Origin of the sequence: Pseudoxanthomonas sacheonensis (assembly GCF_031455975.1) — a bacterium.
GTDB lineage: Bacteria > Pseudomonadota > Gammaproteobacteria > Xanthomonadales > Xanthomonadaceae > Pseudoxanthomonas_A > Pseudoxanthomonas_A sacheonensis_A.
Map to the genome: position 1 here is coordinate 227,735 of NZ_JAVDTT010000003.1, position 110,428 is coordinate 338,162.

118 protein-coding genes and 1 riboswitch (2 of these 119 cut by a window edge) are annotated in these 110,428 nt (G+C 62.7%); of the genes, 52 read left to right on the forward strand and 66 right to left on the reverse strand.

The window, feature by feature from the left end; genetic code table 11:
• Nucleotides 1–447, reverse strand: the 5' portion of a protein-coding gene (locus tag J2W94_RS13190; protein WP_310094193.1) for an aldehyde dehydrogenase. 1,056 nt of this gene lie to the left of the window's left edge; 447 of the gene's 1,503 nt are visible here — the first part of the coding sequence; it begins with the start codon at nucleotides 445–447; its stop codon lies beyond the left edge, outside the window.
• A 166-nt stretch (nucleotides 448–613) separates the two neighbouring features.
• A complete protein-coding gene (locus J2W94_RS13195) occupies nucleotides 614–1,162 on the reverse strand; it encodes a cupin domain-containing protein (RefSeq protein ID WP_310094195.1) in 549 nt (182 codons plus the stop codon).
• Nucleotides 1,163–1,357: 195 nt separating this feature from the next.
• Between J2W94_RS13195 and J2W94_RS13200 the strand changes: the two genes are divergently transcribed.
• From J2W94_RS13200 to ald, 3 genes are all read left to right on the forward strand, one after another.
• The gene (locus tag J2W94_RS13200; RefSeq protein WP_430540620.1) at nucleotides 1,358–2,701 is read left to right on the forward strand and encodes an aspartate aminotransferase family protein; all 1,344 of its coding nucleotides are present in this window, start codon (nucleotides 1,358–1,360) and stop codon (nucleotides 2,699–2,701) included.
• A gap of 80 nt (nucleotides 2,702–2,781) precedes the next feature.
• Nucleotides 2,782–3,012 carry a hypothetical protein gene (locus J2W94_RS13205; RefSeq protein ID WP_310094197.1) on the forward strand — a complete coding sequence of 77 codons (231 nt, stop codon included), beginning with the start codon at nucleotides 2,782–2,784 and terminating at the stop codon, nucleotides 3,010–3,012.
• Between the two features lie 61 nt (nucleotides 3,013–3,073).
• On the forward strand, nucleotides 3,074–4,189 hold the full coding sequence (gene ald, locus J2W94_RS13210) for an alanine dehydrogenase (protein WP_310094200.1): 1,116 nt from the start codon (nucleotides 3,074–3,076) through the stop codon (nucleotides 4,187–4,189).
• A 128-nt stretch (nucleotides 4,190–4,317) separates the two neighbouring features.
• Here ald and rlmKL read toward each other — a convergent pair whose 3' ends face one another.
• From rlmKL to J2W94_RS13225, 3 genes are all read right to left on the reverse strand, one after another.
• Nucleotides 4,318–6,453, reverse strand: a complete 2,136-nt coding sequence (gene rlmKL / locus J2W94_RS13215) for a bifunctional 23S rRNA (guanine(2069)-N(7))-methyltransferase RlmK/23S rRNA (guanine(2445)-N(2))-methyltransferase RlmL (protein WP_310094877.1) — start codon at nucleotides 6,451–6,453, stop codon at nucleotides 4,318–4,320.
• A 131-nt stretch (nucleotides 6,454–6,584) separates the two neighbouring features.
• Complete coding sequence (locus tag J2W94_RS13220) at nucleotides 6,585–7,130, reverse strand: alpha/beta fold hydrolase (protein ID WP_310094203.1); 546 nt, start codon at nucleotides 7,128–7,130, stop codon at nucleotides 6,585–6,587.
• Nucleotides 7,127–7,615, reverse strand: coding sequence for an MOSC domain-containing protein (locus J2W94_RS13225; protein ID WP_310094206.1), 489 nt, complete (start codon nucleotides 7,613–7,615; stop codon nucleotides 7,127–7,129). Before J2W94_RS13225 ends, J2W94_RS13220 begins: the two co-directional genes overlap by 4 nt.
• A gap of 111 nt (nucleotides 7,616–7,726) precedes the next feature.
• Here J2W94_RS13225 and J2W94_RS13230 point away from each other — a divergent pair, with 111 nt between their 5' ends.
• From J2W94_RS13230 to J2W94_RS13245, 4 genes are all read left to right on the forward strand, one after another.
• On the forward strand, nucleotides 7,727–8,299 hold the full coding sequence (locus J2W94_RS13230; protein ID WP_310094208.1) for an N-acetylmuramoyl-L-alanine amidase: 573 nt from the start codon (nucleotides 7,727–7,729) through the stop codon (nucleotides 8,297–8,299).
• Nucleotides 8,300–8,411: 112 nt separating this feature from the next.
• The gene (gene tesB / locus J2W94_RS13235) at nucleotides 8,412–9,326 is read left to right on the forward strand and encodes an acyl-CoA thioesterase II (RefSeq protein WP_310094211.1); all 915 of its coding nucleotides are present in this window, start codon (nucleotides 8,412–8,414) and stop codon (nucleotides 9,324–9,326) included.
• A gap of 2 nt (nucleotides 9,327–9,328) precedes the next feature.
• Nucleotides 9,329–9,838, forward strand: a complete 510-nt coding sequence (locus J2W94_RS13240) for a putative signal transducing protein (RefSeq protein WP_310094214.1) — start codon at nucleotides 9,329–9,331, stop codon at nucleotides 9,836–9,838.
• An 85-nt stretch (nucleotides 9,839–9,923) separates the two neighbouring features.
• The gene (locus tag J2W94_RS13245; protein WP_310094217.1) at nucleotides 9,924–11,111 is read left to right on the forward strand and encodes an RNA polymerase sigma factor; all 1,188 of its coding nucleotides are present in this window, start codon (nucleotides 9,924–9,926) and stop codon (nucleotides 11,109–11,111) included.
• 118 nt (nucleotides 11,112–11,229) lie between these two features.
• Here the strand turns inward: J2W94_RS13245 and J2W94_RS13250 are convergent, their stop codons facing one another.
• Complete coding sequence (locus J2W94_RS13250) at nucleotides 11,230–11,823, reverse strand: EF-hand domain-containing protein (RefSeq protein WP_310094220.1); 594 nt, start codon at nucleotides 11,821–11,823, stop codon at nucleotides 11,230–11,232.
• Between the two features lie 144 nt (nucleotides 11,824–11,967).
• On the opposite strand from J2W94_RS13250, the gene J2W94_RS13255 reads away from it, so the two are divergent.
• From J2W94_RS13255 to J2W94_RS13270, 4 genes are all read left to right on the forward strand, one after another.
• A complete protein-coding gene (locus J2W94_RS13255) occupies nucleotides 11,968–12,555 on the forward strand; it encodes a phosphatase PAP2 family protein (RefSeq protein ID WP_310094222.1) in 588 nt (195 codons plus the stop codon).
• Between the two features lie 3 nt (nucleotides 12,556–12,558).
• Nucleotides 12,559–13,290, forward strand: coding sequence for an arginyltransferase (locus tag J2W94_RS13260; RefSeq protein ID WP_310094225.1), 732 nt, complete (start codon nucleotides 12,559–12,561; stop codon nucleotides 13,288–13,290).
• A 121-nt stretch (nucleotides 13,291–13,411) separates the two neighbouring features.
• Nucleotides 13,412–13,816, forward strand: a complete 405-nt coding sequence (locus tag J2W94_RS13265; RefSeq protein ID WP_310094228.1) for a hypothetical protein — start codon at nucleotides 13,412–13,414, stop codon at nucleotides 13,814–13,816.
• Nucleotides 13,817–13,925: 109 nt separating this feature from the next.
• Nucleotides 13,926–15,137 carry an endonuclease/exonuclease/phosphatase family protein gene (locus tag J2W94_RS13270; protein WP_310094231.1) on the forward strand — a complete coding sequence of 404 codons (1,212 nt, stop codon included), beginning with the start codon at nucleotides 13,926–13,928 and terminating at the stop codon, nucleotides 15,135–15,137.
• Nucleotides 15,138–15,364: 227 nt separating this feature from the next.
• On the opposite strand, the gene J2W94_RS13275 is transcribed toward J2W94_RS13270, so the two are convergent.
• Both J2W94_RS13275 and purT read right to left on the reverse strand, forming a co-directional pair.
• A complete protein-coding gene (locus J2W94_RS13275) occupies nucleotides 15,365–15,661 on the reverse strand; it encodes a hypothetical protein (RefSeq protein ID WP_310094233.1) in 297 nt (98 codons plus the stop codon).
• Nucleotides 15,662–15,675: 14 nt separating this feature from the next.
• Nucleotides 15,676–16,875 (reverse strand): formate-dependent phosphoribosylglycinamide formyltransferase, encoded by a 1,200-nt coding sequence (purT, locus tag J2W94_RS13280; protein WP_310094236.1) that lies wholly within the window; start codon nucleotides 16,873–16,875, stop codon nucleotides 15,676–15,678.
• 117 nt (nucleotides 16,876–16,992) lie between these two features.
• Between purT and J2W94_RS13285 the strand changes: the two genes are divergently transcribed.
• The 7 genes from J2W94_RS13285 to J2W94_RS13315 all read left to right on the forward strand — a co-directional run bounded on the left by J2W94_RS13285 (nucleotide 16,993) and on the right by J2W94_RS13315 (nucleotide 20,928).
• Nucleotides 16,993–17,868 carry an SPFH domain-containing protein gene (locus J2W94_RS13285; RefSeq protein WP_310094239.1) on the forward strand — a complete coding sequence of 292 codons (876 nt, stop codon included), beginning with the start codon at nucleotides 16,993–16,995 and terminating at the stop codon, nucleotides 17,866–17,868.
• Between the two features lie 21 nt (nucleotides 17,869–17,889).
• Nucleotides 17,890–18,072, forward strand: a complete 183-nt coding sequence (locus J2W94_RS13290; RefSeq protein WP_310094241.1) for an Arc family DNA binding domain-containing protein — start codon at nucleotides 17,890–17,892, stop codon at nucleotides 18,070–18,072.
• Nucleotides 18,069–18,251, forward strand: a complete 183-nt coding sequence (locus tag J2W94_RS13295) for a DUF4177 domain-containing protein (RefSeq protein WP_310094244.1) — start codon at nucleotides 18,069–18,071, stop codon at nucleotides 18,249–18,251. The genes J2W94_RS13290 and J2W94_RS13295 overlap by 4 nt, the downstream gene beginning before the upstream one ends.
• Before the next feature lie 26 nt (nucleotides 18,252–18,277).
• Nucleotides 18,278–18,400, forward strand: a complete 123-nt coding sequence (locus J2W94_RS13300; RefSeq protein ID WP_310094248.1) for a hypothetical protein — start codon at nucleotides 18,278–18,280, stop codon at nucleotides 18,398–18,400.
• An 8-nt stretch (nucleotides 18,401–18,408) separates the two neighbouring features.
• Nucleotides 18,409–19,005 carry a PH domain-containing protein gene (locus J2W94_RS13305; RefSeq protein ID WP_310094251.1) on the forward strand — a complete coding sequence of 199 codons (597 nt, stop codon included), beginning with the start codon at nucleotides 18,409–18,411 and terminating at the stop codon, nucleotides 19,003–19,005.
• A gap of 9 nt (nucleotides 19,006–19,014) precedes the next feature.
• The gene (locus J2W94_RS13310) at nucleotides 19,015–19,812 is read left to right on the forward strand and encodes a M15 family metallopeptidase (RefSeq protein WP_310094254.1); all 798 of its coding nucleotides are present in this window, start codon (nucleotides 19,015–19,017) and stop codon (nucleotides 19,810–19,812) included.
• Nucleotides 19,813–19,890: 78 nt separating this feature from the next.
• The gene (locus tag J2W94_RS13315; RefSeq protein WP_310094257.1) at nucleotides 19,891–20,928 is read left to right on the forward strand and encodes an NADP-dependent oxidoreductase; all 1,038 of its coding nucleotides are present in this window, start codon (nucleotides 19,891–19,893) and stop codon (nucleotides 20,926–20,928) included.
• A gap of 7 nt (nucleotides 20,929–20,935) precedes the next feature.
• Here the strand turns inward: J2W94_RS13315 and J2W94_RS13320 are convergent, their stop codons facing one another.
• From J2W94_RS13320 to J2W94_RS13340, 5 genes are all read right to left on the reverse strand, one after another.
• Nucleotides 20,936–21,610, reverse strand: a complete 675-nt coding sequence (locus J2W94_RS13320) for a DNA-3-methyladenine glycosylase family protein (RefSeq protein ID WP_310094260.1) — start codon at nucleotides 21,608–21,610, stop codon at nucleotides 20,936–20,938.
• Between the two features lie 10 nt (nucleotides 21,611–21,620).
• Nucleotides 21,621–22,040: a DUF423 domain-containing protein gene (locus J2W94_RS13325; RefSeq protein ID WP_310094262.1), complete on the reverse strand. Its 420-nt coding sequence runs from the start codon at nucleotides 22,038–22,040 to the stop codon at nucleotides 21,621–21,623.
• Nucleotides 22,041–22,132: 92 nt separating this feature from the next.
• Nucleotides 22,133–23,296 carry a polyketide cyclase gene (locus tag J2W94_RS13330; protein ID WP_310094265.1) on the reverse strand — a complete coding sequence of 388 codons (1,164 nt, stop codon included), beginning with the start codon at nucleotides 23,294–23,296 and terminating at the stop codon, nucleotides 22,133–22,135.
• A 200-nt stretch (nucleotides 23,297–23,496) separates the two neighbouring features.
• Nucleotides 23,497–24,138, reverse strand: a complete 642-nt coding sequence (locus J2W94_RS13335) for a response regulator transcription factor (protein WP_310094267.1) — start codon at nucleotides 24,136–24,138, stop codon at nucleotides 23,497–23,499.
• A complete protein-coding gene (locus J2W94_RS13340; RefSeq protein ID WP_310094270.1) occupies nucleotides 24,135–25,364 on the reverse strand; it encodes a sensor histidine kinase in 1,230 nt (409 codons plus the stop codon). The genes J2W94_RS13335 and J2W94_RS13340 overlap by 4 nt, the downstream gene beginning before the upstream one ends.
• 146 nt (nucleotides 25,365–25,510) lie before the next feature.
• On the opposite strand from J2W94_RS13340, the gene J2W94_RS13345 reads away from it, so the two are divergent.
• The 8 genes from J2W94_RS13345 (at nucleotide 25,511) to J2W94_RS13380 (ending at nucleotide 33,281) form a co-directional block, all read left to right on the forward strand.
• On the forward strand, nucleotides 25,511–26,104 hold the full coding sequence (locus tag J2W94_RS13345; RefSeq protein ID WP_310094273.1) for a GNAT family N-acetyltransferase: 594 nt from the start codon (nucleotides 25,511–25,513) through the stop codon (nucleotides 26,102–26,104).
• Nucleotides 26,105–26,120: 16 nt separating this feature from the next.
• Entirely contained in the window at nucleotides 26,121–26,888 is a 768-nt protein-coding gene (gene minC / locus J2W94_RS13350) for a septum site-determining protein MinC (protein WP_310094879.1), read from the forward strand.
• A gap of 75 nt (nucleotides 26,889–26,963) precedes the next feature.
• Nucleotides 26,964–27,773 (forward strand): septum site-determining protein MinD, encoded by an 810-nt coding sequence (gene minD / locus J2W94_RS13355; protein ID WP_310094276.1) that lies wholly within the window; start codon nucleotides 26,964–26,966, stop codon nucleotides 27,771–27,773.
• A 2-nt stretch (nucleotides 27,774–27,775) separates the two neighbouring features.
• The gene (gene minE / locus J2W94_RS13360) at nucleotides 27,776–28,030 is read left to right on the forward strand and encodes a cell division topological specificity factor MinE (RefSeq protein ID WP_310094278.1); all 255 of its coding nucleotides are present in this window, start codon (nucleotides 27,776–27,778) and stop codon (nucleotides 28,028–28,030) included.
• 43 nt (nucleotides 28,031–28,073) lie between these two features.
• Nucleotides 28,074–28,604 (forward strand): hypothetical protein, encoded by a 531-nt coding sequence (locus J2W94_RS13365; protein WP_310094281.1) that lies wholly within the window; start codon nucleotides 28,074–28,076, stop codon nucleotides 28,602–28,604.
• 223 nt (nucleotides 28,605–28,827) lie between these two features.
• Entirely contained in the window at nucleotides 28,828–29,505 is a 678-nt protein-coding gene (locus tag J2W94_RS13370; protein ID WP_310094284.1) for a YrbL family protein, read from the forward strand.
• A 59-nt stretch (nucleotides 29,506–29,564) separates the two neighbouring features.
• A complete protein-coding gene (locus J2W94_RS13375) occupies nucleotides 29,565–31,553 on the forward strand; it encodes a M2 family metallopeptidase (protein WP_310094287.1) in 1,989 nt (662 codons plus the stop codon).
• Between the two features lie 132 nt (nucleotides 31,554–31,685).
• Nucleotides 31,686–33,281 carry a trypsin-like serine peptidase gene (locus tag J2W94_RS13380; RefSeq protein WP_310094290.1) on the forward strand — a complete coding sequence of 532 codons (1,596 nt, stop codon included), beginning with the start codon at nucleotides 31,686–31,688 and terminating at the stop codon, nucleotides 33,279–33,281.
• An 81-nt stretch (nucleotides 33,282–33,362) separates the two neighbouring features.
• Here the strand turns inward: J2W94_RS13380 and J2W94_RS13385 are convergent, their stop codons facing one another.
• From J2W94_RS13385 to J2W94_RS13395, 3 genes are read right to left on the reverse strand one after another with little or no spacing between them, the layout of a single operon-like run.
• The gene (locus J2W94_RS13385; RefSeq protein ID WP_310094293.1) at nucleotides 33,363–33,758 is read right to left on the reverse strand and encodes a hypothetical protein; all 396 of its coding nucleotides are present in this window, start codon (nucleotides 33,756–33,758) and stop codon (nucleotides 33,363–33,365) included.
• Nucleotides 33,759–33,817: 59 nt separating this feature from the next.
• Nucleotides 33,818–35,062: a multidrug effflux MFS transporter gene (locus J2W94_RS13390; RefSeq protein ID WP_310094296.1), complete on the reverse strand. Its 1,245-nt coding sequence runs from the start codon at nucleotides 35,060–35,062 to the stop codon at nucleotides 33,818–33,820.
• Nucleotides 35,059–35,835: a hypothetical protein gene (locus tag J2W94_RS13395; RefSeq protein ID WP_310094299.1), complete on the reverse strand. Its 777-nt coding sequence runs from the start codon at nucleotides 35,833–35,835 to the stop codon at nucleotides 35,059–35,061. Before J2W94_RS13395 ends, J2W94_RS13390 begins: the two co-directional genes overlap by 4 nt.
• A 205-nt stretch (nucleotides 35,836–36,040) precedes the next feature.
• Nucleotides 36,041–36,159: riboswitch (glycine riboswitch) on the forward strand.
• Nucleotides 36,160–36,183: 24 nt separating this feature from the next.
• Here J2W94_RS13395 and gcvP point away from each other — a divergent pair.
• Both gcvP and J2W94_RS13405 read left to right on the forward strand, forming a co-directional pair.
• A complete protein-coding gene (gcvP, locus tag J2W94_RS13400; RefSeq protein ID WP_430540607.1) occupies nucleotides 36,184–39,138 on the forward strand; it encodes an aminomethyl-transferring glycine dehydrogenase in 2,955 nt (984 codons plus the stop codon).
• Nucleotides 39,139–39,496: 358 nt separating this feature from the next.
• On the forward strand, nucleotides 39,497–39,847 hold the full coding sequence (locus tag J2W94_RS13405) for a nucleotide pyrophosphohydrolase (protein WP_310094305.1): 351 nt from the start codon (nucleotides 39,497–39,499) through the stop codon (nucleotides 39,845–39,847).
• A gap of 34 nt (nucleotides 39,848–39,881) precedes the next feature.
• Here the strand turns inward: J2W94_RS13405 and J2W94_RS13410 are convergent, their stop codons facing one another.
• Nucleotides 39,882–40,130 carry a hypothetical protein gene (locus tag J2W94_RS13410; protein WP_310094308.1) on the reverse strand — a complete coding sequence of 83 codons (249 nt, stop codon included), beginning with the start codon at nucleotides 40,128–40,130 and terminating at the stop codon, nucleotides 39,882–39,884.
• Between the two features lie 434 nt (nucleotides 40,131–40,564).
• Between J2W94_RS13410 and J2W94_RS13415 the strand changes: the two genes are divergently transcribed.
• Nucleotides 40,565–41,725, forward strand: a complete 1,161-nt coding sequence (locus J2W94_RS13415) for a sensor histidine kinase (RefSeq protein WP_310094311.1) — start codon at nucleotides 40,565–40,567, stop codon at nucleotides 41,723–41,725.
• Nucleotides 41,726–41,773: 48 nt separating this feature from the next.
• On the opposite strand, the gene J2W94_RS13420 is transcribed toward J2W94_RS13415, so the two are convergent.
• From J2W94_RS13420 to J2W94_RS13430, 3 genes are all read right to left on the reverse strand, one after another.
• A complete protein-coding gene (locus J2W94_RS13420; RefSeq protein WP_430540608.1) occupies nucleotides 41,774–43,156 on the reverse strand; it encodes a glycoside hydrolase family 30 protein in 1,383 nt (460 codons plus the stop codon).
• A 118-nt stretch (nucleotides 43,157–43,274) separates the two neighbouring features.
• Nucleotides 43,275–44,093, reverse strand: coding sequence for a GGDEF domain-containing protein (locus tag J2W94_RS13425; RefSeq protein WP_430540621.1), 819 nt, complete (start codon nucleotides 44,091–44,093; stop codon nucleotides 43,275–43,277).
• Between the two features lie 517 nt (nucleotides 44,094–44,610).
• The gene (locus tag J2W94_RS13430; protein ID WP_310094317.1) at nucleotides 44,611–44,886 is read right to left on the reverse strand and encodes a hypothetical protein; all 276 of its coding nucleotides are present in this window, start codon (nucleotides 44,884–44,886) and stop codon (nucleotides 44,611–44,613) included.
• Nucleotides 44,887–45,027: 141 nt separating this feature from the next.
• On the opposite strand from J2W94_RS13430, the gene J2W94_RS13435 reads away from it, so the two are divergent.
• The 6 genes from J2W94_RS13435 (at nucleotide 45,028) to J2W94_RS13460 (ending at nucleotide 49,260) form a co-directional block, all read left to right on the forward strand.
• A complete protein-coding gene (locus J2W94_RS13435) occupies nucleotides 45,028–45,975 on the forward strand; it encodes an aminotransferase class IV (protein WP_310094320.1) in 948 nt (315 codons plus the stop codon).
• Nucleotides 45,972–46,715, forward strand: coding sequence for a hypothetical protein (locus J2W94_RS13440; protein ID WP_310094323.1), 744 nt, complete (start codon nucleotides 45,972–45,974; stop codon nucleotides 46,713–46,715). The genes J2W94_RS13435 and J2W94_RS13440 overlap by 4 nt, the downstream gene beginning before the upstream one ends.
• Nucleotides 46,716–46,780: 65 nt before the next feature.
• Nucleotides 46,781–47,515: a class I SAM-dependent methyltransferase gene (locus J2W94_RS13445; protein ID WP_310094327.1), complete on the forward strand. Its 735-nt coding sequence runs from the start codon at nucleotides 46,781–46,783 to the stop codon at nucleotides 47,513–47,515.
• A 196-nt stretch (nucleotides 47,516–47,711) separates the two neighbouring features.
• On the forward strand, nucleotides 47,712–48,320 hold the full coding sequence (locus tag J2W94_RS13450; protein WP_310094331.1) for a DUF2242 domain-containing protein: 609 nt from the start codon (nucleotides 47,712–47,714) through the stop codon (nucleotides 48,318–48,320).
• 179 nt (nucleotides 48,321–48,499) lie between these two features.
• The gene (locus J2W94_RS13455; RefSeq protein WP_310094334.1) at nucleotides 48,500–48,832 is read left to right on the forward strand and encodes an autorepressor SdpR family transcription factor; all 333 of its coding nucleotides are present in this window, start codon (nucleotides 48,500–48,502) and stop codon (nucleotides 48,830–48,832) included.
• Nucleotides 48,829–49,260, forward strand: coding sequence for a hypothetical protein (locus tag J2W94_RS13460; RefSeq protein WP_310094337.1), 432 nt, complete (start codon nucleotides 48,829–48,831; stop codon nucleotides 49,258–49,260). The genes J2W94_RS13455 and J2W94_RS13460 overlap by 4 nt, the downstream gene beginning before the upstream one ends.
• A 239-nt stretch (nucleotides 49,261–49,499) precedes the next feature.
• On the opposite strand, the gene J2W94_RS13465 is transcribed toward J2W94_RS13460, so the two are convergent.
• The 8 genes from J2W94_RS13465 to J2W94_RS18200 all read right to left on the reverse strand — a co-directional run bounded on the left by J2W94_RS13465 (nucleotide 49,500) and on the right by J2W94_RS18200 (nucleotide 55,541).
• Nucleotides 49,500–51,035, reverse strand: coding sequence for a serine hydrolase domain-containing protein (locus J2W94_RS13465; RefSeq protein ID WP_310094340.1), 1,536 nt, complete (start codon nucleotides 51,033–51,035; stop codon nucleotides 49,500–49,502).
• Nucleotides 51,036–51,253: 218 nt separating this feature from the next.
• The gene (locus J2W94_RS13470; protein WP_310094343.1) at nucleotides 51,254–51,664 is read right to left on the reverse strand and encodes a VOC family protein; all 411 of its coding nucleotides are present in this window, start codon (nucleotides 51,662–51,664) and stop codon (nucleotides 51,254–51,256) included.
• 144 nt (nucleotides 51,665–51,808) lie between these two features.
• Nucleotides 51,809–52,360 carry a YdeI/OmpD-associated family protein gene (locus J2W94_RS13475; RefSeq protein ID WP_310094345.1) on the reverse strand — a complete coding sequence of 184 codons (552 nt, stop codon included), beginning with the start codon at nucleotides 52,358–52,360 and terminating at the stop codon, nucleotides 51,809–51,811.
• A 149-nt stretch (nucleotides 52,361–52,509) separates the two neighbouring features.
• Nucleotides 52,510–53,241 (reverse strand): hypothetical protein, encoded by a 732-nt coding sequence (locus tag J2W94_RS13480; protein WP_310094348.1) that lies wholly within the window; start codon nucleotides 53,239–53,241, stop codon nucleotides 52,510–52,512.
• A 134-nt stretch (nucleotides 53,242–53,375) separates the two neighbouring features.
• On the reverse strand, nucleotides 53,376–53,885 hold the full coding sequence (locus J2W94_RS13485; RefSeq protein ID WP_310094351.1) for an HIT family protein: 510 nt from the start codon (nucleotides 53,883–53,885) through the stop codon (nucleotides 53,376–53,378).
• 87 nt (nucleotides 53,886–53,972) lie between these two features.
• Complete coding sequence (locus tag J2W94_RS13490) at nucleotides 53,973–54,497, reverse strand: hypothetical protein (RefSeq protein ID WP_310094354.1); 525 nt, start codon at nucleotides 54,495–54,497, stop codon at nucleotides 53,973–53,975.
• A 66-nt stretch (nucleotides 54,498–54,563) separates the two neighbouring features.
• Complete coding sequence (locus J2W94_RS13495) at nucleotides 54,564–54,848, reverse strand: hypothetical protein (RefSeq protein WP_310094357.1); 285 nt, start codon at nucleotides 54,846–54,848, stop codon at nucleotides 54,564–54,566.
• Between the two features lie 390 nt (nucleotides 54,849–55,238).
• Nucleotides 55,239–55,541: a hypothetical protein gene (locus J2W94_RS18200; protein ID WP_430540609.1), complete on the reverse strand. Its 303-nt coding sequence runs from the start codon at nucleotides 55,539–55,541 to the stop codon at nucleotides 55,239–55,241.
• A 424-nt stretch (nucleotides 55,542–55,965) separates the two neighbouring features.
• On the opposite strand from J2W94_RS18200, the gene J2W94_RS13500 reads away from it, so the two are divergent.
• The gene (locus J2W94_RS13500) at nucleotides 55,966–56,442 is read left to right on the forward strand and encodes an MgtC/SapB family protein (RefSeq protein ID WP_310094360.1); all 477 of its coding nucleotides are present in this window, start codon (nucleotides 55,966–55,968) and stop codon (nucleotides 56,440–56,442) included.
• A gap of 316 nt (nucleotides 56,443–56,758) precedes the next feature.
• Here the strand turns inward: J2W94_RS13500 and J2W94_RS13505 are convergent, their stop codons facing one another.
• The 5 genes from J2W94_RS13505 to J2W94_RS13525 all read right to left on the reverse strand — a co-directional run bounded on the left by J2W94_RS13505 (nucleotide 56,759) and on the right by J2W94_RS13525 (nucleotide 60,696).
• Complete coding sequence (locus tag J2W94_RS13505) at nucleotides 56,759–57,208, reverse strand: hypothetical protein (protein ID WP_310094363.1); 450 nt, start codon at nucleotides 57,206–57,208, stop codon at nucleotides 56,759–56,761.
• 1,366 nt (nucleotides 57,209–58,574) lie between these two features.
• Nucleotides 58,575–59,027 carry a hypothetical protein gene (locus J2W94_RS13510; protein WP_310094366.1) on the reverse strand — a complete coding sequence of 151 codons (453 nt, stop codon included), beginning with the start codon at nucleotides 59,025–59,027 and terminating at the stop codon, nucleotides 58,575–58,577.
• A 102-nt stretch (nucleotides 59,028–59,129) separates the two neighbouring features.
• Nucleotides 59,130–59,384, reverse strand: a complete 255-nt coding sequence (locus J2W94_RS13515) for a hypothetical protein (RefSeq protein ID WP_310094369.1) — start codon at nucleotides 59,382–59,384, stop codon at nucleotides 59,130–59,132.
• A 635-nt stretch (nucleotides 59,385–60,019) separates the two neighbouring features.
• Nucleotides 60,020–60,181 carry a hypothetical protein gene (locus J2W94_RS13520; RefSeq protein WP_310094372.1) on the reverse strand — a complete coding sequence of 54 codons (162 nt, stop codon included), beginning with the start codon at nucleotides 60,179–60,181 and terminating at the stop codon, nucleotides 60,020–60,022.
• Between the two features lie 233 nt (nucleotides 60,182–60,414).
• The gene (locus tag J2W94_RS13525) at nucleotides 60,415–60,696 is read right to left on the reverse strand and encodes a hypothetical protein (protein ID WP_310094375.1); all 282 of its coding nucleotides are present in this window, start codon (nucleotides 60,694–60,696) and stop codon (nucleotides 60,415–60,417) included.
• A gap of 546 nt (nucleotides 60,697–61,242) precedes the next feature.
• On the opposite strand from J2W94_RS13525, the gene J2W94_RS13530 reads away from it, so the two are divergent.
• Entirely contained in the window at nucleotides 61,243–61,719 is a 477-nt protein-coding gene (locus J2W94_RS13530) for a hypothetical protein (RefSeq protein ID WP_310094377.1), read from the forward strand.
• Between the two features lie 169 nt (nucleotides 61,720–61,888).
• Here J2W94_RS13530 and J2W94_RS13535 read toward each other — a convergent pair whose 3' ends face one another.
• From J2W94_RS13535 to J2W94_RS13555, 5 genes are all read right to left on the reverse strand, one after another.
• Nucleotides 61,889–62,809: an HNH endonuclease gene (locus tag J2W94_RS13535; protein ID WP_310094380.1), complete on the reverse strand. Its 921-nt coding sequence runs from the start codon at nucleotides 62,807–62,809 to the stop codon at nucleotides 61,889–61,891.
• 2 nt (nucleotides 62,810–62,811) lie between these two features.
• The gene (locus J2W94_RS13540) at nucleotides 62,812–65,064 is read right to left on the reverse strand and encodes an AAA family ATPase (protein ID WP_310094382.1); all 2,253 of its coding nucleotides are present in this window, start codon (nucleotides 65,062–65,064) and stop codon (nucleotides 62,812–62,814) included.
• A 170-nt stretch (nucleotides 65,065–65,234) separates the two neighbouring features.
• Nucleotides 65,235–66,449, reverse strand: a complete 1,215-nt coding sequence (locus J2W94_RS13545; protein WP_310094385.1) for a hypothetical protein — start codon at nucleotides 66,447–66,449, stop codon at nucleotides 65,235–65,237.
• Nucleotides 66,450–66,663: 214 nt separating this feature from the next.
• Nucleotides 66,664–67,545, reverse strand: a complete 882-nt coding sequence (locus J2W94_RS13550) for a hypothetical protein (RefSeq protein ID WP_310094387.1) — start codon at nucleotides 67,543–67,545, stop codon at nucleotides 66,664–66,666.
• Between the two features lie 42 nt (nucleotides 67,546–67,587).
• Nucleotides 67,588–67,923 (reverse strand): GrlR family regulatory protein, encoded by a 336-nt coding sequence (locus J2W94_RS13555; RefSeq protein WP_310094389.1) that lies wholly within the window; start codon nucleotides 67,921–67,923, stop codon nucleotides 67,588–67,590.
• A gap of 521 nt (nucleotides 67,924–68,444) precedes the next feature.
• On the opposite strand from J2W94_RS13555, the gene J2W94_RS13560 reads away from it, so the two are divergent.
• The 3 genes from J2W94_RS13560 (at nucleotide 68,445) to J2W94_RS13570 (ending at nucleotide 69,598) form a co-directional block, all read left to right on the forward strand.
• A complete protein-coding gene (locus tag J2W94_RS13560) occupies nucleotides 68,445–68,678 on the forward strand; it encodes an XAC0095 family protein (protein WP_310094392.1) in 234 nt (77 codons plus the stop codon).
• A 148-nt stretch (nucleotides 68,679–68,826) separates the two neighbouring features.
• A complete protein-coding gene (locus J2W94_RS13565) occupies nucleotides 68,827–69,339 on the forward strand; it encodes a DUF2975 domain-containing protein (protein ID WP_310094394.1) in 513 nt (170 codons plus the stop codon).
• 1 nt (nucleotide 69,340) lies between these two features.
• A complete protein-coding gene (locus J2W94_RS13570; protein WP_310094396.1) occupies nucleotides 69,341–69,598 on the forward strand; it encodes a helix-turn-helix domain-containing protein in 258 nt (85 codons plus the stop codon).
• 258 nt (nucleotides 69,599–69,856) lie between these two features.
• Here the strand turns inward: J2W94_RS13570 and J2W94_RS13575 are convergent, their stop codons facing one another.
• From J2W94_RS13575 to rlmE, 9 genes are all read right to left on the reverse strand, one after another.
• Nucleotides 69,857–71,149 (reverse strand): adenylosuccinate synthase, encoded by a 1,293-nt coding sequence (locus J2W94_RS13575; protein WP_310094398.1) that lies wholly within the window; start codon nucleotides 71,147–71,149, stop codon nucleotides 69,857–69,859.
• A gap of 378 nt (nucleotides 71,150–71,527) precedes the next feature.
• Nucleotides 71,528–72,391, reverse strand: a complete 864-nt coding sequence (hflC, locus tag J2W94_RS13580) for a protease modulator HflC (protein ID WP_310094399.1) — start codon at nucleotides 72,389–72,391, stop codon at nucleotides 71,528–71,530.
• Nucleotides 72,388–73,518 carry an FtsH protease activity modulator HflK gene (gene hflK, locus J2W94_RS13585; RefSeq protein ID WP_310094403.1) on the reverse strand — a complete coding sequence of 377 codons (1,131 nt, stop codon included), beginning with the start codon at nucleotides 73,516–73,518 and terminating at the stop codon, nucleotides 72,388–72,390. The genes hflC and hflK overlap by 4 nt, the downstream gene beginning before the upstream one ends.
• 151 nt (nucleotides 73,519–73,669) lie before the next feature.
• Entirely contained in the window at nucleotides 73,670–74,992 is a 1,323-nt protein-coding gene (gene hflX, locus J2W94_RS13590) for a ribosome rescue GTPase HflX (RefSeq protein WP_310094406.1), read from the reverse strand.
• Nucleotides 74,993–75,607: 615 nt separating this feature from the next.
• A complete protein-coding gene (gene hfq / locus J2W94_RS13595) occupies nucleotides 75,608–75,886 on the reverse strand; it encodes an RNA chaperone Hfq (protein WP_310094408.1) in 279 nt (92 codons plus the stop codon).
• A 113-nt stretch (nucleotides 75,887–75,999) separates the two neighbouring features.
• Complete coding sequence (gene miaA / locus J2W94_RS13600; RefSeq protein WP_310094410.1) at nucleotides 76,000–76,968, reverse strand: tRNA (adenosine(37)-N6)-dimethylallyltransferase MiaA; 969 nt, start codon at nucleotides 76,966–76,968, stop codon at nucleotides 76,000–76,002.
• Entirely contained in the window at nucleotides 76,968–77,867 is a 900-nt protein-coding gene (folP, locus tag J2W94_RS13605; RefSeq protein WP_310094414.1) for a dihydropteroate synthase, read from the reverse strand. Before folP ends, miaA begins: the two co-directional genes overlap by 1 nt.
• Before the next feature lie 201 nt (nucleotides 77,868–78,068).
• A complete protein-coding gene (gene ftsH, locus J2W94_RS13610; RefSeq protein WP_310094417.1) occupies nucleotides 78,069–79,985 on the reverse strand; it encodes an ATP-dependent zinc metalloprotease FtsH in 1,917 nt (638 codons plus the stop codon).
• 55 nt (nucleotides 79,986–80,040) lie between these two features.
• On the reverse strand, nucleotides 80,041–80,673 hold the full coding sequence (gene rlmE / locus J2W94_RS13615) for a 23S rRNA (uridine(2552)-2'-O)-methyltransferase RlmE (RefSeq protein WP_310094420.1): 633 nt from the start codon (nucleotides 80,671–80,673) through the stop codon (nucleotides 80,041–80,043).
• A 102-nt stretch (nucleotides 80,674–80,775) separates the two neighbouring features.
• On the opposite strand from rlmE, the gene yhbY reads away from it, so the two are divergent.
• The 3 genes from yhbY (at nucleotide 80,776) to J2W94_RS13630 (ending at nucleotide 82,190) form a co-directional block, all read left to right on the forward strand.
• The gene (gene yhbY / locus J2W94_RS13620; RefSeq protein WP_310094423.1) at nucleotides 80,776–81,081 is read left to right on the forward strand and encodes a ribosome assembly RNA-binding protein YhbY; all 306 of its coding nucleotides are present in this window, start codon (nucleotides 80,776–80,778) and stop codon (nucleotides 81,079–81,081) included.
• 87 nt (nucleotides 81,082–81,168) lie between these two features.
• Nucleotides 81,169–81,543 (forward strand): Mth938-like domain-containing protein, encoded by a 375-nt coding sequence (locus J2W94_RS13625; RefSeq protein ID WP_310094425.1) that lies wholly within the window; start codon nucleotides 81,169–81,171, stop codon nucleotides 81,541–81,543.
• Nucleotides 81,540–82,190, forward strand: coding sequence for a D-Ala-D-Ala carboxypeptidase family metallohydrolase (locus J2W94_RS13630; protein ID WP_310094427.1), 651 nt, complete (start codon nucleotides 81,540–81,542; stop codon nucleotides 82,188–82,190). Before J2W94_RS13625 ends, J2W94_RS13630 begins: the two co-directional genes overlap by 4 nt.
• Nucleotides 82,191–82,229: 39 nt before the next feature.
• On the opposite strand, the gene J2W94_RS13635 is transcribed toward J2W94_RS13630, so the two are convergent.
• From J2W94_RS13635 to surE, 4 genes are all read right to left on the reverse strand, one after another.
• Nucleotides 82,230–83,009, reverse strand: coding sequence for a peptidoglycan DD-metalloendopeptidase family protein (locus J2W94_RS13635; protein WP_310094430.1), 780 nt, complete (start codon nucleotides 83,007–83,009; stop codon nucleotides 82,230–82,232).
• Nucleotides 83,010–83,040: 31 nt separating this feature from the next.
• The gene (locus J2W94_RS13640; protein ID WP_310094432.1) at nucleotides 83,041–83,655 is read right to left on the reverse strand and encodes a YqaA family protein; all 615 of its coding nucleotides are present in this window, start codon (nucleotides 83,653–83,655) and stop codon (nucleotides 83,041–83,043) included.
• 269 nt (nucleotides 83,656–83,924) lie between these two features.
• Entirely contained in the window at nucleotides 83,925–84,596 is a 672-nt protein-coding gene (locus J2W94_RS13645) for a protein-L-isoaspartate(D-aspartate) O-methyltransferase (RefSeq protein WP_310094435.1), read from the reverse strand.
• Nucleotides 84,593–85,372: a 5'/3'-nucleotidase SurE gene (gene surE / locus J2W94_RS13650; protein ID WP_310094439.1), complete on the reverse strand. Its 780-nt coding sequence runs from the start codon at nucleotides 85,370–85,372 to the stop codon at nucleotides 84,593–84,595. Before surE ends, J2W94_RS13645 begins: the two co-directional genes overlap by 4 nt.
• Before the next feature lie 72 nt (nucleotides 85,373–85,444).
• Between surE and J2W94_RS13655 the strand changes: the two genes are divergently transcribed.
• Nucleotides 85,445–85,981: a Smr/MutS family protein gene (locus J2W94_RS13655; RefSeq protein ID WP_310094442.1), complete on the forward strand. Its 537-nt coding sequence runs from the start codon at nucleotides 85,445–85,447 to the stop codon at nucleotides 85,979–85,981.
• Between the two features lie 21 nt (nucleotides 85,982–86,002).
• Here the strand turns inward: J2W94_RS13655 and J2W94_RS13660 are convergent, their stop codons facing one another.
• The 10 genes from J2W94_RS13660 to J2W94_RS13705 all read right to left on the reverse strand — a co-directional run bounded on the left by J2W94_RS13660 (nucleotide 86,003) and on the right by J2W94_RS13705 (nucleotide 94,125).
• The gene (locus J2W94_RS13660; protein WP_310094444.1) at nucleotides 86,003–86,242 is read right to left on the reverse strand and encodes a hypothetical protein; all 240 of its coding nucleotides are present in this window, start codon (nucleotides 86,240–86,242) and stop codon (nucleotides 86,003–86,005) included.
• A gap of 137 nt (nucleotides 86,243–86,379) precedes the next feature.
• The gene (truD, locus tag J2W94_RS13665) at nucleotides 86,380–87,414 is read right to left on the reverse strand and encodes a tRNA pseudouridine(13) synthase TruD (RefSeq protein WP_310094447.1); all 1,035 of its coding nucleotides are present in this window, start codon (nucleotides 87,412–87,414) and stop codon (nucleotides 86,380–86,382) included.
• Nucleotides 87,411–87,908, reverse strand: a complete 498-nt coding sequence (gene ispF, locus J2W94_RS13670) for a 2-C-methyl-D-erythritol 2,4-cyclodiphosphate synthase (protein ID WP_310094450.1) — start codon at nucleotides 87,906–87,908, stop codon at nucleotides 87,411–87,413. Before ispF ends, truD begins: the two co-directional genes overlap by 4 nt.
• Nucleotides 87,909–87,979: 71 nt before the next feature.
• A complete protein-coding gene (gene ispD / locus J2W94_RS13675) occupies nucleotides 87,980–88,678 on the reverse strand; it encodes a 2-C-methyl-D-erythritol 4-phosphate cytidylyltransferase (protein WP_310094884.1) in 699 nt (232 codons plus the stop codon).
• The gene (gene ftsB / locus J2W94_RS13680; protein ID WP_310094452.1) at nucleotides 88,675–89,016 is read right to left on the reverse strand and encodes a cell division protein FtsB; all 342 of its coding nucleotides are present in this window, start codon (nucleotides 89,014–89,016) and stop codon (nucleotides 88,675–88,677) included. Before ftsB ends, ispD begins: the two co-directional genes overlap by 4 nt.
• 3 nt (nucleotides 89,017–89,019) lie before the next feature.
• Entirely contained in the window at nucleotides 89,020–90,306 is a 1,287-nt protein-coding gene (eno, locus tag J2W94_RS13685; protein WP_310094454.1) for a phosphopyruvate hydratase, read from the reverse strand.
• A 17-nt stretch (nucleotides 90,307–90,323) separates the two neighbouring features.
• Entirely contained in the window at nucleotides 90,324–91,157 is an 834-nt protein-coding gene (kdsA, locus tag J2W94_RS13690; protein WP_310094456.1) for a 3-deoxy-8-phosphooctulonate synthase, read from the reverse strand.
• A complete protein-coding gene (locus J2W94_RS13695; protein WP_310094458.1) occupies nucleotides 91,154–92,815 on the reverse strand; it encodes a CTP synthase in 1,662 nt (553 codons plus the stop codon). The genes kdsA and J2W94_RS13695 overlap by 4 nt, the downstream gene beginning before the upstream one ends.
• Nucleotides 92,816–92,968: 153 nt before the next feature.
• On the reverse strand, nucleotides 92,969–93,583 hold the full coding sequence (locus J2W94_RS13700; RefSeq protein WP_310094462.1) for a hypothetical protein: 615 nt from the start codon (nucleotides 93,581–93,583) through the stop codon (nucleotides 92,969–92,971).
• A gap of 287 nt (nucleotides 93,584–93,870) precedes the next feature.
• Nucleotides 93,871–94,125 carry a hypothetical protein gene (locus J2W94_RS13705; protein WP_310094464.1) on the reverse strand — a complete coding sequence of 85 codons (255 nt, stop codon included), beginning with the start codon at nucleotides 94,123–94,125 and terminating at the stop codon, nucleotides 93,871–93,873.
• Between the two features lie 168 nt (nucleotides 94,126–94,293).
• On the opposite strand from J2W94_RS13705, the gene parE reads away from it, so the two are divergent.
• The gene (gene parE, locus J2W94_RS13710; protein ID WP_310094467.1) at nucleotides 94,294–96,183 is read left to right on the forward strand and encodes a DNA topoisomerase IV subunit B; all 1,890 of its coding nucleotides are present in this window, start codon (nucleotides 94,294–94,296) and stop codon (nucleotides 96,181–96,183) included.
• Nucleotides 96,184–96,582: 399 nt separating this feature from the next.
• On the opposite strand, the gene J2W94_RS13715 is transcribed toward parE, so the two are convergent.
• The 3 genes from J2W94_RS13715 to J2W94_RS13725 are packed head-to-tail and all read right to left on the reverse strand — an operon-like array spanning nucleotide 96,583 to nucleotide 99,242.
• Complete coding sequence (locus J2W94_RS13715; RefSeq protein WP_310094469.1) at nucleotides 96,583–97,545, reverse strand: DMT family transporter; 963 nt, start codon at nucleotides 97,543–97,545, stop codon at nucleotides 96,583–96,585.
• Nucleotides 97,542–98,318 (reverse strand): N-formylglutamate deformylase, encoded by a 777-nt coding sequence (hutG, locus tag J2W94_RS13720; protein WP_310094471.1) that lies wholly within the window; start codon nucleotides 98,316–98,318, stop codon nucleotides 97,542–97,544. Before hutG ends, J2W94_RS13715 begins: the two co-directional genes overlap by 4 nt.
• A gap of 9 nt (nucleotides 98,319–98,327) precedes the next feature.
• Nucleotides 98,328–99,242 (reverse strand): MurR/RpiR family transcriptional regulator, encoded by a 915-nt coding sequence (locus tag J2W94_RS13725; protein WP_310094473.1) that lies wholly within the window; start codon nucleotides 99,240–99,242, stop codon nucleotides 98,328–98,330.
• Nucleotides 99,243–99,345: 103 nt separating this feature from the next.
• Between J2W94_RS13725 and J2W94_RS13730 the strand changes: the two genes are divergently transcribed.
• The 6 genes from J2W94_RS13730 (at nucleotide 99,346) to J2W94_RS13755 (ending at nucleotide 106,285) form a co-directional block, all read left to right on the forward strand.
• Nucleotides 99,346–100,146, forward strand: a complete 801-nt coding sequence (locus J2W94_RS13730) for an N-formylglutamate amidohydrolase (protein ID WP_310094475.1) — start codon at nucleotides 99,346–99,348, stop codon at nucleotides 100,144–100,146.
• Between the two features lie 39 nt (nucleotides 100,147–100,185).
• A complete protein-coding gene (locus tag J2W94_RS13735) occupies nucleotides 100,186–101,676 on the forward strand; it encodes an amino acid permease (protein ID WP_310094477.1) in 1,491 nt (496 codons plus the stop codon).
• A gap of 62 nt (nucleotides 101,677–101,738) precedes the next feature.
• A complete protein-coding gene (locus J2W94_RS13740; protein ID WP_310094479.1) occupies nucleotides 101,739–103,106 on the forward strand; it encodes a glutamine synthetase family protein in 1,368 nt (455 codons plus the stop codon).
• Between the two features lie 97 nt (nucleotides 103,107–103,203).
• On the forward strand, nucleotides 103,204–103,632 hold the full coding sequence (locus J2W94_RS13745; RefSeq protein ID WP_310094481.1) for a hypothetical protein: 429 nt from the start codon (nucleotides 103,204–103,206) through the stop codon (nucleotides 103,630–103,632).
• Nucleotides 103,633–103,716: 84 nt separating this feature from the next.
• Complete coding sequence (locus tag J2W94_RS13750; RefSeq protein WP_310094483.1) at nucleotides 103,717–105,114, forward strand: aldehyde dehydrogenase family protein; 1,398 nt, start codon at nucleotides 103,717–103,719, stop codon at nucleotides 105,112–105,114.
• A gap of 10 nt (nucleotides 105,115–105,124) precedes the next feature.
• Nucleotides 105,125–106,285: an iron-containing alcohol dehydrogenase gene (locus tag J2W94_RS13755; RefSeq protein ID WP_310094485.1), complete on the forward strand. Its 1,161-nt coding sequence runs from the start codon at nucleotides 105,125–105,127 to the stop codon at nucleotides 106,283–106,285.
• Nucleotides 106,286–106,313: 28 nt separating this feature from the next.
• Here the strand turns inward: J2W94_RS13755 and gorA are convergent, their stop codons facing one another.
• A complete protein-coding gene (gorA, locus tag J2W94_RS13760; RefSeq protein WP_310094487.1) occupies nucleotides 106,314–107,681 on the reverse strand; it encodes a glutathione-disulfide reductase in 1,368 nt (455 codons plus the stop codon).
• Nucleotides 107,678–108,928, reverse strand: a complete 1,251-nt coding sequence (locus J2W94_RS13765; protein WP_310094489.1) for an NAD(P)/FAD-dependent oxidoreductase — start codon at nucleotides 108,926–108,928, stop codon at nucleotides 107,678–107,680. Before J2W94_RS13765 ends, gorA begins: the two co-directional genes overlap by 4 nt.
• Nucleotides 108,929–109,277: 349 nt before the next feature.
• On the opposite strand from J2W94_RS13765, the gene J2W94_RS13770 reads away from it, so the two are divergent.
• Nucleotides 109,278–110,428: the 5' portion of a M4 family metallopeptidase gene (locus J2W94_RS13770; protein ID WP_310094887.1), read on the forward strand. The gene runs 448 nt beyond the window's last position; only the first 1,151 of its 1,599 coding nucleotides appear in the window; it begins with the start codon at nucleotides 109,278–109,280; its stop codon lies beyond the right edge, outside the window.

Below are 110,428 nucleotides of genomic sequence, written 5' to 3' on the forward strand. Positions count from 1 at the left end.
GTCGGGACCGGTCGCCGCGACTTCGCCATAGACTTTGTCCAGCGCCTCGCCGGTCCATGCCATGCAGCGGATCGTCGCCGCCACGTCGACCGCACGTGCGTCGCTGACCGGTTTTCCCATGTCCAGAGATTCCAACAGGGCGAGTTCGTCGCCGTATTGCTCGATCAGCTGCGCGAACTTGAGCAGCACTTTCTTTCGATAGGTGGGCTTGGCTTCGGACCATGCGCCGGAATCGAAGCTGCGGCGCGAGGCGAGGACGGCGCGTTCGATGTCCTCGGCCCCACATTCGGCCACGCGGCCCAGCGAACCTCCGTCGATCGGGCTGATGCAGTCAAAGGTCTTGCCGCTGGCGGCGTCGACGTACTTTCCGTCGATGAAGGCCTGGGTGCGGATTTGCAAGCCGTCGGCAAGGGTTTGCCAGCTGTCACGGGTGCGTGGGGCGTTCATGGGTTGCTCCTGGAATTTGTTCCCTTCTCCCACCGGGAGAAGGTGCCCGAAGGGCGGATGAGGGAGTGGACTTTCAGTTTGACGGATGGTTTTCGTGGGTTGGAATTCCCCCGCCCTCATCCGTCGCTGCGCGCCACCTTCTCCCGGTGGGAGAAGGAAATCAAAATCAAAAAGTTGCTGGGGTATTGGCACTGAAAATCACCGCATCCACCTCACCGATGTTGCGGAAACGATGCGGAATCTTGCTCTCGAAATAATAAGCCTCGCCCGCGCGCAGGATGCGCACCTGATCGCCGACGGTCACTTCGACTTCACCTGCCACCACCACGCCGCCCTCCTCGCCCTCGTGCAACAGCATGCTGTCGCCGGTATCGGTGCCCGGCGGCATCACCTCGCGCAAAATGCACATCTGGCGTTGCGGACGGTGCTGGCCGATCAGGAAGTACTGGATGCCGTTGCTGCCGACGTCCGGCAGTTCGTCGGCCGTGTAGAACGGGCTGTCGGGCAGCCCGACTTCCAGATCCAGGGTGAAGAAATCGGCCAGCGAGATGGGAATGCCATCCAGCACCTTCTTCAAGGAACTGACCGAAGGGCTGACTTTGTTCTGTTCGATCAGCGAAATGGTGCTGTTGGTCACGCCCACCCGCTTGGCCAGCTCGCGCTGGCTAAGATCCTTGGATTTGCGAACCAGCTGCAGGCGCGCGCCGATGTCCATCCCTGCCCTTGTCTGTGAACCCGTGTTGTGACGGTGTTGCCGGATACTTTACACGGCACGGGGATACGGTCAATTTTTCGTCACATAACCCCGCTGTTGTAAAGTTTTTTCAACGCGCTAAGCTGGCGGCCTCCCCCTTCCGCGACCCACGGAGCCAGCCGAATGAGCGCAGATTCCACTCCCGATCACGCCGCCCTGGCCGACCATTACGCGACCCAGGCGACCGCCGCACCCGCATCCATGGACGCCTTCTGGATGCCGTTCACCGCCAACAAGCAGTTCAAGGCCTCGCCGCGCCTGCTCGCCAGCGCCTCAGGCATGTACTACAAGACCGTGGACGGACGCGAAATCCTCGACGCCACCGCCGGCCTGTGGTGCTGCAACGCGGGACATTCGCGGCCGCGCATCGTGGAGGCGGTGAAGACCCAGATCGAGACCCTGGATTTCGCCCCCAATTTCTCCATGAGCTCGCCGCTGCCGTTCGTCCTGGCCGAGCGCCTGGCCGAACTGGCGCCCGGCAACCTCAACCATGTGTTCTATACCAACTCCGGGTCCGAGTCGGTGGACAGCGCGTTGAAGATGGCCATCGCCTATCACCGCGCGCGCGGCGAAGGCCAGCGCACGCGATTGATCGGACGCGAAAAGGGTTATCACGGCGTCGGCTTCGGCGGCATTTCCGTCGGTGGCCTGCCCAACAACCGCAAGTGGTTCGGGCTCGGGCTGCCGGGGGTGGATCATATGCGCCACACCCTGGATATCGGCCGCAACGCCTTCTCCAAAGGATTGCCCGAATACGGCATCGAACTGGCCGAAGACCTGGAGCGCATGGTCGCGCTGCACGATGCGTCCACCATCGCCGCGGTGATCATCGAACCGATCTCCGGTTCCGCGGGCGTGGTGATTCCGCCGGATGGCTACCTGAAACGCATCCGCGAGCTCTGCACCAAGCACGGCATCCTGCTGATCTTCGACGAAGTGATCACCGGCTTCGGCCGCGTCGGCAACGCCTTCGCCGCGCAGCGCTTCGACGTGCAGCCCGACATGATCACCGCCGCCAAGGGCATCACCAACGGCTGCGTGCCGATGGGCGTGGTGATGGTGTCCGACGACGTGCACGACGCGTTCACTCAAGGGCCGGACAACGCCATCGATCTTTTCCATGGCTACACCTATTCCGGACACCCCCTCGCTTGCGCGGCGGCCATCGCAACGTTGGATACCTATGCAGAGGAAAACCTGTTCGACAAGGCCATCGAACTGGGCGACTACTGGCAGGAAGGCATCCATTCGCTGAAAGGCCTGCCCAATGTCGTCGACATCCGCAACTACGGCTTGGTCGGCGCGATCGAGCTGGCCCCACGAGCGGGCGCGCCGGGCGCACGTGCCTACGACGCGTTTACCCATGCCTTCCACAAGGGCAGCTTGCTGACGCGGGTTACTGGGGACGTAATCGCTCTTTCGCCGCCGTTGATCCTGGAGAAGTCGCATATCGACGATATCGTCAGCCGGATGGCCGACTCAATTAGGGAAACAGCCTGATACAAGCCCGTTACAATGGGCAACCAGCCATTGCCCTATCCGGCTCGCTCCTTCATCACCGTCAACCCTCAGGTAAACACATGCCTACGCTCTATCTGAAAGACAGCAATCAGCTCCTTACCGAGATCAGCGATGCGGATCTTTCGCACATGGTCAATGTGATGGAAGAGGAAAGCTCCACCGACAAGGATTATTTCATCGATCTCAATACAGTCGATCTGCTTAAGAACGCTGGCGCTTCCGAACAAGTGACCTCGGCGCTTGAGTCGGCTATTGCGGGTTCGGAAGGCATCGACGTCGTTTGGCGATAAGCGCCCCAACTCGAACAGATAACCCAGAGCATTCAAGCACCAGCCCCGGGAGGGCAAAATCATGCTGATCGGCGTCCCCAAGGAAATCAAGAACCACGAATACCGCATCGGCCTGACCCCCGCCGGTGCGCGCGAACTCATCGCCAACGGCCACAGCGTCCTGATCCAGCACGATGGCGGCAAGTCCATCGGCCTGACCGATGAGATGTACGTGCGCGCGGGCGCGGAAATCGTGGAAAGCGCGGAGGAGATCTTCAAGCGCGCCGACATGATCATCAAGGTCAAGGAACCGCAGCCGGTGGAATGCGCGATGCTGCGCCCCGGCCAGGTGCTCTACACCTACCTGCACCTTGCGCCCGATCCGGAACAGACCAAGGCGCTGGTGAAATCGGGCGCCACCTGCATCGCCTACGAAACCGTCACCGACCGCAAGGGCGGCCTGCCGCTGCTGGCGCCGATGAGCGAAGTGGCCGGACGCATGTCGATCCAGGCCGGCGCGCACGCGCTGGAGAAGGCGCAGGGCGGTTCCGGTGTCTTGCTCGGCGGCGTGCCGGGCGTGAAGCCGGCCGAAGTGCTGGTGATCGGCGGCGGCGTGGTCGGCATCAATGCCGCGCGCATGGCCATGGGCCTGAATGCCCATGTGACCATCCTGGACCGCTCGTTGGATCGCCTGAAGTATCTCGACGAGGTTTACGGCGACAGGCTGACCACGATCTATTCCACCCATGACGCGATCGAGGAACGCCTGCCGGATACCGATCTGGTGATCGGCGCGGTGCTGATCCCGGGCGCGGCCGCACCCAAGCTGGTCTCGCGCGCGCAGTTGAAGCTGATGCGTCCCGGCTCGGTGCTGGTGGACGTGGCCATCGACCAGGGCGGCTGCTTCGAAACCAGCAAGGCCACCACCCATCAGAACCCGACCTACGAAGTGGACGGCATCGTTCATTACTGCGTCGCCAACATGCCCGGCGGCGTCGCCCGCACGTCGACCTTCGCCCTGACCAACGCCACCCTGCCCTTCGCCGTGCAACTGGCCAACAAGGGCGCGCGCCAGGCGATGCTGGACGATGAGCACCTGCTCAACGGCCTGAACGTGCACGCCGGCAAGATCACCTACAAGGCCGTCGCCGACGATCTTGGCTACGAGTACGTGCCTTCGACCAAGGCATTGGGTTGATCAATCGCTGAACAGATGATCTGCGTAGGAGCGGCGTAGGGGCGGCGTAGGAGCGACGTAAGTCGCGATGAGGCTTTACCGGCAACACTCATCGCGACTCACGCCGCTCCTACGTCTTTCCAAAGACATCAAAGGCGCATCAGGCGCCAGCAGCGGTGGATGCGCGCATTGCGCTCGAAATCCGGCGGGAGGGTCTGCGCGGTGATGTCCTCGCATTGCGCGAACTCCGCCACGGCTTCCGCATCCAGCTTGAAGCGGCGGAAGTTGTTGGAGAAGTACAACACGCCCTCGGTGGTCAGGCGATCCACGCAGGCGCGCAGCAGGCGCACGTGTTCGCGCTGGATGTCGAAGTCGTCGGCGCGCGCGGAGTTGGAGAAGGTCGGCGGGTCGCAGAAGATCACGTCGTAGCGGTTCTTCTCCGCTTCCAGCCAGCGCAAGGCGTCGGCTTGCACCAGCCGATGCTGGGCGCCGGCGAAACCATTCATGGCCAGGTTGGCCGCGCACCACTCCAGGTAGGTTCCCGACAGGTCCACGCTGGTGGTCGAATCGGCCCCCGCCACCGCCGCCTGCACCGAGGCCACACCGGTGTAGCAAAACAAGTTGAGGAAACGCTTGCCGCGCGATTCGGCCGCCATATGTCGCCGCAGCGGACGGTGGTCCAGGAACAGGCCGGTGTCCAGATAGTCGAACAGGTTGACCTGCAACTTCGCTCCGCTTTCCCGCACCTTGAGCAGTTCACCGCGCTGCTCGAAGCGACCGTACTTGCTGCCGCCCTTGCCGCGCTCGCGGGACTTCATCGCGATCCGCTCTTCGGGAAGCGAGAACACCTCGCGCGCCGCGGCCAACAGTTCATTGCGGCGGCGGCGCACGTCGGTCTCGGGTATCTCGTCGGGCGCCGCGTATTCCTGCACGTGCAGGAAAGTACGGCCCTCTCCGCCGTCTTCGACGTACACGTCGATCGCTGCCGCATATTCCGGCAGATCGGCGTCGTAGACCCGGTAGCAAGTCACGCCTTCGCGCTCGCGCCAGGCCTTTAGTTTGCGCAGGTTCTTGCGCAGGCGGTTGGCGACCATGGTCGCGCCTTCGGAGAGTTCGCGTGGTGTAGCGCTCTCCGTCTTCGGCGTACCGACCGGATCGCAGACGATCAGGGCGCACTCGATGGCGCCGTTGAAGATCTGGTACTTCTTGCTGGCGCGCAAGCCGGTGGCGTAAGCCAGTTCGGCATTGCCGCACAACAGGCTGGCGCGCCACTGCGGCACGGTGCGCTTGAGCGCATCGCCCAGCTTTCGGTAGAGCGCGTTGTCGGCCGCCAGACGCTCGTCGTAGGGAGGATTGCAGACCACGGTGCCGCGCTCGAACGGCGGCGCCTGCAGATCGCCTACCTCGCGCGTGCCGAACCAGATATCGTCGGCGACGCCGGCCACTTCCGCGTTCTCGCGCGCAGCGCGGATGGCGTGCGGATCGACGTCGCTGCCGAACATCGCCTGCTTCAGGTTCGACCGCCCGGTTTCCTCGCGCTGCTTCGCTTCTTCGATCAACTGTTTCCAGCCGTCGTTGTCGAATCCGAGCCAACGACTGGGCAGGCTGCGTCCATGCCGCTGTAACCCGGGAGCGACGTCCGCCGCCATCAACGCGCCTTCGATCAGCAGGGTCCCGCTGCCGCACATCGGATCCAGCAATGCGCCGCCCTCGTGATAGATCTTGGGCCAGCCGCCGCGCATCAATACGGCCGCGGCGAGGTTTTCCTTCAACGGCGCATCGTTCTGCACGTTGCGCCAACCGCGGCGATGCATCGGCCCGCCGCCCAGGTCGATGGAAATCGTGGCCCTGCCCTTGCGTAGCGACAAGTTGATACGCACGTCGGGATGGTCCACATCCACCGACGGACGCTCCTGCCCCTGCGCGCGCAAGGTGTCGACCACCGCGTCCTTGACCCGCTGCGCGGCGTAGCGCGCATGGGTGATGGCGTCGCCGGAGACGTGCGCATCGACCGACAGGGTGTGATCGGAGCGCAGGTGCTCCTGCCAGGGAATAGCCGCAACGCCGTCGTAGAGCGCCAGCTCGTTCGGGCATTCGAATTCGGCGATCGGCCACAACACGCGGCTGGCCAGGCGCGACCACAACACCGCACGCTGCGCGTCGGCGAGCTCGCCTTCGGTATTGACGCCGGAAACAGTGGCGGTGGCCTTGGCGACGCCCAGGGCGATGAGTTCGTCGACGAGCAGGTATTCCAGGCCTTTGCCGCAGGAAACGAAGAATTTCAAAGTCATTCCTAAAATTTAGAGTCGTCATCCCAGCGAAAGCTGGGATCCATTTTGATCTTCGCGAGTTGTTGGAATTACAAGATCAAAATCAAAATCAAGATGGATCCCAGCGTTCGCTGGGATGACGTCGTCTATTTGATTGATTGAAGAAGATGCGCGAACGCCTCCGCAGAAGCCTGCACATGCTCCGACAATCGATGCGTATCGTTGACCAGCAACAGGCGTGCGCGGCGCGCATGCGCCCAATCGACCACCTGCTGCGAAGGAATCAGTTCGTCGTCCCAGCCATGAATGATCGAAATCGGCACCGGCGCCGCATCGAGATTCGGCAGGCGGCCCATCGTGGTCGGCGGCGCCATCAAGAACAAACCCAGCACAGGAACCTGCAGCGATACGCGGGCGGAGATGTAGGCGCCCAGGCTGGAACCGGCCAGCACCAGCGGCCCACGGCTCGCGGCGGTCTTAGCCAGCGCGAGCAGGTGCGCCTGGCGCGCCTCCACGTCGCCCAATTCGCTGAGGTCGCGCCGTCCATCGAAACTGGTGTAATCCGGACGCTCGTGGGTCCAGCCCAGACCTTCGGCGGCGATGGCCAATGCCGCGACCTTGGTGGCATCCGGACCGCTTTCGAAGCCGTGCGAAAGAATGCAGTGGCCCTTTCCGGCAGAGGATCGGCTCACAGCGCGACCACTTGATCGCCCACGCGGAAATTTCCTCCGGACACGATGCGCGCGCAAAGCCCGCCCATGCCGCGCATGGCGTTGTAGCCGCCGGCGCCCAATGCGGTTTCCATGCGCGAACATGGATCGCAGGATTCGGTGCCTTGCAGCACCACCTCGCCGATGCGGAACTGGCGGTCCTTCAGCGCGATCAAGGGGATGCCCGACACGACCACATTTCGCCGCAACAAGGCGGGTTCGATTCCGCGTCCAGCCAGCGCCGCGATCGCGGGCAGGTGTTCGGCCTGGATCAGGGTGATGCCGCGCTTGCCGCTGCCGCCTTTGTAACGGTCGCCGCGCAGCCCGCCGTCGGTCACGGCTTCGACCGACTCGACCGCGCTCATCCACTCATCGCGCGCTGGACGCAAGCCTATCCACTGCACCGTGCCGACTTGCGGCAACGTGGCCATCAGCTTGGCGAGTTCGGAGTCGGGATTGAGGGGCATCGGCGTCTTCCTGCGGCGGACAGGCGTCCGCGCGAACCGCCAGTTTACTTGACCGCGCCTGCCCGGGCCGCCGTGGCTGGGTCCCGCAGGCCGGGTGCTAGCATTCCGGGCATGCTCCCAGACCCGCCGCCCGTGATCCAGTCGCCCCTGCCCTACGAACTGCTGCTGGACGAACGCCCACGCGGCTGGATCGACCTGGTGGTGATCCACTGCACCGAACTGCCCGACCTAGCCACAGCGCGCGGCTTCGGCGAACGGGCGCTGTACGACTCGGGCACGGGAAACAGCGGGCATTACTACATCGACCGCGACGGCAGCGTGCATCAGTACGTGCGCGTGGAACGCATCGCCCACCATGTGCGCGGCTACAACCCGCGCGCCATCGGCATAGAACTGGTCAACATCGGTCGCTATCCAGACTGGCTGGCGGCCGGTAGCCAGTCGATGCATGAGGCTTACACGGATGAGCAGATCGTCGCGCTGGTGGACTTGCTGCGATACCTGCAGCGGGAACTGCCCATGCTGAAGTTCATCGCCGGTCATGAGGAGCTGGACACCACCGAGGTTTCCGCCAGCGATGACGAGAGTGTGCTAGTCCATCGGAAACTGGATCCCGGTCCGCTGTTCCCGTGGGATCGCGTGATGCAGGCCATTACCCTGGAGCGCCTCGGTCCCGCGTCGTAGGAGCGCCCCATGGGCGCGAATTCTTGCGTGAATAGCCTTGAAAAGCTCGCGCCCACGGAGCATTCCCACGGGGCCGGTATAATTTACCGATCGCACTGCACCGGAATTCCTCTTGTCCCCCAGCCCCGAACCCGTCGTCAGCGAACTGATCGAGCTGCTCTCGCTGGAGCGGCTGGAAGACAACCTGTTCCGTGGCCAGAGCCGCGATATCGGCACCAAGTACGTGTTCGGCGGCCAGGTGCTGGGCCAGGCGCTGTCCGCGGCACAGGCCACGGTGGAAGACAGCGGCCGCATGGCTCACTCGCTGCATGCCTACTTCCTGCGCGCCGGAGATGTGGATCATCCCATCGTCTACGACGTGGACCGTACCCGCGACGGCGGCAGTTTTTCGGTGCGGCGCGTGACCGCGATTCAGCATGGCAAGGTGATTTTCTTCTGCGCGGCGTCTTTCCAGGGCGAGGAACCCGAGGCCCAGCAGCATCAGCTGTCGATGCCGGAAGTGCCGAGCCCCGAAGACATCGAACCCGCGCCTGCGGTTCCCGCCGAAGTGATGGCGACGCTGCCGCCCAAGGTGCAGCGCTGGCTGTCGCGGCGCGGTCCATTCGAATTCCGCCACGTCTACCCGCGCGACGAGCTCAACCCGCCCAAACGGCCGCCGTTCCAGCAGGTCTGGTTCCGCCTGAGCGAACCGGTAGGAGACGCGCCCCAACTGCACCACGCATTGCTCGCCTACGCGTCCGATTTCCAGCTGCTGGGCACGGCCAACTATCCGCACGGCATCAGCTACTACCAGCCCAATGTGCAGATGGCGTCGCTGGATCACGCGCTTTGGTTCCACCGCCCGTTCCGCGCCGACGACTGGCTGCTGTACTCCATCGATAGCCCCAGCGCGCAGAATTCGCGCGGCCTGGCGCGCGGCCAGATCTTCACCCGCGACGGCAAGCTGGTGGCCAGCACGGCGCAGGAAGGACTGATCCGCGTGGTACCCGATCACGGCGCCGCGGCTCTGGTCCCGGCCAAGGAATAGACATGCGTCAGGTCTTCACCAGCTTGCGGGTCGAAACCGTCGAAGGCGTGGCCAAACTGTTGGAGGATGCCGGCATCGAGGTCTACCTGGCCAACGGGCGCTCGTACCACAGCAAGCGCGGCGGCCAGTTCAGCTATGCCGAGCCGATGAAACTCAAGCAGCAACCCAGCGTCTGGGTGAAACGCGCCGAGGATCAGCCGCGGGCCCGCGAGATCCTGCGCGCAGCGGGATTGCTGGCGACCACCCGCCCGACCCAGGGCGAGCCGCTGGTTTTCGCGGGCACCGATGCGGTCGATGAGCCGAAGAAGCGCCCGCTGGCCTGGCGCATCCGCATCGCGCTGCTGATCGCAATCGCCATCGCTGCGCTGGTGACGGTGCTGCGCCCCCGCCCGGTGCCGGATCCCGTCCCTCCCCCTGCGCAGCAGGCGCCTTTGCCGGCGCAACCGGCGCCAGCGGAGGAGGAAGAAGAAGTCCGCGTGCGCATCTCGGCGCCCGCTCCCACTAAGCCGTAGCCGCAATGCCTGCCGCCGTCGTGGTCACATTTGCCGATGCGCGTCGTCCTGTCTTGTATCGACCCGCATGCCAGGACCGTATCCGATGAACGCCGACGCCCTCGGGCTCATGCTGCAACACGAACTGCCCGCCGCCGCCAAGGGCGACCACGGCGCTTACGGCCGCATCGTCGTTGGCTGCCAGAACACGGTCACCGCCATCGCCCTGGCCATTACCCGCGACGTGGCCGCCAGCGAGGATATCGCCCAGGAAGCCTTCCTCAAGGCATGGCAGCAATTGGATCGCCTGAACAATTCCACCAGCTTCCTGCCCTGGCTGCGCCAGATCACCCGCAACCTGGCCCGCGACCACCTGCGTGCGAACCGCAACAGACCGTTGTCGGGCGAAGGCGCGGAAATCGCGATCCAGATGGCCGCCGATCCGGCACCTACTCCGGGCGAGAAACTGCTGCAGACGGAACAGGAAATGGTCGCCACCGAGATCATTTCTTCGTTGCCTGAGGAAAGCCGCGAAACCCTCCTGCTCTATTACCGCGAGGGCCAAAGTTCGCAGCATGTGGCTACGCTGCTGGGCTTGAGCGACGCCGCGGTGCGCAAGCGGTTGTCGCGTGCGCGCGGCAGCGTGCGCGAAGAGATGCTCAAACGGTTCGGAGAGTTCGCGCGCGCCAGCGCCCCCAGCGCCGCCTTCGCGGTGGCGGTGAGCAGCGCGCTGATGGTGACCGCGCCTGCCGCCAGCGCCGCCGCGCTCATCGGCGCCGGCGCGGTGGGTTCGGGTGCAGGCAAACTGGGCGCCGGCGGACTCGGCGCCTCGGCGGTCAACGGCGGGGTCGCAGTCGGCGCATGGGGAACGATGTTCGGCGGCCAGTTGCATATCGTCCTGCCGGCACTGCTGGGCGGCATGCTGGGCGCCTACCTTGGCGGCCTCTGGTTGCTGCGCTTTGCCGAAACCGCCGACGAACGCCGGCAGATACGCGGTTTCATTTTCCTCAACACCGCTACCGCTGCGATTTTCAGCCTGGGCGTACTGGTGCTGGTGGGTTTCAACAGCCCGCAGTGGTCGATACTGCTTTATTCCTTGGCCGCGATGGCGGCCATCAACTACCAGTGTCTGGTGCCATTGCAGCGGATCATGGCCCCGCTATTGGCGCGCGCCAACGCACGACGTGGCCGTACCGGCACCAACTGGGCCTACGAAAGCATGTATGGCCGCACGGGCGTGCTCATCGCTAACATCTTCGTGGTGCTGGCGATCGCCTGGGCGATGTTCGATTGATCCTATCCGGCATCCAGTAGGGACTAAGGCTCCACCTGCCGCATCGCAAAAAAAGCCCATGCTGTTTCCAGCATGGGCGATAAAGGCAAAGCGCCAGATCGCGACGCCTGCTTGTTGGTCAGTTGCGATCGGCTGCAGGCGTAGGTGAACGCGGACCACCATGCTTGCCGTGGGCGGGCTTGGCTGCATCCACTTCCGCACGGCTCAACTTGCCGTCCTTGTCGGTGTCGGCAGCGGCGAACCATTCGTCCTTACGCTGCTTGGCGAGGATTTCATGGTCGGCGCGATCGACATAACCGTCCTTGTTCGCATCCATCTGCTCGAAGCGCGAGGCCATCCTGCCTTCGGCGGCCGTGGCTTCGGCACGGCTTATACGGCCGTCCTTGTCGGTGTCCAGCCTGGACATCGCTTCGCGCGGACCATGGCCACGCTTGTCATGGTCATGGCCACGTCCATGCCGCGCCGGCATTTCATCCTTGGTCAGCTTGCCGTCCTTGTTCTTGTCCAGTTCGTCGAACTTGCCGGCCAGGCGCGGATGACTGGCCGCTTCGGCGCGGTCCACGACGCCATCGCCGTTGCTGTCGAGCTTGGCGCGGGGAGCCGGCTGTGCGCTTGTTGCGGAAACGCCGGGGGCGGGAGCGGTGGCTGCGAAGGCGGTGCCGGCGGCCAGCGCGGTCAGTACGGCGAGGGTGAGCAGGGTCTTGCGGGTCATGCGAATCTCCGGGAAGGTGTGGCGCGGTTCCGCCACTGCCACGGTTAACGCCCCAGCCCTAAGCGCGTTGACCGCCTCGGCTTCCTATTCATTTTGCGGACGGTCGCAACCCACGCGATACGCACCCCGCAGTATCCTGCTCTCATGAATCACGCCCTCGCTCGCGCTGTCTCCATCTCCGGACACCCGATGGTGGTGCTGCCGTTGGCAGCCCTGGCGTTGACGCTGGCGCGTGGGCAGTACCTGATCGCGTTGTGGATGGCGCTTGGATTCGCCGCGTTCGCGGGAATAGTGATGGCTTACTCGGGCTGGCAGGTACGCCGGGGCCGCTGGTCGCATGTGGATGCCAGCGACCGGCGCGAACGCAGATCGTTGAATCGCTTTCTCCTGGTCGCGCTGTTGGTTTCCACTGCGTTGGCTTTCTGGCTCGGCCCTTCGGCGGAGTTGACGCTGGGACTGGCCCTGTCGGCGGCGATGGTGGCCGTCGCCATGCTGACCTCCCGCTGGTGCAAGCTTTCGCTGCATATGGCGTTCGCCGTGTTCGCCGCCTTCCTGCTGCTGGTCAATGCGCCCTGGTGGGCAGGCCTTGCGGGATTGTGTTTCGCGGCCGCGGTGGCCTGGTCGCGCCTGGCCTTGCAACGCCACGTGCCGCGCGACCTTATCGCTGGCGCATTGATTGGCGCGCTCGCCGGCATTGCCTTCGCAATGTCCGTCGGCGCGGGGACGGGTTGAGCGATGGGCAACGATCCGCAGCAACCCGCCGACGATCTACGTCTGTTCCATACGGGCGAACATCCCTGCGGCTATTGGGAGGACCGCACCGCCCGCGATCTGGTGCTGGATCCGCGCGATCCGCGCCTGGCTTCCTTCTATCCCACCGCACTGAGTTGGGGCTTCCGCCGCTCGGGCGATCTGGTCTACCGGCCGCATTGCGAAGGCTGCCGCGCCTGCGTGGCGGTGCGCATTCCGGTGACGGAGTTCCGGCCCGATCGCAGCCAGCGGCGCTGCGCGGCGCGCAATATCGAAGTCGAAGCACGGGTCGTGGCCGCCGAACGCACCGATGAGCATCTGACGCTGTACCGCCGCTACCTTGCCGCACGCCACCGCAACGGCGGCATGGACGACCACGGCGCAGTGGAGTTCGAACAATTCCTGGTGGGCAGCTGGTCGCAAGGACGCTTCCTGGAGCTGCGCGAACATGGAACGCTCATCGCGGTCGCGGTCACCGACATCACCCCGGACGCCTTTTCAGCCGTCTATACCTTCTTCGATCCGGATATGGAAAAGCGAAGCCTGGGTACGCTGGCGATCCTGCGTCAGTTGGAATGGGCCAAGCGCGAATCGCGCCGGCATCTGTACCTGGGCTACTGGATACAAGGCCACAGCAAGATGGATTACAAACGTCGTTTCCAACCCTTGGAAGCCTTCGACGGCCGCAATTGGAATCGCTCGCAATTAACCGATTGAAAACATAAGCAATCCGGCTTTTGTGAGAGCATCGCGTGCTCGCTGGGCCGTTAGTTGCCGATCCGCGAGTAAGCGAGGTGGATTTCCTCGTTCATTCCCATCTGAATAAATGGAGTTTTGCATGAAATTAAAAGCACTTTTTCTGGTCGCCGCGGCCACTCTGACTTTGGCCGCCTGCAAGCCTGCCGAGAAACCCGCCGAAGAAGCCCCCACAGCCGAAACGGCGCCTGCCGCCGAAGCTACCGCCCCGGCCGCCGAACCTGCTGCCCCGGCGGCGCCCGCTCCGGTCGCCGATACCGCCACGGCCAGCACCGGCGTGCCGGAATGCGACACCTACCTCGAGAAGGTCTATGCCTGCATCAGCGACAAGGTGCCGGAAGCCCAACGCGCCGCCATGAAGCAGGGCATCGAGCAGACGCAGTCCGGTTGGTCCACCGTCACCGACAAGACCGCGCTGGCCACCCAGTGCAAGACCGCCATGGAACAGGCCAAGACCAGCTTTGGCGCCATGGGTTGTACGTTCTAACCAAGCTCGACGGGCTTCGCCTCGTCGTTGAGACCTGAAAGCGCCCCGGGAAACCGGGGCGCTTTTCTTATGTCATCGCCAACGCACAGTCGCATGTCAGAATCGGCGCATGCACAGACTCCTCGTTGCCCTGCTCATGCTCCCCAACCTCACCGCCTGCGTGCACGTCAACGTGCATGGAGACCCTTCCGCTTACGCAGCGGAAAACAAGATCCGTGTCGCCACCTACAACACCTCGCTGTACTCGGACGAAGACGGCGGGCTGATCCGCGAGCTGGAGGGCGACAGCGCGCATGCGCGCAAGATCGCGGCGGTGCTGCAGCGGGTGCGTCCAGACCTGGTGCTATTGAACGAGTTCGACTACGACCAGGCACACCGCGCCGCCGACCTGTTCCAGCAGCGTTACCTGGAAGTTCCGCAAGCGAGCGGTGGAGAAGCGCTGAAGTATCCCTATCGTTATCTCGCACCCGTCAATACCGGCGTTCCCAGCGGCCTGGACTTGGACGGTGACGGAGAAGTCGGCGGCAACGGCCGCGCGCGCGGCAACGACGCATGGGGCTATGGCCTGCATCCGGGCCAATACGGCATGTTGGTGCTGTCGAAATATCCGATCGACGCGGCCCGCGTGCGCACGTTCCAGCACTTGCGCTGGAGTGCGATGCCCAACGCACTACGGCCGATCGATCCGGCCTCGCGTAAGTTTTTCTACCCAGACGCTGTCTGGAAGCAACTGCGGCTGTCTTCCAAATCGCATTGGGACGTACCGGTGCAGACGCCGGGAGGCGCGACCCACTTCCTGGTATCGCATCCCACTCCACCGGTCTTCGATGGTCCCGAGGACCGCAACGGCAAGCGCAACCACGATGAGATCCGGCTGTGGTCGGAGTACATCTCGCCCGGCGACAAGCCCTGGCTATGCGATGACAAGGGCCGCTGTGGCGGTCTGGCCGACGATGCGCGCTTCGTGATCGCCGGCGATCTGAACAACGATCCGATCGATGGCGATGGTTCGCACGAGGCGATCCTCGAACTGCTCGAACACCCGCGCGTGATGCGCTACGCCACGCCGCGCAGCGAGGGCGGCGCCGAGGCGGCGCGCGCTTACGCTGCGAAGGGCATCGAACATCGCGGGTCGCCCGCGCACGTCACCGGAGATTTCGGCCCCAAGGCCGGCGCGATGCGGCTGGACTATGTGCTGCCGTCCACCGGCTTCGGCTTGATCGAAAGCGGAGTGTTCTGGCCGCCGACGGCAAGCGAAGACGCCAAGATCGCCGACGGCAGCGATCACCATCTGGTATGGGTCGATCTTTCTCTCGAATAACTGCCATATAGAGCCGGGCTTGCTTAGCTGCCATCGTGCCGAACCCATGCAATCGGCAACGTTCGTCTTGCCTGCCGCCAAACTCAAAAAACCGAGGTCATCCCAGCGAACGCTGGGATCCATCTTGATCTTTATCTACTGGTTCGCCCACACGCAAAGTCAAAATGGATCCCAGCGTTCGCTGGGATGACGACTGCTTTTTTGAATTTCCGTTTCTCTCTCGACCGTCAGCTGCCCACAACCGGTGCCGCCTTCCGTGGTCCGAACCCGAAAATGCCATCGCTGTGCGCCGAGACGATCATGCGCACCATGCTGCCCGGCACCATGAGCTCTATCAGCGATGCTTTGCCGTCGGCAGCATGCACTTCCAGGGTCATCTCGATCAGCGCTCCGGCGGTGTCTATTTCCTTGCACAGCACATGCGCGCCGGCCGGCCCTTCGACCAGGTACGGCTTGATGGCCTCGCCCAGTGCTTCCAGCGCTTGCGGGAAGAAGAACACCGCGTAACCACCGCCTCCGTTCATCGTCGCTCTCCTCGTTATATCAATTCGATCGTGATCGCCTGACACGCCGCACGTGCGCCGGCACGTGCGGCATCGACGGTTTCACCGCGCGCCAAGGTGACGCCGACGCGGCGATGCCCTTCCACCCTCGGCTTGCCGAACAGACGCAATGCGGAGTCCGGCGCCTGCAAGGCGGCTTCAATGTTGGAGAACACCGGCACACCATGGCCGTGCGCCAGCATCGCGCAGGACGCGGCCGCGCCGAGCTGACGGATCGCAGGAATGGGAAGGCCGAGAATCGCACGTGCGTGCAGCGCGAATTCGCTCAGGTCCTGCGAAACCAGGGTAACCAGTCCGGTATCGTGCGGACGCGGCGACACTTCGCTGAACCAAACTTCGTCGCCTTTCACGAACAGCTCCACGCCGAACAATCCCCAGCCGCCCAGGTCGTCGGTGATCGTCTGCGCGATCCGCTGCGAACGCTGCAGCGCCGTCGGCGACATCGGTTGCGGCTGCCAGCTTTCGCGATAGTCGCCGTCCTTCTGCCAGTGCCCGATCGGATCGCAGAATGCGGTGCCGGCCGCATGGCGCACAGTCAGCAGGGTGATCTCGTAATCGAAGTCGACGAAGCCTTCCACGATCACCCGCCCCGCGCCGGCGCGGCCGCCGGTCTGCGCGTACTCCCAGGCCGCATCGATGTCGGATTCCGTGCGCAGGGTGCTCTGGCCCTTGCCTGACGACGACATCACCGGCTTGACCACGCAGGGCAGGCCGATGGCGGCCACAGCCTCGCGGTAATCCGCATGCGTGTCGACGAAACGGTAGGGCGAAGTCGGCAGCCCCAGGGTTTCCGCAGCCAGCCTGCGGATGCCTTCACGATCCATGGTCAGGCGCGCGGCGCGGGCGGTAGGCACAACACGGATGGGAGCCGCACGCAGCCCGCTCTCGGTTTCCAGTTCGACCAGGGTCTGGGTATGGATGGCCTCGATTTCGGGCACCACCAGATGCGGTTCCTCCAGCGCGATCAGCGCGCGCAAGGCCGCCGGATCCAGCATGTCCAGCACGTGCGAGCGATGCGCCACCTGCATGGCCGGGGCGTTGGGGTAACGGTCGGCGGCGATGACTTCGACGCCGAAGCGCTGCAATTCCAGCGCTACTTCCTTGCCCAGTTCGCCGGAACCCAATAGCAGCACCCGGGTCGCGGAAGGAGAAAGCGGGGTACCGAGCGTGGTCATGGGCGGGCCGGAGTGGGAGAGGCCGACATTTTAGCGGCCGACCCGCTCAGCCGACGAACGGCTGTTGATTATTGATATCAAATTGATATCTAATTTGCCGAACCCGGAGAAACCACCATGAAAGAAAATCCCACCCGCTCCCTGCCCGGCCTGCCTTTCCTGCTGGGCGTATTGGTTGTCGCTGTCCTGGCCGTCTGGCTTTTCATGAAGGGCACGGGCGCCCCTGATGGCGCGCCCGACGCAGTGTTGCTGATTACCGCGGTATTGATCGGCATCGTCGCCTTTTTCAGTCTGATCGGCCTGTACACCGTGCAGCCCAACCAGGCCGCGGTACTGAGCCTGTTCGGCAAGTACGTCGGCACGGTCAAGGACAACGGCCTGCGCTGGAACAACCCCTTCTATTCCAAGAAGAAGGTTTCCCAGCGCGTGCGCAATTTCGAAAGCGGAAAGCTCAAGGTCAACGAGTTGGACGGCAGCCCCATCGAAATCGCCGCGGTGATCGTGTGGCAGGTGGTGGATTCGGCCGAGGCGGTCTACAACGTGGACGACTACGAAAGCTTCGTGCATATCCAGTCCGAGTCGGCGCTGCGCACCATGGCCACCAGCTATCCCTACGACCAGCACGAAGACGGGCAACTGGCCCTGCGCAGCCACGCCGCGGAGGTTTCCAAGCACCTGCTCGACGAACTTCAGGATCGCCTGGCCGACGCCGGCGTGCAGGTGCTGGATGCGCGCATCAGCCACCTCGCTTATGCGCCGGAGATCGCCCAGGCCATGTTGCAGCGGCAACAGGCCAATGCCGTGGTCGCCGCACGCACCCGCATCGTCTTCGGCGCGGTCAGCATGGTGGAAATGGCCCTGGACGAACTGCAGAAGAAAGGCGTGGTCCAGCTGGACGAGGAGCGTAAAGCGCAAATGGTCAGCAACCTGCTGGTGGTGCTGTGCAGCGAGCGCGGTTCGCAGCCCATCGTCAACGCCGGCACCCTGTACTGAGCCGGCGGGCCGGACCGGATCGTGGCAGAGAAAAAAGCCTATCCCCTGCGCATCAGCGCCGACGTGCTGAACGCGGCGCAGCGTTGGGCCGATGACGACCTTCGCTCGTTGAACGCGCAGATCGAATACGTGTTGCGCGAAGCCCTGCGCAAGGCGGGACGGCTGCCGAAAGCCGTCGGGGAGAAACAGGAGGACGAATCATGAGTACGACGCGCTGGAACTACCACGTTGCCGAGATCAAGATGCAGTTGTTCGGACGATCGATGACCGAGCGCGTGCAGGAAGAGCTGAGCCGGCTGGGGCTGCAGGGGTGGGAACTGGTTTCGGCCGTGCAGTCCGAAGCCGCCGACTCCGTTCGCCTGTTCCTGAAGAAACCCGCATAGTTTTCGGCCCACCGAAGGAGCGCGCCATGCTGCATCTCCTGCACCCGATCGAACGCCGTTTTCCCGGCAATTCCCGGGCGCTTCGGCTTACCTTGGTCGCTGCTTCGGCCGCGCTGCTCGGCATTGGCGCGTTACTGGTCGCGCAGTGACCGCGAACGTGAGCACGCAACCGCTCGATCCGCGCCTGCAGCTGGTTCCGCCCGGCACCCAGCCCCGTCTGTGGATGTTCGGCCTTTGCGTATTGCTGCCTGTCCTGGTCACCGCTGCCGCGTTGTTGGCGGTCAAGAGCGGCGACACGCATTGGGACTTCGCCGGCGGCGAGCCAGTCATGGTGGGCATGGCGATCATCGGCGCGGAGTCGCTGTTGATGTCGGCCATCTGGGCGTTGCTGGACAGGGCCATGCGCCGGCATCGGCTGGCGCTTTCTGGCGACTCACTGCAAATAAAGACCAGCTTCTACTCGCGGATCGTTCCGTTGTCGGAACTGAGGCTCGATCAGGCGCGTGTGGTCGACCTGCATGAACGCACGGAGTTCAAGCCGGGGTTGAAGACCAACGGCTATTCGGTGCCGGGTTTTCACAGCGGCCACTTCCGTCTGCGCAATCGCGAGAAAGCGTTCGTCGCGGTCGCCGGAGAGCGCCGCGCGCTATGGTTGCCCACCGCCCACGATGTCGGCCTGCTGCTGCAGCCACAACAACCCGATGCCCTGCTCAACCGTCTGCGCGAACTGGCGACAACCCCGCCGCGCCGCTAAGCTGCGCTGATGCGCGGCCAACCCCGAATACTGATCAATACCCCGGACGTGGAACTCTGGCCCGGCGGTCTGCTGCGTGCGCGCAGCAATGCCGATGCGCGGGTACTTTCGCGGGCCGGGCGTGTCTTGCGGCGCAAGCGAGACGGCCGTTATCTGGCTGCTGCGCTACCGGAAGGGATGCTGTCGCTGTCGCCGCGCTGGGCGCATGAGCCCGGCATCGAAGCCGCGCTCGACGCGCTCGACAGTCTGCGCACGGATCGCGGCTTCGACATCGATGCCTCGGGCGAGCTGCCGTTGGAGCAGCTGATAGAGCGCCTGGACTCTCTGGGTCTGGACGAAAGCTATGGCGAGAAGGTCGGACTTGGACTGGTGCCGGAGCCCGTCGCCCTCGCCTTCGCAGGATTCGACCGTTACCGGCGCCCGCTATGGCTCACCGCCCACGCAGCACGGGCGTGGGAAGGCATGCGGCGTATAGCCGGAAGCGAAGGAGTCGTGCTGGAAGCCATCTCCGGTTATCGCAGCCACCACTATCAGCTGGGCATTTTCGAACGCAAGCTCGCCCGCGGACAGACCGTCGAACAGATCCTCACCGTGAACGCCGCACCCGGCTACAGCGAGCACCACAGCGGCAATGCGCTGGATATCGGCACGCCCGGCGAAGCGCCCGCCGAGGAATCGTTCGAGAACACGGCTGCGTTCGCTTGGCTGACAGCGAATGCCGAGGCTTTCGGTTTCCTCATGAGCTATCCACGCGACAATCCCCACGGCATCGTCTACGAACCCTGGCACTGGTACTACGCAAGGTAGGTCGGGGCTACGCCCCCGACGCGTTTTTCATTCAACGCCAATCCAGTCGGGGGCGTAGCCCCGACCTACGGAATCCATATGACCACTCTCGTCCCCTTGCAGAACCACCAGATCCGACTCGCCAATCGCCCGGTCGGCATGACCACACGCGAGAACTGGCAATTCACCACCGAAGCGGTGACCGAGCCGGTCGAAGACGGCGTGCTGGTGAAGACGCTTTCGCTATCGCTGGATCCGGCGATGCGCGGCTGGATGAACGAAGGCAAATCGTACATCGCGCCGGTGGAGATCGGCGAGGTGATGCGCGCCGGTGGAATCGGCAAGGTGATCGCTTCGAAGCACGGTAACTTCGCGGTCGGCGATCTGGTAACGGGCGGGCTGGGCGTACAGGAGTACCGTCAATTCGCGCCTGCCGAAATCAAGCGTCATGCCATCAGCAAGATCGACCTGCGTATGGGAACCATCACCCAATGGCTCAACGTGCTGGGCATGCCGGGCATGACCGGCTACTTCGGCCTGATGGAGGTGGGACAGCCGAAGGAAGGCGATGTGGTCGTGGTCTCGGGCGCTTCTGGCGCTGTCGGCCAGACCGTGGGCCAGTTGGCCAAGATCAAGGGCTGCCGCGTGGTCGGCATCGCCGGCGGCAAGGCCAAGTGCGACTTCGTGGTGAACGAAATGGGCTTCGACGCCTGCATCGACTACAAGAACGAGGACGTGCGAGCCGGCCTGAAAACGCACTGCCCCGACGGTATCGACATCTACTTCGACAACGTCGGCGGCGAGATCCTGGACCACGTGCTGGCGCGCCTGCGCCGCAAAGCGCGCATCATCGTCTGCGGGGCGGTTTCCCAGTACAACAGCGCCACCGGCGTGCAGGGGCCGAAAAATTATCTGTCGCTGCTGGTCAATCGCGCACGCATGGAAGGCATCGTGGTGTTCGATTATGCGGATCGCTACCCGATCGCCATCGCCGAGCTGGCCGGTTACCTGAAAGACGGCCGCATGAAGTCGCGAGAAGACGTGGTGGTCGGTCTGGAGACTTTCCCGGAATCGCTGGTGAAGCTGTTCACCGGCGAGAACTTCGGCAAGCTGGTGTTGCAGGTAGCATCCGACTAGCGGAACGCTAGTCCTGCGAGCGCTTCGTCGGCGTCTTCGCTTCGGCAGCGAAATCGGCGATGCGCCACAGGTACTGGCTCGCATAACTGCGATAAGGTCCCCAGCGCTCGCCGCGCGTCAGCAACTCCTTGGGCGTCGGCATGGCTTCCAGTTTGTCGACGCGCTGGGCGCCCTTGCGGATGCCCAGATCGTCCACCGGCAGCACATCGGGACGGCCCAGGCGGAACATCAGCATCATTTCCACGGTCCAGCGGCCGATACCGCGCACCGGCACCAAGGCGGCGACGATATCGTCCTGATGCATCGTCGACATCTGCCGCAGATTGGGGATTTCGCCGTTGGCCTCGCGGGCCGCCAGATCGCGCAACGCCAGGCTCTTGTTGCCGGAGACCCCGCAGGCGCGCAAGGTCGCGTCGTCGATGCGCCCCAGCGTGTCGAAATGCAGCCGGGTGCTGCCGATCGCGGCCTCCACGCGACCCACGATGGTCGCTGCCGCCTTGCCGCTGAGCTGTTGGTACAGAATCGCGCGAGCCAGGGCGTCGACCGGATCGAACGGCTTGCGCCAGCTAGCCTGCGGTTCGAGATAGCCGATGCGCTTCATCCACGCACTCAGTTTGCGATCGCGTTTGCCCAGATAATCGAAGGCCTCTTCGGTATCGAAACCCCGGGCGTGGCGCGGCATCCAGGCAGACTCAGCGACGGACGGCGTCGAGAGCCCACAGCAGCCAGCCGAGCATCAGCACAATGCCTCCTACCGGCGCCAGCTTGGTGCTGATTTGCGCGAGCACTCCCAAGACCAGACTGCCCGAAAACAGCAGCGTGCCTATCAGCAAAAAGTACAGGCCGACGCGTCCCAGCGACCTGGACGTACCCGCCGTAAGTGCGGCTAGGGCAATGCCGTGGCCGAATGCGTATAACGCGGCAGTCTGCAAATTGGATTGCGCGTGCGCGTCGGCGACGCCGTGGGCCGCGTACGCGCCGAGGGCGACGGCAAGCGCCGCGAACAAGGCGCCGGAAAAGGCGAGCAAAGAGGGTTTGCGTTGGCGACGGTCGTAATTCAACAAAGCAGCGGCCTCTTCGGGAAGCGGCGTCCTGGCCGGTGGCGGGAGCATCTCCAGTTCCGAAATGCAACGCGCCGCAGAAGCGGCGCGTTACCTCCAAACCGCGCGCGGACCGGAGTCCGCGGCACGTTTATCGCTTGCTGTTACTTGATCGCCCAATAGACGTCGAATGCGCCTTCGGCGGTGAACGCCTGATCCACACCACCCTTCCAGGACTCGTAGGGGCGATCGGCCACTTCATATCCATTGGTCATCGCCCAGGCACGCAGCGAATTACGCACGGCGTCCAGTTCAGCCATATAGCCGGTGTAATTAGCGGAAGCGGCTTTGTGCGCCTCGACATGCACGTACTCGACCGGTGTACCGGAGACCGAAACCTTCAGCGGACCGGTCGATGCAACCGACGTGGCCGGCGGCGTGATCGGCGGCTCAGGCTTGGCCTTGTCGCCGCTGGCCGGCTTGGGCGCGGCGCCGCTGCGCTTGCGGACCGGCTGGGCCACGTCGAAGGCGTATTTTTCGGTGCCGAAATCGGTGGTGATGATGCGCACCGGGCCAGCGGCCTCAAGACCGTTGGATTCCATCACGCGCTTGATCCACTCCTGATTCGCCTTGATCGAAGCCTTGATCAGGTCGTTGTTGCGGTCGATGTTGCCGGCCTTGACCACCAGCAGGTCTTCGGCGGGCACCTCGGCGATCTTCAGGCCGGTCAGCTTGGAACCTTCGATGCGATAGTCGAAGTTGGGCACCGTGGCCAGCATATTGGTCAGCTTGGACAAGCTGGCCTTGACCGAATCGCCTACGTGACGGCTGACATACATGCCGTTGAAACGGCCGAACAGGTTCCAGCCGTAGTTGACGTCGTAGGCCTGGGTGACCTTGACGTTGCGGCCGTTCTTGCCGGTCGGCGCCAGGGTAAACACGGTCTTTTTGTCGCCGCCGGGCGTGCGGTCGTCGATGGCGTACGCCACCTTTCCGCCGCCGGTACCGGCCGGGGCTTCACTCTCGGTGATTTCCCAGTGGCCCTTGCCCCAGCGCTTGTCGGCCGAGTTGAAGTCGACGCGCGCGCCGACGCCGGTGTGGCCTTCGCCGCCGCCGGTGTAGGTGAGCTCGGAAACCTTGCTGGGCATCAGCAGGTTCCAGTCCTTGAGCCGGCGGACGTTGTTGATAGTGTCGAACACGATAGTCATGCGTCGGTTGGTCTCGGTGCTTTCCACCAAGTGACGCTTGGAAGGCAGCACCAGGCCGACCACCAGGAACAGCGCTAGGACAAGCGCCAGTGCAATCAGGAACTCGAGCAAACGGGTCATTCAGCAGTCTCCGGGGGCCGATCCCTTGGCCAGTGAAATAGGTGCAGGGCGCATCCTAGCAGGCTTGGCGGATTCGGTCAGCCTGTTGGTGCATCGGCGGGCGCTGCGCCGCAACGCAACGGAATCTTCACCGGCTGGCCGCTTAAGCAAAAATAGCGGCCGAACCGGCGCAGCCCATCCGATCTTGCCCGCTTTCCCGTTCAGACCAGCTGAAGTTCGAATGCCTTGAGCACGGCGCGGGTGCGATCGCGTACGCCCAGCTTGGACAGGATATTGGAGACGTGGTTCTTGATCGTACCCTCCGCCACACCCAGCGAATTGGCGATCTCCTTGTTGGAGAAGCCGCTGGCCATCAGGCGCAGGATCTCGGTTTCCCGGTCGGTCAGCGGATCGGGACGGTCCAGGCTGACGAAATCGTTGCGCATGTGCTCCAGACCCGACAGCAGACGCTGGGTCACGGCCGGCTGCACCAACGAACCGCCAGAAGCCACGGTCCGGATCGCGCCCACCAGTTGTTCCAGCGAGACATCCTTCAGCAGATAGCCCTTGGCCCCCGCCTTGAGCCCTGCCAAGACCAATTGATCGTCGTCGAACGTAGTCAGGATGATCGCCGGGGGCAGCTGGTTCGTGGCGGCCAGGGCCTGCAACGCTTCCAGTCCGGACATCACCGGCATGCGCATGTCCATCAGCACCACGTCGGGCTTGACCTGCGGTATCAGCTCCACGGCCTGGCGGCCGTCAGCGGCTTCGGCCACCACCTCGATGCCGTCGTCCAACCCCAGCAGCGAACGGATGCCCTCTCTCACCAAAGTTTGGTCGTCGACCAGGCAAACACGGATCATGCGGTACCTCCGGTAAGGGGCTCTGGGCGAAGCTCCAGGGCAAGGGGTTCTGTCGTATCAACGGGAAGTTGCAGGCATAGGCGGAAGCCGCCACCCAAGCGGGATTCGATGGTCATGTTGCCACCATGCTGGCGCAGGCGTTCGCGCATGCCGCGCAGACCGTTGCCGGCGATCACCACTTCGGCGCCGTGCCCGTCGTCATGGGCATCGATGACGATCTGGCCGCCGTCGCGCCGGCAATGGATCCAGAGGTTGCGCGCTCCGGCATGGCGTACGGCGTTGGTGATGATCTCCTGGGTGCAACGCAGCAGCACATGGGCCCGTTCGGCATCGTCCAGGGTCAGCGGCTCTTCGATATTCATGTGGATCGCCAGCGCCGGCACCCGTTCGGTCAGCAACAGCAGCGCGCCTCCCAGGTCGATGGCATCGCCCTCGCGCAGCTGGCTGACCACCTCGCGCACGTCGGTCAGCAGCAGCTTGGCCAGGGTGTGGGCTTGCTTGACGTGCTCCAGGGCGCGGCCTTCGGTCATATGGCCGGCGACTTCCAGGTTCAGGCTGAGCGCGGTCAGGTGGTGGCCCAGCAAGTCATGCAGCTCGCGGGAAATACGGGTGCGTTCGTTGACCCGGGCGCTTTCGGCCAGCAGCATGCGGGTGGCGCGCAGTTCCGCATTGAGCCGGCGCTGTTCGTCCCGCGCCTGCGCCTGCTGACGCGCCACGTACGCGGTGACCAGCACGAAGGCTGAGAATCCCACGTAAAAAGTCGACTGGAACAGCGCATCCCAGAAGCTGAAATCGTCGCGTGCCATGAACGACGGCACCAGCGGGATATGGGCCATCAGCAACCACGCCACCGCCGCCCGCAGGCTGAGTATCCAGGGCAGCACGCCCGCCATGACCAGCAGCAGCATCGCGCTCAGCCCGGTCTGGGTGAAATAGCCCACGGCCACCGCCGCGGTCGTCAGCACCAGCAGCAGGACGAAATTGCCGCGGGTCGAAGCCACGGCGTCGCGGGAACCCAGCGAACGGGTGGCCAGCCAGTAGCAGAGCCCGAAAGCGAGATAGGAAACGACCGTCATCGGCACGTTGACGCCCAGCCCGGCCGTCTCGTCCACGCCACGCGAAGGCGGCAGGAACCAAATGTTCAGGATGATCGGGATACCCACCAGCGCCCAGGTGTACAGACCGGCTGCACGCAGGAGACGGGTGTGGCTGAGGCGATTCAACATCCATCCATCTTAGGCCGATTGCCCGGCGCCCACCCTGACCGAAAGTCATGCCTGCGGTCTCACAGTCGCCCCGCGCCTTGCCGCGCATGCGATAATCCGGGCCGGTGGCTCGCGGCCACCCGTACCATCTCCCCGGAGCGAGCTGAATGTCGATTGTCATCCGCGACGTGCGCGAGCACGAGCTGGATTCCGTCCTAGCCCTGAACAACAACGCCGGACTGGCGATCCTGCCGCTGGATTCGGCCAGGCTGCACCGTTTCCATGAGCAGGCCGAGTATTTTCGCGTCGCCGAGCGCGACGGCAACCTGGCTGGCTTCCTGGTCGGTTTCGGGGCCGATTCCGACCACGACAGCAGCAATTTCGCCTGGTTCCGCGAACGCTATCCGAAGTTCTTCTACATCGACCGCATCGTGGTGGCCAGCCGCCGCCGCGGCGGTGGCGTTGGCCGTGCGTTCTATGCCGACGTGCAGAGTTACGCCGAGTTGAGGTACCCGCAGCTGGCCTGCGAGGTATTCCTGGACCACGGCGCCGACCCGGCCCTGTTGTTCCATGGCAGCTTCGGTTTCAAGGAAGTCGGCCAGACCCAGATGCCCGATGCCGGCGTGCGCGCCAGCATGCTGATGAAGGAGCTGTGCAGCTATGCCTGGGTGCGCGAGACCTACGGCGATGCGCTGCCCGACCTGCCCTGGGCGCGTAGCCGCCTGATCGCGGCGGCGGCGGAAAGGTCCACCGGAACATGAGCGCGATCTCATGAGCATGACCTCGGCGAACCTGGATTACGAACAGGCCGGCGAACTCAAGATCGGCCAGGTCGGCATCGCCAACCTGCGCGTGCGCACCTTGGACGTGGCCCAGCTGTCGCGCGAAATGCGCGAGCGCGTCGACCGCGCGCCCAAACTGTTCGGACGCGCCCCGGTCATCATCGATTTCGGCGGGCTGGCGCAAATGCCCGACGTCGCCACCGCCAAGGCATTGTTGGAGGGATTGCGCGGAGCGGGCGTGCTGCCGGTCGGCCTTTCCTACGGCACGCGCGAAACCGAGCAGCTGGCCGAACAGCTGGGATTGCCGCTGCTGGCCAAGTTCCGCGCGCAATACGAACCTGTCGGAGCCGCCGCATCCGCCGCGCCGCCTGCGCGCCGGGAAAGCGCCGAGGCCGCTCCAGCGAAAGCCGAGAAAGCGCCTGCCGCCAACACTACCAGTCCCGGGCTGGTGCAAAAAACGCCGGTGCGTTCCGGCCAGCAGCTGTACGCGGAAAACCGCGACCTCACCGTGCTCAGCACGGTCGGCGCGGGCGCCGAAGTCATTTCCGACGGTTCCATCCACATCTACGGCACCTTGCGCGGCCGCGCGCTGGCCGGAGCGCAGGGCAACACCGACGCGCGCATCTTCTGCCGCGAGTTCCATGCCGAACTCGTGGCGATCGCCGGCCACTACAAAGTGCTGGAAGACGTACCCAAGGAACTGCGCGGCAAACCCGTGCAAGTGTGGCTAGAAAAAGATCAACTCATGATTGCCGCCCAGTGACCTCGCTCCGCGCTCAGACGCAGACCGACCCGCTGAACAAGCATTCCCCCGAACGTACAAGCAGGAGATACACCATTGGCTGAAATTATCGTTGTCACTTCCGGCAAGGGCGGCGTTGGCAAGACCACCACCAGCGCCAGTATCGCCTGCGGTCTGGCGCGTCGCGGCAAGAAGGTCGCGGTCATCGACTTCGACGTCGGCCTGCGCAACCTTGACCTGATCATGGGCTGCGAGCGTCGCGTGGTGTACGACTTCGTCAACGTCACCCATGGCGAAGCCACGCTGAAGCAGGCGCTGATCAAGGACAAGCGCTTCGATACGCTGTTCATCCTCGCCGCCTCGCAGACCCGCGACAAGGACGCGCTGACCAAGGAAGGCGTGGAAAAAGTATTGAAGGATCTGGAAGCCGACGGCTTCGACTACGTGGTCTGCGATTCGCCGGCCGGCATCGAGAAAGGCGCCTACCTGGCCATGTATTTCGCCGATACGGCGGTGGTCGTGGTGAACCCCGAAGTCTCCAGCGTGCGCGACTCCGACCGCATCCTGGGCCTGCTGGATTCCAAGACCCGCAAGGCCGAAAACGGCGAAACGCTCAAGCCCTATCTGCTGCTGACCCGCTACAGCCCCTCGCGCGTGGAAGGCGGCGAGATGCTGAGCATCAAGGACGTCGAGGAAGTGCTGGGTCTGAAGACGATCGGCGTGATCCCCGAATCGGGCGATGTGCTCAACGCCTCCAACAAGGGCGAACCGGTCATCCTGGAACTGGAGTCCCAAGCCGGCCAGGCCTACGACGACGCCGTGGGCAGGCTGTTGGGCGAAGAACGTCCGCTGCGCTTCACCACCGTGGAGAAGAAGGGTTTCTTCAACAAGCTGTTCGGAGGTTGAGCATGGGACTGTTCGATTTCCTCAAGCCGAAGAAAGAAACCGCCTCGATCGCCAGGGACCGCCTGCGCATCATCGTGGCGCAGGAACGCACTACCCGAGGCGGGCCGGATTATTTGCCGATGCTGCAGCGCGAACTGCTGGAAGTGATCAAGAAGTACGTCAACGTGGATGCCGATGCGGTCAACGTGAAACTGATCAAAGAAGGCGAACACGACGTGCTGGATATCTCTGTGTCGTTGCAGGAAGGCAGCGCCTGAGTTCCTTGCGGTTGCGTCCCCTGGGCGCTCCCGCGTAGTCGACATGTCTTCCGCTATCGCCAGCGCCGCCCCTCTTCCCGAAGTGTTGCGGGTCGACGACCTGCCGCTGGAAGACCTCGTTGCCCTGCTCGCCGATCACGGACTGCGCTTGCGCCGCGTCGAGGATGGGCTCCCCATCCCCGGCAGCTTCTGGGGCGACCCCGAGGCCGGGGTGATCGGCAGCACCGTCTACGCGCGCGGCGACACGCCAGTGCATTCCCTGCTGCACGAAGCCTGCCACCTCATCGTGTTGCCGCCCGAACGCCGCGAGAGTGTGCATACCGACGCCAGCGATTCCGATATCGAGGAAGACGCCACCTGCTACCTGCAGATCGTGCTTGCCGACGATCTACCAGGCGTCGGAAGCGAAAGATTGATGGCCGACATGGATGCGTGGGGCTATTCGTTCCGTCTGGGATCGACAAAAGCGTGGTTCGAAAAGGACGCTGAGGATGCGCAGGCATGGTTGTCGCAACATGGCTTGCTGCCCGCTCAAACACGAGTCGACATCGCCGGGTCGGCGGGCGCGACGTAAAACCGGTTCGTCATCCCCGCGAAGGCGGAGACCCAGCGACTTTCGTTTTCCGCTTGGTACGAACGGCCGTATGGCAGCCGGCTGGAACATGTCGCTTAGCAGACCATTAAAGAGCAAGAGCAATGTCCCTGGATCCCCGCCTTCGCGGGGATGACGATTCATTTTTTTACGCAGACGACTTATCGCGGCCCTTGGATGACGCTTTGTCGGGCAGAATCACGCCATGCCTCCCTCGACGCACCCCCGCAAAAATATCTGGCAAGGCCTGGAGATCATTTCGCGTGGCGCCAACCGCTTGTGCGCCCGCGATCCCCGCGACCCTGCGTACTGCTTGAAGTTCGAACTGCCGTCCGCGGAACGCACACGAGTAGGCGCGCGACAAAGGGCGCGCCGCTGGCTGGCGCGTCATTTCTCCCGCCTGGGCGAGAACCAGACGGAGCTCAGCGCCTATCGCGAGCTGCGAGCGCGCCTGGGAGCTGGCACTGAAGGACGGCTTGCGGCCTGCCACGGCTTGGTCGACATGCCGCAGGGCACCGCATTGCGTTGCGATTGCGTGCTGCTCGAAGACGGCAGCCCCGCGCGCAGTCTTTACCATCATCTGTTCGTGGACCCTCGCTACCCAGCCTCAAGACTGTGCGCCGCGGTGGACGCCTTCGAAGCCTGGCTGCTGGACAACGACGTCCCTTTGTTCGACCTCAATGCCGGCAATTTCGTCGTCGTCCCGTGCGCCGATCGGGTCGAACTGATCTGCATCGACGCCAAGTCCGTAGTGAGCGGCAAGGAAATCCTGCCGTTTTCGCGCTGGTCCAGGCGCCTGATGCAGCGCAAGGTGGCGCGCCGCGCTCAGCGCCTGCGCGAGCGCATTCGCGCTGCGCTGCAGGACGGGGCGAACTTGCAGTAACTCCCCCGCTTCACTAGCCTTCCCGTTCCAGCGCCCGTCGCCGCCGCCAAGGACTTCCTGTGAAGCAACGCCACCTCCTGCTCGCGCTCGCCGTCGGCGCCAGCGCGATTTCGCTTTCCGCCTGCAAGAAAGAACCCGCCGAACCGGTCACGACCGCGGCGCCCGCCGCGGCCAAAGGAGAAACGGCCGACGAGTTCATCGCCCGGGTGAACGACGAATACCGCAAGTTCTATCCGGAGATCAACTCGGCGCAGTGGCTGTCTTCCACCTATATCAACGACGACAGCCAGATGCTGGCGGCCAAGGCCAACGAGCGCTATCTGACCCAGCTCAACGGCTGGATCGAACAGGCCAGGAAGTTCGAAGGCCAGAAGATGAGTCCGGACACCGCGCGCGCCATCCAGTTGCTGAAACTGATGACGGCCATGCCTGCGCCCAAGGATCCGGCCAAGCTCGCCGAGCTGACCCAGATCGCGACCAAGATGGAAGGCATGTACGGCTCCGGCAGTTATTGCACCGGGGAAGGCGCCGCCAAGCAGTGCCGGCAGCTGGGCGAACTGGAAGACGTGTTGCGCAGCAGCCGCGACTACGACAAGCAATTGGACGCTTGGCAGGGCTGGCACACCATCGCCCAACCGATGCGCAAGGACTACACGCGCTTCGCCGAACTGGTCAATGAAGGCGCCAAAGAAATGGGCTTCGCCGATACCGGCGAGATGTGGCGCAGCGGCTACGACATGACCCCGGTCGAAATCGCCGCCGAAACCGACCGCCTGTGGGGACAGGTCAAGCCGCTGTACGAACAGCTGCACTGCTACACGCGCACCAAGCTGGAAGCGCAATACGGCAACGACAAAGGCCAGGTCAACGGCCTGCTGCCCGCGCACCTGTTGGGCAATATGTGGCAGCAGGACTGGGGCAATCTGTGGGACATGCTGGAGCCCTACAAGGGCGTCGGCAACCTGGACATCACCAGTGCGCTGGAGAAGGAATACCAGGCCGACTACGCGCGCGAACTGGCCAAGGCCGGCGCCGCTCCGAGCACCGAAAAGCTGTTCGCCGCCGAACGCGCCGCGCAACTGGACGTGGCCAAGCAGATGACCGAACGGGCCCAAGACTTCTATACCTCGCTCGGCATGCCCAAGCTGCCTGAGAGTTACTGGAGCAAGACCCAGTTCATCAAGCCGCTCGACCGCGACGTGGTTTGCCATGCCAGCGCCTGGGACATGAACATGGCCGGCGACGTGCGCACCAAGATGTGCATCAAGCCCAACGAGGAAGACTTCACCACCATCTACCACGAACTCGGCCACATTTATTACGACTTGGCCTACAACAAACAGCCGCCGCTATTCCAGGGCGGCGCCAACGACGGCTTCCATGAAGCCATCGGCGACACCATGGTGCTGGCGATGACGCCCAAGTACCTCAACTCGATCGGCATGGTGGGCACGCCGCAGCAGGGCAACGAGGCGTTGATCAATTCGCAGATGCGCATGGCATTGGCGAAAGTGTCGTTCCTGCCGTTCGGCCTGATGATCGATCGCTGGCGCTGGGGCGTGTTCGACGGTTCCATCAAGCCCGACCATTACAACCAGGCCTGGTGGGAACTGAAGGCCAAGTACCAGGGCGTAGGCCCGGCGACGCCGCGCGGCGAGGATTTCTTCGATCCGGGCGCCAAGTACCACGTGCCGGGCAATACCCCGTACACCCGTTATTTCCTCTCGCATATCCTGCAGTTCCAGTTCTACAAGGGCCTGTGCGACGCGTCGGGCTACAAGGGTCCGCTGTACGACTGCACCTTCTACGGCAACAAGGTGGCTGGACAGAAGTTCTGGGCGATGCTGGAAAAGGGCTCCAGCCAGCCATGGCAGGCCACACTGAAGGAGCTGACCGGCAGCGACAAGGCCGATGCCGGCGCGGTGCTGGAATATTTCGGACCGCTGCAAACCTGGCTGAAGCAGCAGAACGAGGGCAAGACCTGCGGTTGGCCGGCGCCGGCTGCCGCATCGGCCGCGCCAAAGCCGTCCGCCGGACAACAGGGCTGAGTTTTTAGCGAATGCACGAGAACGAAGGCCGGCGCTAGCCGGCCTTCTTGTTGCAGATTGCAGCTGCTTAGTTTTGGTTGGGGCCTACTGGTATATTCCGCCATGAATATTCCTGCAGAAAGAAGCCTGTTCATGAAGTCGAATCTCCGGCCGGCCGTCGTCGCAGGCGTGCTGTGCTCCCTCATCACCTTCGGCCTGCACTCTGCCATTGCGGCTACCAGCGTGCCGAGCGAGCCAAACAAGGTTACTGCCGCCAGCTTGCCGCTCCACTGGCGTAGCGAGGGGTTTCCCTCGAATCAGGTTTCGCGCCTGAGCTATCGGGAAATCGCGGCCGAACGCATCCTGAAAGTGCAACAGTACAATGCCACTCGCCAAATGAAACCGGCGCAAAGCGGCATCGCCCGAGCCGCCCTTGACGAGGGCGCGATCAGCACGCTGCCGCCATTGCGTTGGATCAAGTCTAGGGATGGCGGATATGTAGCACGCATCGAAGTCATGTCTCCAGTCGCACTGGGCTTGCGCGTGGGTTTGCAGGTGAGTGCGCTGAGTCCGCAAGCGGAACTGCGTTTCGGCGGCTCTTCCAATCCCTACCAGGTGATAGCGATGATGACCGGCAGCAACGTCTTGCAGTTGGTCGATTCCCGCGGAATCTTCTGGACGCCGGATACCGATGGTGAAAAACAATTCATCGAGATCTACCTGCCTGCCGGTGTTTCGCGCACCAGCGTACGCTTGCAGACCCCGCTGCTTTCGCATCTGCTCGTCAACAGCCTAAACGACGCCAAGATCATCGAGAAAGCCGGATTCGGCGAGTCCGGCGCCTGCAATGTGAACACGGTCTGCCGCGTGGCGGAGTTCGGCGCCAACTACGTCAGCGCAAAAAACGCCGTGGCGCACATGAGCTTCACCTATCCCAATGGTGCTTCGTTCATCTGCAGCGGGACGCTGCTGGCCGATACGAATACGCAGACGCAAGTCCCTTATTTCTATACTGCGCACCACTGCTTCGCTGGAGGAGAAGGTGGCGTTCCAGTCACTGCGTACCCGTCCGGTTTCCAGGCTGTGGCCAATACGCTGACCACCTACTGGAAATACGAGACCACTGCCTGCACCACCAGCGTGAACCCAGGCCGACAAACGCTTGCCGGCGGCTCCGATTATCTTTACTCCGACCCCAACACCGATGGCATGTTGCTTAGGCTGAAGGCCACTCCGCCAGCCGGCTCGGAATTCGCCGGCTGGGATTACGCCCTGCTTCCTACCTCAAGCAGTATCATCGGCATCCATCACCCAAGTGGCGACGTCAAGAAAGTCTCGTCGGGCCAGCAGTTGTCGCGTGATGCGGATCAGAACGAAGTCGCCTGGCTCAGCGGCACCACCGAGGGCGGGAGCAGTGGTTCGGGCCTGTTCACCGCCGATGCCACCGGCTACCACCTGCGTGGCGGTTTGCTCGGAGGAAGCGCGTCCTGCGCCAATACCGGCTCGCTCGAGAACGCAGGCAACCGTGACTATTACTCCCGATTCGATTTGGTTTTCCCGCATATAGCAAGCTACCTCGCCCCTGTTCCAGGCCCCCTGTTGCGCGCCAACGGCTCGCAACCGCTGATACCGCCGCGTGCGGGCGCTGCGTCCGCGGTGACGTCTTCGCCCGCACCGGCCAAAACGGCACGTCCGCCGACCCGAAATTCGCTCATTCGCGTCTGGCGTGTGGGGCCACTCGAACCCTGATAGCCGAAGCAGCGGATCGCATGCAAAGAACAAACCGGCATTGCCGGCTTGTTTTTATTCGAGAGGCAAGCGGCTATCCCGCTACTTCGGTGCCGACTTGTTCGCCATATCCTTTTCCAGTTGTTCCTGGAACTGCTCGAAAGTAATCCCCTGCGCCGCGACCTCGCTGTTGGCCGCCTCCTTCAACGCATCCGAATATTTCAGGCGCACCGGTGTGCCCTTGCTTTCATGCAACATCGCGGCGCGCTTGATCATCGCCAGCACCTGCGCCGCGCTTTCCGAGCCACCGGCGATCTGCCCGCCCATGCCCAACACCCATTCGCCGTCGCGGCGCACTATGCCGGCCAGCAGTCGCCCTTCCTGGTCGCGCAGCTCGGCGTGCGGCTCGATCGGAGTCGCGGTCGGCTTGCCGCCGATGCGCGCCTTGGCGGTGTTGCGCTTCTTCGCCTCGCGCCTGACTTTGGAGTTGATTGACATGGATTCGCTTGCGGGGAATGAGTGGGAATACGGCGGCGGCGAGTGCTGCGGACGGCATGTCAAAGCTGGTTGGGAGGCTCTACCGCGACGATCTCCTGCGGGCACGCCGGCAGCCGCTTGCAGACATTGCGCTCCCAACGCCAGAAGATCCAGCCGAGCAAGGTCAACGAGGCACTGCCCAGCGCCAGGTGGAAGGGGTTGTGGCTGAGCCAGGGCGACATCGCGCCGGACACCAGGGCCGCCACCACCAGGCTGGTGAAGGCCTGCAGAGAGGAAGAAGAGCCGCGGTGGCGCGGGTACATGTCGAGGATGGCCAGGGTCAGGATGGGGAACACCAGCGCCACGCCCACCCCGGTCAGAAACAGCGGCAGCACCGCCCACGGGATGGTGAACGGATCGGCGAAAGCGCTGTAGGCGATGTGCAACAGCGCGCCGATGCCGCCCACAGCGAAACCGATCGCGGTCAGCCGGTCGCCATCCATGCGTCCGGCGGCGCGGCCGGACAGGTAGGAACCCACCACCATGCCGCCGATGGTCGGGATGAACAGCCAGGCGAAATCGCGTTCGCCCAGGTGCAGATGCTGCATCACGAACACCGGCGCCGAGGCGATGTACAGGAACATGCCGGCGAAGTTGAACGCGCCGGCCGCGGCCAGCCGCTGGAAACGCGGATTAAGGAAGATCGCCGCGTAGTCGCGCACCAGATGACGCGCGACGAAGGGCGCGCGCGCGGAAGCGGGATTGGTTTCCGGGAACCAGAACCAGGTGGCCAGCAGGAGCACCGCCGAAAACGCGGTCAGGAACCAGAAGATCACCGGCCACTGCCCCCAACCCAGTATCCAGCCTCCGACGATGGGCGCAATCGCTGGTGCGATGCCGAACAGCATCGATACCTGACTCATCAACCGTTGCGCATCGTCGCCGTGGAAGAGATCGCGGATCGCGGCGCGTCCCACGATTTGCCCCGCACCCGCGGACAGGCCCTGCATGGCGCGGAACATCAGCAACGTCGGCAGGTCCTTGGCCAATGCGCAGCCGACCGAGGCCAGGGTGAAGACCACCATTCCCCCGACGATCACCGAGCGCCTGCCGATCGCATCGGATAGCGGCCCATGCACGATGCTCATGGCCGCATAGGCGATCAGGTAGACGCTGATGGTCTGCTGGATCGCCAGCGGCCCCGCATCGAGCTGCGCGCCCATCTGCAGGAATGCGGGAAAGATGGTGTCGATGCAGAACGGGCCGAGCATGGACAGGCCGGCGAGCAGCCAGGTGAGGCGGCGGGTTGAAACGCTGGATTTCACTGCGGAACCTTTGTCGCGGACGCCGGCCGTTGAAGTGTCGATGGCGGCGAAGGCGTGTCGATCGATTCGATCCTGGATATCGACTCGATCGGCACTATTTCCACCTGGTTCGATGCGGGCGTCCATAGGAAGACGAACGCACTGGTGGTTCCCAGCAATGTTGTCTCCGCCGACAGGGTTTCGCCGGTGGAAAGGCGAACCCTCACAAGGTGGCCCTTATCCTTGCCCTTCAGGATCGCGGCCGCCGAAGTCGCGCTATGCGAATACACCAGATGGACCGCCAGCAGCAGGAAGCCCCCCAGCAGCATGGTGTCGCTGCGAACGCCCCAGAAACTGAGCCAGCTCCGACTATCCGGAAAGAAGAACTTCCCCCACCAGTACTTGCGCCTGTATTCGGCGGCACGTTCGACATTGCGCTCCGTCCACCGCATCGGCCATGCGCTCAACCACAGTCCTAGCAGGCTTATTCCCAGGAGCAGGAAGAGCCCAGGGCGACGCAATCCGGCAACGAAGAAATCGCTGCTCTGCAAATACTGGAGGATCGGAATGTTGAACCCGCGGAAGAACCAATAGCTCGACCACAGGCCGAGGATCGAGACGAAAACGTAGGCGATGGTCACGAACAGCACCGGTTCGCGCTTGAGTACCTCCAGTAAACGCACGACGATCGAAGATCCAGATGCGGCAGGGGCCTCCGCCGCTGCTGTCGTCGCGTTCGGCGCCTCGACAAGGTCAATGTGGGGCGTATGGCGGGGCTCGACCGGCTGGGTCATGTCGTGTCGCTATGGTTTCGGCTGTTCATTTTAAGCCAATCCCCTGCATCTGGCCGGATTTGCGCCCTCTCCGTGCCTATCTCGCTGAGTCAAAGGCTATAATTCCCTCGCAGTACGCAGTGGGAGAAGCGGACCGGCCTGGAACCGGCAGGGTCCGCTGCCGAAGGCGCAACGCCCGTAATCGCTCAGGCCAGTGACCGCCGCGTGCACACACTCTGGAGAGATCGGCAGAATGCCGGCGCCGAAGGGGCAAGAAGCAGGACGGAAAACGGCAGTCGCCGTCGTCGCTTCCAAACTCTCAGGCAGAAGGACAGAGGGGCGCCCCACGTGCGGCTTCGCGCGTGCCTTATGGACGTCCCCGACATGTCAAAGACCCCCTCGCCTTCCCTGCGCGACCTTGAGCACCATTCCGCTTTCGTAGAACGCCACATTGGCCCCAACGACACCGAGATCGCGCACATGCTGCAGGTCATCGGCCATGAGTCGCTGGACGGCATGACCGACGCCATCGTGCCGGGCAACATCAAATCGCCCGCGCCGCTCGCCCTGCCCGAGGCGATCACCGAAGTCGAGGCGCTGGCCAAGATCCGCCTCATCGCCGACCGCAACGAAGTTTTCCGCAGCTTCATCGGCCAAGGTTATTACGGCACGCACACGCCGAACGTCATCCTGCGCAACATCCTGGAGAACCCGGCCTGGTACACGGCCTACACGCCGTATCAGGCGGAAATCTCGCAAGGACGCATGGAAGCGCTGATCAACTTCCAGACCCTGGTCGCCGACCTTACCGGCATGGAAATCGCCAACGCCTCGCTGCTGGACGAAGCCACCGCCGCCGCCGAAGCGATGACGCTGGCCAAGCGTTCGGCCAAATCGAAATCGAACGTGTTCTTCGTCTCCAACAACGTGCACCCGCAGACGCTGGAAGTCCTGCGCACGCGCGCCGAACCGATGGGCATCGAACTGCATGTCGGCGACGACAGCGAAGCGCTCACGCTCGACAGCTACGGCGTGCTGCTGCAATACCCGGACACTTTCGGACGCATCGGTGACCACCAGGCGCTGGCCGAGGCCGTGCATGCGCGCAACGGCATCGTCGCCGTCGCCGCCGACCTGCTGGCGCTGACCCTGGTCAAGTCGCCCGGCGAATGGGGCGCCGACATCGTGGTCGGCAACAGCCAGCGTTTCGGCGTGCCCTACGGTTTCGGCGGCCCGCATGCCGCCTTCATGGCCTGCCGCGACGCCTACAAGCGCTCCATGCCTGGCCGCCTGATCGGCGTGTCGGTGGATGCCGAAGGCAAGCCCGCCTACCGCCTCACCCTGCAGACCCGCGAGCAGCACATCCGCCGCGAGAAGGCCACTTCCAACATCTGCACCGCGCAGGTATTGCTCGCCGTGATGGCCAGCATGTACGCGGTCTACCACGGCCCGGAAGGCCTGACCCGCATCGCCCGTCGCACGCACCGGCTGGCGACGCTGCTGGCTGCCGCGCTGCGCGATGCCGGCATCGAGGTAGGCGACGGTTTCTTCGACACCCTGCACGTCACCGGCGTGGACGCGGCTGCGCTGCACGCCAAAGCCGACGCGGCGCGCATCAACCTGCGTGGTATCGATGCGCGCAGCGTCGGCATCAGCCTGGACGAAACCAGCACGCGCGAGGACGTCGTCGCACTGGCGCAACTGTTCGGCGCCGCCATTACCGATATCGACGCGCTGGATGCGAAGAGCCGGGAGGCCCTGCCCGCTTCGTTGCTGCGCACCAGCTCCTTCCTGACCCACCCCGTATTCAACACCCACCACAGCGAACACGAAATGCTGCGCTACATGCGTTCGCTGGCCGACAAGGACCTGGCCATGGATCGCACCATGATCCCGCTGGGTTCCTGCACCATGAAGCTCAACGCCACCGCGGAAATGATCCCGGTCACCTGGCCGGAGTTCGGCGGTATCCATCCGCTCGCGCCGGCTACGCAGACCACCGGCTATAAGCAGCTGATCGACGAACTGGAAGCCATGTTGGTGGAATGCACCGGCTACGACGCGGTCAGCCTGCAGCCCAACTCCGGCGCGCAGGGCGAATACGCCGGCCTGCTGGCGATCCGCGCCTATCACCGTTCGCGCAACGAAGGCCATCGCGACATCTGCCTGATCCCCGAGTCCGCGCACGGCACCAACCCCGCCTCTGCGCAGATGTGCGGCATGCAGGTGGTGGTGACCAAGTGCGACGCCAACGGCAATGTCGACGTCGAAGACATCCGCAAGCAGGCGGAGAAATATTCCGGCCGCCTAGCCGCGCTGATGATCACCTACCCCTCCACGCACGGCGTGTTCGAGGAGGACATCGTCGCCATCTGCGAAATCGTGCACGCGCACGGCGGCCAGGTGTACACCGACGGCGCCAACATGAACGCGCTGGTCGGCGTGGCCAAGCCCGGCAAGTGGGGTTCGGACGTCTCTCATCTCAACCTGCACAAGACCTTCTGCATTCCGCACGGCGGCGGCGGGCCGGGCGTTGGCCCGTGCGCGGTGAAGTCGCATCTGGCCCCGTTCCTGCCACGAGAATTAGCCCTTCCCCCGCTTGCGGGGGAAGGTGCCCGCAGGGCGGATGGGGGCGCTCTTCGCAATGAAGTCGGCATGGTCTCCGCCGCGAGCTTCGGCAGCGCCTCGATCCTGCCGATCTCATGGATGTACATCACCCTGATGGGCACGGCCGGCCTGCGCAAGGCCACCCAGGTCGCGTTGCTCAACGCCAACTACATCGCCCGCAAGCTCGCGCCGCATTACCAGACGCTGTACACCGGCCGCAACGGGCTGGTGGCGCACGAGTGCATCCTGGACTTGCGCCCGCTGAAGGACGCCACCGGCATCGGCGCCGAGGACGTGGCCAAGCGTCTGATCGATTTCGGCTTCCATGCGCCCACGTTGAGCTTCCCGGTCGCCGGCACGCTGATGGTGGAACCGACCGAAAGCGAATCGCAGCACGAACTCGACCGTTTCATCGACGCCATGATCGCGATCCGCGACGAGATTCGCGCCGTGGAAGACGGCCGCCTGGACCGCGAGGACAATCCGCTCAAGCACGCGCCGCATACGGCGACCATGGTCATGGCCAGCGAATGGACGCATGCGTATCCGCGCGAACTGGCCGCCTTCCCGTTGGCTACGCTGAAGCTGCAGAAGTACTGGTCGCCGGTCGCGCGCGTGGACAACGTGCATGGCGATAAGAACGTGTTCTGCAGCTGCATCCCGATCAACGATTTCGCCGGCGAGATCGAGGCCTTCAGCGAACCGGACGTGATGTAGGATCATTCTTTCGCGCAGTGAAAAAGGACCCCGCAGCGCGGGGTCTTTTTTGCCGCTGATTTTTGCCGTTGATTCTCGCTGTTGTTTGCCTCCTCCCTTGCGCGCAGCGCAGGGGAGGATTGAGGAGGGGTGCTCTTGATTTTGATCTTGCCTTCCCCCAATCGGCATGCAACTCAATTCCAATGCGAACAGTAGCCCTCCCCTGCCCGCGCGCAAGAGAGGGGTCAGCATCCAGCGACTTGATGATCTACCGGCTTGGTCAGGAAGTGTTGGCCCCATGCCGGCCGCACCGTGATCGCAGGCGGAAACCACGCCGCTGATTTACGATGCCACCCAACGCAAGGATCGAGTCGAACCCATGAGCCGGGACCTAGACGAACTGCAAGCCGCCCAACGCGCGTTCGCGCAGGAACGGGATTGGGGACAGTTCCACACGCCGAAGAACCTGGCCTCCGCCCTTGCCGTGGAAGCGGCCGAGTTGCTCGAGCATTTCCAGTGGCTCACCGAAGAGCAAAGCCGCACCTTGCCGGACGACAAGCGCGTGCAGGTCGGCGAGGAGATCGCCGATGTACTGCTCTACCTGTTGCAGCTGTCGGACAAGCTGCAGATCGATGTGATGGAAGCGGCCTGGCGCAAGATCGGACTCAACGCGGAGAAATATCCGGTCGACCGTTCGAAGGGAAGCATCAGGAAATACAGCGATATTTAGCGTCGGGGGGCGAGCGGCAGCCACCGCCCCGCGCCTACGGCCGGATCTTGAAACCCGGGTTTTCGTTGATGGTGCCGTCGGCTTCCAGCACCGCGAAACGCACGCCGTCGCGGTGGAACACGATCGGGATCGGCGCCATGAACATGGGGCGGCGCACGAAGCGCAATCTCCAATGGAATTGCTCCATCGTGTGCAGCGTCTCGAGTTGTTGCGGCGTCAACCCTGCCTTCAACTCGGATGTATCTTCCTGGATGATCGAACTGCGCCGCTCGCGTTCGGACATGGTGGGCTCCGTTGTACGACCGCACGATTGTGCCCAAGGTTTTTCCCGGATCGCGTGAAAAGGAAGCATTGCGGATGCGGATAGCGGCAAAATGCGCACGGCATCACAGGCTGGCGCGGCGCGGGTGGCGGGCTATCGCGATGTGCGCACTGCGAGACACCGCAAGACGATGGGTGCGTGCATAGCCCGTTCACCTGGCCGTACACCGGACGTTAAGCGCGTCGACGTCGTTCGCGCGCAATGCGGAGCCGGTCGTCCGTCAGCGACTCGCCGACGAAATCCACCCGGCTCGGGAGTTGGAGCCTCCACAGGGCGCCTTTACGGGGTTTTCTGGCCTATTGGCCCGGATCAAGGGGGTCCCCGGCTGAAGGCGGCGATACCGCCGGTCTCCTGCCCGCCTTGCGTCGCAACAAACAGCGTATGGTGGGGAAATGATGCATCAGTTCCTCACCGCCAACCGGGCCGAGTTGATCGCGCGCTGCCGGGCCAAAGTCGCGCTACGCGCGCCGCCAGGCGTGCCGGAGGAAGAACTGGCGCACGGCGTAAGCATCTTCCTGGACCAGCTGATCAAGACCCTGATCGTCGAGCAGACCGCCAGTCCGCTGCAGAGCCGCCGCGTCTCCGGCCCTTCGGGCGGCGGCAGACCGGCGCTCTCGGAAATCGGCGAATCGGCGACCCTGCACGGCAAGGAATTGCAGGAGCACGGGTTCACCGTCGAAGAAGTGGTGCACGACTACGGCGATCTGTGCCAATCCATCTCCGACCTGGCCGTGGAAACCGACGCGCCCATCGGCGTGGACGAGTTCCGCACCCTCAACCGCTGCCTGGACAACGCCATCGCCAGTGCGGTGACCGAATTCGGTTACCAGCGCGACTTCAACGTCGCCGACAGGCAGACCGTGGCGCTGAACGAACGCCTGGGCTTCTTCGCCCATGAGCTGCGCAACCAATTGTGCACGGCCACGCTGGCGCTTTCCATCATCAAACAGGGCAACGTAGGCCTGGGCGGCGCCACCGGCGGCGTGCTCGACCGCGCGCTGGTGGGCCTGAGCAATCTCATCGATCGTTCGCTGGCCGAAGTACGCATGACCGCGGGCATGCCGTTACAGCATCAGCTGTACTCGCTGGCCGACTTCATCGCCGAGATCAAACTCTCCGCTTCGCTGGAAGCGGATGTGAAGGATTGCGTGTTGGTCGTATCGGACGTGGACCCGCTATTGGCCGTGGACGTGGATCGCGACCTGTTGCTGTCGGCGGTAGGCAATCTGCTGCAGAACGCGTTCAAGTTCACCCATCTACACACCGAGGTGACCCTGAACGCCTACGCCCTGGCCGACCGCATCCTGATCGATGTGCTGGACCATTGCGGCGGCTTGTCGCCGGGCAGCGCCGAAAACATGTTCGTGCCCTTCGTGCAGGAAGGCGAAGACCGCAGCGGCCTGGGCCTTGGGCTGTCGATCGCGCGCCGCAGCGTGGAAGCGAACGGTGGCGTGCTGAGCGTGCGCAATCTGGCTGGCTCGGGCTGCGTGTTCACCATCGACCTGCCGCGGCATTCGCTGGTCGAAGGCGCTCCTCCGCTGCCACAGGCTGCGTGACCCGCTCCGCCCCTCGCCGCTATGGCAGCGGCGAGGGGCAGACGCTATTCAATGCACCAGAGTCTGGATCGCATGCGCGGGGATCTTCACCTGCGCCGAGTCCGAACCCACGTAGTAGTTGTACGCGATCTCCTTGTCGGTCGGATTCATGACCACCGTCGCCAGCTTGTTGTCCTCATTGAGGAAGGACGTGGCCAGCAGCGTGCTGCGGCTGCTGGCCGCGCCGACGCGCCGCGCGTTGGGGCGGATGAACTTGGAGAAATGGCCGATGTAGTAGTAGCTCGGCGTGTAGATCAGTTCGCCGGTATTGGTATCAGCGTGGATCGGCGCGAAGCACAGGTTGCCCACGTGGTTCGGGCCGCCGGTTTCGTCCAGCAGGATGTTCCAGTCGGTCCAGCCCACCGCGCCGTTGTTGAGGTCGTTGATCATGGCGCTGCCGTAGCGCTCGGCATTGGGCCAGTACTGATAACGCGAGGCGTCGAATTTCTCCACCGTCGCTTCGGTCAGCAGCAGCGGCTTATCCGGATAGGCTTCGGCCACGGCGGCGACATTACGGTACATCGGCTCGAAGCCGGCCCAGGTCTCGTACCAGTGGAAGCCCATGCCCCAGGCGTATTTCGCCGCCTCCGGATCGTCGAAGATCACCCGCGCGCGGTAGGCCATCATGTCGCGGTTGTGGTCCCAGACCACGATCTTCTTGTCGGCGTAGCCGGCCTTGTGCATGGCCGGGCCCAGGTGGTTCTTCAGGAAGTCGCGCTCTTCCTCGGCGGTGTACAGCATCGACTCCCAGGTCTGCGTGGCCATGGGTTCGTTCTGCACGGTGATGCCCCAGATCGGGATGCCTTCCTTCTCGTAGGCGGCGATGAACTTGGTGAAGTACTTGGCCCAGGCCTCGTTGTATTCCGGCAGCAGCGCTCCGCCCTTCAGCATGTTGTTGGTGGTCTTCATGAAGGCCGGCGCGCTCCACGGACTGGCGAACAGGGTCAGCTTGCCGCCCGCCGCGGCGATGGCCTGTTTGATCAGCGGGATGCGCGCCTTGCGGTCGTGATCGATGGAGAAAGTGGACAGCGTTTTGTCGCCTTCCTCGATGTAGGTATAGCTGGCGCTGCTGAAATCCGAACTGTGGATGGTGGTGCGCGCCAGGGAATAGCCGATGCCGTTCTCCTTGTCGTAATAGGCCTTGAGGAATTCGGCCTGGCGGGCGGAATCCAGTTTGGCGAACACTTCGGCGCTGGAATCGGTGATGGCGCCGCCGATGCCCAGCACCGACTGGTAGCGCTTGTCGGGATCGACGAAGATCGAATTCTCCACCTCGACCAGTTTGTGCCCGGGCTGCAGCGTGGCCGTGCCGCTCTTGCTGAGCCGCTGCTCCGAGCCCTGCGCGCTGGTGTAGATGGCGACGGTGTTGCCGTTGCTGGAGAATTTCTTCATGGGAGTTTCGGCGGCGTAACTGGAGGAATGAGCCATGAGCACGGCCAGCATTGCCGTTGCTGGCGGAGAAAGGAAATTCTTCATCGATTGCCTCGTGGTCGGGTGGGTCTGGCGGGCATCAGGGTACTTGCTCCGGCGCCGATTGGGTTTCCTGTTCGCGGTCGGGCGCCGCGAGGCCGGCGATCACCGAACTGTCGCGGCCTTTGTTCTTGGCCTGGTACAGCGCTTCGTCGGCCAGCGAAAACCATTCCTGCCAGCGCACTTCGTCGCCGACCATCGCGCCGCCCAGCGATACCGTGATTCTGCCGCCGGGTCCGCGCAGCGCGCTGCGCACCGCCTGGCGCAGGCGCTCGCCGGCGGCCCGCAGGTCTTCATGGCTGTCGACTTCCAGCAACACCACGAACTCTTCGCCGCCGAAGCGGAAGACCTTGTCGTGCCTGCGCATTTCGAACTTGAGAATGGCGGCCAGATCGGCGATGGCGGCATCGCCCGCCGCATGGCCATGGGTGTCGTTGACTTCCTTGAAGTGATCGATGTCCGCGATCAACAAACCGTGGTTGCGCTTGCCGATGCGCTGCAGGGCCACGGCTTCCTCGAGCGCCGATTCCATCATGCGTCGGTTCGGCAGACCGGTCAGCGCGTCCAACGAGGCCAGTTTTTCCAGCACCTGATGGTCGCTGCTGACGCGCAGGCCGAACAGGTAGGCGAACAGGGTGACCAGCGCCGCGGCCACGGAGGCGGACATGCGATCGATCGGCAGCGCGAACAGATGCGGCTGCAATAGCAGGACGAAGGTCAGCAGCAGATTGAAGGCCAGCGCCTGACGCGGCCCGGCGATGAAGAAGTTGGTCATCAGCACCAGATAGACCCAGGGCAACGATGCGGGCCCGATGACGTAGCAGGCGACGGCGCAGCCCAGGCTGTTGGTGGCGCACATGAACGCGCCCGGGCCGGCCGCATTACCGGTGCGCATGGCATAGAACACCGGCGCGCAGATCAGCACGACGATGCTGAAGTCGATGGACGCGGCGGCCCACTGGCCATGCAGTGCGCGGTAGGCGGCGAAGAGCGCGAGCGTGAAAGCGGTGGTCAGGCCCAACAGAACGATGATGCCGAGTTGGGAATTGCGCTGTAGCCGTTTGAGCAAGGCGTTCAATCCTCTGCATGCGGCGCAGGCGGGTGCCAGGACGCGTCCATTAGGGAGCGGAGCAATGCTAGTGGGCACGGGGTTGCCTGGCAGTGAACCCCTCCACACCCAGGCGAATGCAGCGCAACCCCCTGATTCCACCCGAGCTTATCGACAGCCGGGCTTGGCAACAAGCCGACCTATGGCGTACCCGGGCTGCGAAATCGGGGTCGCGCAAAGCGCCCAGCTTTCCGCCTGAGGCGGATCCGGATGTTGGTGCGATGCCGCAAAAAGATTTGGAGTTGGGTCCAAATCAGCGCAACACCCGTCACCCCGGTGGCGCATCCGGCGGAGGCTGCAGCTCCGTCTTCACTTCCTCCAACTCGGCGATGACGGTTTCCAGGGCGTCGTGAAATTCGCTCTGGCGCATCATCAAGTTTTCGATCTTGCCGGCCTGCTTTAGCTTGGACAGCTCGCCATCGAACATCAGCCACTGGGTGGTCAGCAATTCGACGTTGTTCTTGGAGTAGTGCCGCATCTCCTTGAGCTGCGACAGCGTATCGGCAACGTGATCGAGCGGGGTCTTGGGATTTTCCTCGGACATGGCGCGCTCCTGGCTGGGAAAGGCGAATACCTGGGATGCTACCCGTACAGGGTGAAGGCCGATGTCACGGTGAAATACGAGCGTTCATAAAGCCTGCCTCTGCGGCTACCATTCCTGCACCCCACCGGAGAGAGAACGCGTATGACCCAGGGCACCCAGCATTCGGCCGACGATCCACGCAACGCCGACATCCTGATTTCCATCAACGGCGCGATGAAGCACCGCAGCGAGGCGATGGTGTCGGTGTTCGACAGCGGCTTCGTGCTGGGAGACGGAGTGTGGGAAGGCTTCCGCGTGATGGGCGGGCATCCGCTGTTCCTGGAAGCGCACCTGGACCGCTTGTACGAAGGCGCCAAAGCGATCCTGCTGGACATCGGCCTGAGCCGCGAGCAACTGACCCGCGCGCTGTACGCCGCCCTGGACGCCAACGGCATGCACGGCGATGGCGTGCACGTACGGCTGATGGTCACCCGCGGGGTGAAGAGCACGCCCTACCAGGACCCGCGCGTCACCGTGGGCCCGGCCACCGTGGTCATCATTCCCGAATACAAGACCGCCTCCACCGACACCGCCTCGCGCGGCCTGTCGCTGTACACCGTGCACGTGCGCCGCGGCTATCCCGACGTGCAGGACCCCAAGCTCAACTCGCACAGCAAGCTCAACTGTATTACCGCCTGCATCCAGGCCTACGGCGCGGGCGCGGACGAGGCGCTGATGCTGGACCCGCACGGCTTCGTCGCCACCTGCAATTCCACCCACTTCTTCATCGTGCGCAAGGGCGAGGTGTGGACCTCGACCGGCCAGTACTGCCTGGGCGGCATCACCCGCGCCAACATCATCACGGTGTGCCGTCAGAACGGCATTCCGGTGTTCGAGAAATCGTTCAGCCTTACCGATGTCTACGGCGCCGACGAGGCCTTCGTCACCGGCACCTTCGGCGGCGTGGTGCCGGTGCATACGGTGGACCACCGCAGCATCGGCAACGAGCCGCGCGGCGAGGATGCGCGCGGGCCGATGGTGCAGCGCCTGCAGTCCTTGTACCGCGCGTTCGCGGCGGCGGACGTGGCTGCGCGCGCGCGTCCGGTATGAGTGGGTCCGCGGAGGTGGTCCGCGTGGCCATGTGGTCGGGGCCGCGCAATATTTCCACGGCGATGATGCGGGCCTGGGAAAACCGGGGCGATTGCGCGGTCAGCGACGAGCCGCTGTATGCGCATTATCTGGACCGTACCGGGTTGGATCATCCGGCGCGCGAGGAAGTGATCGCCGATGGCGACACCGACTGGCGGCGGGTGGTGGATGCGTTGTTGGGTCCTGCGCCCGGCGGAGCGGCGGTGTGGTACCAGAAGCACATGACCCACCATCTGTTGCCGCATATGGACCACGAATGGATCGTGGGGTTGCGCAACGTGCTGTTGATCCGCGATCCGCGCGAAGTGGTGGCGTCGTATGTGAAGTCGCGCGCGACGGTCGCCGCCGACGATATCGGTTTGCCGCAGCAGGTGGCGCTGTACGACGAGCTGTGCGCGGCCGGTTCGCCGCCGCCGATCCTGGATGCGGGAGATTTCCTGCGCGCGCCGGAGCCGCATCTGCATGCGTTGTGCGATTGGCTGGGCATCCCTTTCACCGAGCGCATGCTGCGTTGGCCGCCGGGCCGGCGCGATAGCGACGGTATCTGGGCGCCACACTGGTATGCGCAGGTGTGGGAGTCCACGGGCTTCGAAGCGCCAATGGAGAAGGAGATCAGTCTGTCCGGTGCGGCGGCGGAAGTCGCGGAGGAATGCCGGCCGCATTTCGAGCGCTTGCATGGATTGCGGATGCGGATGGGTTAGCGACGGAGCGCCGCCGGTTTGTCAGCTTCACTCGGCGATACCCGCAGCAGGTCTATCCTGCGGTTATGTCCGCCTCGCCACTGCCTACCGAGCATGAACTAATCGAACGCAACCGCCGCTTCTACGATGGGCTGTGGCGCGGCGCGCAGTTGACCGAACCCCAGCGTTTCAACACCTGGCCGCTGGTCGCGCGGCTGATTGCCGGCGCCACGCAGCGGCTCGAAGTGGCGCCCGGCCTGCGACCGCGATTCCCGCTTAAGGGCACCCACTTCGTGGACATCAGTGCGCCCGCGCTGCAGCGCCTGCAAGCCGGCGGCGCCAATGCCTTGCAGGGCCACGTGACCGCGCTGCCGTTCCCGGATGCCACCTTCGATGCCGTTTGCGCGCTGGACATCATCGAACACGTGGTGGACGACGAAGGCGCGCTCGCCGAACTTTCCCGCGTGGCCAAATCCGGTGCGGCGGTGCTGTTGTCGGCGCCGTTGCATCCGGCCAGTTGGACCGCGTTCGACGACTTCGTCGGCCATTACCGTCGTTACGAACCGGAACACCTGCTGGCGAAGCTCCGCGCGCACGGTCTCACTCTGGAACACAGCGCGATCTACGGGATGCAACCGAAGTCTTCGAGGCTGCTGGATGTGGGCATGTGGTTCCTCACCCATCGGCGCCGGCAGGCGATGTGGTGGTACAACCGCACGCTGCCATTATTCGTGCGCTTCCAGAAACCGCTGGCGTTGGTGCCGGGCATGGTCGGCACCGCGCAGGTGGATGAGGTGTTGCTGATCTGCCGCAGGGATTGATCGTCGGCGATTTTTCAACAGCGAAGAGGTCATCGCCTGCGGCGGTTCCGCTCTGCCCCGCCTCCCTTAAGCTAAGCGACCCCAGGGGGAAAAAGGCGCCATTTCGCTTGTTTCCAGGTGATGCCGTGCCGTGTTCAGCTGTCTTGCACACGCGGTGGCTACACTCGGGCGGTCCTTGAAAACCGGATATTCCCCCATGTCGTCCGCCAACTTGTTCTTCCGATCCATCACGCTCGCTCTCGTCCTGACGGCATCGCTGGCCGCTTGCGGCTCGCACCGGACTAAGGAGGAGCCGCCGCCCTTGGGCGAGACCTTCGGTGCCGAAGACACCTATTCGCGTACTTACGCGGTGGCGCCGGCCACTGCCTGCGAAGCTACGCGGCGCGCGCTACTGGGACAGGGCTATGTGATCGGCAAGATGGCTCCAGAGGCGGTGGAGGCGATCAAGAATTTCCAACCCCAGGCTGAGGTGCACACGCAGCTCAAGGTGCTCACGACCTGCGTGTCGCGGGCCGACGGTGGTTCGATCGTCTTCATTAACGCCGTGCAGGACCTTTACGCCCTCAAGTCGCAGTCCAATTCCGCCAGCGTCGGCGTGAGCATGATCGGCTCGGTGTCGCTGCCGATCCCCATCGGCGCCAGCAATGCCAACCTGGTGCGGGTGGGCAGCAATACCGTGCAGAACCAGGACTTCTACCGCCGCCTATTCGACCGCGTGGCGTTTTACCTGCCCGGCACCCCGGCCAACGCACCGCCCCCGCCGGAGCCGGAGGGCCCGCCCGATCCGGTTACGCAGAAACAGTAAAGGCGGCACAGATAAAGAAGTTCTTACCGGTTCGAGCATTTCGCCGAACCGACGGGCAAGATCGGCAGACAACGTTCTGAGTCTGCCTATGTGGCGATAAAAGCCTTTAGTGTCAGTAACTTGGCCGAGGGCGAGAAATTTGCTTGACTTTAATTTAGATGTTTAGCTAAATAGCGACAATGAACACCGTCTTCAAAGCTCTGGCCGACCCTACCCGCCGCAAGGTGCTGGAGCTGCTCCGCCAGCGTCCGATGACCGCCGGGGAGCTATCGGAACATTTCCCGGTCTCGCGGCCGACCATGTCCGCGCATTTTGCGGTACTGCGCGAGGCAGACCTGATCGAGTCCAACAAGATCGGCACCACCATCCTCTATCAGTTGAAGTTGTCGGTGCTGGAGGACGCGCTGCTGAGCTTCACCCAGTTGTTCGGCATCGGCGCCGGAGAGAGAGCGCCAGCGGACTCCGCTGGCGAGGCCAAGCCCAAACAAGCCCGTGCAGGAGTCGACGAATGAACGAGAACCCCGTTGCCCAAGCAAAGAAACAGATCTTCTTTTCCCTCAAGCTGGCGGCCGTAATGATCGGAACCGGCCTGCTGCTTTCCCTGGCCCGCAAGCAGGGATTGATCGACGGAGAACTGGTCGAGCGTGCCATGGGCGTCGCCATCGGTCTGGCCCTTGCGGCCTACGGCAATGCCATGCCGAAGATGTTGTACGGACCACCGCCCCGCTCCATCCACCACGCGACCTTGGCGCAAGCGTCGGTGCGCGTCGGCGGTTGGACCATGACGCTGGCATTCCTTGTGTGGGCCGCGCTATGGGCATTCGCGCCTAGGGATCTCATCGTCACAGGCTCGCTGGCTGTGGTCGGCGCCAGCGCCACGATCATCCTCGGCTACACGGTGTGGAAGTACGTCGCCAGCCGCGCGTCGCGGAGCGACTGAACCGGGCATCCAAAGTGTCCGCAGGATTTTACCGCTCGAGCGGGCTGTTCAGCCCTAATCGGAATCAGTGGGCAGCTACGCCTGAATTCGAAAGGACCTTGTGGTTCGACTGAATCGCCTTCGTTTCCCTTTCGCGCATGGGGCCGCCAATTGCCGCTCGGATCTGGCCATCCGAGTGGCAGGTAGTTTCGAGAACACCAGCGATACGGACACGCCATGCACTGGCGTGGACACGCAGGTCAATCCGATTCTTGGCCTTGTGCGGACTGCTTATCGAAGACAAGAACGCCGCCGCCCGCGATGATCGCCAGGCTCTGTACGCGGTGCATCGCTTCGCGATTGAATGCGATCTGCAATGTCCCGGCCGGAATGTAGGAATCGGGGGCCACGAATCGGTTGCTGCTCACCGGCTTGAGCGGCCTGCGCTTGCCCTTCGCCTGCAGCTCCAGTCCATCGGAAGTACGGAGCACGGCGAGATCCTGGATATCAAAACCGGTGTCCAGGATCCCCATCAGCTCGGAACTCTGGCCCGCTCGCCGCTGGTATGCGCCGACGAATTCGTCGAGCAGACCCACGGCGGTGACGGGACTTATTTTCACCGACCAGTCGCCAGCCCACTCCAGCGCGTCGGACACGGCATTGCGTATCTCATCGCCCAGGACATCGCCATTGGCGCCATTGGCGACGATCACCAGACCATCGCCGCTGTCGAGGTTGCCCTCGAGATAGGCTTTGTAACTGTCGTTCGCCCCAGCATGGTGGAAGATGCGCGCGCTGCCTTCGCCGGCCAGACGTGGTCCGAGGCCGAATGTGCCTGGGGAAACCGCGGTCATCATGTCTATCGCCAACGCTTGCGGAAGAAAGCCGCCGGACTTGCGATAGCTGGCGCAGAGCGCTTCGACCAGCCGGGCCAGATCATGGGCCGAAGTCCAGAGCCCGGAGGGAGCGAGTTCGGGAAAGCTCTGCCATCCACGAGGAAGCGCCACGGGCGTGCCGGAACCGTCATGAGCGTGGGCGATATCGGCAGTGGTAACCGAAGGGGCCGCATCGAACCGGCTACGGTTCATGCCCAGCGGGGCGAACAGATACCGGCGCGCCAACGCGTCGAAAGTCTGCCCCATCGCATCTTCGATGACGGCCTGCGCCACCAGGTAGCCGCCACCCGAGTAACGGGACCGGCTTCCCGCCCGGTCGATCCGTTGCAACGGTTTGTTCATGGCGGGTGGCGTGCCGTTCAACGTTTGCACAAGCGACGGCAACGGCGCGGACGGTTCCACATCCTTGAACCCGTGGACATTGAAGCCGGCCGTATGCGATAGCAGCATCCGCAGGCTGATGTCGCCCACATCGCCTTCCGGTCCTTGCGGAAGACGCCAGCGACGCAGCCAGCGATCGACGCCTTGATCGAGATCGAGCTTGCCCAGCGCGACGAGTTTCAGGCAAAGCGCCGCGGTCGCGACCTTGCTCACCGAACCGACTGAAAACAGAGTGTCGGGTCCTACGGGAAAATCATGTCCGGCCAGCCTTGAACCATAGCCTTTCAGGCTCATCGCCCGTCCATCGCGCAGAACCGCCACGGCCACGCCTGGCACGCCGTGGTGGGCCATGCGCTGGGTGAGTTCCCAATGTTCGTTCCCCGAGTGGACCGTGGGCCGCAGTAGCGATTCGAAGGAGACGTGCGAGATCTGGGCTTGCGCCCGTCCGGCGGACGGCAAGGCAAGCAAGGGAAGCGAAAGGCTGCCAAGCAGCAGTTGACGGCGATTGATTACAGGCACGTGTTGCCCTCCATTGACTGGTTGGCAGCGCCCGCCGGAGGGGTATCGCAGAACGTTGGCCCGGTGCCCTAGCCAGCGTTGAAGCAAAAAAACGTCGGGACCAATCCTACAGGAAGGCAATCTTCCTCATCAAACCTGCTTGGGAAATAGGGTTTGGAAACAGGGGTCGGAAACAGGGGGCGGAGTACGTTTCTAAAAAATACTCCGACCCCTACTTTTCATTCGCCGGTGGGAATGGCGGCCGGGTCCATCCAGAACGCTCCCCAGACGTGGCCGTCGGGGTCGGCCACATCGCGGCCGTACATGAAACCGAGGTCCTGTATCGGATTGATGTCGCCGGTTCCCCCGTTGGCCGCGGCGGCGGCGTTGAAGGCATCGACGGCGTCGCGGTCGTCGAAAGAAAGCGCGTTGGAAACTTCGCTGGAAGTGTTGGGCGGAATGGGGCGGGTGGTGAAGCTCTTCCACTTTTCGTGGGTCAACAGCATGACGTGGATCGTATCGCTCCAGACCATGCAGGCGGCGGTGGCGTCGGTGAAGTGCGGGTTGTTGTGGAAACCCAGGGCCTCGTAGAACTTCATGGAGGCGGCAAGGTCGGCGACGGGAAGGTTGACGAAGATCATGCGTGGCATTGGTGCGGTCCTGGTGGGTGGGTATATACCGGCGACGAGCGAGAGTGGTGGAAATCGACAAGCGCGTGGCACGCCACGCATAGCCTTCATGGCTGACGTCGATGGGGTCTTACGCCTGATTCCTTGCGGCCGGCTCTGGCCGGCTTATTCCGCCGCTTCGGGCGCGCCCATGTTGCCCTTGCTGTACATGCCCGAGCGGTCGAAGCAGCAGGCCCGGCGGTTGCCGCAGGCCAGCTTGTCGCAGGCCACGTCGATGCGCTTCACGCGCGTCTCGGCCTTCTTGCCGGAGGTGATCCAGTGGATCCAGTCGCGCCGCGCGACGGGGGTAATCTCGGCCCAGGTCGCCTTCGCGGCGGCGTTGGCCGCCAGCGCCTGCTTCAGGTCGGCGGGCACTTTGGGTTCCGGCTCTTCTGCCACCGGCGCGATTTCGAGCGCGATGGTATCGCCCGCCGCGACGCCGGCGGCTTCGCGCACCGCCTTCTCTAGCTTGAACCAGTGGCTGCCCTGCCCGTCGGGCTCCAGCGTGGCCTGGAAGGGCTGGCCCTCCAGGATGCCGTCGACGGTGACCATACTTCGTGTCGGCAGCTTCTTGCTTGCGGCCGCAGGCAGGACCACGAAGGTCCACGCCGCGCCCTTCGGCGTCAGAGGACGCGACAGCTTCGCTTTGAACTTGATCGGAGCGGTGAGCTTGGCCATGGCGGAAAGGTAACACCGGTGACGACCAGGATTCCAGGGAACGGCGATTCCGTCGCGCTTACTCGGGAGCTGCGCTGGCTATAGCTCGGATACGACCTCGCCTGGGGCATCGCCCCAGGTGGAATGGAACGTGTCGTAGCGTTCCGCTTCTACAGCGGCAAAAACGTATATACCGCGTCGTACGGATATCTGCCGTTGGTGCGTTCGGAATGGACGTGCAGTCCATCGTCCTTCAAGGCGCCTTCCATCTTGAACGCGCCGAACGCGGCCTTGAGTCGCGCGCTGAACGCATTCGCGCCGGGTTTGTAACTTCCTTTAACGACGAAGCTATCGCCGGCGATAAAGGTGTCCATCACCGCACGCGCCGGGAAGCGTCCGCCGATGCTTTGCCAGAGGATCTTGCCATCGGCGGTGAAGCACAGGTAGCTCCAGCTTTTCTCCGTACTCGATTCGTAGACGCCGTCGAAGCGCACGCCGGATTTGCATTGAATGGGGGCGCCGGGCTCAGGGGCGGCCATCGCCGGAACGCCGGCTTCGCCGCCATCGGCGAGATACAGCACATGGCCTTCCGGATCGAAGACATGCACGCCGTGATGCTTGGCGATCGCGCGTAGCTGCTGCAGCCGCTCGGCGTCGAATTCGCTGAGTTCGAATGTCATCGCTAGCATCGATCCCGCGGGTCGGTTGTGGCTAAAGTCCTCATGCCAGACGACGCCCTTTGACCCATCCTCCGGCCAAGTCTGCAACAGGCGCACGAAGAAGGTCGCGATGCGCGCGGTCGGCGCGTCCTTGCTGTCTTGCCATTTTTCGACGAAATCCGCGGCCGCATCCGCGTTCTTCACTTGCGGCGCATCAATCGCGTACAGAATTGCTTCGCTCATCGCTACTCCTGCCAGTTAAAAATCTAACGCCGGTGTCGGTGAGGCCTAACGCCTGAGTTAAGCCGCTCGGCCGGTACCCGCATCAAGTCTGTCGCCGCCCAACCCCTGAGCCGGAACACTACAATAGAACCTGGCTACTCCGGCAGATTCGAACGAATCAGGTCCACGGTTTCAGTGAGCTGCTTGGCGGAAACTTGAACTCGTTCTCGACGCTGCGCATCCCCGCTTGGATCGTGCGAGGTGCCTCTTTCGCGTCCGGCGCCATCGAAGGTCGCGAGTTGGGGCGGGCCTATACCCCAATCACTGCCCTTCTGTCGGGGCACGACATGGAAATGGAAGTGCGGTGTTTCCTGTCCGCTATAGACCCCGTTGTTCTGGAACGTAAGTATTCCGAGGGGCCGATAGGTTTTGACCAGCGCCTCTGCGACTCTCTTGGCCGAGACTATTATGGCCCCGCACTCTTGGTCAGAAAGATCGAGCAGCGTCGCGACGTGCCGACGCGTGATCACGCAGCACTGGCCAACTTCGAATTGCCACGGATTGATCACGGTCAAGGTGTGTTCGCTTTCGTCTATGATCTTCCATCTTTCTTCGCGACCCGCTACACAAAGGTCGCACGGATCTCTTATGGGGAGTTCGATCATTGGTCCTCTCCGATTAAGCGGGTTGCGCCAAGCGGCCTAGCGCCTGACACAGCCGACCCGCGAAGCGGGTTCGGCTTAAATGAATTGTTAGCCTTCTGGCACGTCATCAAATGCGGATGTAGAGCTCCAGTAGGCGCCAAGAACGGACAGCGGCTTATCTGTCTTGACGTGGATTGACTGAATTTTGGTGCCAACAGGGATCTTGGGCTTGCAACCACATGAAACACATGCAGAAAGCTCCTCGCTCGACGATACTACGCCAAAGATGTTCCAGGCTTGACCGACGCTATCGAGTTCGTATTTCTTGCCACTCATGTCGGTAAGCGTTGCGCTGATGCGCGTGCCTTGGAGTAGGGCTTTGAAGTCATGGTCCATCTTGGCTTGCGGGGCCATTGGATACTTGGCCTTTAGCACGAGGCAAGTGTCAGCCATGTCTCCAAGCACCTCCATCGGCTCCTTGCCTGTAAATGTGCGGCCGTTCGAATCAATCTCGAACGGCTTGTCGGCAAGAACAATAGCTTGCTCTTTCACGCCAGCGAGATGGTGGATCGCTCGATCCCAACGGCTGTCACAGCCAGGCAGCAGCAAAAGGCAAATAGCAAGCAGCCGCATACTTCCCCCTGAGGGCTAACGCCCGATTAAGCCGACCCGCGAAGCCGCTTCGGCTTGAATGAATTGTTAGGCGCCGTCGTCATTGCTGTCCCGACTGCCCTTAGCGTCTGGTCCGGATTCGCCATTCTTTCCGGACTGCCTACTGGATAGCGCAAGCGCGATCGCAACGCCAATGCAAATACCAAAGCCAATGCCCAAAGCCAGATTGCCCAGGGCACCACCAAATGCTGCACCGATTGCGACACCCAGAGCAATGCCAATACCTGAATAGCTGGCCTTCTCTTCGTTGCCACTACCGTGAATGCTAGTGCCTAGATAGCTGGTTTTCTTTTTGTTGCGGTTGCCGTACATGCGATCTACCTCCCAGGGGCCTAACGCCCGACACAGCCGAGCCGCGAAGCGGCTTCGGCTCGAATGAATTGTTAGGCCCTGTCCGGTGGCCGGGACCAAGCGGAACTGAAGTTTGGGGACAAGACTTTTTGAACTGCCTCGGCAAAAGTAAGGCCAGCGCCTGGGTCTGAGGTAGCGCCGTCAGTCTCCGGTTCCATCTCCGCGAGAAGACCGCCGAGATGGACAGTTTTATCGCTACCCGCCAACTCAAACTCCACAGCGATGAACTCGCGCATGGCCAAATAGGCTTGGCGTGCAGTGAGTAATGGCAGCGAGTCGAGGTCAGTTGTCATAGGAGCCTAACGCCTGAATTAGGCCGACCCACGAAGCGGGTTCGGCTTGAATGAATTGTTAGACCCCATTGCCAGCTACCCGCAAGAACTCGACTTTGACATCCGCATCTATGTTGGACCATTTTGTACTAGACGCAAGCTGCAGCTCACAGCCTTGCTCACGTGCAGCGTCCAGGACTTGCTGGAACCAGCGAGCGTATGACCATTCTCGAGGCGCGGGTGCGTACAGCGCACGGCGAGCTGGGTCCCACTGGACTTCCATGGCCTCGCGATAGATGTAGGGAAACTCCCAGCCGGTCGGGACGACATAAAGCTTGCCGGTTGCGTCAATCTCCAACTCAGCAATTGTGTCTCGCTCCATGGGGCCCAACTACGATTAGACCCCAAAGGGGGTGTAGCGCGGATTGTGGGTGTGGCCTGGGAGGCCCGTCAATCGGACTTTATCTAAGGGATTACGGCGATTTCGCGGGTCGGGGTGCGTGCGACATTGCGGGTGTTTGCCGGCACGGAGGTCGTCTAATCCTTACTGCGGAAGGTCTTGCGGTCATAAGCAATCCGATCCGCCTCGCCAAGGCCCAGACTGTTCGACGGTAGCCCGGGTAAGCGAAGACCCCAAAAGCAATAGTCGTAATCGTGCATGCCAGGAGGTGTCGCATGTTCCCGCCCCAATCGCCCCTGCGCTATGGGCTCCGAACGGATACGCACTACTAACGGCTGGTAGCGGACAATCCGCCATTGATCGCAGGCCTTACGGGCTTGCGCCGCTCGCCATCGGGAGGCCTTGCATGAGTGTGACCGCAGAGATCGGACAGGCGCTGGCCAGGGAATTCGCTTTGCCGGACGCAGGCACCACCACGGTCATGGTGGTGCGGCTGCTCACGGCTACGGTATTGGGCGGCATGTTGGGGCTTGAGCGGGAGAGCAAGGGACGCGCGGCCGGGCTGAAGACGCACATGCTGGTGTCGATAGGGTCGGCGTTGTTCGTGATGGCGCCGTTGTTGTCGGGAATAGCTCCGGGCGACGTGACGCGGGTGATGCAGGGCATCGTGTCGGGCATCGGTTTTCTGGGGGCCGGTGCGATCATCAAGTTGGAACGGGATGAGCGTATCGAGGGGCTCACCACGGCGGCCGGCATTTGGATGGTCTCCGCGGTGGGCATGGCCGCCGGCATGGGCATGGAGGTCATGGCCCTGGCCACCACGTTGATTGGGCTGGCGGTGGTCAACACTATTCCTAGGATCATGCGGAACGCGGAGCGGTAGGTAGCGGAATGAATGATTAGGAGGCACTACCACCATGACCGCAAATTCCGTGCACTAGAAATTAGCATAATCAGCCCAACCAGCCCGAAAGCAGTTATGCAGAATCCCGCAACCCATCCGGTATAAGTAACCCCTCTCATCTCGAATGAGGGAAATCCCGTAGACAGCCATGCAAGTGCACGAGACCCCCAATAAAGCACGAATAGAACTCCGCCCAAAAACATCACCCATTGTGTCGCACGATCAATCTTTGACATGTGCAGCCTAACGCCTGAATTAAGCCGACCCGCGAAGCGGGTTCGGCTTGAATGAATTGCTAGGTCTCTGCCTTCCGCCTTGGGCGTATGGCAAAGACCACCGAAACAATCCCGAGGACGAACGGAATGCCTGCCGCTACCGTTTGACCGAAGTTCTCGCAGGTAGCCTTGACCAAGTCCCCTATGAGCTTCCCTCCGGAGGGACATGAGTCTGTGCGGGAGAAAATATCATATGCCCACCAGAGGCAAGCTATTCCAGTCATTCCGACGATAGGACGTGAGTCCCAGAACCTTCTCCACAAGCTTGTGTCTGGTTCCTGGTGCGCGGAATGGTCTACAGGAGCTGCGATCGCCGACGGAGGTGGAACTGCTATGAGCGCGGTCCTCTGCTCGTATGTTGAGCGGAGGCTTTCGTAGTTCTTGGGATATTGCTGCCGATTAATGCCGGCAAGCGCCTCCTCGAGCTCCAGGAGTGTGAACTTGGAGTAGTCGATGTCTCCGTCGCTCATGTAGGGGCCTAACGCCTGAATGAAGCCGACCCGCGAAGCGGGGTCGGCTTGAATGAACTGTTAGGCCGTATCATTGCCGCCCGAGGCGAGTTGCGCAATGACTGCGGCTGCGAAGAAGAATCCGAGTACTGGCAAGACCAAGTTATTCGCCGCAGGGGGTAGAACGTTGAGAGCATTTCCGACCAGGAATATGCCTATCGTTAGCCAAACCCCGGAGCCAAAGCCGGCTGCAGCGCGGCTGGCCCGTGGACCAGACCCCCACCATCGCGGACGAAGGAGCGGATTATCTAGCAGCTTGGGGCGCCAAATCGCGGCGCCTAGAGTAACGAGCGCGTAGCCCATGAGGCCGATCCCGAAGAGTGCTTGAATCTCAGGAGGTGCTTTCATGCGGCCTAACGCCTGACACAGCCGAGCCGTGAAGCGGGTTCGGCTTGAATGAATTGTTAGGTGTGCTCACGCATACCTCGGATCGCCAGATTTAACGTAAACCTGGGCCACATGCTCCCACCTGAACTCAATAACGTCTCCAGGCTCAAGGGAGCTTATGAATCCTGGCATGTTGGTTAGATGGCCTCGCAACAATCCGTCTCCGGGCAGATCGCATACGTCCACCCACATCCGTTCGGCACGCGGGTTTTCCGGGTCGGACATCACCTCAGGATCAGTAATAAGGAAGTGCAACCTAAGCAAGTCGCCAACTCTCACTAAGGAAGCTTCACTGGGCGATGGCACTTCGAATGTTGTCGGATGTGCCTCGGCAACGGCAGCACAATTCTCTAACTCCCAACCCTGACCGGCGAAACCACTCTTGATAGGGAAGCCATCGAACATCTCCATAAACACACCTACCTCCTGACACAGCCGACCCGCGAAGCGGGTTCGGCTTGAATGAATTGTTAGCGCCCGCCGACCTTGATGCCTACGAGACGCAGTAGCGGGCCTGTAAGTAGGGCGCCAACCACCGCGCACGGGGTGCCCCATAACAAGATCGCCACGTAGATCATAGACGCTCCGCCGCCGGTATATGGCTTGACGCAGTCCGTGTAGTAGGCCAACCCAAGCCAAGGCGACAGTAAGAGGCAAGCGCCGACCGCGCGAAGCGGATTAGCGGTTACCAACGAGATCAAGGCAGGAAGAAGAGGAACGGCAAGAAAGATGCCTACAGCGGCCAAGAACGACGTCAGCGAGTGCCCATAACAGGAAAAGCTATTGAATGCCTGCTGAGCAAGGATGGCTGCAATGGCTGCAATTCCAATAGCGACAGCCAATTTTCGGGAGATGAGCATAGGGCGCTAACACCTGAGTTAAGCCGAGCCGCGAAGCGGCTTCGGCTTGAATGAATTGTTAAGCGGCACTTGCGGGTGATCTAGGGCGTCACTTCATTGACGATTACATCCCAGTGCTCCTCTAACAAACTAAAGCGAGTTTTCTCTTCTGAATCGAAGATTTTGCTGTCCCTATAAAGGCGTTCTTTAGCGGCAGTCCATTGTTTATCCCACTCAGGGTCAGATACCGCCGCAGCAGCATCGCGAAAGACAATCGTCACTCGAAGATCCCAACGTGGCCCTCCGGCCATGTGCGTGTAGGGTTCTTGAACACGGATACTTCGGATGAATCCGAGTTTCTTCATCTCCTCAAGAAGTGGTGCATGGTTCTTGTCATAGAGCCGCAAGAATTCCTCGGCGTCACCCCATTTGATGCGGTAGTAGTACTCGACCGTGACAGGAACAGAGGCAGTGGCGGCTGACGCCACTTGGGCCTGTGCATAGCTTCCGAAAGCCAAAATTACGATGCAGTAGATCTTTGGCCAAAGTTTCATCTCGAACTCCTAGTGGAAACAGTGCCGAACTCTCGTGTGCCGCTTAACGCCTGAATGAAGCCGAGCCGCGAAGCGGGTTCTGCTTGAATGAACTGCTAGGGCTCACGCGGCACGCTGCCTTTTGAAACGCATGACGAGCCAAGTGAGCGCCACTAATACTGTAGGACAGACCCAGCCGAAGCGCGCAGCAATTGCGATGGATTCATGGGCTGCGGAAGCCCAGGCCAAGTTGAGCGTCCAGCCGGCGGCAATGGAAATGGCCGCAGCAACCCAACCGTTCAAGCGAGTGCGCGACTTGAGCAGCCAGAACAGTACAACTGGCAGCACAAGAGCGGTGATCAACAGGGCAGTTGCCATAAATCTCCCCGCCTGAATTAAGCCGGCCTGCCCCAGCCAACTGTCTGATCAATGCCGTAACGATGCGGGCTCGGCTTGAATGAATTGTTAGGCATGTTCTCCCGAATCTGTGGAAGCAAACGCCTCTGGAGTAGAAATGAGTTTGATGCGAAAGGCGTGAGCCAACGTCTCGTCAGTCGGTACTGCTGCCCAGTACATTTGGTTAAGACGCTCCTCCTTCTCTTCCGAGTCCTCAGAGTCGTCCGGGATCTGCCCAAAGACATGGGACGCCTCCACGAGACCGAAGTAGTTAAAGCCAGCAATTGCTGCAGCGATCTCAGACTCACTCAAACACTCCATAGCGTGGACCACTCCACCATTCATGGCGAGACCGTGGGCCAACAGAAGCGACGCGAGCGCTTGGTCGCCGGCAGCAGGCGATAGACCGCCAGACTCAAGACAAGCACGGTTCCATATCTGGTTTTGCCGGGATAGTTTCAGCACATGCCTAACTAAGATTAGACCCCAAAGTGAGGTGTAGCGCGGATTGTGGGTACGGCATGGGAGATCCGTCAATCGCGCATAAGGTGGGTCTGCCTGGATGAAACAAGGCCCCGACATGCGGGGCCTTGTTTGCTACGGACCAATGAGGGCGCTCAGCTCTCTTGCACGGGGGCGCTGGCGGGCTTGGTTGCGGCGCGGTCGAAGCGCGCCGACAGCATCTTGCGCAGGCTGTCCAGGCCTTCGCCTTTGCCGGCGATCTTGAGGAAGGCATAGCCTTCCAGTGCGTTGGTCATCAGGTCGCTGCCCAGGGCCATGGCGGTGTCGTCGCTGCGCTCTTGCAGGCGGGCCAGCCGTACGAGGTGAGTCAGTAGGCGAATCAGATTATTCCTACCTCGCAAAGCGGTATCGGCCGATGTCGGCCGCTGGACTTTACCTACAACCTATCTCCGCCCCGGCAGCACGCCCTAGCACCGGCAACGGATGCCGCTCAGCTAAGGACCATAGGGTGCCGCCTTGAGCAAGTGGTGAAGCTGGGCCGGGGCACCTTCTATCTCCTTCTCTTTGCCCTCCTCTCCTCGATCTCCCGCCGGATCCGGGCCTCGTGGCGCAGCGCCCAGGTCATGGCGCCGGCCTTGCCCGATTCGTAGCTGGTGCAGTCCCGGCGCCGTCGCTTCTCGTAATCCAGGTGCTGGTCCAGGGTCGCGAACCAGGTCTTGTCGTTTACCCGCTGGTGCAGCCGCGCCACCTCCGTCGTGCCCAGGCACAGCGTGTCAGGCGGCTGGCTTGACCACTGGATTGTGCAGCGCCAATTGAAGGTGTCCTCTTCCATGGGCGCGAGGATAGCGGGGCCCAATCTCAGGATCTGAACCTGCCGGTGCCCTACGCCCGGACGAACTCAGAAGCGAAAGGGTTCGCAGCCAGGTTCCAGAGGCGCTAGCGCAAGCCTTTTATCTTCGCGCGCAAAGCTCCGAATGCGAGACTTGGCACATTTAGCTTTGCGCGCAAAGAAAATTTCCTTGCGCGCAAAGTGTTGAGGGGCGTGCTTGCAGCTCCGTGCTTTGCGGAAGCCGCCATTACGTTCGGTGGGTGGAGCTTCCGAACGTAATGGCGATGCCATTTTCTTTGCGCGCGAAGTTCTTCGGCTTGCGCGCAAAGCTCAGAGGCTTGCAAACAAGGCTTTTTTGCTTGCGCGCGCAGTGTGGGTACTCCAAGCGTGGCCTTCGGAACCTTGCGCGCAAAGCAAATTTCCTTGCGCGCAAGGCGCCAAGCCTTGCGACTTGGGGTGGCTAGGCCACCGACATTCACCCGAGCCTGTCCTAGGATTCCCCGCCGGCTGAGTGAGCCGGTCTCACTGACAAGGAATGAAGGAACGCAAATGAGTCAGAACCTGATTGAACTGAACCTGGCACCAGAAACGATGGCGGCGGTGAATACGGCGCTGGACACCCTGGAAGCCAACTTGACCGGGCTGATTGCCCTGGACCCTCTGCAGCGGCGCTCTCTGGCCAAGATGGGCGACAAGTCGGAGGCGTTCTGCCGCCACGCGGTGGTGGCTTTCTCGCAGAACCCGGGTGTGTTGCCCCGGAACTTCGACCTGGATGGTTTCCTCAACGATTTAGCCACGCTGGACACGCTGCGGCCGATGCTGGTGCGGGTGAACCGTTTGTACGAGCGTTTGAACGATACGGAGATGGCGGTCGGCAGCGACCTGATGAGCAACGCGCTGGAGGGCTATGCGGTGCTCAAGGTTGCCGGCAAGGGGGAAGGTCTGGACGGCATGCGCAAGGCGCTCTCCGCACGGTTCAACCGCCGTCGTGCGGGAGAGGCGCCGGAAGCAGCTCCTGCTGGTTGACCAATAGCCTGATAGTGGAAAAGGAAAGGCCCCGCGTTGCGGGGCTTTTCTTTACTAGATTGCAAGAAAGAACCGCTCTCCCGTCATGCGCAAATCGAAAAATGGGCTGAGAACAGATGCGATTGAACTGCACATGCTCTGGATCCTTCTTCTCTCCAATCCACGCTTCCTAGCCGTCTTGTCCATCCGCTCCAGCTGCCCGCATCGCTATCCGGCTTATGAATCGATCCACAAATGCTTTTGCCATCCCCGAATAGGGCTTATGTGGCTCGTGAAGTCTTCTTAGTTGGTCCGCTCTCAGGAGTGCGCTATCCAGTAGAGCGGTACCTTGTTCTTCCCCGGCATGACGCTCCAAATCCTTCTCAATCTGAGATGCTTGAAACCGGAGTTCATTGAGAACTTCTGTTCTGCTCTGGACTAGGTTTAGTCGATTGAGAGCGAAGATACTGATCGTAGTAACCGCACGTTGCATACTAGGTTCGCCGGCAGTTACTAAAGGGCACACAATGCTGAAATACGATCCAATCGACCAGTCCAAGTAATCATCTGGCCTATCATTCGTTGGATCCAGGAGGAGCGGCAGCTCAGCGGAAAGATCAGCCGCTTCGTCGAATGCCCTTTCACCCAGAATCGGAAAGTGATTAGCTTTCCCATAGGATTCAGTGGGACGCAAAGCGCGCAAAGCAAGTAATTCATCCTCTGAATTTTTCTCAGTAAGAAGAACTTGATATCTTTTGCGATTACATGGATCGCAAGACGGCAAGAGATTCTCCCATGCATGTGCCAACCACCAATACCCGCTATGAGTTTCTTCCTCCGTCACGCCACACTTTGGGCGATAGTGTTCGACATCCAAGTTACTCCCTAAGTCGGACTCGCAATAGGCGCATTTATTACAAAACAATATGCGCAATCGATAGCAAACGTCGTGATCTTTGTATTGCTTGAAACTGTAGCCTTTCCAGTCTTGATCACCTATCGACATATTCGCGTAATAGACTCGCGCAGCCTCCTTTTCGGCCGCCACCGATACGCTTGGCACCGCGAGCGATGGTGGAGTATCGATTTCACGCCGATCTACATACCGCATAGTTAGCTGCCCATCCGCTGAAGCGCTTTAACTACGGCTTCAACTGCCTCCAAACGCAGCGTCGCTCGTGGTCTGCCATCACGATCTTCGCGGCCTCTCAAGTAGCGAGCAAGGGCCTCTTGAATTATCTGCTCGCTTTGACTGTTTCCCACCGTAATTCGCTCGACGAGATCAATCGTATCCTGTGCAAGCTCTATGTCTATCCTGCCATCCCCCCGATCTATAGCAACATCACCCGCAATCTTCGCTAGCGAAATTTCGGTCCTTGGATCGGTTGTACTGGAAAGACCGAAATAGTCTGAAAGCAAAAGCTGTTCGGACGTCATTCCGCTTACGCTTGGCAAATCCTTAATCTGTTCAATCTGGTCGGATTCGTTGCGTCGAAGAACAGCCACTTCTCCGTCGTCCATACCCCTTAAGCACAACGGATCATGGGTGGTGGCTATGAACTGTACACGTGGCAATACCCTGCGGAGAGATGTCATCACCTGCATCTTCCAGCGCGGATGCAGGTGCGTTTCTATCTCATCAATTAATACAACCGCCTCGGCCTTCTCAAGATCATCCCAGTGGCCCAGCAACTCGCGAATGATGTCCACGGTCATTACGAACACCGAACGATAACCCTCGCTAAGCGTATCGATAGGTGACACTCGACCGTTAGTTCGAACCGCAAGATGGTCAGGTCGTACCAATAGCTCGTCGTTCTCCTCCAGCGAGAGCACTATTTTTAAGGCGGCCGATATACTATCGAATCGCCGGCCCGTCTGCGCTCTAAGCCAGTCATTGGGATACGGTATTGTCGCCAGCGGGTTAAAAAGCGACTGTACTTTGGACGAAGCAGTTGCCTTCTTGCTACGACGCTTTGGGTCAAAAAAACGTCTAGGTCCATAACCTAGAACGATGCATGCTGGCTCTGTCATTCCGTCAATGGTTTCGTTTCCAGGATCATATCGGAAGTGACAAATACGATCTGAAAAATGGAAACGAACAGAAACGTCGACGACATCGTCGTCCAACTTATCGAATCGGTCGATACTACTGCTTCGTACGATGTCTGGAAAATAGCTCTTAAGTTTGGAGGCTTCTTTGGCGCCGATTAGAGCAAGGGCGATTGCTGAGAGAGCACTTGATTTTCCTGTCGAGTTTTCACCCAAGATCATCAGCGATGGCGCACCGGCTCTAGAACTACGATTCGCTGAGAGACTAAGCGTTAGCCCTTCGATAGCCTTATAGTTCGAAATGCTAACTACCGATAGCGCACCTGGAAGCGATTCCGGCTTCTTGCCCGCGGAGACAGCAGCTCGCTCTTGAACAGAAAAGTTTTGAAATGCGCTCTCTTCTACTACTTCATTTCCGTCCGCCTCACGAATTTCGTTGAGCAGATCATGAAGTCGACCAATTTGCTGATCGGTAGCGCGCGCGCGTGCGTCATGGAAGTGATCAATGAGAGCACGCCCGCTCCCTGTAATAGGATTGCCATTGGGAGACCATGCCTGAGCTATGCGACGAAATAAGGTGTTTAGCGAACCGCTAAAAGCGGCTTGCGGCGCAAGTGTGTTAAGGATGCCCCCATAACTGAAAGCCAGGACATCCGCGATTAGTTGTGACGCTTGAGACTTCCGCTCTGCAACGAGCGCTCTTCTATTCAGCAAGAAGAGATCGATTGTTGCTCCACCCAATGGACTTAAGGGTTTGAGTCGGCCGTCGGCGAGAAGGCTGAGGTACTTCGAAGGATCTTCTGACGTTGGGTCGATAATCAGAGATGATTCTTCGCGAACCACATCATGGAAAGTTGCCAAGTAAGATGCTCTTTCTCCCCGCACTGGAAAGCGGTCAGCTTTGTAGTTAAAGCACGCATCGCAAGCGAAGAAGATGTTCTTCCACTCAAATGCCAGCCATAAATAGTAACCTCGTTCTCCATAACCCTGCGCAGAATCGTGAGTACTTTCGTCGGAGATTCGCAGCGGCCTAAGGTGCACAATCTGACCTTCCCCGCTTACAGCCGACTCACAAAAAGCACATTTATCTTGGAATGCCTTGGCTACTTCCCTTCTGAAACCGCTATCAAAGAATAGATCTCGATCAACATTGTCGCGTCTTTGTCGACGACTGACGAGAGGAAGACGCAAGTACTCTAGTAGACGAACCTTCTCGCTGACTACGCGTTGCGTGCTGAGGAAGTACGGAGCATTAGGTTGGCGAAAGATTTTTCTCAATGTCGTGTACTTCCGTATGTGATGATCTTCATTCACTTTTGGCAATTGGTCGAGCAGACTAAATAGGTTGTTCCTTCAAGACTCATAGAACTTCCTTTCCAACCATCACCAATGCTTCGCGAGCATGTCCGTCACCGCTCCTGCGAGAAGCACGGCACTTACCGTCAGAACGGGGGTGTTTACATAACTTCTGGCCCGTTGGCTACCTATTTGTTCTTTCTAAGCACCAGGTCTATCAGATTTGTCATTTGCGCGAGAACGTTCGCGGCCTCTGGAGACTTCTCATCCATGATTGGCAGATTGTCAGCAAAGATGCTCTTCGCAACTTCCGCCTTTATTTCGTCTGCCTTGGCGGGAGCAAGTAGCGCCAGATAGGGACCTATCGTGGTGAGAATATGTTGCCGCCTACGGTTGACCACTTCGTTCGTTCTGTGTTTTGCCGACTCCTTAGCGAGGTATAGAGCTGGGGCAAAAAGAATAAGTGAGAAAGGCAGGCGATAGAGCGCCGCCTTCCAATCCATCTCATACTGAGAAGCAGCTTTCGCGGCATGTACAAGTTCGGGCAAGAATAGAACTAACGCTGCAGCCCCCATGAGTAGAATGGCGCTGATCCTAAAGACGTTGGCGCTTTTTTTCTCCTCTGTTGCGTAAGTTGCATAAGCTCCAGCTTGGCCCGTGTCAACCACCGACCCTAGAACTTTTCCCGCCTGGCTCAAGTAGTCTCCCATCGTATCTAGGCCGATCGAAAACTTCTTAGCAGCCTCGGTGAACTGGAGATCGAGCTTATCTTGGTAGGATGTAGTCCAAAGGTCATACCTATCGGACCTCGCCTTCTCACTATTCTGGAAGTCGGTATTGAACGTCGCTAGTAGCAGCGGGAGTTGCGTCTCCATCGACTCGACTCGGCTTTCTAACTTTCCGATGGATTCTCCGGCCGTGATTACCCTTCCATCCAGTGTGTCGTAGTCCGTCGATGCGTCCTCCACCAAAGTATCAGTAGCCTCTTTGTACTTTTCTGCATGTGAGTGCATTGCATCCGCGTACGCAGTGGCGGCCTTTGTTAGAGATGCTTTTGCCGTTCCAAAAGCCATAAATGGTGTTTGGCTAGCCTGGACAACAATGGTGTCCATACTCGCGTTGGCGTTGTGAAGATGGCCGACATTTGAGTTGGAAAAATACGCGGATACTTCATTTATCACTGCCTGAGCTGGCGAGTGCATATTGGTCAATGCATTCGCGTTTACTATTTCCGGGTCCATTCCATCCAATAGTCCTGAAACAAACACGAACACTTTCCGAAGGCGCGCGAACTCTTCGGCGTCCTCCAGCTCAACTGCAGATGCACCCTCAAGCAGCGCCGCCAATGACGCCCAATCCGTATGAAAAGCATGATTCTTAAATTGATCGCTCCAGCGCGACATGACCCCACTCCCGTTGCCATTCCCCGACAGCAGCTTACACTTTGCCACGGGTGAGCGAGCAGTTCGTCGTACGGGTTGAGCCGAATGCGATATCCATCACCGCAATAGCCAAGCAAAGATGGGTACCACCACGATCAAACTGTCCTACAGGCTGGATGCAAGCATGCCGAAGCCAAGAATAATATTCCTGGTTCTCAGAAGTTCTTCTTACAAATCATCGTTCTTCTTTCCCTGCTTTCGTTTTATTGCCTTCCGTCCCGGCGACAGCCGGCGTAAAGCCTGACATCCAGTCAGCATAATTCGTACTATCCGGTATAAGCCCTTTTTCTTTAGGCCTAGAGAAATCCGGCTTGCTTACCGCAGGAATTCCTTTCATACCGTGTTTTGTAAGCGCAGCATGCACGCGATTTCCGTGCTCCATCAAGTCTTCACACATGAGGCAACTAAAGAAAGCGAGATCATTGGCATAATCGTGAATGGCCCGCATCACATCTGGATACTCTTCGTTTGTATCTCCGTTGGGGAGCTTCTGTCCGAAATATCGCAGCGAGACAATCGCTCCGGACACGCTCCCGCTTTGAAACTCACGAATCAGCTGTTCTCTACGGTCTACTATTTTGAGCAATCCTTGGTTCGATTGCTCGATAATCGCGACGAGCGCAAGTGGCCGACCAAATGCAGAAATTCTCGTATACACCAGCTCTTGAAGGTTCAGCACAGGCAAATGAGGAGCTGGAAAACTCTTGAGATCTGCCGAGAACATGGGCAATGCCCCAGACATTTCGCTTTTTTTTGCCGCCTCAATAATCGCAAGGTCGTGCTCAAACTCGTCCAACATAGGTTTCGCGAATTGCTTGTTAAAAGCCAACACTGAATTGCATATTGTGAACGAAACCATGATTGCTGCATTTGTACTTCTTAATTCTTTAAGCAGTTCATCACGACGCTTTGCGCGCTCTGCAATGTGCTGTGCACCTAATGCACCCGCACCCGCACCAGCCAGGCTTCCGGCCAATGCCACTGTGAAATTGGAATTTAGCGCTTTGGCGAGGAAATCCACTGTTAACTGAAAGTAATCGGCAATCTGTGATTCCACGCCTCTTCCTCCGCCTCTCCTCAGTCTTGACCAATACGCCGCCTAACTAGCGAGCGAAATATAACGACCTCGTATGCTAATTTTTTTCCCGGGCTGACCGGCTACATGTCCGTTGGCTGTGAATCCATTCGCCGGCCCATCATTACCTTCAAGCTCCAAGACAAACTCCTTAATTGGTCCAAATACGGACGGTACGGAATTGTTCCACTGCGTGATCTTCAGCACAGACTTAAAGGCGCCCGCAATGGCCTCCTTTGTGCCGGTATAGATATAACCCTTGTCTCCGCCATTGACAGAGTTACCTTTGAATACTGCTATTCCCTCACCGAAGTCGTTGGAGTTGGATGAAAAGGTAACCTGATAGATTCCGTCGATCACTTTGCGTTTCTCCCATGAATTTCTTGCGGTTTAGCATGCGGAGTTCTCGTCGCACACAACGCGACGCTGAAACCTCATTTCACGAGGCACTCGTATTTCCGGTGCCACTGAGCCGCTGCCCCTACTTACCTTTATCCCCGAGAAATTTCACTCCCCGGGGCACGCATGTGAGCACTCGCCGCAACGGCATACAACGTAAATAGTTCACATGCAGCTGAAGCTCACAGCCCTTCCCTGCTTCGCAAAAGGGAGAATTTGTGAGTTGACGTTCGTTGAAGGCGCAGAGCAGACTTTCTCCACGGAGCCCTAGAAACTCCTCAAACAGCGGTATCCACCTCCGAAACACTGGTGGATTTTTTATGCCCGTAACATTGGGCATGACCGGCGCAAAGTTCTGCGTCGGGAGTGGGCGAATACAACACCCGCAAGGGAAATAAGCCCGCCGTCTGTTTGCGGTTTCTAGCCTCCCGACATCCCGCCTGCCCGTGCAAGCGGGCGTACCCACGGATCGGAGTACCGCCATGTCCAAACCCCGCCGCACCGCCGTGCCCACCCCCGGCTACCACCTGCCCGAAGAAGCCCACCAACAACTGCAGTCCCTCTGCCAACACCTGCACCTGCTGGCCGAACTCAGCCACCCCGAAATCCTCAACCCCGACCACCTGATCCTGCCCCGCGCCGGCCTGGCCCACTGCTTCAGCCAGTTGGCTGAGGCTGTGGACGAGATTGTGGCTGCTGCTGCCCCGCCCGCATAAACGGCACCAAGGAAGGTCTGAACAACTGCTACGTCCATCGATTCCCGCCTTCGCGGGAATGACGAGCGGTGGGGTGACCTACGGCACGCTTGCATATTGTATTTCGATGTGCCTAATATCGTTTAACGATATCTCCGGAGACCGTGCCATGACCCGCACCAGCGCCCAAGCCCTTGCCATCGCCCGGCCCGTCATCCAGGGCCTGATCCTACTCAACGCCTTCTATGCCCTCTGCCTGGTGGCCCTGCTGGTCTTCAGCTTCTTCATCGAAGGCTGGCCGCAACGCCCCCTCGGCTTCGACATGGTCAACGCCCACCCGCTGGTGGGGCACGGACTGCGCGCCATCGTCCTCATCGGCTTTGCCGGCGCCGCCCTCGTCCACACCCTCCTGCGGCGCCTGCTGGCCATCGTCGACACCGTACGCAGCGGCGACCCCTTCATCCTGGAGAACGCCCAACGCCTGAACGCCATCGCCTGGACCATCGCCGCCCTGGAAGGGCTGCGGCTGATCGTCGCCGCGATTGCCGCGGTGGTGTGGGAACCGGGCAAGGTCGACGCCTTCTCCTTCGCCGCCTGGCTGGCGGTGCTGCTGATGTTCGTCCTGGCCGGCGTATTCGCCCACGGCGCGCGCATGCGCGCCGACCTAGAAGGCACGGTGTGACATGGCGATCCTGGTACGCCTGGACGAAAAACTGCACGAACGGCGCATGACCCTGACCGAACTGGCCACGCGCGTCGACATCACCGTGGCCAACCTGTCGATCCTCAAAACCGGCAAGGCGAAGGCGATCCGCTTCTCCACGCTGGAGGCGATTTGTGTGGCGCTGGATTGTCAGCCGGGGGAGTTGTTGGAGTTTCGGGGGGAGGATCAGGCGGGCGATGCGGTTGCTGAGGTTGCAAGCGACGGAGCGGACGCATGAAGAATGACAAAGAAGAGCCCGGAAGGCGCAGACATAATTAATTCGTCATCCCCGCGAAGGCGGGGACCCAGGGACTTTGCTTTTGCGTGATTCAAGTCGCTGGGTTCCCGCCTTCGCGGGAATGACGACTGAAAGTTTTATGCGCTGTGGAGCTTTTCTGAAGAATGCGCACGGGTCAGGCGAAGAGCACCCCTCCCCCTCAGCCGCTTGAGGCGGCTTCGAGCTCCCCTGCTTCGCAAGGGAGGAGGCAAAAGCGGATTACGCGAACGGATCCTGTAGCACCATCGTGTGGTCGCGGTCCGGGCCGGTGCTGACGATGGACAGCGGGCAGCCGGCCAGTTCTTCCAGCGCGCGCAGGTAGGCGCGGGCGGCGGCGGGGAGTTTGTCCCACTCGGTGACGCCGTGGGTGTTCTCTTCCCAACCCGGGAATTCCAGATACACCGGCGTGCACTCTTCCCAACCCTGCGCGTCCAGCGGCGCGTATTCGGTGCGCTTGCCGTGGTACTCGTAGGCGATGCAGATCTTCAGCTTCTCCATGCCGTCCAGCACGTCCAGCTTGGTGATGCATAGGCCGCTGATGCCGTTGATGGCCACCGCCCGCTTCAACGCCACGATGTCGATCCAGCCGCAACGGCGCGGACGGCCGGTGGTGGCGCCGAACTCCTGGCCCTTGGCGCGGATCAGTTCGCCGGTTTCGTCGTTCAACTCGGTCGGGAACGGACCGCCGCCCACGCGCGTGGCGTAGGCCTTGCAGATGCCCAACACGTAATCGATGGCGTCGGCGCCCACGCCGGTGCCGGCCAGCGCGCCGCCGACCGTGGTGTTGCTGGAGGTGACGTAGGGATAGGTGCCGTGGTCGATGTCCAGCAGCGAACCCTGCGCGCCTTCGAACATCACCCGCTTACCCTGCTTGCGCAGATCGTGCAGGATGCCGGCCACGTCGGACTTCATCGGCTGCACGTATTCGCCGAAGGCCAGCGCTTCGTCCAGGGTCTGCTGGAAATCCACCGGATCGGTGCCCAGGTATTGGGTCAGCACAAAGTTGTGGTAATCCAGCGCCACGCGCAGCAGTTCGGCCAGCTGCTGCGGGTAATGCAGATCGGCGATGCGGATGCCGCGGCGCGCCACCTTGTCCTCGTAAGCCGGACCGATGCCGCGCCCGGTGGTGCCGATAGCCTTGCCGCCGGCCTTGAGTTCGCGGGCCTGATCCAGGGCGATGTGGTACGGCATGATCAGCGGCGCGGCCGGTGAGATCTTCAGGCGCGAACGCACTTCCACCCCGTTGGCTTCCAGCTCGCCGATTTCCTTCATCAGCGCCGCCGGGGAAATCACCACGCCGTTGCCGATCAGGCACAGCGCATCGGCGCGCAGGATGCCCGAGGGAATCAGGTGCAGGACGGTCTTCTTGCCGTTGATGACCAGGGTATGGCCGGCGTTGTGGCCGCCCTGGAAGCGCACCACCGCGCCGATTTCCTCGGTGAGCAGATCGACGATCTTGCCCTTGCCTTCATCGCCCCACTGGGCACCGAGAACGACGACTGACTGACCCATGATGTTTGAACTCCGGATAGTGGGACGATGGGCCGTAGGACGGTAGGAGCGACGTAAGTCGCGAAACGGCGCTCTTAAAAGAACTGGTGTTCGCGACTTACGTCGCTCCTACGCGGGCCCTAGACGCAGAAAAAGCCGGAGGGGAGAAGAGTCCCCATCCGGCTTTTGTGCATTATCCGGGTTTTGGGGGGCGGGGGCTACCTCTATCTTCCCTTCTCCCATTGGGAGAAGGTGCCCGTAGGGCGGATGAGGGAGGGGGAATTCGGACCCACGGGAACTCCACTACAAGCGGAATTTCCATTCCCTCATCCGTCGCTTCGCGCCACCTTCTCAGCCTTGCACACCCCTACGGGGCGCCGGTGGGAGAAGGAAAGCGGGTCAGCGATCGCTCTTCATGTACTGCAGGAACGGATCGTCCTTGTCCAGGACGATGACGCTCTGGCCGTCGGAGAAGGAGGTGCGGTAGGCCTCCAGGCTGCGCTGGAACGCGTAGAACGACGGATCGCGGTTGGCGGCCTCGGCGTAGATGCGGGCCGCTTCGGCATCGCCCTCGCCTTTCAGCTTCTGCGCATCGCGTTCGGCTTCGGCCACCAGCACGGTCTGGTCGCGGTCGGCGGAGGCGCGGATGGTGCGGGCCTGCTCTTCGCCCTCGGCGCGCAGCTTGCTGGCCACCTGCATGCGCTGGGCGCGCATGCGCTCGTACACCTGCTTGATCACTTCACTGTCGGTGGGCAGGTCGATCTGCTTCAGACGGATGTCGGTGATGTGCATGCCCAGGGTGGCGGCGCCTTCGTTGATGGCGGTGAGCTGCTTGACCACGATGTCGTTGCGGTCGCCGGACACCAGCTGCTGCAGGGTGCGCGAGTTGATTTCGTTGCGCAGCGAGTCGGTGATGATGGGCGCCAGGCGCTCGTTGGCGGTCTTCTCTTCGCCGCCGGTGGCGCGATAGAAGGCGCGCACGTCGGAGATGTAGCCCACGGCGAAGAAGTCGACGCTGACGTCCTTGCGTTCCAGGGTCAGGTAGCGCTCAGGCGCGGTTTCCAGGATCTGGAAGCGGCGGTCGAACACGCGCGCGGTTTCCACCAGCGGCACCTTGAAATGCAGGCCCGGCTTGATGTCGGCGCGGGCCACCCGGCCCAGGTTCAACACCAGCGCGGTCTGGTCCTCGCGGACGATGTAGACCGAGCCGAGCAGGCCGAACAGGATCACGGCCACGATGGCGGCGTAGAAGGAAGTTTTCATCGTTCGACCTCCTCACGGCCGGTGGGTCGCGCAGGGCGTTCGTTCGAATTGGCAGGCACGGTGCTGCGCACGGGCGGCATCAGCACGTCGCTGGGCAGCACCGCCGGTGCGGGCGCGGCCGGCGCGCCGTTCTGCGCGGGCATCGGCACGTAGATCAGCTGCTTGCCGTCGCCGCCGACGACCTTGCGGTTCTGCGCCAGCACGTGCTGCACGGTTTCCAGCCACAGGCGCTTGCGGGTGACATCGGGCGCGGACTTGTACTGTTCCTGCAGCAGGCTGAAGCGGGCGGCGTCGCCGGTGGCGCGGGCCACGGCGGCGGTCTTGTAGCCGTCGGCGGTGGTACGCAGGCGCGCCGCTTCGCCGCGGGCTTCGGGCACGACCTTGGCGGCGTAGGCCTGAGCCTGGTTGACCAGGCTTTCGCGGACCTGCTGGGCGCTGTTGACCTCGTCGAAGGCGGGTTGCACTTCGGTGGGTGGGCGCGCGTCGGGCAGGTTGAGTTCGGTCACGACTAGGCCGGTGCGGTAGGCGTCGAGCGAGTGCTGCAGGCGCTCCCTGGCCGAACTGCCCAGCGGGCCGCGCATGCCGAGGACGGTGTCCAGGTCGGAACGGCCGACCTGTTCGCGCACGGCGCTCTGGGCGGCCTGCTTGAGCACTTCGTCGGCGTTGCGCGAGCCGAACAGGTACAGGCGCGGATCGCTGATGCGGTACTGCACGTTGAGCGAGACGGTGACGATGTTCTCGTCCTTGGTCAGCACCGGCACGGTGTTGCTGAAGGTCTTGATTTCGGTGGCGTTGACCTTGGTGACCCTTTCGATGGGCCAGGGCCACTTGAAGTTGGGGCCGGGCTGCATGATGCGGGCGAACTCGCCGAAGCGCAGGACCACGCCGCGCTGCTGTTCGCCGATCAGCTGGAAGCTGCTGAACACGATCAGCAGGGCCAGGCCGAGGGCCACCCAGCGCAACGGATTGCCGCCGCTGCCGTCGAACAGGCCGCGCAGGCGGTCCAGCAGGCCGTTCAGATCGTTGCCGCCGCCCTTGTTGCCTTTCGGCTTCCAAGGGTTGGGCCTGGGCTTTTCGCCGTCGCCGTTCGATCCGTTGCCGCTGCTACCAGGGGTGTTCCAGGCCATGCCTACTCCACGTTTGTATGGTCGTGCAGGCCAGGGCCCACTGCGAGGTTCGATTCTACTAGATAGGGCCGTACCGCCCGCCGGACAAGCCTGACTTTGGGCAGGGGTGGTCGCGCCAATGCCTGCTGCAGGCGGCGGGCCGGGGCCCGCCCTATGCCATCCATTCCTCTGGCAGCACTTCGGGCAGCAGCGCCTCCAGCGGCGCGCCGCCGGCCTGCACCGCCAGGCGCTGGGCGTCGGCGAGCGAGAGGTCGACTTGCAGATGCCAGCCGTCCTCGTCGTGGGTTTCGGCGCGCACCGCGCCCAGGGCATGCAGGCGCGAACGCAGGCGTTCGGAATGCGCGGCCGGCAGATGCAGCGGGCCCTGCACGCGCACCAGCGACAAACGCTGGGCCAGCGTTTCTTCCAGCAGGTCCAGGCCCAGTTCGTCGCGGGCGGATAGCCAGACGCGTTCGCGGCCTTCGTTGGGAACGTCGCGGCGCGGCTCGGCACCTTCGATTCGGTCGATCTTGTTGTAGACCAGCACCTGCGGAATGTCGCCGGCGCCGATGTCCTGCAGCACCGAATCGACCTGGGCGATGCGGTCCTCGCGCAGCGGATCGGCGGCGTCGATGACGTGCAGCAGCAGGTCGGCCTCGCGGGCCTCGGACAAGGTGGAACGGAACGCGGCGACCAGTTCGTGCGGCAGATCGCGCACGAAGCCGACCGTGTCCGAGAGCATGATCGCGCCGCCGCGCAGATTCACCCGGCGCACGGTGGGATCCAGGGTGGCGAACAGTTTGTCGGCCGCGTAGGCGTCCGAGCCGGTCATGGCGTTGAACAGGGTCGATTTGCCGGCGTTGGTGTAGCCGACCAGAGCCACCCGCGGCATCTCGCTGCGCACGCGGGCGCGGCGCATCTGGGTCTGCTGCACTTCCACTTTTTCCAGGCGCTTCTGCAGTTGGTCGACGCGTTTTTGCAGGAGTCGACGGTCGGTTTCCAGCTGGGTTTCGCCGGGACCGCGCAGGCCGATGGAACCGCCGCGCTGGCGTTCCAAGTGGGTCCAGCCGCGGACCAGGCGCGTGGCCATGTGCTGCAGCTGGGCCAGTTCCACCTGCAGCTTGCCTTCGAAGCTGCGCGCGCGCTGGGCGAAGATGTCCAGGATCAGCCCGGTGCGGTCCAGCACCCGGCGCTCCAGGAATTTCTCCAGATTGCGCTCCTGTCCCGGCGACAGGGAATGGTTGACCAGGATCAGATCGGCGCCGGTGGCGTCGGCCGCGGCCTTCACCTCATCCAGCTTGCCGCTGCCGATATAGGTCGACGGACTGGGCTTATCCACCCGCGCGGTGATCACCGCGGCGATGGACGCCCCGGCGGAACGGGCCAGATCGGCGAATTCCTCCTGCGCCCCGTCATCGGGCGAACTTCCCCCGGAACCCGAGCGCATGGGCTGTATCAACAGGGCGTGCTCGCCCTTTCTGGATCTTTCGAACATGGGACAAGTGTGGGGGCAGAAGCCCGGATTACAAAGGGACAAGCCGCTTTTGCTTCAGATTTGGCCTTTACTCGCTCTTCGAGCCCCGTGAGCCGCGGCAAGCGGGCCGGGAAAAACCCGAAGGGCGGCGCACAGGGATGTGCGCCGTTTCCGTAGGCGCAGGATGCGCCTTACGGAAATTCCCGGCGCGCTTGCGGACCCCACGGCTTCATCGTGGGGCGCGGCGTTAGGGTGTGTTTCTTTGGTTACTTTCTTTGCACAAGCAAAGAAAGTAACTCGCGCGAAGCGCGAAATGCTTCTGCCTCAAGGAGCAAATCCCAAAAGCCAAAGTCGCTGGGTCCCCGCCCCCAACTAAAGTACTCGAGGGCAGGCTCTTCGCGGAGATGACGGCAAAAACCGAGGATGACGGCAGGAGCAAGATCAAAAGCACCCCTCCTCAATCCTCCCCTGCGCTGCGCGCAAGGGAGGAGGCAGAAGCAGAAGCAAGATCAAGATGGATCCCAGCTTGACCAGCTGCGCTGTTGAAGGCCGCTGGGATGACGTCATGATTTGGAACGACGCTGCGAACTGGAAAGACGTCGGAACAGTCGGATCGCCAGAGAAAAAACAGCAACCCTACTCGTTCTCGTCGCCGCCTTCCTCGCTGCCGTCCTCATTGCCCTGCACATACCCGCCACCCGGCCCAACCCGCACATTGCGCGCCGGCACCACCGTGGAAATGGCGTGCTTGTAGACCATCTGGCTGACCGTATTGCGCAGCAATACGACGAACTGATCGAACGACTCGATCGTGCCCTGCAGCTTGATGCCGTTGACCAGGTAGACCGAAACCGGCACCCGCTCACGGCGCAACGCATTCAGGAAAGGATCCTGCAAGGATTGCCCCTTGGACATTTCTAACTCCCGCCTATTTCAATAGGTGTTGTTTTTATTGGTCCGGAACGGCGCAAGGCTCCCCTGCCGTGGTCCGGTGACCCGATGTTACACAACATCGGGCGCTTGACCAGCTACCCAGTGCCCAGATTCGAGGGCAGGAACAGGGCCAGGGCCGCTTCCAGGGCCTGACGATCGGTCAGCGGATCGAACCAACGCGCGTCCTGCTGGCCGCGCAGCCAGGTGAGCTGGCGCTTGGCCAACTGGCGTGTGGCGAAGATGGCGCGGTCGCGGAACTCGGCTTCCGGGACGGTTCCATCGAGGTATTCCCAGGCCTGCCGGTAACCGACGGCACGGATCGCCGGCAGATCCAGCGGCTTGTCGATCGCCTGCAACTGCGGCAGATCGCGCAAACGATGCACTTCCTGCAGGAAGCCGGCCTGGAGCATCGCGTCGAACCGCAACTCGATGCGCTGGTGGAGCAGCGCACGGTCGCGCGGCGAAAGCACCAGTTTGAGCACGCGGAACGGCAGACGCTCGCGCACGGACGCCGCCTGCCATTCGCTGATGGGCTTGCCGCTGAGACGGAACACTTCCAGCGCGCGCTGGATGCGTTGCGGATCGGTGGCTTTGATCTTCGCCGCGGCGCGCGGGTCGACCTTGGCCAGCTCGGCATGCAGCGCCGGCCAGCCCTTGTCCGCGGCTTCGCCGGCGATGATCGCGCGGACCGCCGGATCCGCTTCGGGCATCGGCGCCAGCCCTTCCAGCAGGGCCTGGAAATACAGCCCGGTGCCGCCGGCGAGGATCGGGATCTTGCCGCGCGCGGCAATCGCATCCAGCGCGGCGCGCGCATCGGTGGCGAACTCCGCCGCCGAATAAGGCTGCCACGGCTCGCGCACATCGATCAGGTGATGCGGTACTGCCGCGAGCATGGCCGCATCCGGCTTGGCCGCGCCTATGTCCAGGCCGCGATAGACCAGCGCCGAATCGACGCTGACGATTTCCCCGTCGAGGCGTTGCGCCCATTCCATCGCCAATGCGGTCTTGCCCGAGGCGGTGGGACCCATCAGGGCGAGGGCGATCGGCCGGCGATCGGCCACCATCAATCGTCGTCCGGCCAGCGGATCGTCGGCGCCTGGGTTTTGCCGCGCGGCATCGGAACCGCCGCGACTGCATTCCAGATCTTCAGCGCATCCACCGTGGCGGCCACGTCGTGCACGCGCAGGATCAGCGCGCCGCGCTGCGCGGCGATGAGATGAGCGGCCACCGAAGCGGCGACGCGCTCCTGCGCAGCGTCGCGGCCGGTGAGTTCGCCGAGGGTGCGCTTGCGCGACAGGCCGGCGAGCACGGGCATGCCCAGTTCGGCGAAACGTTCCAGTTGCGCGAGCAGCGACAGGTTGTGCGGGGTGTTCTTGCCGAAGCCGAAACCCGGATCGACGATGAGGTTCTTCTTGGCGATGCCGGACATCTCGGCGGCGAAGATGCGCTCGGTCAGGAAGCGGTGCACATCGCCGACCACGTCGTCGTAATCGGGCGCCTGCTGCATGGAATGCGGTTCGCCCAGCATGTGCATCAGCACGACCGGCACGCCCAGCGCCGCGGCCGCCTCCAGCGCGCCTTCGCGGCGCAATGCGTAGACGTCGTTGATCATGCCCGCGCCCGCCGCGACCGCGGCGCGCATCACTTCCGGCTTGGAAGTGTCGATGCTGATCGGCAGCGGGATTCGCTTCGCCAATTGCTCGATCACCGGAATCACGCGGCGGAGTTCTTCCTCGATGGAAACCTGTTCCGCGCCCGGACGCGTGGATTCGCCGCCGATGTCGAGCAGGTCGGCGCCCTCCTCCACCAGCTTCAACGCATGCGCCACCGCGGTTTCCAGGGTGTCGTGCGTACCGCCGTCGGAGAAGGAATCCGGGGTGACGTTGACGATGCCCATCACCTGAGGGCGGTCCAGTTTGAGGATGCGGCCGGCGCAATCGAGTTGCGGGGTGATATCGAACATGGCGCTCCTTCCCTTCTCCCGTCGGGAGAAGGTGGCCCGAAGGGCCGGATGAGGGTACGGCAGAGTGAAATCCAGCCACTTTGCGAGGTTTGGCAACAAGCGGCTTTGCGGATGCGGCCAAATAACCGCGAACTGCGCCCTCGCCACTTTAGCCGTACCCTCACCCCAACCCCTCTCCCGGTGGGAGAGGGGCCTAATGCATCAGGTCTGCGCGGCAGGCCCGCCGATCGGAGGCAACGGACGCGCATCGCCCCGGTCGTCCGGCTTGGTCCAGCCCATCGGCGGCGGCGGATCGCGGCCTTCCATCACCGCGTCGATCTGCGGCACGTCGATGGTCTCGTATTCCAACAGCAGCTTGGCCATCGTGTGCAGCTTCTCGATGTTCTCCTTCAACAGCGCGCTGGTGCGGTTGTAGGCTTTGTCCAGGATGCCGCGTACGACTTCGTCGATCTTGCGCGCGGTGTCGTCGGAGACGCTCTTGTGCTGAGTGACCGAACGGCCGAGGAACACTTCGTCCTCGTCCTCGCTGTAGGCGATCGGACCCATCTCGTCGGACAATCCCCACTTGGTGACCATGTTGCGGGCCATCTTGGTGGCGCGCTCGATGTCGTTGGAAGCGCCGGTGGTGACCTTGTCGGCGCCGAAGATCAATTCTTCGGCGACGCGGCCGCCGTACAGCGAGCACAGCTGCGACTCGATGGCGGTGCGGTTATAGCTGTACTTGTCGCCTTCGGGCAGGTACATGGTCACGCCCAGCGCGCGACCGCGCGGGATGATGGTGACCTTGTAGACCGGGTCGTGTTCCGGCACCAGGCGTCCGACGATGGCGTGGCCGGCCTCGTGGTAGGCGGTGAGGGTCTTTTCGTCCTCGCTCATGGCCATGGAACGGCGTTCGGCGCCCATCAGGATCTTGTCGCGGGCCTTGTCGAAGTGGTCCATGCGCACTTCCTTGCCGCTCTCGCGCGCAGCGAACAGCGCCGCCTCGTTGCAGAGGTTGGCGAGGTCCGCGCCGGAGAAACCGGGGGTGCCGCGGGCGATGACCATCGGCACCACGTCGTCGGCCAGCGGCAGCTTGCGCATATGCACGCGCAGGATCTGTTCGCGGCCCTTGACGTCGGGCAGGCCGACCACGACCTGGCGGTCGAAACGGCCCGGACGCAACAGCGCGGGATCGAGCACGTCGGGACGGTTGGTGGCGGCGATCACGATCACGCCTTCGCCGCCTTCGAAACCGTCCATCTCCACCAGCAACTGGTTGAGAGTCTGCTCGCGTTCGTCGTGACCGCCGCCCAGACCGGCGCCGCGATGGCGGCCGACGGCGTCGATTTCGTCGATGAAGATGATGCACGGCGCGTGCTTCTTGGCCTGGTCGAACATGTCGCGCACGCGGCTAGCGCCGACGCCGACGAACATCTCCACGAAGTCCGAACCGGAGATGCTGAAGAACGGCACCTTGGCTTCGCCGGCGATGGCCTTGGCTAGCAGGGTCTTGCCGGTGCCGGGCTGGCCGACCATCAGCACGCCGCGCGGAATCTTGCCGCCCAGCTTCTGGAACTTGCCCGGATCGCGCAGGAACTCGACCAGTTCGCTGACTTCTTCCTTGGCCTCGTCGCAACCGGCCACGTCGGCGAAAGTCACCTTGATCTGGTCGTCGCCCTGCAGCTTGGCGCGCGACTTACCGAAGGACATGGCGCCCTTGGCCCCGCCGCCGCCGCCCTGCATCTGCCGCATCATGAAGATCCAGAAGCCGATGATCAGCAGCACCGGCAGGAAGGTCATCAGGATGGAACCCAGGGACAGGCCGCTGGCCGGCTTCTCGCGGGTGATGGCGACGTTCTTCTTCACCAGCATGTTGACCAGGTAGTTGTCCTGCGGCCCGTAGACCGTCCCGGCCGTGCCATCGGTGCGCTTGTACTGGATCGCGTTGGTGACCAGGTTGCTGTCGTTGGTGAAATTCACCGACGCCACCGAACCGTTGTCCACTTCCTGCAGGAACTGCGAATAGTTGGTCTCGGCGCCGGCGGCGGCGCCCAACTTCGGCGAAAAACTCTGGAACACCACCATCAGCACGACGGCGACGACTACCCACAGCAGCAGATTCTTGCTCAAGCCGTTCATCCTCATTGACTCCGGTGTTTCCTATAACTCGATTGGAAGACTACAACGAACCACGTCATTTCATGTGCAGAAGCTTGCCCTGCCCCAGCGCATAGACTTCCGGGGAGCGCTTGCGCGAGGCATCCGGCTTGCGGATGACCACTTTTTCGTAGCGCCGCCGCAGTTCGCGCACGTAGTCATCGAAACCCGTGCCCTGGAATACCTTGATCAGGAACGCCCCGCCGGGTTTCAGATGGCCGTCGGCGAAATCCATCGCCAGCTCGGCCAGATGCATCATGCGCGGCTGGTCGACCGCGTCCACACCACTCTTATTGGGGGCCATATCCGACAGCACAAGGTCCACGGGATGGCCGTTCAACATGGCTTCCAGTTGCGATAGGACGTCATCCTCCCTGAAATCCCCATGAAGGAAGTCCACCCCGGCCAAACTGGGCATCTCCAGGATGTCCATCGCCACCACCCGGCCGCTGTCGCCCAGCGCCTTGCGCACGAACTGCGACCAGCCGCCCGGGGCGGCGCCCAGGTCGACCACCACCATGCCCGGCTTGAGCAGGCGATCGCGCTCGATCAGCTCTTCCAGCTTGTAGGCCGCACGCGAACGCAGGCCCTCGGCCTGCGCCTTCTTCACATAAGGGTCGGCGAAGTGCTCTTTGAGCCAGCGTTGGCTGCTTTTGCTGCGGGTGGCCATGGGCGCGTCAGTCCCCCGGACCGCGCGCAGGCGGCTGGAGAAAGGGGTTCGGTGGGGCGGCCATGATACCCTGAACCCCCTCGAGACCCCGTACCGCAGCGCATGTCCACAGCTTTGACCTCCAGCCAGTCGCGCTTCCTGCGTGGCCAGGCCCACGACCTGAAAGCCCTGCTGCAGATCGGCGCCAAAGGACTTACCTCGGCCTTCCTCGCCGAACTGGATGCGGTGCTGGAACAGCACGAACTGGTCAAGGTGAAGATCGGCGCCGAAGATCGCGAAGCGCGGGATGCCATGATCGGGGAAATCGTGGAGAAGACCGGATCCGCCCTGGTGCAGCGCATCGGCCATGTGGCGGTGCTGTACCGGCCGAGCAAGGACCACCGCCAGATCGTGCTGCCCCGCAAATAGCGGTAAAGGGTCAATAGTGAAGTGGGAATAGTTGAAATCGCGCTTTTACCCCTTGCCACTTACCCTTTTCCCTTTACAGCTCCTCCCATGCAACTGAACCACGAGCTCCCCGACTACACCTACGCCCTGCGCGCGGCCGACGGCCACAGCGCCAAAGTCAACGAGCGGGTGTTGGAAGCCAGCTTCATCTTGGCGCCGAACGAGTTGCTGGAGGGCTGGGCCGTTCGCGAAAGCTCGGCGCTGGTGCCGGAAGATCTCGCGCCGCTGCTGGCCATGAACCCGGAATTGGTACTGCTGGGCACCGGCGAGCGCCAGGTGTTTCCGGCGGCGGCGGTGATGGCGGCCTGCCTGACCCGCGGCATCGGCATCGAAGTGATGACCAATGCCGCCGCCGCGCGCACGTTCAATGTGCTGGCCGGCGAAGGCCGGCGCGTGGTGGCGGGATTCCTATTGGCGCCATGATCCCGGCCGCAGGCTCGCGGGCGACGACCGCGGTCGCGAAGAAAGCGGCCGCGCTCGTATCTCTGGGAGCGCTGTTGGCGGCCGCGCTGTTGGCGGCATGCGCACCCGCCGCGTCGAAAGACCGCTTCGAGGACTGGAGCGCAACCACCGCAGCGGCAGGCGTCGCAGAATATCGGCAATACCTCCAACGCCAAGGCCTGGACGACGTCGCGCCGATGCCCGCGCTATTGCGAAGCGCGCGAAGCTGGCGCGAATGCAATGCCGGGGAATTCGCTTTGCCGCCGCGTGCGCTGTGGCCGAATATCCTGCCCACGCTGCGCGCGTTGCGTCAGTTGCAGACAGCCGGACTGGTCGACGGCCGCAAGGTCGCTTCCGGTTATCGCGAGGGGACGCTCAACCGCTGCGCCGGAGGCAGTGCGCGCAGCCGCCATCTATCGAACAACGCCCTGGATTTCGACCTCTCGGAGTCGCCGGACAACGTCGAGCGGCTATGCGATTTCTGGCGTAGCAAAGGGCCGGCATTGAAGCTGGGGCTCGGCTTCTACACCGATACCCGGATCCATCTGGACACATCCGGCTTCCGTACTTGGGGCAGCGATCACACTTGGCGGACGTCGTTGTGCAGTCCGCGTGCGTCAGCGTCATAGCGCCGGTCGTACGACTGGATTCGCTCTACGGCGACGGGTTCAACGCTTCGGCAGGTACTGCAAGGGATCCACAGGCTTGCCGTTGTAGCGGATCTCGAAATGCAGCATGTCGCGCGAGGCGCCGCTGCGGCCCATCTCCGCAATCTGCTGTCCGGCCTTTACGTTCTGGCCCTCGTTGACTAGGCGCTTGCGGTTGTGGCCGTAAGCGGACAGCCACGATTCGCTGTGCTTGATGATGATCAGTTCGCCGTAACCCACCAGGCCGCCGCCCGAATACACCACCACGCCGTCGCTGGCCGCGCGCACTGCCTGGCCATTGGCGCCGGCGATGTCGACGCCCTGCTTGGTGGCGTCGCCGCTGGTGAAGCGTCCAATGACCACGCCTTCGGCCGGCCAACGCCAATTGAAGCCGCTGCTGGCCGGTCCCGGCGCCGGCTTGGCCGCGACGGGCGGCTTGGGAACGGCAGGCGCGGGTCGGACGACGGTGGTCGCCGGGCGCGTGTCGCCCGCGGTCCTGCCGCCACTGGGCGGATAAAGCCGGAGGCTCTGCCCGGGATAGATCGTATAGGGCGAACTGATGTTGTTCCAGGCGGCCAGATCCCGGTAGTCGATATCGTTGCGGAAGGCGACTCCGAACAGGGTATCGCCGCGCTGCACGCGCACGGTCGCACCGTATTTGGGTTTCGAGACGATGCGCTGCGAGGGGTAGGACGACGGGGAAGTTTCGCGCACGACACTGCTGCTGCATGCCGCCAACAAGGCGACCACGGCCATGGCGGCTACTGTCTTATGCGTAATCCATCCGCTTCTGTTGGTCATTTTCCGTTCGTCATTCCGTCGTTGTTCCGCGTCATCCGCCGTTCGCTTTCCACACCAACCAGCCGATCAACGCCACCAGCACCACCGTGGAGACCCAGCCTATCGGTTCGATCCAGCGATGCAGCGCCGCCTCGGCTCGCGCGCCTCCAAGTTTGATCGCGCCTGCCACCAGATAGAGGCGCTTGCCGCGACCCACCAGCATGCTGGCAAGGAACGGTAACAGCGGCACACCGACAATGCCTGAGGCCCAGGTGAATATCTTCAGCGGGATCGGCGTGAATCCGGCGAGCACCAGCAACCAGAACGCTTTCCATGGCGACTCCGCCACGACCTGCCGCAGATGCGTCACCTGCTCGTTTATTCCGGCGCTCCAGCCCAACCATTCGATCACCGGTTTCAGCGCTTCGAACGCGTAGTGACCCAACGCGTATCCGACCAACGCGCCGGCGAGCGAACCGATTAGGCTCAAGGTGGCGAACCAAAGCGCGCGTTTCGGTTGCGCCAGCGACATCGGCGCGAGCATGACTTCCGGCGGAACCGGAAAGATGATGGCTTCGACGAAACTCAGTCCGGCCAGCATCCTGGGCGCATGCCGGTGTTGCGCCCACTGGATGGCGCGGGCGTACAGCGGTCCGAATATTTTCATGCCTAGGGCCTGTGAACGCTATTCGGATAGGCCACGCCGCACCTGAGTGCGTGCAGGGCAAGGAAGAATGAGGAAGTGTATGTCGATACACGACCGAATGATGACGCTGCCCTGTGCGCACTCAGGTGCGGCCCTTCGGGTTGCTGCGCCCAGGCCGCCATGCGCCCGCGCACGGCTTGAACAGGCGGCCAGCCTGCCGCTGCGCCGCGCACGAACACCTGACGGCCTGGGCGAAGCAACGTGACCTATCCGAATAGCGTTCACAGGCCCTAGTCCAATGTACCGGACAGCAGCGGAACGAACACCACCGGCGCCAGCACCTCTTCGTCCACGCCGCCGTCTTCGCGCTTGGTCAGCTTGATCAGCGATTGCGACGAGGCGCCGCCCACCGGCGCGACCAGGTGCGCGCCGACCGCGAGCTGATCGACCAGCGCATTCACCAGCGCGGGCGCTGCGGCGGTGACGATGATCGCGTCGTAGGGCGCGTGCTCGGTCCAACCGATGCGCCCGTCGTCATGCTTGCTGCGAACGTTCATGCCCAACTGGCGCAGACGCTTGCGCGCCTGCCGCAGCAGGTCGCCGATGCGTTCGACCGTGTACACCTCCAGCCCCAGCGCCGCCAAAATAGCGGCCTGGTAGCCGGAACCGGTGCCGATCTCCAGCACTTTTTTCGGTGTCGCGTTCTGCAGCAACGCCTCGGTCATGCGCGCCACCACCCACGGCTGGGAAATGGTCTGGCTGTGGCCGATGGGCAAAGCGGTGTCTTCATAGGCACGGGTCGCCAACGCTTCATCGACGAACAGATGGCGCGGCACCGTACGCACGGCATTGAGCACGTTCTCGTCGCGAATGCCCTTTTCGCGCAAACGCTCGACCAGACGGTCGCGAACGCGCTGAGAAGTCATGCCCTGCCCTACGGCCTCCCGTAACCGTGGCGTCACGCCGATGCCTCCAGCGAAGCGCTCAGGCCGCCGACCCAGCTGGCGACTTTTTCCAGCGCCTGGAAGCGCGTCAAATCGACATGGATCGGCGTGATGGAAATGAAACCGGTGCGTACGGCATGGAAATCGGTGCCGGCGCCGGCGTCCTGCTCCGGCCCGGCCGGCCCGATCCAGTACACCGTGCCGCCACGCGGATCGGGTTGCGGCAGGCAGGCCTCGGAACGGTGGCGATTGCCCAGCCGGGTGACTTCGAAGCCGGCGATCTGGTCCCACGGCAAATCGGGCACGTTGACGTTGAGGATGGTGTCGGCCGGCAGCGGATCGGAATTCAGCCGCGCCACGATCTCCACTGCGGCGCGCGCCGCAGTCGCGAAATTATTGGCCTTGTGATCGGTGGTGACCAGCGACACCGCCACTGCGGGCAGCCCCAGAAAACGTCCTTCCATCGCCGCCGACACGGTTCCCGAATAGATCACGTCATCGCCCAGATTGGCGGCGTTGTTGATGCCGGACACGACGATATCGGGTTCGATGTCCAGCATTCCCGTCAGCGCCAGATGCACGCAATCGGTAGGCGTGCCGGCGACACGCCAGGTCTGCTCGTCCAGCTTCTTGATGCGGATGGGCAGATCCAGGGTCAGCGAATTGCTGGCGCCGGAGCGGTCGCGGTCTGGCGCCACCACCAGGACTTCATGGCCCGCGGCGCGCAGGCCCTCCGCAAGGATTCGGATGCCGGGGGCGTCTACGCCGTCGTCGTTACTTACCAGTACGCGCATGGGGTTCCTCAGGTACGGACCCATGATACCGCACGCTCTTGCGCACCGCCCCGATGCCGTTAACCTGCGACCATGCCGATACCATCCGACGACGACGATGCCGCGCTGTTCCGCGAAGCGATAGGACCCGTCAAGCCTTTGCCGGAATCATCGCCGGCTCCCAGCAAACCCAAACCCAGGGCCCTTGCGCGCATGGCCGAACGCGACGAGCAGGATGCGCGCAGCGAATTCCAGCGTGGACTTGACGATCTTTCCGCATTGGCAGCGGGCGATACCCTGAGTTACCGGCGCGATTCGGTGCCGCCTGCGGTCTTCCAACGATTGAAACGGGGACGCTTCTCGGCGCAGGACGAACTGGATCTGCACGGCGCCACCCTGCTGCAGGCCGAATCGATGTTGAGGCATTTCCTTGCCGAAGCTCACGCCCACGAGTTCGGCTGCGTGCGCATCATCCACGGCAAGGGCCAGCGCGACGATGGCGGAATGCCGGTATTGAAAAACCTGGTCGACCGCGTGCTGAGGCAACGCGCCGACATACTCGCGTTCCACTCCGCGCCGGCCGCGCAAGGCGGTACCGGCGCCGCATTGGTGTTGTTGGCTCGGCGCTGAATCCCGTATATGGCGCCGGGATTATTCTACCGCCGCCACCGCTGGCGCGTGTTTCCTCGGCGGATTCACCCACACCACCTGAATCCCGCGTTCCTTCGCCATCTCTTCGACCATGGCCATATACCTTGCGTCATGCCCGGTGTATTCCATGACCTGCTGCTTCGGCACCGTGTCGCGATAAGTGGTTTTCTGCGTGCTTGCGCAACCCACAAGCAGCAACAGTCCCAATGACAAAGCCGTGATTCTCAAAAGAGTCTTCATGACACCCTCCGGTTCGAAAGCCATAAATCCGCGGCGTCCGGCGGATATGCCGATAATGAATCTCCAGACGTCAATTCGGCTTATACGCCGCGCCCGCCAGCGTTCCAGTACCTACCAAGGCTTTCCGACGAACGGCATCAATTCCGCGCGGCATCGGTGATTTCGCCGAGCTCTTGGAGCAAGGCGGTGGCGTAGCTGCCGGGCGGCAGCGAGAACGACAGCGATAGCACGGCCTCGTCCAGCCATGTCCAAGTCAGCCCTTCGGCGACCAGACGCAGGGCACGACGCTCCTGTTTCAGCCCCGCGTCTTCCAGGCCTTTGCGGAACATCAGCCCATCTTCGCCGTCCAAAGCCGCTCGCTCGACCTCGGCGCAGCGCGCCGTGCTACGCGGCTCTCCTGCCCCCCACAACGGCCCGCTGGGGTGGATATCGAAACGGGCCAGGCGATCGGCCAATGTCTCGTCCCAGGGTTCTGGTCCGAATACGCTGCGGCTGCCCGCCAGGATCCAGACCTCGCCTTCCAGTCCCGCGTCCCAACTGGCGTCGCGTACGCGCGCGGCCAGCACACGATTGAATAGCTCCGAGCGCGCTGCGGAAAGCAGGATCGAACGCTGGTCATGGCGCACGCGACGGCCCGCGAACATCGACAGCGCCGATTCGACGTTGTCGCCGCCCCGGCCGAACCGCTGTTCGCCGAACCAGTTGGGCAGGCCGCGGGCGGCGATCTGCCGCAGACGCTCCTCGATGAGCGCACGCTCGCCCGTCACGTCGCGCAGGACCAGCACGAAACGGTTTCCGGCCAGTGCACCCCGCGGCAATTTGCGGTTATGCCAGGTGGAGGACAGCACCTCCAGATCTTCGGACTGTAGGCGCATCGGGTCCGGCGCGATGCGTTTGGGCAAGTGCACGCTGAATCGCTGGCGCGTCACCGCGTGCCGGTCCTTCATGCCCGCGTAGCCGATGGCCATTTCCGGCAGCCCGGCCCAATCGGCCAGGCGCTTGGCCACCGCGGCGGTATTGAGGCCGCGTTTTTCGATGGTCAGCAACAGATGCTCGCCTTCCCCACTGGGCTCGAACCCCGCGATTTCCTCGACGAAGAAATCCTCTACGGTGGTGCGGATGCGGGCGCTGAGCACCGCTGCGCCGAAGGCACTGGGTAGCGGCTGGGTCACCTGGCCTTGACCAGCAGCACTACCGCCTGGGCGGCAATGCCCTCGCCACGGCCGGTGAAACCGAGTTTCTCGCTGGTCGTGGCCTTGACGCTGACCGCGTCGGTGTCGATGCCGAGGTCGGCGGCGATCAGCACGCGCATCGCTTCCGCATGCGGACCGACTTTGGGGCGTTCGCAAATCACGGTGATGTCGGCATTGCCCACGCGCCAACCGCCGTTTCCGCTGATCAGCGCGTTGCAATGGCGAAGGAAGGAACGGCTGTCCGCATCTTTCCATTGCGGATCGGACGGCGGGAAATGCCTGCCGATATCGCCCAGCGCCAGCGCGCCCAGCATCGCGTCGCACAGCGCGTGGATCACCACGTCGCCGTCGCTGTGCGCTTCGACGCCGCGATCGTGAGGCACGCGCACGCCGCCGAGCATGAGGTGGTCGCCGACGCCGAAGGCGTGGACGTCTATGCCCTGGCCGATGCGAATATTGGAAGTGTTGTGCATGCGGTGCGTCCAGATTCCATTGATGGCTATTGCCGTCATTCCCGCGAAGGGAATGACGGGCAGTGATCACCTCACGCCTCACGCTTCGAAAGTATGAACTCGAAACGCGAAAGGTCGGCCGGCGTGGTGATCTTGAAATTGTCCTCGCTGCCTTCGATCAGCAGCGGCCGCAAACCCTGCAGCTCCATCGCCATGGATTCGTCGGTGACCTCGACACCCGCCTTGCCGGCCTCTTCCAACGCCCGCGACAGCTGCAGGCGCCGGAACAGTTGCGGCGTCAACGCCCGCCATAGCCGTTGCCGTGGCTCGGTGCCGTCGATGCCGCCGTCGTCGCCGGCGCGTTTCAGCGTGTCGCGCACCGGCGCCGCTAGTATCGCGCCCACCGGATCGTTGCGGCCACGCTCCAGCAGTTGCTGCAGATCGTCCTGGCCCAAGTTCGGCCGCGCCGCATCATGCACCAGGACGAAATCATCGGCCCTAATCTCGGCCGGCAAGGTATTGAGCGCAGCCAGCACCGATTCGGCACGGGTGGTGCCGCCAACGCAGGTCAGGATCGGCTTGCCACTGAAGCTGTCCCAGCCCGGCCAGTCGGTGTCGTTCTCCGACAGCGCGACTACGGCGCCTTCCACTGCGGGATGCGCGAACAGAGCTGCAAGGGCGTAGGCGATCAACGGCTGTCCGCCGACACTCAAATACTGCTTGGGGATTTCACTGCCGAAACGAGTGCCACGGCCAGCGGCTGGCACAACGACCCAGATGCCGGGCATCAGCGGCCTTGCTCCGGCTGCGGAGCAGCGGTTTCTTCCGTGACCGGTGCGGGCGCAGAGGGCGATTCCACCACGCGGTAGAACTTCTCGCCCGGTTTGATCATGCCCAGCTCGCTGCGCGCGCGCTCTTCCACCGCTTCTTCACCCGATTTGAGGTCCTCGACTTCGGCCGCCAGGGCATTGTTGCGTTCCTGCAGGCCCTGGTTGTCGCGCCGCTGGTGAGCCACTTGGTTCTGCAAGCCAGTGACCTCGCCCCAACTGCCTTCGCCGAACCACAAGCGGTACTGCAGCCATCCGAACAGCAGCGCCAAGATCAGCAGTGGCCAGCCTAGGCGCCGCATCGCTTACCGCTTCAACGACACGAATGCGTCGCGGCCGGCGTAACGCGCGCGCTTGCCGAGCGCTTCTTCGATCCGCAGCAACTGGTTGTACTTGGCGACGCGATCGCTGCGGCACAGCGACCCGGTTTTGATCTGCGTGGCGGTGGTGGCCACCGCGATATCGGCGATGGTGGTGTCTTCGGTCTCGCCGGAACGGTGCGAAATGATCGCCGCGTAGTTGGCGTGGTGGGCCATGGAAACGGCTTCCAGCGTCTCGGTGAGCGTGCCGATCTGATTGACCTTGATCAGGATCGCGTTGGCGGTACCGGACTCGATGCCCTGCTTGAAGATCTTCGGATTGGTGACGAACAAGTCGTCTCCGACCAACTGGACTTTCTTGCCCAGGCGATCGGTCAGCAGCTTCCAGCCCGCCCAGTCGTCCTCGGCCATGCCGTCTTCGATGGTGATGATCGGATACTCGGCGGCCCAGTCGGCCAGGAAGTCGGTGAACTGCTCCGAGGTCAGGCGCTTGCCCTCGCCCATCAAGTGGTATTTGCCGTTGTCGTAGAACTCCGAACTGGCCACGTCCAGACCCAGCAGAATGTCCTCGCCCGCCTTGTAGCCGGCCTTGCCGATCGCTTCCAGGATGGTATCCAGCGCCTCGACATTGCTGCGCAGGTCCGGTGCGAAACCGCCCTCGTCGCCCACCGCCGTGCTCAGGCCATGGCCTTTGAGCACCGACTTGAGCGCATGGAAGATTTCGGTGCCGGCGCGCAGCGATTCGGCGAAGGAATCGAAACCGACCGGCAGCACCATGAATTCCTGCAGATCGACATTGTTGTCGGCATGCGCGCCGCCGTTGATGATGTTCATCATCGGCACCGGCAATACGACATCGCTGCCGTTGGCCAAGTGCTGCCACAGCGGCATCTTCTTGGAGGCGGCGACTGCATGCGCGTTGGCCAGCGAAACCCCGAGCAGCGCGTTGGCGCCCAGGCGACCCTTGTTCTCGGTACCGTCGATATCGATCAGGCGACGATCCAGGCCTTCCTGGTCGGCCGCATCGAAGCCTTTCAGCGCGGTGGCGATGGCGCCGTTGACGTTGGCCACGGCGTGTTGCACGCCTTTGCCCAGGTAACGGGTCTTGTCGCCGTCGCGCAACTCGACCGCCTCCTTGGAACCGGTCGAGGCGCCCGAGGGCACCATGGCACGGCCGAAGGAACCGTCCTCGAGCGTGACTTCCGCTTCCAGGGTGGGATTGCCGCGGCTGTCGAGGATTTCGCGGGCGTGGATCTTGGTGATTGAGGTCATGGGGGTCGAGTGCCGATTCAAAGGGAGGATTCGAGGAAACCGTTCTTCTTGGTGATGCTGTCCAGCGCCATCAGCGTTTCGAGTAGCGCCTCCATCTTGCCCAGCGGCCACGCGTTGGGCCCGTCGGAAAGCGCCTCTTCCGGCTTGGGGTGCGTTTCCATGAAGATGCCGGCGATGCCCACCGCCATCGCGGCGCGCGCAAGCACCGGCACGAATTCGCGCTGGCCGCCGGATTTTCCGTCCATGCCCCCAGGCAACTGCACCGAATGGGTGGCGTCGAACACCACCGGGCAACTGGTGTCGCGCATCACGCTGAGCGAGCGCATGTCGGAGACGAGATTGTTGTAACCGAAGCTGGCGCCGCGTTCGCAAGCCATGATCTGCTGGTTGCCGGTGGCCTTGGCCTTGTTGGTGACGTGCTTCATTTCCCAGGGCGACAGGAACTGGCCTTTCTTGATGTTGACCGGCAGGCCGGCACTGGCGACCTTGTGGATGAAGTCGGTCTGCCTGCACAGGAACGCCGGAGTCTGCAGCACGTCGACCACCGCGGCGACTTCGTCCAGCGGCGTGTACTCGTGCACGTCGGTCAGCACCGGCACGCCGATCTGCTTCTTCACTTCGGCGAGCACCTTCAGTCCTTCCTCCAGTCCGGGACCGCGGAAGCTGGTACCGGAAGTGCGGTTGGCCTTGTCGAAGCTGGATTTGAAGATGAAATTGATACCCAGCTTGCTGGTGATCTCTTTCAGCTTGCCGGCGACATCCAACTGCAACTGCATCGATTCGATGACGCAGGGACCGGCGATGAGGAAAAAAGGTTTATCGAGGCCGACTTCGAAATCACAAAGCTTCATGCACGTGCTTCCTTGAGCAGCTTGCCGCCCGCCTTCATTTCGCGCGCGGCGCGGATGAAACCGACGAACAGCGGATGGCCGTCGCGCGGCGTGGAGAGGAATTCGGGATGCGCCTGGCAGGCCAGGAACCATGGATGCTGGCTGCGCGGCAGTTCGATCATCTCCACCAGCAGGTCGTCCATGGATTTGGCGGAAATCACCAGGCCGGCGTCTTCCATCTGGGTGCGGTAGCGATTGTTGAATTCATAGCGATGGCGGTGGCGTTCGGCCACCACGTCCTTGCCGTACAGCTCGCGCGCCAGCGTGCCCGGTTTCAGACGCGCTTCCTGCAAGCCCAGGCGCATGCTGCCGCCCAAATCGGTGCGTTCGTCCCGCTTTTCCACCTCGCCGGTGGCGGTGCGCCATTCGGTGATCAGACCGATCACCGGGTGCGAGGACTGTTTGTCGTTCTCGGTACTGTTGGCGTCTTCCATGCCAAGGATGTTGCGCGCGTAATCAACCACCGCGGCCTGCATGCCGTAACAGATGCCGAAATACGGCACGCCGTGTTCGCGTGCGTAACGCGCGGTCACGACCTTACCCTCGAAGCCGCGATCGCCGAAACCGCCCGGCACCAGAATGCCATCGACATCCCCCAGGGCCGACATGTCTCCGCCTTCCAACTCCTGGGCTTCCAGCCATTTCAGATTCACCCGCGTACGCTGGCGCAGCCCGCCGTGCTTCAGCGCCTCGCCGACGGACTTGTAGGCGTCCTTGTGGTCCACGTACTTGCCGACCACAGCGATGGTGACTTCATCGAGCGGATTGAGCGTGGCGTCGACTGCCGCTTCCCATTCCGAAAGATCGGCGGGACCGGTCACCGGCAGCTTCAGCTGGTTGACCACGATCTCGTCCAGGTGCTGTTCGTGCAGTTCCAGCGGGATCTTGTAGAGAACATCGACGTCGCGCGCGGTGATGACGGCGCGCTCGGGCACGTTGGTGAACGAGGCGATCTTGCGGCGTTCGGAATCCGGCAGCGGTTGTTCGCTGCGGCACAGCAATACGTCGGGCTGGATACCGATCGAGCGCAGTTCTTTCACGGAGTGCTGCGTGGGCTTGGTCTTCAGCTCACCGGCAGCGGCGATGTAAGGCACCAGGGTCAGGTGCATGAACATCGCCTTTTCCTGGCCGCGCTCGGTACGGATCTGGCGGATGGCTTCCAGGAACGGCAGCGATTCGATGTCGCCGACGGTGCCGCCGATCTCGACCAGGGCCACATCGAAGCCCGCGGTGGCCTCATCGATGCAGCGTTTGATCTCGTCGGTGATGTGCGGAATGACCTGCACGGTGGCGCCCAGGTAGTCGCCGCGGCGTTCCTTGCGGATCACGTTCTCGTAGATGCGCCCGGTGGTGACCGAGTTCTTGCGGCTCAGGCGGGTGCGAACGAAACGCTCGTAGTGGCCCAGATCCAGGTCGGTTTCGGCACCGTCGTCGGTGACGTAGACCTCGCCGTGCTGGAACGGGCTCATGGTGCCCGGATCGACGTTGATGTAGGGGTCCAGCTTCATCATCGTGACCCGCAGGCCGCGGGCTTCGAGGATAGAGGCAAGCGAAGCGGCGGCGATGCCCTTGCCAAGCGAGGACACTACACCGCCGGTAACGAAAATCAGGGGGGTCATGGCTCGAGGCCTCCCGGAAAGCCATAGTTTACCGGTTGGCGGGCCCGGCCGCACCGTTGACTTGTGGTCGGGTCCTTGTTCCAGCAGGTCCAAAATGCGGACGCCCCGGTGAATCGGGGCGTCCAAGTGCTCGGCTGGTAGGTAATTCCCGACTCAGCGCTCGCTGCGATCCCGCTTGTCCTGGCCAGCCTCTTCCTGGCGCGCTGCCTTGCGCTCTGCCCGGCGCTCGCTCCAGGACTTCTTGGCGCCGCCCGACGCCGTATCGGTCGGCTGGCTGGTGATAGCGCTATGGGTCGCCGCCGTCGCATTGCCGGATACGCTCGTTACCGCCTGGTCATCGGCATGAAGCGCTCCGTTGGCCGCGGCGTCCGCGCCGACGCTAGTGCTCGCCTGTCCCGACGACCGGGTCGCCGCTTTGGAGAGGCCACCGACGGCGCCCAACGTCGCGTCGCCGGCGGCCTGCGTCGCACCTGTAGCGCTGTCGACCGCCTGCGTGCCTGCCGATGCTGCCGCCGAGGTAGCGGCCGCTCCTTCGGCGTTGGCGCGAGCGACGGTCCTGCGGGCGGCACGCGTGGTCTGCTCGACCGCGTCGGTATTGGCGCCTACCTCGGCGCGCGCGCCTACGACACCGCTCACGTTGGCGGGTCCTGTCTGTACGCCCGCACCGCCGCCAACACCTAAGTTGCCGCCCAACACCTGAGCGGACGCGATGGGGGCGGCCAGCGAAGTGGCGAGCAGGATGGGCAGGAAATATTTGTTCTGCTTCATGGTCGATATCCTCGTTTCTATCTGTCGGGGGACACATCAGAGCCGCTCTGCTTGCAGCAGCGGGCCGACCCTAGGCAATGCCTGCCGGCTCCGGGCTGAACCACCCTCACCCGCGCCGGCGAATAGATAAAGGCCAGTCGTTCTTCGCCAAAAACCTTTTTCAATACAGAGAGTTGCGACGCAAAAACGGATGAACGCCCGACAACAAAAAAAGCGCCCCGACATGCGGGGCGCTTTTGGGCCAGACGAGCCCTTAACTACTTATTCGTCGGAAGAAGGGCGCGCAATCAAGGTTTGCGCTCTTCCTCTTCTTCCTCGGTGTCCGATTTCTTTCCGCTTTCGCCTTTGGCTTTGGCCTTGGCTGCGGCGGCGGCTTCGTTCTGGGCGCGGCGCTGGGCCTTCTTGTCGGCGTCGGACTGTTCGTCCCCTGCCGCTTCCGCGGTGCGGTCAGCCTTGGTGTCGGCCTTGGACTGGGCAAACGCCGCCGTGGCGGTCACAGCGGCGGTGATGACGCCAAGGATGAGCAGGATGCGCTTGTTCATTGAGATTCTCCGTTTGCTGCCGGCTGGGACATATGACGTCTACGTTGCCGTGCGGACTACGCGAAACATTAGTCCCCCCCGACCTACTTGCTACTGAACGTGCAAAAAATGACCCCAAGCCGCACACTTCGGGGCTGTAGTCGCCCTAGAAAAAGTCCTGCCCATTCCATGAATACCCGCTACAACGCAGCCGACATCGAAGTCCTTTCCGGCCTGGACCCGGTCAAACGCCGTCCAGGCATGTACACCGACACCACCCGGCCCAACCATCTGGCCCAGGAAGTCATCGACAACGCGGTCGACGAAGCGCTGGCGGGGCATGCCAGCGAGATCGAAGTGATCCTGTTCAAGGACGGCAGCTGCCAGGTCAGCGACGACGGCCGCGGCATGCCGGTGGATATCCACCCGGAAGAGAAGATCTCCGGCGTGGAACTGATCCTTACCCGCCTGCATGCCGGCGGCAAGTTCAACAACCGCAACTACACCTTCAGCGGCGGCCTGCACGGCGTGGGCGTCAGCGTGGTCAATGCGTTGTCGAAGAAAGTGGAGTTGTTCATCAAGCGCGATGGCAACGAATACCGCATGGAATTCCGCGACGGCGATGCGGCGTCCAAGCTGGAAGTGGTCAACACGGTCGGCAAGAAGAACACCGGCACGCGTCTGCGTTTCTGGGCCGACCCGAAATACTTCGACACGCCGAAATACAACCTGCGCGCGCTCAAGCATCTGCTGCGCGCCAAGGCCGTGCTGTGCCCGGGCCTGACCGTGAAACTGTCCGACGAGGCCAGCGGCGAGCGCGATGAGTGGCATTACCGGGACGGCTTGCGCGATTACCTGCTGGGCGAACTTCAAGGGCGCGAACTGCTGCCGCCGGAGCTGTTCACCGGCCAGTTGTCCAAGCAGAGCGAGATCGTGGACTGGGCCGTATCCTGGATTCCCGAGGGCGAACTGGTGCAGGAAAGCTACGTCAACCTGATCCCCACCGCCCAGCACGGCACGCATGTGAACGGCCTGCGCAGCGGCCTGACCGACGCGCTGCGCGAGTTCTGCGATTTCCGCAACCTGCTGCCGCGCGGGGTGAAGCTGGCGCCGGAAGACGTGTGGGACCGCGTGGCCTTCGTGCTGTCGCTGAAGATGACCGACCCGCAATTCAGCGGCCAAACCAAGGAACGCCTGAGCTCGCGGCAGGCCGCCGGCTTCATCGAAGGCGCCGCCCACGATGCGTTCTCGCTGTGGCTCAACCAGCACACCGATTTCGGCGAACGCATCGCCCAGCTGGCGATCGAACGCGCCAGCGCGCGCCTGAAGACCGAGAAGCAGATCGTCCGCAAAAAGGTCACCCAGGGTCCCGCCCTGCCCGGCAAGCTCGCCGATTGCATCAGCCAGGATCTCTCGCGCACCGAACTGTTCCTGGTCGAAGGCGACTCCGCCGGCGGCAGCGCCAAACAGGCGCGTGACAAGGATTTCCAGGCCATCCTGCCGTTGCGCGGCAAGATCCTCAACACCTGGGAAGTGGCTTCGGGCGGCGTGCTGGCTTCCAACGAAGTGCACGACCTGGCCGTGGCCATCGGTTGCGATCCGGGCAAGGACGACATCACCGGCCTGCGCTACGGCAAGGTGGTGATCCTTGCGGATGCGGACTCCGACGGCCTGCATATCGCCACGCTGCTGACCGCGTTGTTCCTCAAGCATTTCCCGGCACTGGTGCAGGCCGGCAACATCTTCGTCGCCATGCCGCCGCTGTTCCGCGTGGACGTGGGCAAGCAGGTGTTCTACGCGTTGGACGAGGAAGAGAAGCGCCTGCTGCTGGAGAAAATAGAGCGCGAGAAGCTAAAAGGCGCGGTCAACGTCACCCGCTTCAAGGGCCTGGGCGAAATGAATCCTTCGCAGCTGCGCGAATCCACCATCCACCCCGACACGCGCCGACTGGTGCAGCTGACCAACGAAGACGACAGCGGCACGCGTTCGCTGATGGACATGCTGCTGGCGAAGAAACGCGCCTCCGACCGCAAGGCGTGGTTGGAGCAGAAGGGCGATCTGGCTTCGCTGGAAGTCTGAGAACGGCTATTCCTTACTACCTGCCGTGGCGACGGCGCGGGCATCCAGAACACGGACGGAATCCTGCGGCGCGGCTGGAACAGAAGGGCGATCTCGCTTCGCTGGAAGTCTGAGAACGGCTATTTCTTACTGCCTGCCGTGGCGACGACGCGGGCATCCAGAACACGAGCGGAATCCTCCGGCGCGGCTGGAGCAGAAGGGCGACTTGGCTTCACTGGAAGTCTGAAAACGGCTATTCCCCATCGCCCGCCGTGGCGACGGCGCAAGCATCCAGAACACGGACGGAATCCTCCGGCGCGGCTGGAGCAGAAGGGTGGTCTGGCCTCGTTAGAAGTTTGAAAACGGCTATTCCCTACTGCCTGCCGTGGCCACGGCGCAACGTTGACTGCCTACGGAGCTCTATATCTGGCGCGGTCGCGTCACCGTGAACACTCCGATCAGCACCAGCACGGTGCCGGCGATCTGCCAGACGCCCATCGGCTCTCCCAGCAGGAACAGGCTCAACACGATGGTCGAGATCGGGCCGATCGTTCCGAGCTGCGAAGCCAGCGCGGAACCGAGCCTTTGCACCGCCATCATCGTGGCCAGCACCGGCAGCACCGTGCACAGGGTGCCGTTGAGCAACGACAGCGTGTATATCTCCGACGGCAGCTCGAACAGCGAATGCCATGGCCGCATCAGCAGGAAATGCAGGATGCAGAATCCGGCCGCCACCGCGCTGGCATAGGCTGTCAGCCGCACGGCGCCGACCCGCGCCACCACTTCGCCGCTGCCGACCAGATAGGTCGCATAACTGAGCGCGCTGAGGAAGACCAGCAAGCCGCCCAGCGCGATGCCATCGCCGCCGATTTCCAAATCGTGCGCGAAAGCCAGCGCCACACCGAGGTAACTGATCGCCAGCGCCAACAGCTGGCGCGCCGCGGGTTTGCGCTTGAACACCAGCACGCCGATCAGAAGCACCAGCGTGGGAGTGAGATACAGGATCAACCGCTCCAGCGTCGCGGTGATGTATTCCAGTCCCGCGAAATCCAGGAAACTGGCCAGGTAATAGCCGCTGAAACCCAGTCCAACGACCTTCCAGCGGTCGCTACCGCGCAAACGGAAACGTTGCGAATCGCGGCGAGCCCACCCTGCCATCAAGGCGAAGAACGGCAGCGCCACCAGCATGCGCAGCGCAAGCAGAGTGATGGCGTCGGCGCCGTAACGATAGCCGAGCTTGACGATGATGGCCTTGCCGGAAAAAGCGATGGCGCCGAACAGCGCCAATGCGATCCCCGACCACGGATGCCCCGGCCGGGTTGGCGGTTGGTTCCGGACGTCTACAGGCAGCGTTTCGTCCGGAACAGACGCGGTTTCGCTCATGCCAGCATCTGGTCGATCAGTTCGCGCAGCACGATCTGCGTGCGCGCCGCCTTGCCGGCATCCCACTCGAAACTGTCTTCGTCCATGTAGATGCGCTGGCTGATTTCCAGTTGCACCGCCTGGATGTTCTGCGCGGGGTCGCCGTACTGGCGGGTGATATAGCCGCCTTTGAAGCGGCCATTGACCACGAAGTCGTGGCGATCCTGCGCTTCCAATACCGATTCCAGCCGCGCCTGCAGCGCCGCGGAGCAACTCGTGCCTCCCGCCGTTCCCAGGTTGAGGTCGGGCAATCGGCCTTCGAACAGGAACGGCACCACGCCGCGGATCGAGTGCCCTTCCCACAAGCCGGCACGGCCGTGCTGCGCATGGATGCGCTGCAGTTCGCCCGCCAGCGCACGATGGTACGGACGCCAATAGCGTTCGACGCGCTCCGCCACTTCGGCTTCGTCGGGATCCTGGCCGTCGCGATACACGCGTTCGCTGCTGAACTGCAGGTGCGGACAGAGGCCGGTGGTGTTCTGCCCGGGATACAGGGACACATCGTCCGGTGGACGGTTGAGGTCGATCACGTAGCGCGAATAGTGGGGAACGATCATCGAAGCGCCGAGCTCGCGCGCGAAATCGTAGAGTTTCGAGACGTGCCAGTCGGTATCGGGCACGCGCCGCGCGGAATCGGCCAGGCGTGCGGCGATGTCGTCGGGAACGGCGGTGCCGTCGTGCGGCAGGCTGATCAGCAGCGGCGCGGTGCCGCGGTGCAGGGTATAGGTTTCCATGCGCCCAGTTTAGCTTTTGCGCGCTCGCGCGGCTTTCTTCGGCAGCTCTTCGGCCGCTGGCAGCGCACCAGGGAACCCGGATGCGGTGCCGCGCACCGATTCCAGTTCGCGCATGCGCTTCTGCCCGTATTCCCACTCCTGCTCGGTGGTTTCGGTCAGCAGCGCTTCGGCTATCGCCATCAACGCCACGCTGGAATCCCACACCGAAGGAACCGCGACTCGCGCCGGCAACACGTGGGTGGCCAGGCGCGAGATCGGCGACAGCCACTGATCGGTGACCAGCACTACCTTGGCCTGACGTTTGCTGGCGGCCTGAGCCAGGCGCAACAGGCTGGGCTGGTAGCGACGGATGTCGAATACCAGCAGCACGTCGCGCTTGCCCATATCCAACACCTGGTCGTACCAGTTGTCCTCCTGGTCCTCCAGGTGATTGATGCCCGGGCGCAGGATGCGCAACTGCACGGACAGATAGCGTGCCAACGCATCGGTGAAACGTCCGCCGATCAGATGCAGACGATTGCGGCGATCGGCGAGCAGGCGCACGACCTGGTCGAACTCGGTAGCCGGCAGGTGGCTGAAGGTCTCGTGCAGATTGCCTTCCAGCACGGTCGCGAATTTCTGCAGCCGCGGCGCGGCCGCACCACCGCTACGGCGTGCGGTGGTAGGCGACTTGCTCAAAGGGGAACTCAGCTGGGCGGTGAGTTCTTCGCGCATCACCCGCTGGAAATCCGGATACGAGGCGAATCCCATCCGCGCCACCATGCGCAGGACGCTGGGCGCGCTGACGCCGACTTCGCGCGCCAGGTCGCTGGCGCTCTGCAGGCCGGCGACCGGATAGTCGGCCAGGATCCGCTGCGCCACCCGCCGCTCGCTGGCGGGAAACCCCGCCAAACCGTCGCGCAATCTTTCCATGACCGTCCGCATGATCCAGCTCCGACTTGACAACTGCCCTCTATTGTTAGACTTTCTTCAGGAAAGGCAATCTTCATCTGTTTTGTACTTTCCGTTACATGACGGCGGACGACCCATGGCAATGGCGGCGGTCAGCGCAGCGGACCAGGAAAACAGCGCGGTGGCGGTGAGCAATCGCGACGGCGGCGGCGCGTTCGTACTGACCTGCGACCACGCCAGCGCGCATATCCCGCCCACCTACGCCGGCCTGGGATTGCCGGCGGCGGACCTGCAGCGTCACATCGCCTGGGATATCGGCGCGCTGGGCCTTTCCGAAAGACTCTCCGGGCTGCTGGATGCGCCGCTGCTGCATCCGACTGTCTCGCGCCTGCTGCTGGATGTGAACCGGGATACCGACGCGCACGATTCGATCGTCGTCACCAGCGAAGACACCGTCATCCGCGGCAACCATTCGATCGACACGATCGAGCGCCAGCACCGGCGCGACTGGATCTACGCGCCCTATCACCGCGAAATAGAAACCATCGTGGCCGCGCGCATCGCCGCGCGCAAACCCACGGCGATGATTTCGATCCACTCTTTCACCCCTGTGTTCAAAGGCGTGCCGCGCCGCTGGCAGGTGGGCGTGCTGTCGCACCGCGACCGTCGCATGGCCGACCCGTTGCTGCACGCCTTGCGCGCGGATGCCGGACTTGAAGTAGGCGACAACCAGCCGTATGCGCCGCGCGACGGCGTGTACCACACGCTGGAGCGGCATGCCGAAGCCCATGGCCTGCCCTGCGTGATGCTGGAGATCCGCAACGACCTAATCCGCGACACCCCGGGGCAACTGTCCTGGGCCGAACGGCTGGCGCCGCTGCTGTTGCGCGCCTTCGAGGACGTCCACGCCGTTGAGGGGGCGGCCGCGCGTCGTTAACCACTACCCACCGTTGTAGCCACCGCAAGGGGATTGGAAATGTCCGAACCATCGAGTGTCCAATACACCAAGGTAGACCAGAGTTATTTCGAGAAACGCGGATTGCGGCGCTACGCCGGCGTGTGGTCGTTGTGGGCGCTGGGCGTGGGCGCGGTGATCTCGGGCCACTTCTCCGGCTGGAATTTCGGCCTGGCCAACGGCTGGGGCAGCATGTTGGTGGCCGGCATCATCATCGCGGTGATGTATCTGGGCCTAACCTTCTCCATTGCCGAAATGAGCCCGGCATTGCCGCATACCGGCGCGGCCTATTCGTTCGCGCGCACCGCGATGGGCCCATGGGGAGGATTCCTCACCGGGCTGTCTGAAAACGTGGAGTACGTGCTGACTCCGGCGGTGATCGTGTTCTTCATCGGCAGCTACATGGGAGGAATCTTCGGCACACCCGCCGAAGCGCAGCCTTTGTGGTGGATCGGGTTCTACATCCTGTTCGTCGGCCTGAACGTCATCGGCGTGGAGCTCTCCTTCCGGATCACTTTGGTGGTGACGCTGCTGGCCTTGGGTTGCCTAGTGGTGTTCTGGATCAGTGCATTGCCGCACATAGATTTCAATCGCTGGGCCCTGAATATCGGCGCCGGCCCCGATGGCGCACCGGTGGAACTGGCCGAAGGCGGCGGCAGCTGGTTCCCGTTCGGCTGGAAAGGCGTGCTGGCCACGCTCCCGTTCGCGGTCTGGTTGTTCCTGGCGATCGAGCAATTGCCGCTGGCCGCAGAGGAATCCGTGGACCCGAAACGCGACATGCCCAAGGGCATCATTCTGGGCATGCTTACCCTGATCGTTTCGGCATTCATGATCATGTGGCTGAACCCGGCCGTGGCCGGCATCGGCTCTTTCAAGCTGGCTACGTCTGGGGAGCCGCTGCTGGACGGCTTCAAGGCGATCTACGGCGAAGGCACCGCCAAGCTGCTGGCGGGCGTAGCGGTGCTGGGCCTGGTAGCCAGCTTCCACACCATCATCTTCGCCAAGGGCCGGCAGATCTATTCGCTGGCGCGTGCAGGCTATTTCCCACCTGGGCTTTCGATCACGCACGGCACACGCAAGACGCCGCATGTGGCGATGGTGTTCGGTTCGATCGTCGCGCTCGGGGTGATGTTCGCACTGTGGTTCGGACTGGGCGCCGACCACGGCGGCAAGGTCATCGGCGCGACGCTGCTGAACATGGCGGTATTCGGCGCGATGTTCAGCTACTTCATGCAGGCGCTGTCGTTCATCGTGTTGCGCAGAAAGCTGCCCAACATCCATCGCCCGTATCGGAGTCCGTTCGGCATATTCGGCGCGGCGTTGACCATGATCATCGCGGTGGTAACGCTTTTCTATCAGATCAAGGACCCCGCCTACAGCACCGCGGTCATGTGGGTGGCGATCTGGTTCGTGGTCGGCATCCTGTACTTCGCCGTACGCGGACGCCATCGCCTGATCCTGTCGCCGGAAGAGGAATTCGCGCTGGAACACAAGCTGAAAGCCGGCGCCTGACCGTCACGACAGAGCGGCGGCGCGCAAGCGCCGCCGCATGCTTCCTACTCACGGAAACCGAAATGACCTCACCCTTTAGCTTCGCCGAACTCAAGCGCGCCGTCGCCGACGGCAGTATCGATACCGTGCTGGCCTGCATGGTCGACATGCAAGGCCGTCTGATCGGCAAGCGCTTCCAGGCCGAGTTCTTCATCGACAGCGCACACGACGAAACCCACGGCTGCAACTACCTGCTGGCCGACGATATCGACATGGAACCGGTGCCCGGCTACGCCGCGGCAAGCTGGGATAAAGGCTACGGCGATTTCGCGCTCAAGCCCGATCTGGGAACCTTGCGCCGCATCCCTTGGCTGGAAGGCACGGCACTGGTTTTATGCGACGTGCTGGATCATGAGCACCACGACCTGCCGCACAGTCCGCGCGCCATCCTCAAGAAACAGATCGCGCGGCTGGCCGAGCGCGGCTACGTGGGTATGTTCGCTTCGGAACTGGAGTTCTACCTGTTCGACGAAAGCTATGTGGACATCCACGCCCGCGACTACCGCAATCCGAAAACCGCCGGCTACTACATCGAGGACTACCACATCCTGCAAACCACCCGCGAAGAGCCGGTGATGCGCGCCATGCGCAAGGGCATGCAGGCCGCGGGCATTCCGGTGGAGAACACCAAGGGCGAATGGGGGCCGGGCCAGGAAGAAATCAACGTGCGCTACGCCGAAGCGCTGGAAATGGCCGACCGCCACGCGATCATGAAGAACGGCTGCAAGGAGATCGCCATGCAGCACGGCAAGGCGATCACTTTCATGGCCAAGTGGCGCTACGACCTGGCCGGCTCCAGCAGCCACATCCACAACTCGTTGTGGAGCGCCAAGACCGGCAAGCCGCTGTTCCTGGACGCCAAGGCCGAATACGGCATGTCGGACCTGATGCGCGCCTGGGTGGCCGGACAGGTCAAGTACGCGCGCGACATCACCTGGTTCCTGGCGCCGTACATCAACTCCTACAAGCGCTTCCAGGCGGGCACTTTCGCTCCGACCAAGGCCGTGTGGAGCGTCGACAACCGCACCGCCGGCTTCCGCCTCTGCGGCGAGGGCGGCAAGGGCATACGCATCGAATGCCGGATCGGTGGTGCCGACCTCAATCCCTATCTAGCCTATGCGGCTCTGATCGCGGCCGGATTGGCTGGCGTCGACGAGAAGCTGAAATTGAGCAAGCCCTTCTCCGGCGATGCCTATGGCGGCGAGAAACTGCCCGAAGTCTCCAAAACCCTGCGCGACGCCACCGATGCACTGCGCGGTTCTAAGATGTTGCGCAAGGCGCTGGGCGATGAGGTGATCGATCACTACGTGCACACGGCCGAATGGGAGCAATCCGAATGCGACCGCCGGGTGACCGATTGGGAGTTGCGGCGCGGGTTCGAGAGGTATTGAAACAATCCTCTCAGGAACGACGCGGATCGCGACGGGGTCCTCTCAGAGCTTCATCGATGCTTGCGTCGTCCCTAACAAAATATGATTTGGAGACCCGATGATCTGGTTTGATGCTTCTTTGTATGAGCCGGCGGACGATAGAACGCTGCAGCGCGCTATTGCAGCAATGCTCGGCGTTGCCGAAGAGAGCGTTAGCGTCGTTCACGGCATCGACGAGATCGAGACCGCGCCGGTGACGTGCGTTGTCGGGAATCCAACCGCCGATACGTATTCCCAGCTCATCACCCTCTACTTGCCCGAGCCTTTGCCAAACCTCGATATTGTTGAAGGTGCTTCGCGTCTAGCTATAGCGCTCGACCGATCCCTACTGTTGACGAATGATGCGACGGCGAACCCTTACTCTTTCGTACAAATATCCAATTCCGGACAGCGATCTGTTGTCTTGGTCGATCCTGGCGAGCTAGACGAGAAGAATCGCTACGTCGTTCGAGAACAGGGCGCTTGGCTGGAGATAAGTTCGACATGACAGCCCGGCCTGGCGAGCGATCGTAGGGCAAGAACATGAATAGCATCTGCGCAAGCAGAGTTCTAAAAACGTATTGAGGATCGCATGAGCAACGAAGTAAAGCTGGTTTCTCCCGTCGACGGCCGCGTCTACGCCGAACGCCACTACGCCAGCGACGAGACCGTGGCCGCGGCGCTGGAAGCCGCCGCACAAGCGCAACGCGTTTGGAAGAAGACTCCGCTGACCGAACGCGCCAGGTATTGCACGGCGGCGCTGGAAGCATTGCTGGCTATGCGCGACGAGATCGCGCCGGAGATCGCCTGGCAGATGGGCCGCCCCGTACGTTACGGCGCCGGCGAGCTGCGCGGGGTGGAGGAACGCGCCCGCCATATGATCGCCATCGCCGCGGACGCGCTGGCCGATATCGACTCCGGCGAAAAAACAGGCTTCCGCCGCTTCGTCCGTCGCGAACCGCTGGGCACGGTGTTGGTGATCGCGCCCTGGAACTATCCCTACCTCACTGCGGTGAACTCCATCTTCCCCGCATTGATGGCCGGCAACGCGGTGATCCTGAAACACGCCACCCAGACCCTGCTGGTGGGCGAGCGCTTCGAACGCGCGTTCGAGCAGGCCGGCTTGCCCACGGGCGTGTTCCGCAACCTGCTGCTCGATCACGAGCAGTCCGCGCGGGTGATCGGTTCCGGCCGCGTGCAGCAGGTCAACTTCACCGGTTCGGTGGAAGGCGGGCGCGCTATGGAACGCGCCGCCAGCGGCCACTTCCTCGGGCTCGGCCTGGAACTGGGCGGCAAGGATCCGGCCTATGTGCGCCACGATGCGGACCTGGAGTTCACGGTAGAGAACCTGGTCGACGGCAGCTTCTTCAATTCCGGGCAGAGCTGCTGCGGCATCGAACGCATCTATGTCGATCGTGGCGTGTATCCGGAATTCGTGGAGCGTTTCGCCGAACTGACCCGCGGCTACGTGCTGGGCAACCCTCTGGACGAGGCGACCACGCTCGGCCCGCTGGTCAAGGCCGCCAGTGCCGACTTCGTGCGCGGACAAATCGCCGCCGCCATCGCCGGCGGCGCGCGCGCGTTGATCGATGGCGCCGCCTTCAGCGCCGACGCCATCGGCACGCCCTACCTGGCCCCGCAGGTGCTGGTCGACGTCGATCACTCGATGTCGGTGATGCGCGAGGAAAGTTTCGGCCCGGTGGTCGGAATCATGCCGGTGGACGGCGACGCGCAAGCGCTGCAACTGATGAACGACAGCCCGTACGGCCTCACCGCTTCAGTGTGGACGCGCGATCTCGAGGCCGCCGAACGCATCGGCGGCGACATCGCTACCGGTACGGTGTACATGAACCGTTGCGACTATCTGGATCCGTCCTTGGCCTGGACCGGCGTCAAGCACACCGGACGCGGCGCCACTTTGTCGCGCGTGGGCTATGAAACCCTTACCCGGCCCAAATCCTTCCATCTGCGCCACGACATCACCCAATGAGAAGCCTCGAATGACCCTCCGCGCCAACTGGAACTACCCCACCTCGATCCGCTTCGGCGCAGGGCGCATCAGCGAACTGGCCGAAGCCTGTCTGGCCAGCGGCATCCGCAAGCCGCTATTGGTGACCGATGCAGGCCTGGCCAACGCACCGATCACCACGGATGCGTTGGCGTCGTTGCGCGCTGCCGGACTGGATGCGGAACTGTTCGCCGATCTGAGACCGAACCCGGTGGAAGCCAATCTCAACGCCGGCCTGCTGGCGTATCGCGACGGCGGTCACGACGGCGTGGTGGCCTTCGGCGGCGGCAGCGGTCTGGACACCGGCAAGCTGATCGCTTTCATGAGCGGGCAATCGCGCCCGGTCTGGGATTACGAAGACATCGGCGACTGGTGGACCCGTGCGGACCCCGACGGCATCGCCCCCATCATCGCCGTGCCCACCACCGCCGGCACCGGTTCGGAAGTCGGTCGCGCGGGTGTGCTGACCGACGACAGCACCCATACCAAGAAAATCATCTTCCACCCGAAGATGATGCCGCGTGTGGTGATCTGCGATCCGGCGCTGACCGTAGGCATGCCCGCGAAGATCACCGTCGGCACCGGCATGGATGCGCTATCGCATTGCCTGGAAGCCTATTGCGCGCCCGGCTATCACCCCATGGCCGACGGCATCGCGGTCGAGGGCATGCGCCTGGTCAAACAGGCGCTGCCGCGCGTCTTCGCGCAACCGGACGATATCGAGGCGCGCGGCGACATGATGGCCGCCGCCGCGATGGGAGCCACCGCCTTCCAGAAAGGGCTCGGCGGCATGCATGCGCTGTCGCATCCGGTCGGCGCGCTGTACGACACCCATCACGGCATGACCAATGCGGTGTTCATGCCCTACGTACTTGCCTTCAACCGCAGCGCGATCGAGGAACGCATCGAGCGGCTGGCAGCGTATCTGCGGCTTCCGCGCCAGGATTTCGCCGGCTTTCTGGATTTCGTGCTGGAATTGCGCGCGTCGCTGGGCGTGCCGCATACGCTGGAGGAATTCGGCGTGAACGGCGATCGCGCCGGTGAGATCGCGGTGATGGCCGAAGCCGATCCGTCGGCGGGAGGGAATCCGGTGAAGTTCGACTCCGCGGCGGCGGCCAAGGTGTTCGATGCGGCGTTGAGTGGCCGCGTGTAGTTCCTTCTCCCGGGAAGGAAAGCGCCAATCACCGCATCAACACCACTTCCTCCGCCGAAGTCGGGTGGATCGCCATGGTGTCGTCCAGGTCCCGCTTGGTGATGCCCTTCTTCAAGGCCACCGCGAATCCCTGCAGGATCTCGTCCGCGCCTTCGCCCAGCAGATGGATGCCGACCACCCGCTCTTCCTCGCCCACACAGACCAGCTTGACCAGGCTGCGTTGCGGCGAATCGGCCAGCGCGTGCAGCATCGGGCGGAAGCGGGCGCTGTAGGTCTTCACCATCGCATCTCCATGGCGTTCGCGCGCCTCGGCTTCGGTAAGGCCGACCATGCCCAACGGAGGATGCGCGAAGACCACCGTGGCGATGTCGTCGTAGTCGAGCTTGGCATCGGGCTTGCCGCCGAACAGGCGGTCCATCAGGCGACGCGCGGCGGCGATGGCCACGGGAGTAAGCGCGAGCCGGCTGGAAACGTCGCCCACCGCATGCACGTTGGCGACGCTGGTGTCCTGGAATTCGTCGACCACCACGAAACCTTCGCCATCGATGGCCACGCCGATATCGTCCAACCGAAGCTGCCGACTATTGGGCGTACGGCCAGTGGCGAAGATCACGCTGTCGAAAGGCTCGCTGGCCTCTCCGTTGCGGGCATGCAACACCCGCTGTTCGCCCCTCTGTTGCAATGAGGCCAATGGATGCGCGAAATGGCAATGGACGCCGTGCTGCCTGAGATTCTCCGCCAGTTCGTCGGTCAACTCGTGGTCGAAGGAATCGAGCAGGCGTGGACCGCGCAAGAACAGTTCCACCTTGCTGCCCAAGGCCTGCAGCACCCCACCCAGTTCGACGGCGATATAACCACCGCCGATTATCGCGACGCGTTCCGGCGCGTCGCAGAGATTGAAGAAATCGTCGGAGACCAGCCCCAGTTCCGCGCCTGGGATATCGGGACGCTTCGGCTTGCCGCCGGTCGCGATCAGTACATGCGCGGCGGTGATGCGCAAACCCTGGTGGGTTTCCACCGTATGCGCGTCGATGAAATGCCCGCGGCATGGCAAGTGCACGACCCCGGCCGTGTCCAAGCGCTTGCGATAGCTGTCGTGGATGCCGGCGATGTAACGCTGGCGATGGACGATGAATTCGCGCCAGTCGAGTTTTGGCGGAGGCAAACCGAATCCCAGCCGTGAGGCCATATCGATGCGCTGCGCCAGTTCGGCCGCCAGCCACATCGCCTTCTTCGGCACACATCCCACATTGACGCAGGTGCCGCCGAACTCGCCAGGTTCCAGCAGCGCGACGCGCGCCCCATGCGATGCGGCGCGGAAAGCGCCGGCCAGGCCGCCGGAACCTCCACCGATCACCACCAGATCGTATTCGTAGGCCGGTGAATTAGTGCTCACAGGAAACGCTCCATGCGATAAGGCGCCGGATCGATCGCGGTCGTATTCCCGGCGATCAAGTCCGCCATCAATTGTCCGCTGGCCGCGCTCATGGTGACGCCGAGCATGCCATGCCCGGCCGCCAGCCAGAGCTTGCGTTTGCCGGGCACGCGGCCGAGCACCGGCAAGTCGTCCCAGGTCATCGGCCGCCAGCCGTACCAGCGCTCATGGACGACCGCACCGACCGGTTCGTGCAGGTATTCGCCCGCGCCGCGCTCCAGCGCAGCCAGCCGTGTCGCATTCAAGGTCTCGTCGTAACCGGAAAACTCCATGGTGCTGCCCAGGCGGAAGCCGCTCTCCCACACGGTCACGCAAACCTGCCGATCCTTCAGCACCATCGCGCGCCGGGGCACCAGGGAAGGGCGCGAATAAGTGATCGAGTATCCCTTGCCCGGCTGGATGGGCAGTTCGATTCCCAGCGTGCGCGCCAACGCCGGCGACCAAGCGCCTAGCGCGATGACCGCATCGCTGCCGCTGCGCGGACCCAGACTGGTTCCCACGATCACGCCGTTGGCGGAGTCCTGCAGCGAATCGACGCAGCAATTTTCCTCGATTGCGCCGCCGCGTTCCCGCACCACCCTCGCGAGCTCCGCCACGTAGCGATCCGGACGCAGGCGCGCATCCTCCGGGAATCGAACCGCACCGACTACCCCGGGTTTCAACGCGGGTTCGTCGCGCAGATAGTCGGCGCCATCGAATATCTCGCTGACGACGCCGAACTCGCGCAGCGATTCGCACTCTTTCGCGTAATGGTCGAAGTTCGCCTGCTGCCGGAATACGTAATCGAGCCCTTCCTCGGCGAACTCGCATTGCAGCCCGTAGCGCTCCACCCATTCGGCCAATCGACTGCGCGAATCGTTGAGGATCGCCGAACGCGATTGCGTGCTCTGCCGCCAATCCTTGAGGTTGCAGCGGGCGGCGAAATGCGCCAGCCAACGCCACAACCCGGGATCCAGCCGCGGTTTCAGGTACAGCGGCGCATCCGGGGTGAACATCCAGCGCAGACCCAGCGCGATCGTGCCGGGGGCCGCCAGCGGTGGCGCGTGGCTCGGGGTGATGGTGCCGCAGTTGCCGTGCGACGCGCCGCTGCCGACCGTCGCCGCTTCGAGCACGCGCACGCCCCGACCGGCGTCGATCAGCGCCAGCGCCGTAGCCAGGCCGATCACGCCGCCGCCGATGATCAGTACTTCATCGTGTTGTGCATTCATCGCCCTAGTCTAGGGCAGCGGCCGACTTGTGTAATCCCGAACACGCTTGACACCGCTTCCTGCGCGTCGTCCCGCCGATAGAGCCGATCAAATTGCGCTCTTGCTTGTCGGAAATATGTCGAACCGCATCGACGCGGCGTAACCGGAAATATCGCCGATAAATGTTAGTTGACAATAGTTTCAACTGCTAACTAAGTTCGATGGCCGAAAGCGCATCACGCGGGAAGCAGAACCTTCCGGACGGCTTTCGGTTATCGGTATCAAGCACTCTGAATCGCGCACTCTGGGTACAGCCAGTTCCGAATCCGGAACATCCACGCCAACCATCAAGGGGTCCCTCTACATGCAACTGAATGCAAATGTCATTGCCGTCGCCATCGTAGCTTCGCTGGCGCTTTCCGCGCCGGCCTTCGCCGCACCCTCCGACCAGTCCCCGGCCGCACTCCGTGCCAAGGGTCTGGCGCAGAACAATGCTGCAGCGCTGCAAACTGCCGACGCCGACAACTTCACGACCAAGGACATCATCGTCGATCGCGATGGCACCGAGCACGTGCGCATGGACCGCAGTTACCGCGGCCTGCAGGTGATCGGCGGCGACGTGGTGGTGCACTCGCGCAACGGCCAGTTCAAGAAGGCCAGCCTGACCCTGAAGACCAAAGACCGTCCTGCCCTAACCCCGGCTATCGATGCCGATCGCGCCGTGGTCGAAGCCGGCGCCGCCTTCAAGGGCCAGATCAACGATATCGGCAGTCAAGGCCTGGTGATCTACGCGCGTGGCGCCAAGCCGGTACTGGCTTATGAAGTCCGCGTGCGCGGCGTCTCCGCCACCCAGGGCGAAGCCGACATGCGTACTTTCGTCGACGCCAACAACGGCAAAGTGCTGGATTCCTGGAACATCATTCACACCGCGGCAGCCACAGGCGTTGGCCAGACCCTGTTCCTGGGCGACGTGTCGATCACCACCGACTCGATCAGCGGCGGCTACCAATTGGTCGACCCCACCCGCGGCGGCGGCAACACCCGCGACGGCGTGGGCAAGACGATCGATCGCGTCTACAACACGGCCAAGGTCATGACCGACGCCGACAACAACTGGGGTAACAACACCGAGTCGCTGGTGGCCAGCGAGGCTACCGATGCCCATTTCGGTGTGGCCGCCACCTGGGATTTCTACAAAAACAATTTCGGCCGCAATGGCATCTACAACGATGGCGTGGGCGTGAAAAGCATCGTCAATGTGACTTTCTCCGGGCAAGGCGGCCCGTCGGGCGGTAATGCGGCTTGGTACGGCGCACCGTACAAGTTCATGGCCTATGGTCTGGGTAACTCCACCTGGTACCCGGTCGTGTCCCTCGATGTCGCGGGTCACGAGATGACCCATGGCGTGACCGAAGCTACCGCCGGCCTGTCCTACTCGGGCGATGCCGGCGGCCTGAACGAATCCGCCTCGGACATCATGGGCACCATGGTGGAGTACTACGCCAACAACGCCGCCGACCC

Bases quoted from the DNA above. Each gene is read 5' to 3' on its own strand.
- J2W94_RS13530 (WP_310094377.1), top strand. From the start codon at position 61,243: ATGAGTCAGAACCTGATTGAACTGAACCTGGCACCAGAAACGATGGCG.
- J2W94_RS13275 (WP_310094233.1), bottom strand. From the start codon at position 15,661: ATGAACGGAGGCGGTGGTTACGCGGTGTTCTTCTTCCCGCAAGCGCTG.
- J2W94_RS13405 (WP_310094305.1), top strand. From the start codon at position 39,497: ATGAGCCGGGACCTAGACGAACTGCAAGCCGCCCAACGCGCGTTCGCG.
- J2W94_RS13240 (WP_310094214.1), top strand. From the start codon at position 9,329: ATGCGTCAGGTCTTCACCAGCTTGCGGGTCGAAACCGTCGAAGGCGTG.
- yhbY (WP_310094423.1), top strand. From the start codon at position 80,776: ATGTCCACAGCTTTGACCTCCAGCCAGTCGCGCTTCCTGCGTGGCCAG.
- J2W94_RS13225 (WP_310094206.1), bottom strand. From the start codon at position 7,615: ATGCCCCTCAATCCCGACTCCGAACTCGCCAAGCTGATGGCCACGTTG.
- hflC (WP_310094399.1), bottom strand. From the start codon at position 72,391: ATGAAAACTTCCTTCTACGCCGCCATCGTGGCCGTGATCCTGTTCGGC.
- J2W94_RS13750 (WP_310094483.1), top strand. From the start codon at position 103,717: ATGAGCAACGAAGTAAAGCTGGTTTCTCCCGTCGACGGCCGCGTCTAC.
- J2W94_RS13505 (WP_310094363.1), bottom strand. From the start codon at position 57,208: ATGAGCGACGGAGACATCGACTACTCCAAGTTCACACTCCTGGAGCTC.
- rlmE (WP_310094420.1), bottom strand. From the start codon at position 80,673: ATGGCCACCCGCAGCAAAAGCAGCCAACGCTGGCTCAAAGAGCACTTC.
- folP (WP_310094414.1), bottom strand. From the start codon at position 77,867: ATGTTCGATATCACCCCGCAACTCGATTGCGCCGGCCGCATCCTCAAA.
- J2W94_RS13470 (WP_310094343.1), bottom strand. From the start codon at position 51,664: ATGCCACGCATGATCTTCGTCAACCTTCCCGTCGCCGACCTTGCCGCC.
- J2W94_RS13480 (WP_310094348.1), bottom strand. From the start codon at position 53,241: ATGAGCGAAGCAATTCTGTACGCGATTGATGCGCCGCAAGTGAAGAAC.
- J2W94_RS13270 (WP_310094231.1), top strand. From the start codon at position 13,926: ATGCACAGACTCCTCGTTGCCCTGCTCATGCTCCCCAACCTCACCGCC.
- J2W94_RS13195 (WP_310094195.1), bottom strand. From the start codon at position 1,162: ATGGACATCGGCGCGCGCCTGCAGCTGGTTCGCAAATCCAAGGATCTT.
- J2W94_RS13575 (WP_310094398.1), bottom strand. From the start codon at position 71,149: ATGGGTCAGTCAGTCGTCGTTCTCGGTGCCCAGTGGGGCGATGAAGGC.
- J2W94_RS13485 (WP_310094351.1), bottom strand. From the start codon at position 53,885: ATGATCGAACTCCCCATAAGAGATCCGTGCGACCTTTGTGTAGCGGGT.
- J2W94_RS13560 (WP_310094392.1), top strand. From the start codon at position 68,445: ATGTCCAAACCCCGCCGCACCGCCGTGCCCACCCCCGGCTACCACCTG.
- J2W94_RS13695 (WP_310094458.1), bottom strand. From the start codon at position 92,815: ATGACCCCCCTGATTTTCGTTACCGGCGGTGTAGTGTCCTCGCTTGGC.
- J2W94_RS13730 (WP_310094475.1), top strand. From the start codon at position 99,346: ATGGCAATGGCGGCGGTCAGCGCAGCGGACCAGGAAAACAGCGCGGTG.
- J2W94_RS13385 (WP_310094293.1), bottom strand. From the start codon at position 33,758: ATGTCAATCAACTCCAAAGTCAGGCGCGAGGCGAAGAAGCGCAACACC.
- J2W94_RS13260 (WP_310094225.1), top strand. From the start codon at position 12,559: ATGGGCAACGATCCGCAGCAACCCGCCGACGATCTACGTCTGTTCCAT.
- J2W94_RS13380 (WP_310094290.1), top strand. From the start codon at position 31,686: ATGAAGTCGAATCTCCGGCCGGCCGTCGTCGCAGGCGTGCTGTGCTCC.
- J2W94_RS13545 (WP_310094385.1), bottom strand. From the start codon at position 66,449: ATGTCGCGCTGGAGCGATCAATTTAAGAATCATGCTTTTCATACGGAT.
- J2W94_RS13475 (WP_310094345.1), bottom strand. From the start codon at position 52,360: ATGGCCAAGCTCACCGCTCCGATCAAGTTCAAAGCGAAGCTGTCGCGT.
- J2W94_RS13395 (WP_310094299.1), bottom strand. From the start codon at position 35,835: ATGACCCAGCCGGTCGAGCCCCGCCATACGCCCCACATTGACCTTGTC.
- J2W94_RS13490 (WP_310094354.1), bottom strand. From the start codon at position 54,497: ATGCGGCTGCTTGCTATTTGCCTTTTGCTGCTGCCTGGCTGTGACAGC.
- J2W94_RS13535 (WP_310094380.1), bottom strand. From the start codon at position 62,809: ATGCGGTATGTAGATCGGCGTGAAATCGATACTCCACCATCGCTCGCG.
- J2W94_RS13735 (WP_310094477.1), top strand. From the start codon at position 100,186: ATGTCCGAACCATCGAGTGTCCAATACACCAAGGTAGACCAGAGTTAT.
- J2W94_RS13765 (WP_310094489.1), bottom strand. From the start codon at position 108,928: ATGAATGCACAACACGATGAAGTACTGATCATCGGCGGCGGCGTGATC.
- J2W94_RS13445 (WP_310094327.1), top strand. From the start codon at position 46,781: ATGTCCGCCTCGCCACTGCCTACCGAGCATGAACTAATCGAACGCAAC.
- J2W94_RS13365 (WP_310094281.1), top strand. From the start codon at position 28,074: ATGTCTTCCGCTATCGCCAGCGCCGCCCCTCTTCCCGAAGTGTTGCGG.
- J2W94_RS13345 (WP_310094273.1), top strand. From the start codon at position 25,511: ATGTCGATTGTCATCCGCGACGTGCGCGAGCACGAGCTGGATTCCGTC.
- J2W94_RS13655 (WP_310094442.1), top strand. From the start codon at position 85,445: ATGCCGATACCATCCGACGACGACGATGCCGCGCTGTTCCGCGAAGCG.
- minC (WP_310094879.1), top strand. From the start codon at position 26,121: ATGACCTCGGCGAACCTGGATTACGAACAGGCCGGCGAACTCAAGATC.
- J2W94_RS13570 (WP_310094396.1), top strand. From the start codon at position 69,341: ATGGCGATCCTGGTACGCCTGGACGAAAAACTGCACGAACGGCGCATG.
- hutG (WP_310094471.1), bottom strand. From the start codon at position 98,318: ATGGAAACCTATACCCTGCACCGCGGCACCGCGCCGCTGCTGATCAGC.
- J2W94_RS18200 (WP_430540609.1), bottom strand. From the start codon at position 55,541: ATGGAGCGAGACACAATTGCTGAGTTGGAGATTGACGCAACCGGCAAG.
- miaA (WP_310094410.1), bottom strand. From the start codon at position 76,968: ATGGTGGCCGATCGCCGGCCGATCGCCCTCGCCCTGATGGGTCCCACC.
- J2W94_RS13640 (WP_310094432.1), bottom strand. From the start codon at position 83,655: ATGAAAATATTCGGACCGCTGTACGCCCGCGCCATCCAGTGGGCGCAA.
- J2W94_RS13315 (WP_310094257.1), top strand. From the start codon at position 19,891: ATGACCACTCTCGTCCCCTTGCAGAACCACCAGATCCGACTCGCCAAT.
- J2W94_RS13245 (WP_310094217.1), top strand. From the start codon at position 9,924: ATGAACGCCGACGCCCTCGGGCTCATGCTGCAACACGAACTGCCCGCC.
- J2W94_RS13630 (WP_310094427.1), top strand. From the start codon at position 81,540: ATGATCCCGGCCGCAGGCTCGCGGGCGACGACCGCGGTCGCGAAGAAA.
- ald (WP_310094200.1), top strand. From the start codon at position 3,074: ATGCTGATCGGCGTCCCCAAGGAAATCAAGAACCACGAATACCGCATC.
- surE (WP_310094439.1), bottom strand. From the start codon at position 85,372: ATGCGCGTACTGGTAAGTAACGACGACGGCGTAGACGCCCCCGGCATC.
- J2W94_RS13425 (WP_430540621.1), bottom strand. From the start codon at position 44,093: ATGTGCGCCACCAACAGCCTGGGCTGCGCCGTCGCCTGCTACGTCATC.
- J2W94_RS13745 (WP_310094481.1), top strand. From the start codon at position 103,204: ATGATCTGGTTTGATGCTTCTTTGTATGAGCCGGCGGACGATAGAACG.
- minE (WP_310094278.1), top strand. From the start codon at position 27,776: ATGGGACTGTTCGATTTCCTCAAGCCGAAGAAAGAAACCGCCTCGATC.
- J2W94_RS13415 (WP_310094311.1), top strand. From the start codon at position 40,565: ATGCATCAGTTCCTCACCGCCAACCGGGCCGAGTTGATCGCGCGCTGC.
- J2W94_RS13340 (WP_310094270.1), bottom strand. From the start codon at position 25,364: ATGTTGAATCGCCTCAGCCACACCCGTCTCCTGCGTGCAGCCGGTCTG.
- hflX (WP_310094406.1), bottom strand. From the start codon at position 74,992: ATGTTCGAAAGATCCAGAAAGGGCGAGCACGCCCTGTTGATACAGCCC.
- J2W94_RS13435 (WP_310094320.1), top strand. From the start codon at position 45,028: ATGACCCAGGGCACCCAGCATTCGGCCGACGATCCACGCAACGCCGAC.
- J2W94_RS13510 (WP_310094366.1), bottom strand. From the start codon at position 59,027: ATGAAACTTTGGCCAAAGATCTACTGCATCGTAATTTTGGCTTTCGGA.
- J2W94_RS13740 (WP_310094479.1), top strand. From the start codon at position 101,739: ATGACCTCACCCTTTAGCTTCGCCGAACTCAAGCGCGCCGTCGCCGAC.
- J2W94_RS13205 (WP_310094197.1), top strand. From the start codon at position 2,782: ATGCCTACGCTCTATCTGAAAGACAGCAATCAGCTCCTTACCGAGATC.
- hflK (WP_310094403.1), bottom strand. From the start codon at position 73,518: ATGGCCTGGAACACCCCTGGTAGCAGCGGCAACGGATCGAACGGCGAC.
- J2W94_RS13660 (WP_310094444.1), bottom strand. From the start codon at position 86,242: ATGAAGACTCTTTTGAGAATCACGGCTTTGTCATTGGGACTGTTGCTG.
- J2W94_RS13295 (WP_310094244.1), top strand. From the start codon at position 18,069: ATGAGTACGACGCGCTGGAACTACCACGTTGCCGAGATCAAGATGCAG.
- J2W94_RS13320 (WP_310094260.1), bottom strand. From the start codon at position 21,610: ATGCCGCGCCACGCCCGGGGTTTCGATACCGAAGAGGCCTTCGATTAT.
- J2W94_RS13330 (WP_310094265.1), bottom strand. From the start codon at position 23,296: ATGACCCGTTTGCTCGAGTTCCTGATTGCACTGGCGCTTGTCCTAGCG.
- gcvP (WP_430540607.1), top strand. From the start codon at position 36,184: ATGGACGTCCCCGACATGTCAAAGACCCCCTCGCCTTCCCTGCGCGAC.
- J2W94_RS13440 (WP_310094323.1), top strand. From the start codon at position 45,972: ATGAGTGGGTCCGCGGAGGTGGTCCGCGTGGCCATGTGGTCGGGGCCG.
- J2W94_RS13285 (WP_310094239.1), top strand. From the start codon at position 16,993: ATGAAAGAAAATCCCACCCGCTCCCTGCCCGGCCTGCCTTTCCTGCTG.
- J2W94_RS13325 (WP_310094262.1), bottom strand. From the start codon at position 22,040: ATGCTCCCGCCACCGGCCAGGACGCCGCTTCCCGAAGAGGCCGCTGCT.
- J2W94_RS13715 (WP_310094469.1), bottom strand. From the start codon at position 97,545: ATGAGCGAAACCGCGTCTGTTCCGGACGAAACGCTGCCTGTAGACGTC.
- J2W94_RS13420 (WP_430540608.1), bottom strand. From the start codon at position 43,156: ATGAAGAAATTCTCCAGCAACGGCAACACCGTCGCCATCTACACCAGC.
- J2W94_RS13520 (WP_310094372.1), bottom strand. From the start codon at position 60,181: ATGGCCCTGGGCAGCGACCTGATGACCAACGCACTGGAAGGCTATGCC.
- J2W94_RS13300 (WP_310094248.1), top strand. From the start codon at position 18,278: ATGCTGCATCTCCTGCACCCGATCGAACGCCGTTTTCCCGGCAATTCC.
- eno (WP_310094454.1), bottom strand. From the start codon at position 90,306: ATGACCTCAATCACCAAGATCCACGCCCGCGAAATCCTCGACAGCCGC.
- J2W94_RS13725 (WP_310094473.1), bottom strand. From the start codon at position 99,242: ATGCGGACGGTCATGGAAAGATTGCGCGACGGTTTGGCGGGGTTTCCC.
- J2W94_RS13370 (WP_310094284.1), top strand. From the start codon at position 28,828: ATGCCTCCCTCGACGCACCCCCGCAAAAATATCTGGCAAGGCCTGGAG.
- hfq (WP_310094408.1), bottom strand. From the start codon at position 75,886: ATGTCCAAGGGGCAATCCTTGCAGGATCCTTTCCTGAATGCGTTGCGC.
- J2W94_RS13310 (WP_310094254.1), top strand. From the start codon at position 19,015: ATGCGCGGCCAACCCCGAATACTGATCAATACCCCGGACGTGGAACTC.
- J2W94_RS13335 (WP_310094267.1), bottom strand. From the start codon at position 24,138: ATGATCCGTGTTTGCCTGGTCGACGACCAAACTTTGGTGAGAGAGGGC.
- kdsA (WP_310094456.1), bottom strand. From the start codon at position 91,157: ATGAAGCTTTGTGATTTCGAAGTCGGCCTCGATAAACCTTTTTTCCTC.
- parE (WP_310094467.1), top strand. From the start codon at position 94,294: ATGAATACCCGCTACAACGCAGCCGACATCGAAGTCCTTTCCGGCCTG.
- J2W94_RS13515 (WP_310094369.1), bottom strand. From the start codon at position 59,384: ATGGCAACTGCCCTGTTGATCACCGCTCTTGTGCTGCCAGTTGTACTG.
- J2W94_RS13460 (WP_310094337.1), top strand. From the start codon at position 48,829: ATGAACGAGAACCCCGTTGCCCAAGCAAAGAAACAGATCTTCTTTTCC.
- ftsB (WP_310094452.1), bottom strand. From the start codon at position 89,016: ATGCGGCGCCTAGGCTGGCCACTGCTGATCTTGGCGCTGCTGTTCGGA.
- J2W94_RS13250 (WP_310094220.1), bottom strand. From the start codon at position 11,823: ATGACCCGCAAGACCCTGCTCACCCTCGCCGTACTGACCGCGCTGGCC.
- J2W94_RS13565 (WP_310094394.1), top strand. From the start codon at position 68,827: ATGACCCGCACCAGCGCCCAAGCCCTTGCCATCGCCCGGCCCGTCATC.
- J2W94_RS13755 (WP_310094485.1), top strand. From the start codon at position 105,125: ATGACCCTCCGCGCCAACTGGAACTACCCCACCTCGATCCGCTTCGGC.
- ftsH (WP_310094417.1), bottom strand. From the start codon at position 79,985: ATGAACGGCTTGAGCAAGAATCTGCTGCTGTGGGTAGTCGTCGCCGTC.
- J2W94_RS13455 (WP_310094334.1), top strand. From the start codon at position 48,500: ATGAACACCGTCTTCAAAGCTCTGGCCGACCCTACCCGCCGCAAGGTG.
- J2W94_RS13625 (WP_310094425.1), top strand. From the start codon at position 81,169: ATGCAACTGAACCACGAGCTCCCCGACTACACCTACGCCCTGCGCGCG.
- J2W94_RS13450 (WP_310094331.1), top strand. From the start codon at position 47,712: ATGTCGTCCGCCAACTTGTTCTTCCGATCCATCACGCTCGCTCTCGTC.
- J2W94_RS13525 (WP_310094375.1), bottom strand. From the start codon at position 60,696: ATGGAAGAGGACACCTTCAATTGGCGCTGCACAATCCAGTGGTCAAGC.
- J2W94_RS13265 (WP_310094228.1), top strand. From the start codon at position 13,412: ATGAAATTAAAAGCACTTTTTCTGGTCGCCGCGGCCACTCTGACTTTG.
- ispF (WP_310094450.1), bottom strand. From the start codon at position 87,908: ATGCACAACACTTCCAATATTCGCATCGGCCAGGGCATAGACGTCCAC.
- J2W94_RS13255 (WP_310094222.1), top strand. From the start codon at position 11,968: ATGAATCACGCCCTCGCTCGCGCTGTCTCCATCTCCGGACACCCGATG.
- J2W94_RS13430 (WP_310094317.1), bottom strand. From the start codon at position 44,886: ATGTCCGAGGAAAATCCCAAGACCCCGCTCGATCACGTTGCCGATACG.
- J2W94_RS13410 (WP_310094308.1), bottom strand. From the start codon at position 40,130: ATGTCCGAACGCGAGCGGCGCAGTTCGATCATCCAGGAAGATACATCC.
- purT (WP_310094236.1), bottom strand. From the start codon at position 16,875: ATGACCACGCTCGGTACCCCGCTTTCTCCTTCCGCGACCCGGGTGCTG.
- J2W94_RS13700 (WP_310094462.1), bottom strand. From the start codon at position 93,583: ATGAAGCAGAACAAATATTTCCTGCCCATCCTGCTCGCCACTTCGCTG.
- J2W94_RS13495 (WP_310094357.1), bottom strand. From the start codon at position 54,848: ATGTACGGCAACCGCAACAAAAAGAAAACCAGCTATCTAGGCACTAGC.
- J2W94_RS13230 (WP_310094208.1), top strand. From the start codon at position 7,727: ATGCTCCCAGACCCGCCGCCCGTGATCCAGTCGCCCCTGCCCTACGAA.
- J2W94_RS13635 (WP_310094430.1), bottom strand. From the start codon at position 83,009: ATGACCAACAGAAGCGGATGGATTACGCATAAGACAGTAGCCGCCATG.
- J2W94_RS13500 (WP_310094360.1), top strand. From the start codon at position 55,966: ATGAGTGTGACCGCAGAGATCGGACAGGCGCTGGCCAGGGAATTCGCT.
- J2W94_RS13705 (WP_310094464.1), bottom strand. From the start codon at position 94,125: ATGAACAAGCGCATCCTGCTCATCCTTGGCGTCATCACCGCCGCTGTG.